The 115,343-nt window shown below is 58.2% G+C and carries 69 protein-coding genes (2 of these 69 cut by a window edge); 21 read left to right on the top strand and 48 right to left on the bottom strand.

What is annotated here, in order from left to right:
• Both IEY47_RS15355 and IEY47_RS15350 read left to right on the top strand, forming a co-directional pair.
• A protein-coding gene (locus IEY47_RS15355; RefSeq protein WP_188984212.1) for a chemotaxis protein CheB crosses the window boundary here: on the top strand, nucleotides 1-548 show its 3' portion. Its footprint begins 487 nt before the window's first position; the window shows 548 of its 1,035 coding nt (coding positions 488-1,035); its start codon lies beyond the left edge, outside the window; the stop codon is at nucleotides 546-548.
• A complete protein-coding gene (locus IEY47_RS15350) occupies nucleotides 545-1,009 on the top strand; it encodes a chemotaxis protein CheW (RefSeq protein WP_188984210.1) in 465 nt (154 codons plus the stop codon). The genes IEY47_RS15355 and IEY47_RS15350 overlap by 4 nt, the downstream gene beginning before the upstream one ends.
• A 242-nt stretch (nucleotides 1,010-1,251) precedes the next feature.
• Here IEY47_RS15350 and IEY47_RS15345 read toward each other — a convergent pair whose 3' ends face one another.
• Nucleotides 1,252-1,590, bottom strand: a complete 339-nt coding sequence (locus IEY47_RS15345; protein ID WP_188984208.1) for a tryptophan synthase subunit beta — start codon at nucleotides 1,588-1,590, stop codon at nucleotides 1,252-1,254.
• 54 nt (nucleotides 1,591-1,644) lie between these two features.
• A complete protein-coding gene (locus IEY47_RS15340; protein ID WP_188984206.1) occupies nucleotides 1,645-34,029 on the bottom strand; it encodes a VCBS domain-containing protein in 32,385 nt (10,794 codons plus the stop codon).
• A gap of 307 nt (nucleotides 34,030-34,336) precedes the next feature.
• Here IEY47_RS15340 and IEY47_RS15335 point away from each other — a divergent pair, with 307 nt between their 5' ends.
• The 3 genes from IEY47_RS15335 (at nucleotide 34,337) to IEY47_RS15325 (ending at nucleotide 39,331) form a co-directional block, all read left to right on the top strand.
• The gene (locus tag IEY47_RS15335; RefSeq protein ID WP_188984204.1) at nucleotides 34,337-35,683 is read left to right on the top strand and encodes a TolC family outer membrane protein; all 1,347 of its coding nucleotides are present in this window, start codon (nucleotides 34,337-34,339) and stop codon (nucleotides 35,681-35,683) included.
• A 110-nt stretch (nucleotides 35,684-35,793) separates the two neighbouring features.
• A complete protein-coding gene (locus tag IEY47_RS15330; protein WP_188984468.1) occupies nucleotides 35,794-37,980 on the top strand; it encodes a type I secretion system permease/ATPase in 2,187 nt (728 codons plus the stop codon).
• Nucleotides 37,967-39,331, top strand: a complete 1,365-nt coding sequence (locus IEY47_RS15325) for an HlyD family type I secretion periplasmic adaptor subunit (RefSeq protein ID WP_373293612.1) — start codon at nucleotides 37,967-37,969, stop codon at nucleotides 39,329-39,331. Before IEY47_RS15330 ends, IEY47_RS15325 begins: the two co-directional genes overlap by 14 nt.
• Nucleotides 39,332-39,501: 170 nt before the next feature.
• Here IEY47_RS15325 and IEY47_RS15320 read toward each other — a convergent pair whose 3' ends face one another.
• Genes IEY47_RS15320 through IEY47_RS15310 form a run of 3 tightly spaced genes read right to left on the bottom strand, consistent with a single transcriptional unit; the run spans nucleotide 39,502 to nucleotide 43,333 of the window.
• A complete protein-coding gene (locus IEY47_RS15320; protein ID WP_188984202.1) occupies nucleotides 39,502-41,727 on the bottom strand; it encodes a xanthine dehydrogenase family protein molybdopterin-binding subunit in 2,226 nt (741 codons plus the stop codon).
• The gene (locus IEY47_RS15315; protein WP_188984200.1) at nucleotides 41,724-42,713 is read right to left on the bottom strand and encodes an FAD binding domain-containing protein; all 990 of its coding nucleotides are present in this window, start codon (nucleotides 42,711-42,713) and stop codon (nucleotides 41,724-41,726) included. The genes IEY47_RS15320 and IEY47_RS15315 overlap by 4 nt, the downstream gene beginning before the upstream one ends.
• Complete coding sequence (locus IEY47_RS15310) at nucleotides 42,713-43,333, bottom strand: (2Fe-2S)-binding protein (protein WP_188984198.1); 621 nt, start codon at nucleotides 43,331-43,333, stop codon at nucleotides 42,713-42,715. Before IEY47_RS15310 ends, IEY47_RS15315 begins: the two co-directional genes overlap by 1 nt.
• Nucleotides 43,334-43,692: 359 nt before the next feature.
• On the opposite strand from IEY47_RS15310, the gene IEY47_RS15305 reads away from it, so the two are divergent.
• Nucleotides 43,693-44,598, top strand: coding sequence for a LysR family transcriptional regulator (locus tag IEY47_RS15305; protein WP_188984196.1), 906 nt, complete (start codon nucleotides 43,693-43,695; stop codon nucleotides 44,596-44,598).
• Nucleotides 44,599-44,601: 3 nt separating this feature from the next.
• On the opposite strand, the gene betI is transcribed toward IEY47_RS15305, so the two are convergent.
• Nucleotides 44,602-45,201: a transcriptional regulator BetI gene (gene betI / locus IEY47_RS15300; RefSeq protein WP_188984194.1), complete on the bottom strand. Its 600-nt coding sequence runs from the start codon at nucleotides 45,199-45,201 to the stop codon at nucleotides 44,602-44,604.
• A 359-nt stretch (nucleotides 45,202-45,560) separates the two neighbouring features.
• Here betI and IEY47_RS15295 point away from each other — a divergent pair, with 359 nt between their 5' ends.
• From IEY47_RS15295 to IEY47_RS15285, 3 genes are all read left to right on the top strand, one after another.
• Entirely contained in the window at nucleotides 45,561-45,785 is a 225-nt protein-coding gene (locus tag IEY47_RS15295; RefSeq protein WP_188984193.1) for an AbrB/MazE/SpoVT family DNA-binding domain-containing protein, read from the top strand.
• 397 nt (nucleotides 45,786-46,182) lie between these two features.
• Nucleotides 46,183-47,715, top strand: coding sequence for an APC family permease (locus tag IEY47_RS15290; RefSeq protein WP_188984191.1), 1,533 nt, complete (start codon nucleotides 46,183-46,185; stop codon nucleotides 47,713-47,715).
• Between the two features lie 1,019 nt (nucleotides 47,716-48,734).
• Nucleotides 48,735-49,232 carry a YgjP-like metallopeptidase domain-containing protein gene (locus IEY47_RS15285; RefSeq protein WP_188984189.1) on the top strand — a complete coding sequence of 166 codons (498 nt, stop codon included), beginning with the start codon at nucleotides 48,735-48,737 and terminating at the stop codon, nucleotides 49,230-49,232.
• An 89-nt stretch (nucleotides 49,233-49,321) separates the two neighbouring features.
• On the opposite strand, the gene IEY47_RS15280 is transcribed toward IEY47_RS15285, so the two are convergent.
• Entirely contained in the window at nucleotides 49,322-50,371 is a 1,050-nt protein-coding gene (locus IEY47_RS15280; RefSeq protein ID WP_188984187.1) for a hypothetical protein, read from the bottom strand.
• A gap of 365 nt (nucleotides 50,372-50,736) precedes the next feature.
• Here IEY47_RS15280 and IEY47_RS15275 point away from each other — a divergent pair, with 365 nt between their 5' ends.
• On the top strand, nucleotides 50,737-51,063 hold the full coding sequence (locus tag IEY47_RS15275) for a hypothetical protein (protein WP_188984185.1): 327 nt from the start codon (nucleotides 50,737-50,739) through the stop codon (nucleotides 51,061-51,063).
• A 73-nt stretch (nucleotides 51,064-51,136) separates the two neighbouring features.
• On the opposite strand, the gene IEY47_RS15270 is transcribed toward IEY47_RS15275, so the two are convergent.
• The 4 genes from IEY47_RS15270 to IEY47_RS15255 all read right to left on the bottom strand — a co-directional run bounded on the left by IEY47_RS15270 (nucleotide 51,137) and on the right by IEY47_RS15255 (nucleotide 55,752).
• On the bottom strand, nucleotides 51,137-52,801 hold the full coding sequence (locus IEY47_RS15270; protein ID WP_188984183.1) for a thiamine pyrophosphate-binding protein: 1,665 nt from the start codon (nucleotides 52,799-52,801) through the stop codon (nucleotides 51,137-51,139).
• 80 nt (nucleotides 52,802-52,881) lie between these two features.
• Nucleotides 52,882-53,184, bottom strand: a complete 303-nt coding sequence (locus tag IEY47_RS15265; protein ID WP_229779466.1) for an SDR family NAD(P)-dependent oxidoreductase — start codon at nucleotides 53,182-53,184, stop codon at nucleotides 52,882-52,884.
• Nucleotides 53,178-54,014: a helix-turn-helix domain-containing protein gene (locus tag IEY47_RS15260; protein WP_188984180.1), complete on the bottom strand. Its 837-nt coding sequence runs from the start codon at nucleotides 54,012-54,014 to the stop codon at nucleotides 53,178-53,180. Before IEY47_RS15260 ends, IEY47_RS15265 begins: the two co-directional genes overlap by 7 nt.
• Before the next feature lie 319 nt (nucleotides 54,015-54,333).
• Nucleotides 54,334-55,752, bottom strand: coding sequence for an IS1182 family transposase (locus IEY47_RS15255; protein WP_188984179.1), 1,419 nt, complete (start codon nucleotides 55,750-55,752; stop codon nucleotides 54,334-54,336).
• Nucleotides 55,753-56,044: 292 nt separating this feature from the next.
• Between IEY47_RS15255 and IEY47_RS15250 the strand changes: the two genes are divergently transcribed.
• Nucleotides 56,045-56,326, top strand: coding sequence for a thiamine pyrophosphate-dependent enzyme (locus tag IEY47_RS15250; protein WP_373293611.1), 282 nt, complete (start codon nucleotides 56,045-56,047; stop codon nucleotides 56,324-56,326).
• A 332-nt stretch (nucleotides 56,327-56,658) separates the two neighbouring features.
• Here the strand turns inward: IEY47_RS15250 and IEY47_RS15245 are convergent, their stop codons facing one another.
• The 11 genes from IEY47_RS15245 to IEY47_RS15195 all read right to left on the bottom strand — a co-directional run bounded on the left by IEY47_RS15245 (nucleotide 56,659) and on the right by IEY47_RS15195 (nucleotide 68,213).
• Nucleotides 56,659-58,461: a P-loop NTPase family protein gene (locus IEY47_RS15245; RefSeq protein WP_188984177.1), complete on the bottom strand. Its 1,803-nt coding sequence runs from the start codon at nucleotides 58,459-58,461 to the stop codon at nucleotides 56,659-56,661.
• Nucleotides 58,461-58,955: an ABC-three component system middle component 2 gene (locus tag IEY47_RS15240; protein ID WP_188984175.1), complete on the bottom strand. Its 495-nt coding sequence runs from the start codon at nucleotides 58,953-58,955 to the stop codon at nucleotides 58,461-58,463. Before IEY47_RS15240 ends, IEY47_RS15245 begins: the two co-directional genes overlap by 1 nt.
• A complete protein-coding gene (locus tag IEY47_RS15235; RefSeq protein WP_188984173.1) occupies nucleotides 58,943-59,866 on the bottom strand; it encodes an ABC-three component system protein in 924 nt (307 codons plus the stop codon). The genes IEY47_RS15240 and IEY47_RS15235 overlap by 13 nt, the downstream gene beginning before the upstream one ends.
• Nucleotides 59,867-60,155: 289 nt before the next feature.
• Nucleotides 60,156-60,890, bottom strand: a complete 735-nt coding sequence (locus IEY47_RS15230; RefSeq protein WP_373293616.1) for a nuclease-related domain-containing protein — start codon at nucleotides 60,888-60,890, stop codon at nucleotides 60,156-60,158.
• A 402-nt stretch (nucleotides 60,891-61,292) separates the two neighbouring features.
• Nucleotides 61,293-62,624, bottom strand: coding sequence for a type II toxin-antitoxin system HipA family toxin (locus tag IEY47_RS15225; protein ID WP_188984169.1), 1,332 nt, complete (start codon nucleotides 62,622-62,624; stop codon nucleotides 61,293-61,295).
• Nucleotides 62,625-62,626: 2 nt separating this feature from the next.
• Nucleotides 62,627-62,887 (bottom strand): helix-turn-helix domain-containing protein, encoded by a 261-nt coding sequence (locus tag IEY47_RS15220; protein ID WP_188984167.1) that lies wholly within the window; start codon nucleotides 62,885-62,887, stop codon nucleotides 62,627-62,629.
• A 319-nt stretch (nucleotides 62,888-63,206) separates the two neighbouring features.
• Complete coding sequence (locus IEY47_RS15215; protein ID WP_188984165.1) at nucleotides 63,207-64,394, bottom strand: CaiB/BaiF CoA transferase family protein; 1,188 nt, start codon at nucleotides 64,392-64,394, stop codon at nucleotides 63,207-63,209.
• Between the two features lie 45 nt (nucleotides 64,395-64,439).
• A complete protein-coding gene (locus IEY47_RS15210) occupies nucleotides 64,440-65,225 on the bottom strand; it encodes an enoyl-CoA hydratase/isomerase family protein (RefSeq protein WP_188984163.1) in 786 nt (261 codons plus the stop codon).
• Between the two features lie 112 nt (nucleotides 65,226-65,337).
• On the bottom strand, nucleotides 65,338-66,630 hold the full coding sequence (locus tag IEY47_RS15205) for a TRAP transporter large permease (protein WP_229779464.1): 1,293 nt from the start codon (nucleotides 66,628-66,630) through the stop codon (nucleotides 65,338-65,340).
• Nucleotides 66,627-67,178, bottom strand: a complete 552-nt coding sequence (locus IEY47_RS15200; protein ID WP_188984161.1) for a TRAP transporter small permease — start codon at nucleotides 67,176-67,178, stop codon at nucleotides 66,627-66,629. The genes IEY47_RS15205 and IEY47_RS15200 overlap by 4 nt, the downstream gene beginning before the upstream one ends.
• 51 nt (nucleotides 67,179-67,229) lie before the next feature.
• A complete protein-coding gene (locus IEY47_RS15195; RefSeq protein WP_188984160.1) occupies nucleotides 67,230-68,213 on the bottom strand; it encodes a TRAP transporter substrate-binding protein in 984 nt (327 codons plus the stop codon).
• A 333-nt stretch (nucleotides 68,214-68,546) separates the two neighbouring features.
• Here IEY47_RS15195 and IEY47_RS15190 point away from each other — a divergent pair, with 333 nt between their 5' ends.
• Nucleotides 68,547-69,209 (top strand): GntR family transcriptional regulator, encoded by a 663-nt coding sequence (locus tag IEY47_RS15190; protein ID WP_188984158.1) that lies wholly within the window; start codon nucleotides 68,547-68,549, stop codon nucleotides 69,207-69,209.
• A gap of 204 nt (nucleotides 69,210-69,413) precedes the next feature.
• Here IEY47_RS15190 and IEY47_RS15185 read toward each other — a convergent pair whose 3' ends face one another.
• From IEY47_RS15185 to cyoB, 15 genes are all read right to left on the bottom strand, one after another.
• Complete coding sequence (locus IEY47_RS15185; protein WP_188984156.1) at nucleotides 69,414-69,890, bottom strand: DUF4823 domain-containing protein; 477 nt, start codon at nucleotides 69,888-69,890, stop codon at nucleotides 69,414-69,416.
• 143 nt (nucleotides 69,891-70,033) lie between these two features.
• Entirely contained in the window at nucleotides 70,034-70,498 is a 465-nt protein-coding gene (locus IEY47_RS15180) for a YuaM family protein (protein ID WP_188984154.1), read from the bottom strand.
• Entirely contained in the window at nucleotides 70,477-70,818 is a 342-nt protein-coding gene (locus IEY47_RS15175) for a hypothetical protein (RefSeq protein ID WP_188984153.1), read from the bottom strand. Before IEY47_RS15175 ends, IEY47_RS15180 begins: the two co-directional genes overlap by 22 nt.
• On the bottom strand, nucleotides 70,815-72,269 hold the full coding sequence (locus tag IEY47_RS15170; protein ID WP_188984151.1) for a restriction endonuclease subunit S: 1,455 nt from the start codon (nucleotides 72,267-72,269) through the stop codon (nucleotides 70,815-70,817). The genes IEY47_RS15175 and IEY47_RS15170 overlap by 4 nt, the downstream gene beginning before the upstream one ends.
• Nucleotides 72,266-73,822, bottom strand: a complete 1,557-nt coding sequence (locus IEY47_RS15165; protein WP_188984149.1) for a class I SAM-dependent DNA methyltransferase — start codon at nucleotides 73,820-73,822, stop codon at nucleotides 72,266-72,268. The genes IEY47_RS15170 and IEY47_RS15165 overlap by 4 nt, the downstream gene beginning before the upstream one ends.
• Nucleotides 73,823-74,005: 183 nt before the next feature.
• On the bottom strand, nucleotides 74,006-74,539 hold the full coding sequence (locus tag IEY47_RS15160; RefSeq protein WP_229779462.1) for a hypothetical protein: 534 nt from the start codon (nucleotides 74,537-74,539) through the stop codon (nucleotides 74,006-74,008).
• Entirely contained in the window at nucleotides 74,536-75,729 is a 1,194-nt protein-coding gene (locus IEY47_RS15155) for an AAA family ATPase (protein ID WP_188984147.1), read from the bottom strand. The genes IEY47_RS15160 and IEY47_RS15155 overlap by 4 nt, the downstream gene beginning before the upstream one ends.
• A 275-nt stretch (nucleotides 75,730-76,004) precedes the next feature.
• Nucleotides 76,005-79,481 carry a type I restriction-modification system endonuclease gene (gene hsdR / locus IEY47_RS15150; RefSeq protein WP_188984145.1) on the bottom strand — a complete coding sequence of 1,159 codons (3,477 nt, stop codon included), beginning with the start codon at nucleotides 79,479-79,481 and terminating at the stop codon, nucleotides 76,005-76,007.
• A 268-nt stretch (nucleotides 79,482-79,749) separates the two neighbouring features.
• Entirely contained in the window at nucleotides 79,750-80,787 is a 1,038-nt protein-coding gene (locus tag IEY47_RS15145; protein ID WP_188984143.1) for a patatin-like phospholipase family protein, read from the bottom strand.
• Nucleotides 80,771-81,700: a diguanylate cyclase regulator RdcB family protein gene (locus IEY47_RS15140; protein WP_188984141.1), complete on the bottom strand. Its 930-nt coding sequence runs from the start codon at nucleotides 81,698-81,700 to the stop codon at nucleotides 80,771-80,773. Before IEY47_RS15140 ends, IEY47_RS15145 begins: the two co-directional genes overlap by 17 nt.
• A gap of 8 nt (nucleotides 81,701-81,708) precedes the next feature.
• Nucleotides 81,709-84,198, bottom strand: a complete 2,490-nt coding sequence (locus IEY47_RS15135) for a dynamin family protein (RefSeq protein WP_188984139.1) — start codon at nucleotides 84,196-84,198, stop codon at nucleotides 81,709-81,711.
• A 92-nt stretch (nucleotides 84,199-84,290) separates the two neighbouring features.
• Complete coding sequence (locus tag IEY47_RS15130; protein WP_188984137.1) at nucleotides 84,291-85,313, bottom strand: helix-turn-helix transcriptional regulator; 1,023 nt, start codon at nucleotides 85,311-85,313, stop codon at nucleotides 84,291-84,293.
• A gap of 66 nt (nucleotides 85,314-85,379) precedes the next feature.
• Complete coding sequence (locus tag IEY47_RS15125; RefSeq protein ID WP_188984135.1) at nucleotides 85,380-85,670, bottom strand: hypothetical protein; 291 nt, start codon at nucleotides 85,668-85,670, stop codon at nucleotides 85,380-85,382.
• Nucleotides 85,671-86,215: 545 nt separating this feature from the next.
• Nucleotides 86,216-86,446, bottom strand: a complete 231-nt coding sequence (locus IEY47_RS15120) for a hypothetical protein (RefSeq protein WP_188984133.1) — start codon at nucleotides 86,444-86,446, stop codon at nucleotides 86,216-86,218.
• Between the two features lie 117 nt (nucleotides 86,447-86,563).
• On the bottom strand, nucleotides 86,564-88,531 hold the full coding sequence (cyoB, locus tag IEY47_RS15115; RefSeq protein ID WP_188984131.1) for a cytochrome o ubiquinol oxidase subunit I: 1,968 nt from the start codon (nucleotides 88,529-88,531) through the stop codon (nucleotides 86,564-86,566).
• 682 nt (nucleotides 88,532-89,213) lie between these two features.
• Between cyoB and mapR the strand changes: the two genes are divergently transcribed.
• Complete coding sequence (mapR, locus tag IEY47_RS15110; protein ID WP_188984129.1) at nucleotides 89,214-90,644, top strand: GntR family transcriptional regulator MpaR; 1,431 nt, start codon at nucleotides 89,214-89,216, stop codon at nucleotides 90,642-90,644.
• Between the two features lie 774 nt (nucleotides 90,645-91,418).
• On the opposite strand, the gene IEY47_RS15105 is transcribed toward mapR, so the two are convergent.
• From IEY47_RS15105 to IEY47_RS15075, 7 genes are all read right to left on the bottom strand, one after another.
• A complete protein-coding gene (locus IEY47_RS15105; RefSeq protein ID WP_188984127.1) occupies nucleotides 91,419-92,081 on the bottom strand; it encodes a hypothetical protein in 663 nt (220 codons plus the stop codon).
• Nucleotides 92,078-95,308: a hypothetical protein gene (locus IEY47_RS15100; protein WP_188984125.1), complete on the bottom strand. Its 3,231-nt coding sequence runs from the start codon at nucleotides 95,306-95,308 to the stop codon at nucleotides 92,078-92,080. The genes IEY47_RS15105 and IEY47_RS15100 overlap by 4 nt, the downstream gene beginning before the upstream one ends.
• Nucleotides 95,301-96,716 (bottom strand): tyrosine-type recombinase/integrase, encoded by a 1,416-nt coding sequence (locus tag IEY47_RS15095; protein WP_188984123.1) that lies wholly within the window; start codon nucleotides 96,714-96,716, stop codon nucleotides 95,301-95,303. The genes IEY47_RS15100 and IEY47_RS15095 overlap by 8 nt, the downstream gene beginning before the upstream one ends.
• Nucleotides 96,717-97,337: 621 nt before the next feature.
• Nucleotides 97,338-97,631, bottom strand: a complete 294-nt coding sequence (locus tag IEY47_RS15090; RefSeq protein WP_188984121.1) for a helix-turn-helix transcriptional regulator — start codon at nucleotides 97,629-97,631, stop codon at nucleotides 97,338-97,340.
• A 258-nt stretch (nucleotides 97,632-97,889) separates the two neighbouring features.
• On the bottom strand, nucleotides 97,890-98,432 hold the full coding sequence (locus IEY47_RS15085) for a restriction endonuclease (RefSeq protein WP_188984119.1): 543 nt from the start codon (nucleotides 98,430-98,432) through the stop codon (nucleotides 97,890-97,892).
• Nucleotides 98,433-98,485: 53 nt separating this feature from the next.
• Nucleotides 98,486-100,348, bottom strand: coding sequence for an anti-phage-associated helicase HerA (gene herA / locus IEY47_RS15080; RefSeq protein ID WP_188984117.1), 1,863 nt, complete (start codon nucleotides 100,346-100,348; stop codon nucleotides 98,486-98,488).
• Nucleotides 100,345-101,649, bottom strand: coding sequence for an SIR2 family anti-phage-associated protein (locus IEY47_RS15075; protein WP_188984115.1), 1,305 nt, complete (start codon nucleotides 101,647-101,649; stop codon nucleotides 100,345-100,347). The genes herA and IEY47_RS15075 overlap by 4 nt, the downstream gene beginning before the upstream one ends.
• A gap of 365 nt (nucleotides 101,650-102,014) precedes the next feature.
• Here IEY47_RS15075 and IEY47_RS15070 point away from each other — a divergent pair, with 365 nt between their 5' ends.
• Together IEY47_RS15070 and IEY47_RS15065 are read left to right on the top strand one after the other, a co-directional pair.
• Nucleotides 102,015-102,395 (top strand): hypothetical protein, encoded by a 381-nt coding sequence (locus tag IEY47_RS15070; RefSeq protein WP_188984113.1) that lies wholly within the window; start codon nucleotides 102,015-102,017, stop codon nucleotides 102,393-102,395.
• 558 nt (nucleotides 102,396-102,953) lie between these two features.
• Nucleotides 102,954-103,922 carry a potassium channel family protein gene (locus IEY47_RS15065; protein ID WP_188984111.1) on the top strand — a complete coding sequence of 323 codons (969 nt, stop codon included), beginning with the start codon at nucleotides 102,954-102,956 and terminating at the stop codon, nucleotides 103,920-103,922.
• A 315-nt stretch (nucleotides 103,923-104,237) separates the two neighbouring features.
• On the opposite strand, the gene IEY47_RS15060 is transcribed toward IEY47_RS15065, so the two are convergent.
• Nucleotides 104,238-104,570 (bottom strand): helix-turn-helix domain-containing protein, encoded by a 333-nt coding sequence (locus tag IEY47_RS15060; protein WP_188984109.1) that lies wholly within the window; start codon nucleotides 104,568-104,570, stop codon nucleotides 104,238-104,240.
• A 110-nt stretch (nucleotides 104,571-104,680) separates the two neighbouring features.
• Here IEY47_RS15060 and IEY47_RS15055 point away from each other — a divergent pair, with 110 nt between their 5' ends.
• Nucleotides 104,681-105,280, top strand: a complete 600-nt coding sequence (locus tag IEY47_RS15055; protein WP_188984107.1) for an antitoxin Xre/MbcA/ParS toxin-binding domain-containing protein — start codon at nucleotides 104,681-104,683, stop codon at nucleotides 105,278-105,280.
• Between the two features lie 576 nt (nucleotides 105,281-105,856).
• Here IEY47_RS15055 and IEY47_RS15050 read toward each other — a convergent pair.
• The 3 genes from IEY47_RS15050 to IEY47_RS15040 form a co-directional block, all read right to left on the bottom strand.
• Complete coding sequence (locus IEY47_RS15050) at nucleotides 105,857-106,075, bottom strand: hypothetical protein (protein WP_188984105.1); 219 nt, start codon at nucleotides 106,073-106,075, stop codon at nucleotides 105,857-105,859.
• A gap of 689 nt (nucleotides 106,076-106,764) precedes the next feature.
• Nucleotides 106,765-107,718: a hypothetical protein gene (locus IEY47_RS15045; RefSeq protein ID WP_188984103.1), complete on the bottom strand. Its 954-nt coding sequence runs from the start codon at nucleotides 107,716-107,718 to the stop codon at nucleotides 106,765-106,767.
• Nucleotides 107,719-107,781: 63 nt separating this feature from the next.
• Nucleotides 107,782-108,516 (bottom strand): LabA-like NYN domain-containing protein, encoded by a 735-nt coding sequence (locus tag IEY47_RS15040; RefSeq protein ID WP_188984101.1) that lies wholly within the window; start codon nucleotides 108,514-108,516, stop codon nucleotides 107,782-107,784.
• 1,333 nt (nucleotides 108,517-109,849) lie between these two features.
• Between IEY47_RS15040 and IEY47_RS15035 the strand changes: the two genes are divergently transcribed.
• The 5 genes from IEY47_RS15035 to IEY47_RS15015 all read left to right on the top strand — a co-directional run.
• Nucleotides 109,850-110,959, top strand: coding sequence for an HNH endonuclease (locus tag IEY47_RS15035; RefSeq protein WP_188984099.1), 1,110 nt, complete (start codon nucleotides 109,850-109,852; stop codon nucleotides 110,957-110,959).
• 972 nt (nucleotides 110,960-111,931) lie between these two features.
• A complete protein-coding gene (locus IEY47_RS15030; RefSeq protein WP_188984097.1) occupies nucleotides 111,932-113,362 on the top strand; it encodes an IS1182 family transposase in 1,431 nt (476 codons plus the stop codon).
• 245 nt (nucleotides 113,363-113,607) lie between these two features.
• Complete coding sequence (locus tag IEY47_RS15025) at nucleotides 113,608-113,949, top strand: metalloregulator ArsR/SmtB family transcription factor (protein ID WP_188984095.1); 342 nt, start codon at nucleotides 113,608-113,610, stop codon at nucleotides 113,947-113,949.
• Between the two features lie 22 nt (nucleotides 113,950-113,971).
• Entirely contained in the window at nucleotides 113,972-115,255 is a 1,284-nt protein-coding gene (locus IEY47_RS15020; RefSeq protein ID WP_188984460.1) for an arsenic transporter, read from the top strand.
• A 17-nt stretch (nucleotides 115,256-115,272) separates the two neighbouring features.
• A protein-coding gene (locus IEY47_RS15015) for an arsenate reductase ArsC (RefSeq protein WP_188984093.1) crosses the window boundary here: on the top strand, nucleotides 115,273-115,343 show its beginning. Its footprint extends 400 nt past the window's final position; only the first 71 of its 471 coding nucleotides appear in the window; its start codon is at nucleotides 115,273-115,275; its stop codon lies off the right edge, out of view.

The following is a 115,343-nucleotide window of genomic DNA, read 5'->3' as shown; positions in this document are numbered from 1 at the left end:
CGCAGGCGGTCAAAACCTTTCTCGATGCTTTGCCCGGCGGTCTGCCCGTTGGTTTCATCTATGCCCAGCACATGCAACCTGGCCATGAGGCAGAATTGGCGGAAGCAATCGCGCGCCATAGCCAATGGCCGGTAAAACAGGCGAGCGACGGTGAGCCGATTCGATGCGGGGAGGTGACGATCGTTCCGGTCGCGCAGGGCATGTACTTCCACGATGACGGTCGAATTCGCCTGTCCGCGGCAGGTTGGCAGGATCCCTACAATCCGTCCATTGACCAGACCGTGCTCAACCTCGTGCAGCATTTTGGCGGCAAGACAGGTGTCATCCTGTTCAGCGGTACCGGCTGCGACGGTAGCGCGTCGCTTCCCTACGCGCGCCGCAAAGATGCGCAAATATGGGCGCAGCGCGGGGAAACGTGCCTTTGCCCTGCGCTGCCTGACAGCGCGCGGGCCACCGGCCAAGTCGCCTTCAGTGGAGAGCCTCGTGAGCTTGCCGAAGCCTTCATGGCTCATTTGGTTGATCGATTCGGAAAACAGGAGGCTTCATGAGCCAAACCACTCGCGCCTTGCCTGCCAACCTGATGACCTTGCTGATGCCGCTGGCCGATCGAACCTTGATCCTCCCGCAGGTGTCGATGGCCGAGTTGGTGTCCTACCATCCGACGCGGGGCGCGGTCAGTGGTCCCGATTGGTACCTTGGGCAGGTCGAATGGCGCGACTTGCGTCTGCCGCTCCTATCGTTCGAGGCGGCCAGCGGCTCGAAACCCGTGATACACGACCGCTGCCGGGTCGCGGTGATCAACGCGCTAGGCGAGCGGGAACATGTGAAGTTTCTGGCCGTATTGCTGCAAGGCATCCCGAGGTCGATACGCGTCGAGCAGAACCTTGAATCGGCAGATGTTCCTCTGGAGCCACTGGAATTGGGTGCTGCGAAAATTGGCGGCGAGGTCGTGAAGGTCCCGGATCTGGCCGCGCTCGAGCAATTGCTCGAGGATGAGGGATTGATCTAGGGGCGTTTTGTCGCGGTCGCGAGCGAAACGTCAACAGGCCCTAGACGCGGCTGGAAAGAGACCCGCGCTCCTGCGCATGCGCCCTGGTTCAGCGTTGCCCGCCAGGCCTGATCGCCCATGAGCTGATCGCAGCCCGATGGGCTCCTACAGGATCGAGCTTGAGCGGTAAAGCGGGTAAAACCCGCTTGAAGACGCCCTGACAGCCCAAGCGCCGCGTGTTGCACCCGCCTACGAGCGCGGGGTTAAAAAAAACCTCGCTCGTCGTCGTTGATTAAGCGATGGATCCCGCCCAGATTTTCCCGCGCCTGACGGCGGTTGAGCAGCTTGGTCTGCGCGGCGGGTGGCAGATCGGTGATCATGATGACGCCTTTGCTGATCAACGTCTGAATCAAGTCCTCCAAGACCCGAACCATCTCCAAGTCACTGGATTTCAATTTCTCCAGGCTCGACTCCGCACTCCGGCTGGCTTGCCAGGTGGCGACTTCCTGGGAGTCGGACGCCAGTATCTCGGTCATGCCATCGAACGGTAATGCTTCGACGCGTGCCAAGTGGCCTGCGCTATCACGCTCAACGTAGAACATGGTTTGCCCCTTTATCGCTAAACGCCCGCCACCGGTTGGTGGCGGGGCACAGGTTCAATGGTCGGTTTTGATGACGTTCTGATCGATCAGCTTATGGATGATGTCCGAAGAGGTCGAACCGTAGGTGGTCAGATCGACGTCCTTCAACACGATAGAGGCGTCCGAGCTTGTCGCGATGTTGCCCGTCGTGCTGATCTTGATCGTCGACGTCCCGCCCGAAGTCTCTACTTTCAAGTAGTTGTCGATGGTGGAATCCTTCTCGCCTATAAGCAAATCACGTAGATCCAGCGTGTCACCCTCGCTGACCTTGAAGTCCGTGATGGTGTCCTTACCAACGTCGCCTTTCAGATAAAGGAACGTATCGCGTCCCGCGCCGCCTGTCAGGGTGTCATCGCCCAGACCGCCGCGCAGGATATCGTCACCCTCGCCGCCGTTGAGGATGTCGTTACCCTTGCCTCCCCAAAGCACGTCGTCGCCTTTACCGCCGTTAAGCGTGGTAGCGGTGTCGTTGGCGATGAGGGTGTCGTTGCCGACAGTTCCAGTCAGTGTCTGACCGTACTGGAAGTTGACGGATACATCCGCATTGTCGGTATCGCCGCCGCTGTCCTTGAGCGTGTAGCTTCCAGTGCCCGTACCTGCGTAATCAATACTCATCGACAGCGTATAGCTCTGATTGCTGTTCGTGTTGTTGCCAACCTTCACGAGATAGTCAGAGTCGGTGTTAGCGGTAATCGTGCCTCCGTCCGCTAGTGAGGTATAGCTGCTGCCGCCTGCTTTCATATAGCTAAGATTGATGTTGCTATTGCCGTCATATAGCGACAGCGTTTCTCCAGCTTTGAGGCGGATCGTGATGGTGTCGGTTGCGAACGTTCCTGATCCTGCCGCGGCAATGGTTCCAATAACATTCAGTGCGGCGGTATCGGTTCCTGCAACTGTAGAAAGATCGCTTCGATTGACGGTGAAAGCAGCGGTGTTTGCGTATGTTTTAGATGGAACAGTAGTCGCGTGAGCGAAATCATTGAAATTGTTCCATCCAGCTGTATTTACCGTTATCGCACCAGTACTGATAGTCCGGCCGTCTTTCGCAATGTCGTTGGCCATCAGCACGTCCGCCGACAGGGTCAGACTGGTCGATGACGTACTCGCGATGTTGGTGATGATGCGATCGTCCACCGCGGCGCTCAGGCCACTCACCACGTTGAAGTTCAACGTGTTGCTCGCCGTGTCCCCGTCGACGTCGCTGAGCGTATAGGTGAACTTGTCGGTGCCGAAGCTATTGGCCTTGGAGGTGTACTTGTAGGTGCCGTCGTCCATATCCATGACGAAGGTACTGCCAAGCTTCGACGTTACCGTCAGCGTGTGGTCGGCGCTGTTATAGAAGTAATTGCTTCCGGCCGTGCCAGACGAGGCAGTCAGAGCGCCCGTTGTCGCGTTATACGTGTAGGTAACACCATCGATGACGATCGACTTCACGTAGCCACCGTCGCCGCCGAAGGACGATGTACCGGTAGCGCTGCCCGCGATGATGCTGTCCTGATAAAGCGGCATCGTGATGGTGCCTGCGACGACTTGAGACAAGTTGTTCAGATCCGTCACGACGACCGCGTCGATGTCCGTCCCTGTACGCCCGTCATAGGCAACTGGATTCAGATACGTTTGGCTTACATCTGTGCCCAAGCCAAGCGCTACGGAGTCGATCTTGTTCGCGCTCAGGAATTTGATCCAATCCGCTTCTTCGCTCGCATCGATTCCGTCGCCCAAGCTAACGTCGGTCGCCGTGCCCGAGTTGAACACGTTCTTGCCATTGACCGCGTTGTTCACGGTTGGATAGAGGCTGGACAGTGTTGGCGAGCCGTCGGAGAAGAAGTACGAGACGTTTTGTACATCGCCAGTTAGTTTGCCTGATGCGTTCCAGGCGAGCTGGGCGTTGCTCAGTGCGTAGTCGTAGTTCGTACCGCCGGTAGCCGTCAGGTTGTTAATGACCGTCAGTGCATCGGTGACACTCATCCAGGTGTACTTGGCACTGCTGTCGAGTTTGTCCGAGAAGGAAGCGACGGCGACCTTCACGGTCCCGATGTCGTCGTAGCTGTTGAGCATCTCGCGGATCGCTTTCTGCATGACTTGCATGCGTGTGAGCTCCACGCCGTTCGCATATACGCCGCTGCCTTCGGCCATTGAACCCGAGGTGTCCAGAATGAGCAGTACGTTGGTCCCAATCGCCCCCTGTTCCATTTTCACCGTAGCCGAATTCGCTACGGGTGAGTCGTCCTCAATGGATACGGTCACCGTAGTGTTGGTGGTGAGCTTACCGTCGCTGACGGTGACCCCGAGATTGAGCGAGACGACATCTTCGACGCCCGCCACGGGGTGGTCTAGACCTTTCGACAGCGTCACCGTGTAGGTGCCGTTGCTTCCGATTGAGGCACGGATGACCTCGACACCGTTGGCGGTGCCAATCAGTGTGCTCGTCCCGGAACCCGACCAAGTCACGGTCGCGCCGCCTGAAGTCAACGTGTTCGTTGGCGCCGTCAGCGTGTAGGACAAGGTGTCGCCATCCACATCGGTCGCAACAATCTTGCCTGTCGCGGTGGGCGAGTTGGTAGTGTCGTTGGTACTGGTGCTGCCCACCGTGTCCGTGTTGCCGCCAGCGAGGCCTTCTTCAGAAACGGCGACCGCCAGCGTCGAGCTGCCGGTATTGATCACCGGCGCGTCGTTCACCGCATACACCGTGACCGGAATGGTCACGCTGGTGCTGGCCGTGCTGCCGTTGCTCCCCTCGGTGGAGGTGGCGGTGGCAATCAGGTTGAAGGTGCCGTTGTAGTCCAGCTTGGTGGTCAGCGTCAGCTTGCTCTGGTTCCAGCCTGTCACATCCACGCTGGTGTTACCCGTCGTGGCTGTGAGCGTATTGGTACCATCAGTAATCGTGGTGCCGACCGGAATGCTGTTGATGGTGACCTTCAGGCTTTCCGAACCATCGGTATCTGTCAGCGCTGCGACCACTTTCGACAGGCGGATAGGCGTGTCTTCATCGCCAGAGTTCATACCGTAGACGGCGTAGTAGCCGTTGCCCTGGCCATCGCTGCCCAACAGGGTGGACGAACGATTCACCTGTGCCGAATCCACTTCGCTGATGTTCTGGATGATGTTGAAGTTGGTGCTGTTGAACGCCGTGGCCGTACTGCCGTTCACGCTCAGGTTCAGCGCGTAGTTACCCGCGCCGGCCTGGTTGTGGTGGTACAGGTCGAAGGTGTAGTAGCCCGTCGTGGTCGGGGTATAGGTCGTGCCGCGGATCGCACCGCTTGTGGTTGCCCAGGTGCCTTCCGCGGCAACTGTGCCACCGATCAGTACACGAACGCTGTCATCGCCCGTGCCGCTGAAGGTGTATGTCTTGCCCGCTTCCAGATACAGGTAGCCCGACAGGTGTGTGCCGGTACCTGCAGCCACGTTGCCGTTGTTGGCAGCGGTGGTGGTGCCGGTGCTCGCGGGTGTCGCTGCATCGATCGCCGCCTGCATCGTCGCCGGGTTGGCGCCGTTGCCGTTGGTGCCGAGCGTGGTGATCGAGAACGTCTCGAGCAGCAGCTTCGAACTGGTGACACCGTTGCCACTCAGGCCGATGGTCGGTGCATCCGCCACGGCCGCCACGCTGATGGTCGCGGTCGCAGGGGTCGCGTCCTTGCCACCATTGTTGTCGGTCGAGGCGTACTGCAGTGAGGACGTTCCGGCCCAGTTGGTGTTCGGCTTGAAGTAGACCGTCGCCGCGTTGTTGGTGGCGTTGATCACTGCATTCGCCGACAGTACGGTGGTTCCGGCCGCGTCGGCGTAGAAGGTCCCGTTGGCGCCGAGGCTGGTCAGCGTGAAGCTGCTCACCGTGCCATCCGGGTCGCTGCCACTGAGGTTGACGGCGATCATCGTGTCTTCGTTGCCGGTGACACGAACATCGTTCGTTTCCGGCAGTTCGTTGGTCCCGACGATGGTGACCGAAATGACCTTGGTCGTACCGTCGATGGCGCTGACGGTAAAGCTCTCGACCTTGGTCTCGCCCTGCTTGAGATACTGCACGGCATTGTTGGAGACGTTGTAGCTCCAGGCGCCGTTGGCGTTCATGGTCAGCGTGCCGAGGGTACCGGCGGCGGGCACGACGGTCGTGGAGAACATACCGGCTTCACCGGCATCCACATCGGTGGACGTCAGCGTGCCAGACGCGACCAAGGTGCCGGCGCTGGTGACGCCCGTGTCCTCGGTCACGCTACCGCTGGCCGTGCCGCTGATCACCGCCGCGTCGTTGGTGCCCACGATCGTTACGGTAATGGTCTTGGTCGCGGTGCCGTCGACACTGGTCACGTTAAAGGTGTCGGTGACCTGCTGGCCCGCCTTCAACGCCTGTACGTTGCTTGCCGCATTGTTGAGGTTGTAGGTCCACACGCCGGCGCTCGTCACCGAGAAGGTGCCGTAGGTGCCGGTGACGTTCGACTGTGCGGTAACGGCGGCTTCGCCTGTATCCGCGTCCGTGACGATCAGGTTGCCAGTGGTGCTGAGCTTGGTGTCTTCCGTGACCGTTCCACTTACCGTCCCGCTGATGCTGGCGACATCGTTGGTTCCGGTGATGGTGATGGTCAATGCGCCGGTATCGGTCAACTGACCGTCGGAGACGGTATAAGTGAAGACGTCCTTCGCGGTCACGCCCTGCGGCAACGCCTTGGTGGCGTCGTTGGCGACGTAGGTGTAGGTGCCGTTGGCGTTGAGCGTCAGCGTCCCATAGGTGCCGATCAGCGAGGACCCGACACTGCCGGTGGTGGTGCCTGTCGTCGCGCTTTCGGCGCCGGTACGGATGCCGACCACCGTCAGGGTGTCGCCTTCAACATCGGTGTCATTGGCCAGCACGCCATTGGCTGCGTTGCTCACGTTGAGCGTAGCCTGCTGCGTTACGGCGCCGATGTCGTCACGGGCCACGGGTGCGTCGTTTACTGCAGCGACGTTGATAGCGCCGGAGGCGACCGTGCTCACCTGGCCGGCATTGTCGGTGGCGGTGTACTTGAAGGACGTGCTGCCGTTCCAGTCCTGGTTGGGCTTGAAGTAGATCGTCGCGCCATTGTTGCTGGCCGTGATCACCGAGCTGGTGGTCAGCGCCTGCGTACCGGCGGCATCGCTGTAGAAGGTGCCGTTGGCCGCGAGGGACGTCAGCTTGAAGCTGGTAACGGTGCCGTCCACATCGGTGCCCGACAGGTTCACGGCGATCACCGTGTCTTCGTTGCCGTTGACCGTCAGTGCCGAGGCGACCGGCGCATCGTTCACCGCCGTGACGTACAGCGTCACGGTCGCGGTGTCGTAGCCACCCTTGCCGTCGGTGATGGTGTACTGGAACGACGCCGGGCCGTTGTAGTTGGCGTCAGGCGTGAAGATGACATAGCCATCCTTCAGCACTGCCGTGCCGTGGCCACCACTGATGTTGGTGACGCTGGTCACGGTCAGCGTATCGCCGTCGATGTCCACGTCGTTCTTCAGCAGGTCGCTTGCCTTGATCGAAAGCGGTGCGTCCTCGACCGTGCTAAGCGTCTGCGTCAGCGTATAGGCGCTGAGCGGCTGGAAAGCGCCACTGCCGAACTGCAGGGTCGGCTGGAAGATCGCCTCACCACCCTGATCCCAGTAGAGGATCTCGATGGTGTGGGTACCGCTGGTGTCGATGGTGAACGTTTCGTTCTTCGTCGCCGGGCTCTGGATGGCATCTACCGCCGCGACCTGCTTGCCGTCGATGAGGATCTGGTAGCCGTCGTCTGCGCGAACGCTGAACGTGTAGGTGCCGGCCTGCAGCTGGATCTGCCCCGTCATGTGGACGATGGCGTCACTGCCGCTCTTCTGCGTCGTGCTGTTCAGGCTTGCTGCATCGCTGCCCAGGAAGGTCGCGAGTTTGCCGGGCGTACCGAGGTTGCCGCTGATGTAGGTGTAGCTCGGGTTGCTGGCGATGAAGGTGGAATCTGGCTGGCCCTTGAGCGCCATGAACGCCCGTACCTGGGCGATGGTGGTCAGGTTTGCACCATCCAGGCTGCTGCCTTCGTTGTAGGCGAAGTACTCGGCGCGCAGGCCGGACAACGTGGTCGCGGCGTTCAGGTAGCTGTCGTCGATGGCATCCGGCGCATCGTTGACCGGTGCGACATTGATAGTGCCGGTGGCCGCCGCGCCCGTCGCGCCTTTGTTATCCGTCGCGGTGTACTGGAAGCTGGTACTGCCGTTCCAGTCCTGCGTCGGCTTGAAGTACACGGTCGCGCCATTGCCTGTCGCGGCAATGGCCGTGCTGTTGGTGATGACCTGCGTACCGGCGGCATCGCTGTAGAAGGTACCGTTGGCGACAGAGGTCAGCTTGAAGCTGGCCACGGTACCGTCCACGTCGCTGCCACTTAGGCGTACGGCGATGAGGGTGTCTTCGTCGCCGCTTGCCGACGTCGCGTTGGTGACTGGCGCGTCGTTGGTGCCGCTGACGGTCACGGTGATGACCTGGCGGGTGCCGTCCACACTGCTCACAGTGAACTGCTCGACCTTGCTGTCGCCGCTGCTCAGGTACTGCACCTTGGCGTTGTCGACGGTGTAGGTCCAGGTGCCGTTGGCCGCGATGGTCAACGAACCGAGTGTCGTCCCCACGGGCATGCCGGTGCCTGCGGCGAACGCCGCTTGGCCAACGTCCGCATCGCTGATGGTCAGCGTGCCGCTGCTGACGAGCGTGTTTGCTGCCGTCGGGTTCAGGTCTTCGGTCACGCCGCCCGTGCTGGTGCCACTGATCACGGCAGCATCGTTGGTGCCATTGATCGTGACGGTGATGGTCTGCGTGGCGGTGCCATCGGCGGACTTGACGGTGTAGGTCTCGACGCGGCTGTCGTTGGCGCCGAGGTACTGCACCTTGGCGTTATCGACGGTGTACGTCCAGGCGCCGCCCGCCGTGATGGACAGGGTGCCGAGTGCGGTCGCGACGTTGTTGGTCACGCCACTGGCGCCAGTGTAGGTGACGCTGCCGGTGTTGAAGACGTTCTCGCCGGTATCGACGTCGGTGACGGTCAGGTTGCCGCTGGTGACGAGGCTGTTCGAAGCGTTGACGGCAGTGTCCTCGGTGACACTGCCGACTGCGGTACCGCTGATGCTGGCGTTGTCGTTGGCACCGGTGACGGTGACGTCGATGACCTTCGAAGCGGTGCCGTCGGTGCTGGTGACGGTCAGGGTGTCATGCACGGTCTGGCCGGCGGTGAGCGCTTGCGTCACGCCACGGCTGTTGTCCAGCGCGTAGGTCCATGCACCGGTGCCCGTGTTGAACGTGAACGTACCGTAGGTGCCGGCGAGGCTGGCAGGCGTCTGGAAGCCCGCCTGCCCTGCATCCACGTCGGTCACGGTCAGGGTGCCATTGGCAGTCGGCGTACCCGAGGTGCCGTTGTTGATGCCGCCAGCCTCGGTGACCGCGCCAGTGGCGGTACCGCTGATGGTGGCATTGTCATTGCTGCCGTTGACCGTGACGTCGATGACCTTGGTGGCGGTGCCGTCGGTGCTGGTCACTGTCAGCGTGTCGTGCACGGTCTGGCCAGCGTTGAGGGCCTGGGTCGCGCTGCGGCTATTGTCGAGCGTGTAGGTCCAGGCGCCGCTGGTGGCGTTGAACGTGAACGTGCCATAGGTGCCGGCGAGGCTGGCTGGTGTCTGGAAGCCAGCTTGGCCCGCATCCACGTCGGTCACGGTCAGGGTGCCATTCGCCGTTGGCGTCCCGGCGGTGCCGTTGTTGATGCCACCAGCTTCGGTGACAGTCCCGGTGGCGGTACCGCCGATAGTGGCGTTGTCGTTCGCGCCGTTGACGGTGACGTCGATGATCTGCGTGGCCGTACCGTCGGTGCTGGTAACGGTCAGCGTGTCGTGCATGACATCGCCGGCTTTGAGTGCCTGGGTGGCGGTGCGCGCGTTATCGAGCGCATAGCTCCAGGTGCCCGTCGTGGCGTTGAAGGTGAAGGTCCCGTAGGTGCCGTTGAGGCTGGTCGGCGTCTGGAAGCCCGATTGGCCGCTGTCCACGTCGGTCACCGTGAGCGTGCCCGAGGCATTCGGGGTGCCGGCGGTGGCGTTGTCGACACCGCCCGCTTCGGTGACGGTACCCGTGGCCGTGCCGGTGATGCTGGCATTGTCGTTGGCGCCGTTGACCGTGACGTCGATGACCTGCGTGGCGGTGCCGTCGGCACTGGTCACACTCAACGTGTCGTGCACGACCTGACCCGCTGTCAGGGCCTGGGTGACGGTGCGGCTGTTATCCAGCGTATAGGTCCAGGCGCCCGTGCCTGCGTTGAACGTGAACGTGCCGTAGGTGCCGTTCAGGCTGGCGCTGGCCGGTGCCTGGAAGGTCGCCTGGCCGGCGTCGACGTCGGAGACGGTCAGGGTGCCGTTGGCGGTTGGTGACCCGGCGGTGCCGTTGTTGATACCGCCCGCTTCCGTGACGGAACCGGCAGCGGTGCCGCTGATGGTGGCGTTGTCGTTGCTGCCTGTGACCGAGACATCGATGACTTTCGATGCCGTGCCATCGACGCTGGCGACGGTCAGGGTGTCGTGCACCACCTGATTGGCGTTGAGGGCTTGGGTCGCGCTGCGGCTGTTGTCGAGCGTGTAGGTCCAGGCGCCGCTGGTGGCGTTGAAGGTGAACGTACCGTAGGTGCCGTTCAGGCTGGCTGGCGTCTGGAATGCGGCTTGGCCGGCGTCCACATCGGTGATCGTCAGCGCCCCGGATGCCGTTGGCGAACCGGCCGTACCGTTATTGATGCCACCGGCCTCGGTGACAGCACCGGTCGCGGTACCACCGATGCTGGCGTTGTCATTGCTGCCGTTGACCGTCACGTCGATGAGACGCGTGGTGCCGCCGTCGGCGCTGGTGACGGTCAGGGTGTCGTGCACCGTCTGGCCGGCATTGAGGGCCTGGGTCGCGCTGCGGCTGTTGTCGAGCGTGTAGGTCCAGGCACCGGTGCCGGAATTGAAGGTGAACGTACCGTAGGTGCCGTTCAGGCTGCCGCTGGCAGGCGCCTGGAAGGTCGACTGGCCAACGTCGGCGTCGCTGACGGTCAGTGTGCCAGAGGCGGTCGGCGTGCCGGCCGTGGCGTTGTCGGCGCCGCCGGCTTCGGTCACGGTGCCGGCCGCATTGCCGCTGATGGTGGCGACGTCATTGGTGCCATTGACGGTAACGGTGATGGTCTGCGTGGCCGTGCCGTCCGCCGATTTGACGGTGTAGGTCTCGGTGCGGGTCTGGCCGGCACCGAGGTATTGCACCGCATCATTGCTGACGGTGTAGGTCCAGGTGCCGCTCGCAGTGATGGACAGTGTGCCGAGCGCAGTGGCGACACCGTTGGTGGTGCCGCTGGCGCCGGTGAAGGTGACGCTGCCGGTGTTGAACACGTTCTCGCCGGTATCGACGTCGGTGACGGTGAGGCTACCGGTGGTGACCAGATTGTTCGCCGCGTTGACGTTGCTGTCTTCGGTGAGCGTACCGATGGCGGTGCCGCTGATACTGGCGTTGTCGTTGCTGCCGTTGACGAGGATGTCGATCACCTTCGTGGCGGTGCCGTCGGCACTGGTCACGGTCAGCGTATCGTGCGCTGTCTGGTTGGCATTGAGCCCCTGGGTCGCAGCTCGGGTGTTGTCGAGCTTATAGGTCCAGGCGCCGGTGCCGGCATTGAAGGTGAAGGTACCGTAGGTGCCGTTCAGGCTGGCTGAGGCCGGGGCCTGGAAGGCCGCTTCACCGGTATCGACGTCGCTTACGGTCAGGGTGCCCGACGCATCCGGCGTACCGGTCGTGGCGTTGTTGACGCCGCCCGCTTCGGTAACCGTACCGGACGCCGTACCGCCGATGGTTGCATTGTCGTTGGCGCCGTTGACGGTGACATCGATCACTTTCGAGGCAGTGCCGTCGGTGCTGCTGACGGTCAGGGTGTCGTGCACGACATCGCCGGCCTTGAGGGCCTGGGTCACGCTGCGGCTGTTATCCAGCGTGTAAGTCCAGGCGCCACTGGTGGCGTTGAACGTGAACGTACCGTAGGTGCCGTTGAGGCTAGCGGCCGCAGGCGACTGGAAGCTTGCCTGGCCGGCGTCGACGTCGCTGATGGTCAGCGTGCCATTGGCGGTCGGTGTACCCGCCGTGCCGTTGTTGATGCCACCGGCTTCGGTGACGCTGCCCGTCGCGGTGCCCGCGATCGTCGCATTGTCGTTGCTGCCATTGACGGTGACATCGATGACCTGCGAAGCCGTGCCGTCCGCACTGGTCACGGTCAGCCGGTCATGGACGGCTTCGCCCGCGTTGAGGGCTTGTGTGGCAGTGCGGCTGTTGTCGAGCGTGTAGGTCCAGGCACCGGTCGTTGTGTTGAACGTGAAGGTACCGTAGGTGCCAGTGAGCGTACCCGCGGCTGGCGCCTGGAAGGTCGCCTGGCCTGCGTCGACATCGCTGACGGTCAGGGTGCCGTTCGCGGTTGGTGTCCCGGCGGTGCCGTTATTGATGCCGCCCGCTTCGGTCACGTTGCCCGTAGCGGTGCCCGCGATCGTCGCGTTGTCGTTGCTGCCGTTGACGGTCACGTCGATGACTTGTGTCGCGGTGCCATCGGCACTGGTAACTGTCAGCGTGTCGTGCGCCGTCTGGTTCGCATTGAGCGCCTGGGTAGCCGTGCGGCTGTTGTCCAGGGTGTAGGTCCAGGCACCGGTCGTAGTGTTGAACGTGAAGGTACCGTAGGTGCCAGTGAGCGTGCCCGTGGCTGGCGCCTGGAAGGTCGCCTGGCCTGCGTCGACATCGCTGACCGCCAGAGTGCCGTTCGCGGTGGGTGACCCGGCGGTGCCGTTATTGATGCCGCCGGCTTCGGTCACGCTGCCGGTGGCCGTACCGCTGATGGTGGCGTTGTCGTTGCTACCGTTGACCGTGACATCGATGACCTTCGACGCCGTGCCATCGGCACTGCTGACGGTCAGGGTGTCATGGGCGACCTGATTGGCGTTGAGGGCCTGTGTGGCGCTGCGGCTGTTGTCGAGCGTGTAGGTCCAGGCGCCGGTCGCGGTATTGAACGTGAAGGTACCGTAGGTGCCGTTGAGCGTGCTGGCGGCTGGCGCCTGGAAGGTCGCCTGGCCCGCGTCGACATCGCTGACGGTCAGGGTGCCGTTGGCGGTCGGCGTACCGGCGGTAGCGTTGCTGACACCACCTGCTTCGGTCACGTTGCCTGTGGCTGTGCCGCTGATGGTGGCGTTGTCGTTGCTGCCGTTGACCGTGACGTCGATGAGCTGCGTCGCGGAGCCGTCGGCACTGGCGACCGTCAGGGTGTCATGGACGACCTGATTGGCGTTGAGGGCCTGTGTGGCGCTGCGGCTGTTATCGAGGGTGTAGGTCCATGCACCGGTCGCGGTGTTGAACGTGAAGGTACCGTAGGTGCCGTTCAGGCTGGCGGCTGCCGGAGCCTGGAAAGTGGCCTGGCCCGCATCGACATCGCTGACGGTAAGAGTGCCACTGGCGTTCGGCGAACCTGCCGTCGCGTTGTTGGCACCACCTGCCTCGGTCACCGTGCCGGTGGCCGTACCTCTGATGGTGGCGTTGTCGTTGGCGCCGTTGACGGTCACGTCGATGAGCTGCGAAGCAGTGCCGTCGGCGCTTGTCACCGTCAGGGTGTCGTGCACGACCTGACCAGCCGTCAGGGCCTGAGTGGCGCTGCGGCTGTTATCGAGTGTGTAGGTCCACACGCCGGTGCCTGTATTGAAGGCAAAGGTGCCGTAGGTGCCGTTAAGGCTGGCAGCAGCCGGAGCCTGGAAGGTGGCCTGGCCGGCGTCCACGTCGCTAACGGCCAGCGTGCCGGTCGCGCTTGGCGTGCCGGAGGTGCCGTTGTTGATGCCGCCCGCTTCGGTGACGGCGCCGGTCGCGGTGCCGCTGATGGCCGCATTGTCGTTGCTGCCGGTGACGGTCACGTCGATAACGCGTGTCGCCGAGCCGTCGAGGCTGGTGACGGTCAGGGTGTCATGCACGGTCTGGCCAGCCGTCAGCGCTTGGGTCGCTGCGCGGCTGTTGTCCAGTGTGTAGGTCCAGGCGCCGCTGGTGGCGTTGAACGTATAGGTACCGTAGGTGCCGTTGAGCGTGCTTGCGGCCGGCGTCTGGAAGCTCGCCTGCCCAGCATCGGCATCGCTGATGGTCAGCGTGCCGTTGGCGGTCGGTGTACCCTCCGTGCCGCTGTTGAGCCCGCCCGCTTCGGTGACTGTGCCCGTGGACGTACCGCCGATCACCGCAGTGTCGTTGGCACCGGTGACGGTGACGTCGATCACCTGCGTTGCCGTGCCATCGGCACTGGCGACGGTCAGGGTGTCATGGGCGATCTGCCCCTCGGTCAAGGCTTGGGTCGCGGTACGGCTGTTATCGAGCGTATAGCTCCACACGCCTGTGCCGGTGTTGAAGGTAAAGGTGCCGTAGGTCCCGTTGAGGCTGGCGGCTGCCGGAGCCTGGAAGGTGGCCTGGCCCGCATCGACATCGCTGACGGTCAGCGTGCCGGTCGCGCTTGGCGCGCCGGCGTTACCGTTGTTGATGCCGCCGGCTTCGGTGACGGCGCCGGTCGCGGTGCCGCTGATGGCTGCGTTGTCGTTGCTGCCGGTAACGGTGACGTCGATCACGCGCGTTGCCGAGCCGTCGAGGCTGGTGACGGTCAGGGTGTCATGCGCTGTCTGGCCAGCCGTCAGGGCTTGGGTCGCTGCACGGCTGTTGTCCAGCGTGTAGGTCCAGGCGCCGCTGGTGGCGTTGAACGTATAGGTACCGTAGGTGCCGTTCAGGCTGGTGCTGGCCGGAGCCTGGAAGCTCGACTGGCCGGCATCCACGTCGGTGACGGTGAGCGTGCCGGACGCGCTTGGCGAGCCGGCAGTGCCATTGTTGATCCCGCCTGCTTCGGTCACGGCACCGGTCGCGGTACCGCCGATCACGGCAGTGTCATTGCTGCCATTGACGGTGACGTCGATGACTTGCATGGCGGTGCCGTCGAGGCTGGTGACGGTCAGGGTGTCATGCACCGCCTGGCCGGCCGTGAGGGCCTGGGTCGCGCCACGGTTGTTATCCAGCGCGTAGGTCCAGGCGCCGGTGCTGGCGTTGAACGTGAAGGTCCCGTAGGTGCCGTTCAGGCTGGCGGAGGCCGGGGCCTGGAAGGCCGCTTCACCCGTGTCGACGTCGCTGACGGTCAGTGTGCCGGACGCGCTTGGAGTACCTGCTGTCGCGTTGTTAAGCCCACCGGCTTCGGTGACCGTGCCGGATGCGTTACCCGTGATGGTGGCGGCGTCATTGGTGCCGTTGATGGTGACGGTCACCGTCTGGCGGCCCGTACCGTCGGCGCTGACCACGGTGAAGCTGTCGGTGACCTGCTGGCCAGCCTTGAGCGCCTGTACGTTTGTCGCGCTGTTGTCGAGGTTGTAGGTCCAGGCGCCGTTGTTGCCGACGCTGAACGTGCCGTAGGTACCCGTCGCGCCACTCTGAGCCTGGAAGCTCGACTGTCCGGCGTCCGGGTCGTTGATGGTGAGCGTACCGGTGGCGCTGGTCTTCACGTCTTCGGTGGTCACGCCAACGGTGGTGCCGCCGATGGTTGGAACGTCGTTGGTACCGGTGATGGTGACGCTGATGACCTGCGTGGTGCCGTCGCTGGTGCGTACAGTGAACTGCTCGACCTTCTCTTGCCCAGCGGCCAGGTACTGCACGCGGCTGTTGTCGACGGAGTAGGTCCAGCTGCCATTGGCAGCGATCGTCAGGTTACCGAGCGTACCGGTGCCGACTGGCGTGCCGTTGCCTTCGACGAAGCCCGCCTGGCCCGCATCGACGTCGGTGACGGTCAGTGCGCCGGTGCTGATCAGACGGCCATTGTCGACATCCAGATCTTCGGTCACGGCGCCGCTGGCGTTGCCGCCGATCACGGCCGCATCGTTGGTGCCGTTGATGGTGACCGTCACCACCTGTGTGGCAGTGCCGTCGAAGCTGGTGACGGTGAAGGTGTCGTAGACCTTCTGGCCTGCTGCCAGCGCCTGCACGTTGGCGGCGCTGTTGTTCAGGTTGTAGGTCCAGGTGCCATCCGCAGCGACGCTGAAGGAACCGTAGGAGCCGGTGCTGTTGCCGGCGAGGAAGCTCGACTCTCCGGTGTCCGCATCGCTGATGGTCAGCGTACCGCGAGCCTGGGTGGTGCCATCCTCGGTGGTTTCGCCGGTAGCGACACCGCCGATCACCGGCACGTCATTGGTACCGGTGATGGTGATGGTCACCGGGGTGCTGACGCTGCCGTCGGCACTGACCACGTTGAAGGTCTCGGTGACGACTTGCCCGCCCTTGAGCGCCTGCACGTTGGCGGCGCTGTTGTTCAGGGTGAAGGTCCAGACGCCGCCAGCATTCACGCTGAAGTTGCCGTAGGTACCGGTCGTGGCGTTCTGCGCGATGAAGGCAGACTGCCCAGCATCGGCGTCGCTGATAGTGAGCGTGCCGGTGGCGCTGGTCTTGACGTCTTCGGTGGCCACGCCGGAGGCAGTGCCGCCGATGGTGGGGATGTCATTGGTCCCGTTGACGGTGACCACGATGTCCTTGGTGGCCGTGCCGTCTGCGCTGGTCACGGTGAAGGTTTCGGTACGGCTCTCGCCGGCGCCGAGGTACTGCACCTTGCTGTTGTCGACGGTGTAGGTCCAGTTGCCGCCGGCGGTGATGGTGAGGCTACCCAGCGGTGTGTCGGTGCCGCGATAGGTCACGGTGCCGGTCTGGAAGACGTTCTCGCCGGTGTCCACATCGCTGACGGTCAACGTACCGGTGGTGGTCAGCTTGCCGCTGGACACGCCGGTGTCTTCGGTGACGGCGCCCGTGGCGTTACCGCTGATGCTCGCCTGATCGTTAGTACCGGTGATGGTGACCACGACGCTGCGGCTCGCGGTGCCATCGATGCTGGTGACGGTGAAGGTATCGGTCACGCGCTGGCCCGCGGTCAACGCCTGGACGTTGGTCGCAACGTTGTTGAGGGTGTACGTCCAGCTGCCATTCGCGGCGACGCTAAAGGAACCGTAGGTGCCGGGCACGTCGGTGCGTGGGGCGACGCCCGCTTCGCCGGTATCGACGTCGGTCACGTCCAGCTTGCCGCTGGCCGTGCGGGTACCGTCTTCGACGACATCGCCCGTACGCGTGCCGCTGATGCTCGCGGCGTCGTTGGTGCCGTTGATGGTTACGGTCACCGCCTGGCTGGCAGTGCCGTCCGCGCTGACCACGGTGAAGGTTTCGGTGACCTGCTGACCGGCCTTGAGGGCCTGGACTTTGGCGTCGCCGTTGTCGAGGTCGTAGGTCCAGCGGCCGTTGGCATCGACGTTGAACGTGCCGTAGGTGCCTTTCACCGCTGCCTGTGGCGCGAACACCGATTCGCCGCGATCCGCGTCAGCGATGGTCAAGGTGCCGCTTTCCTGCAGGCGAGTGTCTTCCGTCACGCTGCCGACGTTGTCGCCGCCAATGGTCGGGACATCGTTGGTGCCGGTGATGGTTACGGTGATCGTCTGTGGCGTGCCGTCAATGGCCGTGACGGTGAAGGTCTCGACCTTGGTCGCGCCCGCACCGAGGTACTGCACGTCGGCGTTGGCAACGCTGTAGCTCCAGGCGCCCGCGCTGTTGATGACCAGTGTGCCGAGGGTGCCGGCGGCTGGTGTTGCGGTGCCAGCGGTGAATACGCCGGCCTGGCCGACGTCCGCGTCGGTGGAGGTCAGTGCGCCGGTGCTCACGAGGTAGCCGCCCGCGTTGACGTTGCGGTCTTCGGTGACCACGCCGCTGGTGTCGCCGCTGATTACTGCTGCATCGTTGGTGCCGTTGATGACCACGGTGATGGTCTGCGTGGCCGAGCCATCGATCGACGCGACGGTATAGGTTTCGGTGCGCGTCTGGCCGGCGCCGAGGTACTGCACGGCGTTGTTGGAAACGCTGTAGCTCCAATGGCCGGCGGCGTCGATGGACAGGCTGCCGAGCGCCGTGGCGACGCCATTGGTGGTGCCGGTGGCACCGGTGAAGGTCACGCTGCCGGTGTTGAACACGCTTTGGCCGGCGTCGAGGTCGCTGACGCTCAGCGTGCCCTCGGTATTCAGGCGGCCGGCGTTGATGGCGGTGTCTTCGGTGACGCTGCCACTCGCGTTGCCGGTGATGGTGGCGGCATCTGCCGTGCCGTGGATGACCACGGTAATGGTTTGCGTGGCGGAGCCGTCTGCCGAGGCCACGGTGTAGGTCTCGGTGCGGGTTTCGTTCGCGTTCAGGTACTGCACACGGGCGTTGTCGACCGTGTAGGTCCAGGTGCCGTTGGCGGTGATCGACAGGTTGCCCAGGGCGGTCGTCACGCCATTGGTGGTGCCGGTGGCACCGGTGTAGGCGACGCTGCCGGTGTTGAACGCGGACTGGCCGGCGTCGGCATCGGACACGTTCAGGCTGCCGGTGGTGGCCAGACGGTTGGCGGTGTCCGCGCCCTGATCTTCCGTCACGTCGCCACGGGCGTTGCCGGTGATGACCGCGGTATCCGCCGTACCGTGCAGGGTAACGGTGATGACCTGGCTCGCCGTGCCGTCCTTCGACGTTACGGTGAAGGTTTCCACACGGGTCTCGCCCGCGTTCAGGTACTGCACCGCGCCGTTGGCGACGGTGTAGGTCCAGGTGCCGTTGGCGGTGATCGACAGGCTGCCCAGGGCGCCGGCATTGTTGTTCGTCGCGCCGGTCGCGTTGTTGAAGACCACGCTGCCGGTGTTGAACACGTTCTCGCCGGTGTCGACATCGGACACCGTCAGGCTGCCGGTGGCGACCAGGTTCTGCGCCGTATCGACGTTGGTGTCTTCAGTCAGATCGCCGACCGGATTGCCGCTGATACGGGCCTCGTCGTTCGTCCCGGTAATGGTGATCTCGATGACCTTGCTGGTGCCATCGACGGCCGTGACGGTGAACTGCTCGACCTTGTTCTCGCCAGCCGCGAGGTATTGCACGGCAGCGTTCGAGACGCTGTAGGTCCAGGCGCCGCCTGCCGTGATGGAAAGCGTGCCCAGCGTGTTGCCCACTGGTGTGGCGTTGCCGATGGTGAAGGCCGCTTGGCCGCTGTCCGCATCGGTGATGGACAGGTTGCCGCTGCTGATCAGGTTGCCATCTGTGGAGACGTCACGGTCTTCGGTCACGCCGCCGACCGCGTTGCCGGTGATCACGGCCGCGTCGTTGGTGCCGGTGATGGTGACTTCGATGGTCTTGGTGGTGCCATCGACACTGGTGACGGTGAAGGTTTCGACCTTGGTTTCGCCCGCGCCGAGGTACTGCACGGCGTTATTGGCGACGCTGTAGCTCCACGCGCCGTTGCTGTCGATGCTCAGGCTGCCGAGGGTACCGGGCGCTGCAATGGCTGCGCCTGGACGGAAACTTGCTTCGCCGGTATCTACGTCGGTGATGGACAGCGTGCCGCCGCTGACGAGTTTGCCGTCGGCGTTGACGTCGCGGTCTTCGGTGACGGTGCCAGTCGCGGCACCGGTGATCACGGCGGCATCGTTGGTGCCGACGATCGTCACGGTCAGGGTCTTGGTGGTGCCGTCGAGGCCCGTGACGGTGAAGGTTTCATCCTTCGTCACGCCCGCGCCGAGGTACTGCACCGCGCTGTTGGCGACGCTGTAAGTCCAGGCGCCTTCGCTATTGATGCTCAGATTGCCGAGGGTGCCTGCCGAAGCCGTGGCCGTGCCCGGACGGAAACTCGCTTCGCCGGTATCGGCGTCGCTGATCGACAGCGAGCCGCTGCTGATCAGGTTGCCACCCGTGGTGACATCCGTGTCTTCGGTCACGCGGCCGGTATCGACGCCGGTGATCACTGCGGCATCGTTGACGCCGGTGATGGTGACGCTGATGGTCTGCGGCGTACCGTCGATTGCGGTGACGGTAAAGGTCTCGACCTTCGTCACGCCCGCGCCGAGGTATTGCACGGCGTCGTTGGCGACGCTGTAGGTCCAGGCGCCATCGCTACCGATGACGAGGCTACCCAGCGTGCCGGTGGGTGCGCTGGCGGTGCCAGGGGTGAACTGGTTGGCTTGGCCGACGTCGGCGTCGGTGGAGGTCAGCATGCCGGTGCTCACCAGCTTGCCGGCGGTCACGCCGCTGTCTTCGGTTACGCCACCGGTGGTCTGGCCACTGATGACGGCCGCATCGTTGGTGCCATTGATGCGGACGGTGATGGTCTGCGTAGCGGAGCCATCCGCCGACGCCACGGTGTAGGTTTCCACGCGGGTTTCGCCCGCGTTGAGGTACTGCACGGCGTCGTTGGAAACGCTGTACGTCCAGCTGCCGGCCGCATTGATCGACAGGCTGCCGAGGGCGGCGGTCACGTTGTTGGTGGCGCCGCTGGCACCGGTGAAGGCCACGCTGCTGGTGTTGAACTGGTTCTGTCCCTGATCCGCATCGCTGACACTCAGGCTGCCGGTGCTGACCAGGTTGTTGGCCGCATCGACGTTGCGATCCTCGGTGAGGTCGCCGAGCGCGTTGCCGCTGATGGTGGCCGCGTCGTTTGTGCCCACGATGGTGACTTCGATGGTCTGCGTAGTGCCATCCGCCGTGGCCACGGTGAAGCGTTCGACCTTGGTTTCGCCTGCGCCAAGGTACTGCACCGCATCATTGGACACGCTGTAGGTCCAGGTGCCGGTCGGGGTGATGGTCAACGAGCCGAGCACGCCAGTGCCGACGGGCGCAGCGCTGGTCGGGACGAAGCGGGCTTCGCCGGTGTCGGCGTCGGTGACGGACAGGTTGCCGGTGCTGACAAGGTTGTTCGCGGTGTTGACGTCAGTGTCTTCGGTGACCGTGCCGCCGGCATTGCCAGTGATCACCGCGGCATCGTTGGTGCCGGTGATGGTGACTTCGATCGTTTTGCTGGTGCCGTCGACGCCCGTGACGGTGAAGGTTTCCGTCTTCGTCTGGCCGGCGCCGAGGTACTGCACGTCGCCGTTGGCGACGCTGTACGTCCAGGTGCCGTTCTCGGTGATGGTCAACACGCCGAGAGTGCCGGTCTGGTTCGGAGTGGCGGTTCCTGCGGTGAAGCGGGCTTCGCCGGTATCCGCGTCGCTGATGGTCAGGCTGCCGGTGCTTACCAGCGTGCCCTGTGCGGTCACGTCGAGATCTTCGGTGACGGCTCCGGTGGCGACGCCATCGATCACGGCGGCGTTGTTGGTGCCAGTGATGCCAACGGTAACGGTGGTGGTGGAACCATCGTTGAGGGTGACGGTGATGCGGTCGTTCACGCTCTGGCCGCCGGCCAGTGCAGTGGCGCGGCCGTCCAGGGTGTAGGTCCAGTTACCACGGGCATCGACGGTCAGGTTGCCGTAATTGCCCGACACGGTGCCGGCATTGAACGCCAGCGCCGGGTTGTCGACATCCGTCGCGGTCAATTGGCCGCTGATCGAAGGCTGCGTCTGCTCGACGACGTTACCGCTTCCGGTGCTGATGACCGGCAGATCGTCGGTACCGGTGACGGTAATGGTGATGGTCGCAGGCTGGCTGACCCCGCCGTTCGAATCGGTCGCGCTGTAGGTGAAGGTAACGGTGCGGCTCTGACCCGCAGGCAGCGCATCGAAGTCAGTGCCGGGGTTGAAGCTGTAGGTGCCGTTCGGGTTGAAGGTCAGCGTGCCGTTGTTGGCACCGACACCGCTCACCAGCTGGTAGCCGACGATGGTGTCGCCGCTGTCCACATCCGTCGCCGCCGGGACCTGCGTGCTGAGAACGGTGTTCTCTTCGGTCGTCACCGTCGCATCGCGGACCACGGGCGTGTCATTGGTGCCCGTGACGGTGATGGTCACGGTCGCAGGCGCACTGACGCCGCCGTTATTGTCGGTGGCGGTGTAGGTGAAGGTCACCTGGCGAGTCTGGCCAACGCCGAGAGCGTTGAAGTCATTGCCCGGGTTGAAGCTGTAGCTGCCGTTGCTGTTGAACGTCAGCGCGCCGTTGCCGCTGCCCAGCCCGTTGACGACCTGGTAGCTGGCGATGGTATCGCCGGTGTCCAGATCGGAAGCGGTCGGAACGTTGGCGTTGAAGCTGGTGTTCTGGCTTGTGGATTCCGAGGATGCAGTCACCGCCGGCACATCGTTGGTGCCGAGTACGTTGACGGTGATCTGCTGCGTGGTGCCGTCGGCACTGCGCACGGTAAAGGTTTCCTGGACGGACTGACCCTGTGCCAGCGCCTGCACATTGGCGGCGCTGTTGTTCAGGGTGTAGGTCCAGGCGCCCGTGCTGTTCACGCTGAACTGGCCGTAGGTGCCCGCCGTGTTGACCTGCGGCTGGAAGCTGTTCTGGCCCGCGTCCGGATCGGTGGCAGTCAGGTTGCCGCTGGCGGCGGTGCGCACGTCTTCCTGCACGTTGCCGACAAAATCGCCGGTGATCACCGCGGCATTGTTGGTGCCGGTGATGCCGACAGTGACAGTGGTGGTGGAGCCATCATTCAGGGTGACGGTGATGACATCGCTGGCTGCCTGGCCGGCGGTGAGCGCATCGGCGCGGCTATCCAGCGTGTAGGTCCACTGGCCGGCGGCGTTGACCACAAGGCTGCCGTAGCTACCAGAAAGGGTGCCGTCGACGAAGGCCAGGGCCGGATTGTCGACGTCGGTCGCCGTTAGCTGGCCACTGATAGAAGGCTGCGTCTGCTCAACGACAGTGCCGCTACCGGTGCTGATGACGGGAAGGTCATCGGTACCGGTGACGGTGATGGTGATCGTCGCAGGTTGGCTGACCCCGCCGTTCGAATCGGTGGCGGTGTAGGTGAAGGTGACGGTACGGCTTCCGCCTGCTGGCAGGGCATCGAAGTCGGTACCTGGGTTGAAGCTGTAGGTACCGTTGGCGTTGAAGGTAAGGGTGCCGTTGCCAGCGCCTACACCTGTAGCCAGTTGGTAGCTGCTGATGAGGTCGCCGGTGTCGATGTCGGTCGCGCTCGGAACCACGCCTTCGAGCACGGTATTTTCGCCGGTCGTAGCGTCGCTCACGTCGGTGACGCGCGGCACGTCATTAGTGCCCTGCACGGTGATCGTGACCTGCTGCGCGGTGCCGTCGGCGCTGCGTACCGTGAAGGTTTCGCTGACGGATTGACCCTGCGCCAGCGCCTGCACGTTGGCTGCCGCGTTGTTCAGGGTATAGGTCCAGGCGCCGGATTCGTTGACGCTGAAGGTGCCGTAGGTGCCAGCCGTTCCCGGCTGTACCTGGAAGCGGCTTTCGCCTGCGTCGGCGTCAGTCACGTCCAGCTTGCCGCTGGCGGTGACAGTGGTGTCTTCCTTGGTCAGGCCGGTGGTGTCGCCGCTGATTGAGGCGACGTTGTTGCTGCCGGTGATGGCCACAGTGACGGTGGTGGTCGAGCCGTCGTTCAGGCGAACGGTGACCGTGTCCGTGACGTTCTGGTTGGCGGTGAGCGCGTTGGCGCGGCCGTCCAGGGTGTAGGTCCATTGACCATTGGTGCCCAGAACCAGGTTGCCGTAGTTGCCTTGCACGGTGCCGGCGACGAACGCGAGGTTCGGGTTGTCGACATCGGTAGCGGTCAGCGTGCCGCTGGCGCTCGGCTGTGCCTGCTCGATGACCGAGCCGGCGCCGCTGCTGATCACCGGCGCGTCGTCGGTGCCGATCACGGTGATGGTGACGGTGGCGGGCTGGCTGACCCCGTTGTTGGCGTCCGTGGCGGTGTAGGTGAAGGTGACGGTACGGGTCGCGCCAGCGGCCAGCGCATCGAAATCGGTACCCGGATCGAAGCGGTAGCTGCCGTCCGCGTTGAAGGTGAGGGTGCCGTTGCCAGCGCCTACACCGGTAGCCAGCTGATAGCCGGTAATGCGGTCGCCGGTGTCGATGTCGGTCGCGGTCGGTACCACGCCCTGGAGCACGGTGTTCTCGCCGGTCTCTGCCGTCTGCGCACTCACCACCGGCACATCGTTGGTGCCGTTGAGGGTCACGGTGACGATATGTGTCGTGCCGTCCACGGTACGAACGGTGAAGGATTCCTGGACGGATTGACCCTGTCCCAGCGCTTGCACGCTGGCAGCGCTGTTGTTCAGCGTGTAGGACCAGGTGCCGTTGGTAGCGAGGGTGAAGGTGCCCTGTGGCGTCGTGGACGTCTGGGCGGCAAATGCCGCCTGGTTCGCATCCGGGTCGGTAACGGTCAGTTGCGCACCGACGCGGGTGGTGCCGTCTTCGGTCACGGCACCGCTGTCGACGCCGCCGATGACGGCACGGTCGTCCTGGCCATCGATGACGATGCGCACCTGATGCGGCGTGCCGTCGACGCTGGCGACGGTGAAGGTCTGGACAACCTGCTGGCCGGTGACGAGCGCCTGCACGGCTGGCGAGGCATTGTTCAGCGTGTAGGTCCAGTTGCCGGCAGCGTTGATGGTGAAGGTGCCATAGGCGTTGGTCACGCCCGACTGCGGCTGGAATTCCGCCTGGCCGGCATCGCTGTCATCCACCGCGAGATTGCCGCTGGCGACGGTGGTGCCGTCTTCCGCGACGCGCCCCTGATCGTCGCCGGTGATCACGGCATTGCTGTTGGTACCCGTGATGCCGAGGGTAACGGTCGTGGTCGAGCCATCGTTGAGCGTGACGGTGATCGTGTCGTTGGCCGTCTGGCCAGCGGTCAATGGGTCGGCGCGCTCATCGAGGGTGTAGGTCCACTTGCCGGTGGCATCGAGCACCAGGCTGCCGTAACTGCCGTTCAGGGTGCCGGGGACGAATGCGAGGTTCGGGTTGTCCACGTCGGTCGCGCTGAGCTGGCCGGAGGCGCTCGGGCTGGTGGACTCGATCACATCGCCACTGCCGACGCTGATCACCGGTAGGTCATCGGTGCCGGTCACGCGGATGGTGACGGTTGCCGGCAGGCTGACGCCGCCGTTCGAATCGGTGGCGGTGTAGGTGAAGGTCACATCGCGAGATTCACCGGCCGGCAGGCTGTCGAAGTCGCGGCCCGGTGTGAAGGTGAACGCGCCCGTGCTGCTGTTGAAGCTCAGCGTGCCGTTGCCGGTGCCCAGATCACGGACGAGCGTGTAGGCGGCGATGGTGTCGCCCGCATCGACGTCGGTCGGAGTCGGCACATTGCCGCTGACCGGGGTGTTTTCCTCGGTGGTTACGCTTGTGCCGCTGACCACGGGCACGTCGTTGCTGCCCTTGACCGTGACGGTCACGGTCTGCGCGGTGCCGTCCGCGCTGCGGACGGTGAAGGATTCCTGGACGGATTGACCCTGTGCCAGCGCCTGGACGCTCGGCGAAGCGTTGTTCAGCGCGTAGGTCCAGCGGCCGCCTTCGGTGAGAGTGAAGGTGCCGTAGTCGGTGCTCTGGGTCTGGGCCTGGAACACGGCCTGACCGGCGTCCGGGTCGCTGACTGTGAGTTGTTCACTGACTGTCGAAACGGCCGCGTCCTCGGTGACTTCACCGGTACGGGTGCCGCTGATTACCGCGATATCGTCGGCGCCGTTGACGTTCACTATCACCTGATGTGTCGTGCCGTCGGCACTGGTGACCGTGAAGGTTTCGGTGACACGTTGGCCGCTGATCAGCGCCTGTACGTTGGCCGCGCTGTTGTTCAGCGCATAGCTCCAAACGCCATCCGTGCCGACGCTGAAGGTGCCGTAGGTACCCGCCGTGGATGGCTGGGCGACGAACACGGCCTGATCTGCGTCAGGATCGACGATGCTCAGGGTGCCGCCGGTGGTGAGCGTGCCGTCTTCGGTCACGCTGCCGCTGTCGCTGCCGCCGATACGGGCAGCATCATCCGCACCGTTGATGGTGACGGTGACTTGATGTGTGGTGCCGTCGGCGCTGGTGACGGTGAAGCTGTCGGTTACGCGCTGTCCGCTGACCAGTGCCTGCACATTGGCTGCGGCGTTGTTCAGCTGATAGGACCATGCGCCGTTCGCATCGACCGTGAAGCGGCCGTAGGTGCCGTCGGTTGCAGGTTGCGCGACGAAGGTCGCTTCGCCCGCATCCGCATCGCTGATGGTCAAGGTGCCGCTGGTGCGTTGGGTGCCGTCCTCGGTGACTTCACCCTGATCCGCGCCGCCGATGACCGCACGGTTGTTGGTGCCGGTGATGCCGATGGAGGCGGTGGTGGTCGAGCCGTCGTTCAACGTTACGGTCACGCTGTCGGTGACCTGCTGGCCGGCGGTGAGACGATCGGCGTTGCTGTTGAGCGTGTAGGTCCAGGTGCCGTCGGCATTGACGACGAGCCCGCCATAGGTGCCATTCAGGGTGCCGGCGTTGAATGCCAGCGCCGGGTTGTCGACGTCGGTCGCCGTCAGCTGGCCGCTGATAGAGGGCTGTGTCTGCTCGACGACCGTGCCGCTGCCGGTGCTGATGACGGGCAGGTCGTCGGTGCCGGTGACGGTGATGGTGATCGTCGCAGGCGCGCTGACTCCGCCGTTCGAATCGGTAGCGGTGTAAGTGAAGGTGACCTGGCGCGAGGCGCCTGCCGCCAGGGCGTCGAAGTCGGTACCGGGGTTGAAGCGGTAGCTTCCATCGCTGTTGAACGTGAGGCTGCCGTTGTTGACGCCAAGCCCGTTCACCACTTGATAGCTGACGATGGTGTCGCCTGCGTCCACATCGGCGGCGGCTGGAACGCGACCATCGATGATCGGCGTGTTCTCTTCGGTGGTGCGGCTGTCGTTGCTTACCCTCGGCAGATCATTGGTGCCATCGATGGTCACGGTGATCTGCTGCAGGGTGCCGTCAGCGGCGCGTACGTTGAACGTATCGGAGACGGATTGACCCTGTGCCAGCGCCTGAACGCGCGTCGAGGTGTTGTCCAGCGTGTACGTCCAGCGGCCATCGGTGCCGACACTGAAGCTGCCGTAGGTGCCCTGGGTATCGGTTTGTGCCTGGAAGTTTTCCTGACCGGCATCGGCATCGCTGATGGTCAGCTGGCCGCTGGTGACGGTCTTGAGGTCTTCCTGGGCTGTGCCGGTGATGTCGCCGCCGATCACGGCAGCATCGTTGGTGCCGGTGATTGTGACGGTAATGTCCTGGGTGGCGGTGCCGTCCGCCGAGGTCACGCGGAACACTTCGGTACGGGTTTCGCCCGCGCCAAGGTACTGCACGGCGCTATTGGCGACGTTGTAGGTCCACTGGCCATTGGCGGTGATGGTCAATTGGCCCAGTGCGCTGTCGCTGCCCTGGTAAACGACCGAGCCGGTACGGAACACGGCTTCGCCGGTATCGACGTCACGGACGACGAGTGTGCCGCTGGTGCTTAGGGTAGGTGCTGCGCTGTCTTCGAGGACGTCACCGGTAGCCTGGCCGGTGATGCTGGCCGCGTTGTTGGTGCCGGTGATGTCGAGGGTGACGGTGGTCGTCGAACCATCGTTCAGGCGCACGGTGATCGTGTCGCTGACGCTCTGGCCCGCGATGAGCGAGTCGGCGCGGCTGTCGAGGGTGTAGGTCCAGTTGCCACGGGCGTCGACGATCAGGCTGCCGTAGTTGCCGCCGACGGTGGCTGGCGTGAAGGCCAGATTCGGGTTGTCGACGTCGGTCGCTGTGAGTACGCCGCTGGCGCTCGGCTCGGTCTGCTCGACAACGGAGCCACTGCCGGTGCTGATCACCGGCAGGTCGTCGGTACCCGTCACGGTGATGGTGACGGTCGCCGGCGCGCTGACGCCGCCGTGGTTATCGGTGGCGGTGTAGGTGAAGGTGACCTGGCGCGAGTCACCCGCTGCCAGCGCATCGAAGTCGCGCCCTGGCGTGAAGGTGTAGCTACCGTTGGTGTTGAACACCAAGGTGCCGTTGTTCGGGCCTAGGCCGGTGACGAGCCCGTAACCCGTGATGGTGTCGAGCGTGTCGGTATCGGTCGCGACCGGCACCTGGCCGGTGATCGCGGTGTTCTGGTCGGTGGCGGAGCTGGCGGAGCTCACGGAAGGCAGGTCGTTGCTGCCGTTGACCGTGACCACGACCTGATGAAGCGTGCCGTCGGCAGTGCGGACGTTGAACGTATCGGAGACGGATTGACCCTGTGCCAGCGCCTGGACTTGCGTCGAGGCGTTGTCCAGCGTGAAGGTCCAGGTGCCGTCGGCGGCAATGCTGAAGCGTCCGTAGGTGCCTTGTGTGTTCGTTTGTGCCTGGAAGCTGCTCTGGCCAGCATCGGGGTCGCTGACGGTGAGGCGGTCGCCCACTGTGAGCACGGCCGCATCTTCGGTGATCGTAGCGGTATCGACGCCAGCGATGACCGGCGTATCGTCACGGCCATCGATGGTGACGACCACCTGGTGCACGGTGCCATCGGCACTCTGCACATTGAAGGTTTCGGTGAGGCGGTCCGTGGCGACCAATGCCTGAACCGCCGGGGAGGCGTTGTTCAGGGTGTAGGTCCACGCGCCGTTGGTGCCGACGGTAAAACTGCCGTAGGTCGTGGTGACGGTGTTCGCCTGGAAGCTGTTCTGGCCTGCATCCGCATCGGTCGCGATCAGCGTGCCTTCGGCAACGAGGGTGCCGTCTTCGGCCACTGCGCCGCGGTCGTCACCGGTGATCACGGCGGCATCGTTGGTGCCGCGAATGACGACGGTGATGTCCTGCGTGGCGGTGCCATCGACCGAGGTGACGCGGAAGACTTCGGTGCGGGTTTCGCCCGCGCCGAGGTACTGCACGGCGGCATTGGATACGTTGTAGGTCCAGGTACCGGCAGCCGTGATGGTCAGGGTGCCGAGCGCGGTGCCGACACCGTTGGTGGTGCCTGTGGCGCCCTGGTAGCTGACGTTGCCAGTGTTGAATACGTTCTCGCCGGTGTCGACATCGCTGACCGTCAGCTCGCCGCTGGTGGTCAGGGTCGTGGGCGTGGCGTCTTCGGTGACCTGACCGAACGCGTTACCGCTGATGGTGGCGACGTCGTTGCTGCCGGTCACGGTGATGACCAGTTCGGCGGTGTCGGTGCCGCCCTGACCATCGCTGATGGTGTAGGTGAAACGATCCTGGCCGGTGACATTCGCCGGCAGGCGAGCGGCGTTGTTGGCGACGTAGGTGTAGCTGCCGTCGGCGTTGAGCGTCAGTTGACCGTAGGCGCCGTTCAGCGCGGTGCCCAGGCTGCCAGCGGTGCCGGTCGCGCTCTCGGCGCCGGTGCGCACGTCGGTGACGGTCAGGGTGTCACGGTCGATGTCCGTGTCGTTGCCCAGCACACTGGCCGGCGCGGTGGTGCCGCCCTGAATCACGGCCGCGTTGTCGTTGACGGCGACCGGCGCGTCGTTTGTGCCGAGTACGGTGACGTCGATGGTGCGTGTCGTGCCATCCGCCGTGGTGACGGTGAAGCTGTCGACCACACGGTCCGTCGCTTTCAACGCCTGCACGTTGGCGGCAGCGTTGTTCAGCGTGTAGGTCCAGGAACCGTTCGTGCCGAGAGTCAGCGAGCCATAGGTGCCCGGAGCGTTCTGCTGGGCGACGAAGCTCGATTGGCCTGCGTCGGCATCCTCGATGGTGAGTTGGCCCGAAGTCGTGGTGACACGGTCTTCCAGCGTCGAGCCTGCGGTGTCGCCGCCGATCAGCGGAGCATCGGCCGTGCCGACGATCGTGACGCTGATGGTTTGCGTGGCGGTACCGTCCGCTGAGGTCACGGTGAAGCGTTCGACGCGGGTTTCGTTCGCGTCGAGGAAACGTACGGATTCGTTCGGGACGCTATAGGTCCAGCTGCCGTTCGGGCTGATGGTCAATTGGCCGAGCGGTGCGCCATTGCCCTGGAAGGTGACGGAATCCGGGCGTACCACGTTCTCGCCGGTGTCGACGTCGCTGACGTTCAGCTGGCCGTTGGCGGTGAGGGTTGGCGTAGCGTTGTTCTGCTCGACCTGCCCCAACGACTGGCCGGTGATGGTCGCGGCGTTGTTGGTGCCGGTGATGCCAATGGTGACGGTCGTGGTCGAGCCATCGTTGAGGGTGACGGTCAGTGTGTCGCTGGCGGTTTGCCCAGCGCGCAGGCTGTCGGCATTGCCGTTCAGGGCGTAGGTCCAGTTGCCGTTCGTGTCGACGCTCAGGCTGCCATAGGCACCGGCGACAGTGCCGGGGTTGAAGGCCAGGGTCGGGTTGTCGGCATCGGTGGCGGTCAGAACGCCGCTGATGCTCGGTTGCGTCTGCTCGACGACGGTGCCTGTGCCGACGCTGATGATCGGAGCATCGTCAGTGCCGGTAACGAGGAAGGTGGCGCTCTGGGTGACGGTACCGCCATGGTTGTCGCTGATGGTGTAGTTCACCACGACAGGGCGCTGCTCGCCGGCAGCGAGGTTCTGGTACGCCGCGTTGCTCGGATCGATCGTCAGGCGGTGCGTGACCGGGTCGTAGGTGACACCTGCCGGCAGCGTCGCGGGCAGGTTGATAACGCTGAGCGTGTCACCCGTGTCGACGTCGCGGGCACCGGTCAGCAGGTCGAGGCTGACGGGCTGGCCATCTTCCGTCGCTGGCGCGGAAAGGGCGGACGCGACCGTCGGTGCGTCGTTGGTGCCGTTGATGGTGATCGTCAAGGTCGAGCTGGCGGTGCCGCCCTGGCCATCGCTGACGCTGTAGGTGATCTGCGTGGTGGCCTGCTGGCCGACGGCCAGGCTGTCGAAGGCGGTACCGGGGTTGAAACGGTAGCTGCCGTCGGCATTGAGCACGAAGGTACCGCCGGTGGAGCCGGTAATGGCTTGGCCGACACTGCCCGCGTTGCCGTTGACCGCACTGACGGTCAGCGTGGTGTTGTCATCGACGTCGGTGTCGTTGCTCAGCACGCCGTTGGCCGCGTCGACGCTAAGGGCGTCGTTCTCGCCCGTGGTGTTCACGTCAGCGCGCGCGACCGGCACGTCATTTGTTCCGGTGACGGTGATCTGCAGCGTGGTGGTGCTGGTCGCACCCAGCGCATCGGTGACCGTCAGCGGGATGTTCAGGACCAGCTTGGTGCCTGCGGCCAGCGAGTCGTAGGCGCGGTTGCTCGGATCGAAGCTCCAGGTGCCGTTCGGTTGCAGGCTGAAACCAGCATCGCTGGCAGTAGTGGAGAAGGCCAGCGGCGTACCGGCCGGCTGGTCGACATCGCTCGCGGTGAGCTGGTCGCGGATTGTGGCGTCACCCTCGAGAACATCCCGCGGGGCAACGGTATCGATCACCGGCGCATCGTTGGTGCCGGTGACGATGAAGGTTGCGCTCTGGGCAACGGTGCCGCCCTGGCCGTCGCTGACGGTGTAGTTCACGACCACGGGGCGTTGCTCGCCCTCCGCCAGGTTCTGGAAGGCGGCATCGGTCGGGTCAAGAGTCAGCGTGTGCGTGGTGGCGTTGTAGGTCACGCCCGCCGGTAATGTGGCGGGCAGGCCGATGACGCTCAGCGTCGTGCCAGCGTCCGGGTCGCTTGCGCCTTGCAGCAGGTCGAGACTGACGCGTGCGCCGTCTTCGGTGGCAGGCGCCGAGAGCGCAGCCGCGACCGTCGGCGCATCGTTGGCGCCGTTGACGGTGACCGTGAGGGTCGAAGTGGCGGTTCCGCCCTGGCCGTCACTGACGGTGTAGCGAACCTGCGTGGTCGCGCTCTGATTGGCGCCAAGGCTATTGAACGCCGTCCCTGGATTGAAGCTGTAGCTGCCGTCGGCATTGAGCACGAAGGTGCCGCCGTTGGAGCCGGTGATGCCCGTGCCGACATTGGCCGCAGCGCCGTTCACTTCACTGACGCGCAGCACGGTGCCGTCATCGGCATCGGTGTCGTTGCTCAGCACGCCGCTGGTGGCGCCGACAGTGATCGCCTGGTTCTGGCCGGTCTCGTTGATGTCAGCATTGGCGACCGGCAGGTCATTGGTGCCGGTGATGGTGACTTGCAGCGTCGTGGTGCTCGTCGCGCCAAGTGCATCGGTCACGGTCAGCGGAATATCGAGAACGAGCTTGGTGCCAGCCGGCAGGTGGTTGTAGGCCGTGTTGCTTGGATCGAACGACCAGGCGCCGTTCTGTGCTAGCTCGAAACCGGCAGGCGCAGGGTTGCTGGTGGTGAACACCAGCGGCGTGCCGGCAGGCTGGTCGACATCGGTGGCGCTCAACTGACCGCTGACGGTGACGCCACCTTCGTTGACCGCTAGTGGGCCAACAGCAGCGATGACCGGCGCGTCGTTGGTGCCGGTCACCGTGATGGTGACGGTGGCAGGCGCACTGATGCCACCAGCGGCATCGGTCGCGGTATAGGTGAAAGTCACTTGACGCGATTGCCCCTGCGCCAGTGCATCGAAATCGGTGCCGGGGTTGAAGCGGTAACTGCCGTCGTTGTTCAGCGTCACGCTGCCGTTGCCAGCGCCCAGGTTATCGACGATCTGGTAAGCGACGATGCGGTCGCCGCTGTCGATATCGGTCGGCGTCGCTACACGGGCGTCGAGGACGGCGTTTTCCGTCGTGGTCCGGGCATCGGCGTACACGACAGGCACATCGTTGGCGCCGATGACCGTGACAGTCACCTGCTTTGCGGTACCGTCCGCGCTCCGCACGGTGAAGACTTCCTGAACGGATTGACCTTCGCGCAGCGCCTGCACGTTGGCCGCAGCGTTATTCAGGGTGTAGGTCCAGGTACCGTTGGTAGCCAGGCTGAAACTGCCGTACGCACCGGCTGTTCCAGTCTGTGCCTGGAAGCTGTTCTGGCTCGCATCTGCATCGCTGACCGTCAGCGCGCCACTGGAGACAAGAGTACCGTCTTCCTGGACCTGACCCGCAAGGTCGCCAGCGATCACGGCAGCGTTGTTCACGCCGACGATGACCACGGTGATGTCATGCGTGGCCGTGCCATCGGCGGACGTCACGGTGAAGGTTTCGGTGCGGGTTTCGCCTGCATTGAGGTACTGCACGGCGCCGTTCGTGACCTGATAGGTCCACTGGCCATCGGTCGTGATGGTCAGGCTGCCCAGCGGTGTGTCCGTGCCTTTATAGGCGCCGGCACCAGGACGGAAGACGTTCTCGCCCAGATCGACATCGCTGACCCGCAGCGTGCCGCTGCTGGTGAGTGTGGCGGCTGTGTTCTCGACGACACGGCCGCTGTCCTGCCCGCTGATGCTGGCAGCGTTGTTGGTGCCGGTGATGTTGACCGTGACGGTGGTGGTCGAGCCGTCGTTCAGGCGCACGCTGATGACTTCACTCGTGCGCTGGCCTGCGGTCAGGACGTCCGCGCGGCTGTCGAGCGTGTAGGTCCAGCGGCCATCGGCGGCTACTTGCAGTTGGCCGTATGCGCCATTGACCGTGCCTGCATTGAAGGCAAGGGCGGGGTTGTCCACGTCCGAGGCACTGAGCTGGCCGTCGATGGACGGTTGTGTACGCTCGACCACCGCACCGGTGCCGCTGCTGATGACGGGTGCATCGTCGGCACCGATCACAGTGATGGTGACGGTCGCAGGCGCACTGACGCCGCCATTACTGTCGGTGGCGGTGTAGGTGAAGGTGACCTGGCGCGTCTGGCCGGCGGCCAGGCTGTCGAAGTCGGTGCCGGGCTCGAAGCGATACGAGCCGTCAGCGTTGAAGGTCAGGGTGCCGTTACCGGTGCCCAAGTCACGCACAACGTCGTAACGGGCGACGGTGTCGCCGGTATCGACATCGGTCGCGGTCGGCACACGGCCATCGAATGCGGTGTTCTCACCTGTGCTGCGTGCGGCTGCGCTGACCACGGGCACGTCGTTGGTGCCTTGCACGGTCACGGTGATCGTTTGTGTAGTGCCGTCCGCGCTGCGCACGGTGAAGGTTTCAGTGACTTGCTGATTTTGTGCAAGCGCTTGCACATTCGGCGCGGCGTTGGTGAGCGTGTAGACCCAACGGCCATCGTTCGTGATGCTGAAAACGCCGTAGGTGCCTGCCGTGCCTGTTTGTGCAACGAAGCTCGATTGGCCTGCGTCGGGATCGTTGACGACCAACAGACCAGACGCGGAATACACCACATCTTCCTGAGTGTTGCCGGCGATATCGCCGGTGATCTCCGCCGGAGTGTTCGGCGTCGTAGGTGTTGTCGGAGTGGTTGGTGTGACTGGCGTGGTCGTGCCCTGAGTGGACGAGTCTGCCGTGGTGCCCACGCGTTGTTCGTCTGCCGCACGCGCGTTAGGCAGGCCGATGGTCACGTAACCCACGTTCGGTGCCACGCGCGCCGCCGTCAGCGACAGGTTAACGATGCTGTGGCTGCCCCCTGCGCTGCCCCCGCCCGTTGTTTGCCCTGCGGCTGTTGGATCGAGTACTTGCGTCGGGTCCTGCCCCTCGGCGATCGCCTGTTGCAGCGCTTCGATGTCAGTGTTCGGGTCCGCAGTCGCCAGCGACGTACTGCCTGCGCCTGCGTCCGAGGCGACCCACTGGCTGTCGCGCCCCATGTCCAGCGTGCGCCCGTCGGCCAGGGTGATCGAGACCGCACCATCGGCGCCAGTCACGATTTCCTCGCCCGCCATAATGCGATCGCCTTCGATCAGCGCCCGACGAACACCGTCAAGGCCGATGACATATACCTGGCCGACGATACGGGAAACGACACCGACGAGACTGCTCATAAGGGGGGACTCCGACAAAATTGCGGCGATAGTGCGCGGGGGCGGCCGTGATGGCGAATTGATTTCTTCTACTGGGAAGATCGGTACAATTACTTCGGCCGTGACTTGTAATAGTTGAATTGCTTCACAAGAATTATGTGCAGCAATTCTTAACGTTTAAAAACGATTTTGCCTAAGCCTAGACGGTGTCGTGGATTACCGCCGGTCGGTATGGGCTACGCTTGTCATCAAGGTCATCTGCCTTCGCGCGATAACCGTTACGAGATTCAACTTCCTTTCCTCTGCCAGCCAGTAAGGTCTTTCAACTATGCGGTTACGCCTCGCCTCCGCCATCGCTTTAGCTCTGTCAGTCGGCTACGTGCAGGCGCAAACACTCCAGCAGGCCATGCAACAGACGATCGATTCGCACCCCGAGTTACAGGGATCGATCAACAGTCGACTTTCGGCCGATCAAGACCTGCGGGCGGCGCGGGCGGGCTACCTGCCGTCGGTGGATTTGTCCGCGGGCTACGGGCGTGAAGGGACGAACAACAACAGTACGCGTGCGGGCGAGGAAAGCTGGCGCGACATGAACCGTACTGAGGCGCGGATCGGCCTGAGTCAGATGATCTATGACGGCGGGGCGACCAAGGGTGAGGTTGGGCGTCAGGCGGCGACCGTCAACTCGCGCGCGTTCCGCGTGCTGGGGACGGCGGAGCGCATCGCGTTGCGCACGGCCGAGGTGTACATCGATGTGCTGCGCCGTGAAGAGCTGGTTCGGCTTGCCCAGGAAAACCTGACCAACCATGAGCGCATTCTCGATCAGATTCGCCTGCGCACCGAGCGCGGCGTCGGGCGTACGGCAGACTACGATCAAGCCGAAGCCCGTACCGCACAGGCGCGCAGCAACCTGCTGACCGAGCAGACCAACCTGTCCGATGCGCGTATCAATTACCTCAGTGCCGTGGGCAACGCGCCGCAAGACCTGAGCATTCCCGATGGGCTTGCTGGCCGTATGCCGCAGGACCTGGACGATGCGCGTCGCACGATCATCGAGAACAACCCGGTGCTGAAGTCGGCCGAGTCCGATATTGCCGCGACGGAAAAGCAATACGAGGCCGCTAGATCGCTCTTCCTGCCCCGTTTCGATGCCGAGATTTCCCGCAGCGCGGACGACAACATCGATGGCGTGAGTGGGCGCAACGAGGAATGGCAGGCCATGGTGCGCATGCGCTACAACCTGTTTGCCGGTGGCGGCAGCTCGGCGCAACGCGAATCGCGCGCCTACCAGATTCAGGAAGCGCTGGACATTCGCAACAACGCCCTGCGCCAGCTGAACGAAGAAATTGGCTTGGCCTGGAACGCGCTGGAAACCGCACGCCAGCAACTGCCTGTCGCCCAGCAATACGCGGAACGTGCCGGTAAGGTGCGGACCGCCTACCAAGCGCAGTTCAGCCTCGGCGACCGCACGTTGCTGGATCTGCTGGACAGCGAGAACGAAACCTTTACCGCGCAACGCAACCTGGCGGACATTCGTTTCACCGAACTGTTTTCTCAGTACCGCATCATGGCGGCCACTGGTGAATTGCTGCGTAGCCAATCCGTCGCGGCGCCCATGGCGGGCGTGTCGCTGAACGATGTGAAGTCGCAGGTGCATTTGCCAGGCTTGGATTGATCCCGCGCGTAACGGGTCAGGTGGCGAACCGCCTATCGGTGATTCGCATCCGTCCTGATCAGGAACAGGTCTACCCGCAGTAGGCCAGGTTAAGAGGTTTACTGATGAGCATGCTCTCCCAGAGCGACATCGACACGACGCAGCAAGGCGCCACGAGCCCCGAGCTGAACCGCGACCCGCGGTCAGAACACGATGATCCCCTGCTGGATTGCTTGCTGATCCTGTGTGCGTACCACAACAAACAGGCGAGTCGGGCGACCCTGACGGCAGGCCTGCCGCTGCCCGATCATCGGTTGAACACCGAGCTGCTGCCACGGGCCGCTGCGCGTGCAGGCTTGCAGGCACGTTTGCTCAAGCGTGACCTGAATAACCTGCCTAACATCGCGCTGCCGGCCATGCTGCTCTTGCGCGAAGGGCGTGCCGCGGTGCTGCTGGGCTGGACGGAAGACGGCAAGGCCCGCCTGCTGCTCAGCGAAACGGAAGGCGGCGAAGTCGTCGCCGAGCGCGAAGCGTTGCTGGAGGATTACACCGGCTACACGCTGTTCGCGCAGCCGCGTCACCGTTACGACGTCCACCATGGTTCGCTCATCCCTCGCACCAAGGCCTGGTTCAAGGACACCTTGTTCCTGTCCAAGCGGATGTACATTGATGCTATCGGCGCGAGCCTGCTTATCAACCTGATCGCGCTCGGTACGCCGTTGTTCACCATGAACGTCTACGACCGCGTCGTACCGAACCAGGCCGAAGCGACCCTGTGGGTGCTGGTGGTTGGCATCAGCGGCGCGTTCATTTTCGATTTGATTCTGAAAACCCTGCGCGGCGTCTGCCTCGACATGGCCGGCAAGAAGACTGACCTGATCGTTTCGGCGACGCTGTTCGAGCGCATCACCGGGATGTCGATGAAGGCGAGGCCTGCGCGGATTGGTGCCTTCGCGCAGAACATTCACGAGTTTCAGTCGCTACGGGATTTCCTGGCGTCCCTGACGCTTACCTCCCTGATCGACCTGCCGTTCACACTCATCATTCTGTTGGTGATCGCCATCATTGGCGGGCATCTCGTGTGGATTCCGATCGCCGCGTTCCCACTGGCATTGGGTATCGCGTGGCTCATGCAGAAGCCGCTGCAAGAGAGCATCGAGCGCACCCTGAAACTTGCCAGCGAACGTCAGGCCAGCTTGGTGGAAACCCTCGGTGGGCTCGACGCCATCAAGGTCAACAACGCCCAGAGCGAGCGGCAGTATCACTGGGAGCAGACCATCGGCACTCTGAGCCGCCTGGAGATGCGCGCCAAGGTCCTGTCCTCATTGGCGACCAATATCGTCGCGCTCATCCAGCAGGTCGCCGGCGTCGTGGTGGTGACCTTCGGCGTTTACCAGATCATGGCCGGTAACCTCAGCATGGGTGGTCTCATCGCCTGCTACATGCTCAGCAGCCGGGCGCTGTCGCCCATGGGCCAGCTTTCGGGTCTCATCGCCCGTTACCAGCAGGCCAAGCTGACGATGGCGACGACCGACAGCATGATGAATCTGCCCCAGGAGCGTCAGGAGAACGAGCGTCCTCTGAACCGGGCCCGGCTCGAGGGTGCGATCGAATTCCGGGGCGTCGACTTCAGTTACCCCAACCAGCAGCACGCCTCGCTGCAGGGCATCAACTTCAAGATCAAGCCCGGCGAAAAAGTCGGCGTGATCGGCCGTAGTGGCTCGGGCAAGAGCTCGCTGGAAAAGCTTATCGTCGGGCTGCACGAGCCTACTGAGGGCGCGATCCTCATCGACGGTGTCGACATGCAGCAGTTGGACGTGACTGACTTGCGCCACAACATCGGCTACGTACCGCAGGACATCCACCTGTTCAGCGGCACTCTGCGCGACAACCTGGTAAGCGGCGCGCGCTACGTCGAGGACGACGTGATGCTGCGGGCGGCGGAAATGTCCGGCGTACACGATTTCGCGCGCCTCCACCCCGACGGCTACGATTTGCAGGTCGGCGAGCGTGGCTTGCAACTGTCTGGTGGTCAGCGCCAGGCCGTGGCGATCGCCCGCGCGCTGTTGCTCGATCCGCCGATGCTCGTCCTCGACGAGCCCACCAGCGCGATGGATAACGCCAGCGAGGAGCGACTCAAGCAACTGTTGGCCCCAGCGATCGCCCGCAAGACGGTGTTGCTGGTGACGCACCGGGCGTCGATGTTGTCCCTGGTGGACCGGTTGATCATCGTCGATCACGGCCAGATCGTTGCCGACGGCCCGAAGGAAACGGTCATGGACGCCTTGAAGCGAGGACAGATCAGTGTTTCGCGTTGATAAAGGCTCGCTCCCGGCCATTCGGGACTTCTTCGGCAAACGTGACGAACCGGATACGCCCCTGCCGGAACTCAACAAGGCGCTCATCGAAGACACGCCGCGCCTGGCGCGCATGACGATCTGGGCGTTGATCGGCTTCGTCCTGTTCATGTTCCTGTGGATGGCGTTGGCGCAGGTCGACGAAGTGACGCGAGGGCAGGGCAAGGCGGTGCCGTCGTCGCGTTTGCAGAAAATCCAGAACCTGGAAGGCGGCATCGTCTCGGAGCTGCTGGTGCACGAAGGCGAAGTGGTCGAGGCCGGCCAGCCTTTGTTGCGGCTGGATGACACACGATTTTCCTCTAATGTGGGCGAGACCGAAGCGGACCGGCTTTCATTGCTGGCGAGCGCCGAGCGTTTGCGCGCGCAGACCGAAGACCGCCCCATCGCCATCCCTGCGGAAGTGACCGAGAAGGCCCCCGGCATCGCGGCGAACGAAACGGCGCTCTACAACAGCCGGCGCCAGCAGCTCAATCAGGAAGTCTCAGGTTTGCAGCAGCAGCTGACGCAGCGGCAACAGGAGTTGCGTGAGTTTCAGTCCAAGCAATCCGCGCAGCAGAACAGCCTGAACCTGCTCCAGCAGGAAATTCGCCTGTCCGAACCACTGATTGCTCAGGGCGCTATTTCCCAGGTGGAAGTGCTGCGCCTGAAACGCTCCGAAGTTGAGACGCGTGGCGAGTTGCAACAGGCGACCCTGGCGATTCCCCGCGCCCAGGCGGCGATCCAGGAAGTACAGCAGAAGATCGAAGAAACCCGCAGCCGCTATCAGAGCGAAGCGCTGACTGAGCTGAACAAGGTCAACACCGATCTCAACCGCGTGCAGGCAACGGGTAAGGCGCTGGAAGACCGCGTCAGCCGTACGCTGGTCACCTCGCCCGTGCGCGGCATCGTGCAGCAATTGCTGGTCAACACCGTCGGTGGGGTCGTCCAGCCAGGTAGCGACATTGTTCAGATCGTCCCGCTCGACGACACGCTGCTGGTGGAAGTACAGATCCGGCCGCAGGACATTGGCTTCCTACGTCCAGGTCAGGAAGGCGTCGTCAAATTCACCGCCTACGACTACACCATCTATGGCGGGATGAAGGCGCAGCTCGAAAGCATCAGCGCCGACACCATCACCGACGAGAAGGGCAACAGCTTCTACATCGTCCGGTTGCGCACCGAGAAGAACCACCTTGGTACCGATGACAAACCGCTGCTGATCATCCCTGGCATGGTTGCGTCGGTGGACATCATCACCGGTGAGAAAAGCATCCTGAGTTATCTGCTCAAGCCTATTCTTCGTGCACGGGGTGAGGCGTTCAGGGAGCGGTAATTTTCACGATCGTGTGCGCTCGCATTGAGTGGCGCGCGGGTTCTACCCGCCCTACGTGTTGAGCTGAGGTGTTGTGGGAGCGGGCGATGCCCGCGATAGGGTCTGGGCAGACAGCCATCGCGGGCATGGCTGGTTGCAGCCCAGCCCGCTCCCACAGATTAACGATGGCTTTACGCCGTTACCCGCGGCGCATCCTCCATCAACTTATCCAACGTAATCGGCAGATCGCGAATACGTTTGCCGGTCGCATGGTGCACCGCGTTGGCGATAGCCGCGGCAAGTCCAGTCGTACCGATCTCGCCGATTCCTCGTGCGCCAAACTCGTTCAGGGCATAGTCCGGGTAATCCAGCAGCATGATGTCCATCTCCGGCGGCTGGTCGGCATGCACCGGCACCATGTACTCGGCGTAGTCGTTATTGGTCGGGCGGCCATTACGCTCGTCGTAGTGCGTCGCTTCGAACATTGCCATGCCGATGGCCATGACGATCGCGCCTTCGACCTGATTCAACGCCGCTTTTTCATTGATGACCTGGCCGGCATCTATCGCGCTGACTACCCGGGCCACGCGTAGGCGGGAAATACCGGGATCCCAACGAACTTCTACGAAATGCACACCGAAGGAACGGATGGACACATCGCCGTCGGCCACGCCCGTGTGGGCCTCGCCCTCGGCACTGCCAAGGCGCTGCTCACGCAGGAAATGGCCGAAGTCCAACGTATCGTTGCCATTGACCAGGCGGCCCTCAGCGAATTGCAGCGCTTTCGCGTCTGCCCCCTTGAACGGGCCGTTTTCGACGGCAAAGCCCTTGAGCTGCTCGATGGCATCACGCGTGGCTTCCGCGACCGCCGGTAGGATGCTTGCGGTCGCCCATGAACCACCCGACACCGGGCCCGGAGGGAACGACGAATCACCGAGCTGCACGGTGATCTTCTCCAACGGAAGCCCGGAGATCTTGCTCACCGTCTGCGCGACGATGGTGTACGTCCCGGTGCCAATGTCCTGGGCGCCGCAAGTCACGAACGCCGTGCCATCGGCCCGTAGCGAAACACGCGCGTCGCTGGAGCAGCGCAGGGCGTCCCAATTACAGGCTGCAACGCCATAGCCGATGATTTCGTGGCCCTCGCGCATCGAACCGGGCGCGGGCGTGCGCTTGTCCCAGCCGAATTTCGCCGCACCTTTGTCGAACGCTTCTTGCAAATGATTGCTCGACCACGGCAGGTCCTTGCCTTCGTCACGGGTGGAGGCGTTCAGCTTGCGGAAGGCCAGTGGGTCCATGCCGATTGCCTCGGCCATTTCATCCATCGCCGATTCCAGGGCGAACAGTCCCGGCGCAGCGCCAGGCGCCCGCATTGAGGTGGGCGTGCCGTGATGCACCTGTAATGTCGAATGGGTGACGGCCAGGTTCGGGCAGCTGTAGAGGCTTTTCGTCACGCTGCCGCAGGTTTCGCTGTACGGGTCGGTGAACGAGGTGCCGTTGATGGACTCGTGGCGAACTGAAACCAGTTTGCCCTTGCTGTCGGTGGCCAGCCGCATACGTTGCTCGGTTTCCGGGCGATGACCCACCGTGGTGAACATCTGTGGGCGCGGCAGGACGAATTGCACCGGGCGTTTTACCGCACGCGCCGCCGCACAGGTGGCAGCGGAGTGCGGCCAGGCCCAGAGCTTGCCGCCGAAGCCGGAGCCGATGAAGGGCGCGCGCAGTTCGACTTTGTCCGGGCTCAACCCAAAGATGCGGGCGAGGGTGTTGCGGTGCACGACCACGGACTGCGTGGCTTCGTAAACGAACAGCCGGTCGCCTTCCCAGTACGCCGTTGTGGCGTGCATTTCCATTGGGTTGTGCGTTTCCACCGGTGTGGTGTAGGTCGCATCGATCTTTTTCGTGGCGCTGTCGAAGGCCGTTGCCGCGTTGCCGCGTGAGTAATCACTGCCGGACGACTGCGGCGACTGCGCCTTCTTCGCCTGCCCGAGCGTGGCCACGGCGGGCTCTTCCTTGTAGTCGACCTTGACCTTGTAGGCCGCCGCGCGCGCCTGCTCGAACGAGTCGGCCACGACGATGGCGACGAACTGGCCCGCGTAATACACCCGGTCGTCCTCGAAAGGCAGCCGGGTTTCGTCCACCTTCACCAGCCGCTCGATCTGCGCAGGATTCATCTGCATGCTCGGGGGACGGTAGAGGTCGGCAAAATGGCCATGGTGAAAGATATCGAGCACGCCCGGCATGCGCCGAGCTTCGTCTACGTCGATGCGGGTGACACGGCCATTGGCGATGGTGCTGTACACGCCGTAGGCGAATGCCATTCGGTCCAGGCCGTGGTCCGCGGCGTATTGCGCCTTGCCGGTGACCTTGAGCCGTCCGTCTACCCGCTTGGGCGCGGCGCCGATGATGTCGTTCATGCCACTGCTCCCGTGAGTGTTTGCAGGTTGCGGACGATGGCCTGCTTGGCCAGCGGGATCTTGTAGGCGTTCTGGCGATAGGGTTTGGCGCCCTGCATCGCGACATCCGCCGCACGGCGGAAGCTGTCCTCGGTCGCCGGTTGCCCTCGCAGCGCTTGCTCGGCTTCGGTTGCGCGCCAGGGTTTGGTACCGACGCCGCCCAGGGCGATACGGGCCTCGGCGATGCGGTCGCCTTGTAGCCTGACGATGATGGCGCTCGATGCCAGGGCGAACTGGTACGACGCGCGATCACGTAGTTTCAAATAGGCCGAACGGCTGTCCGCCAAGGGCGCGGCGAGAACGATATGCGTGATGAGCTCGCCGGGTTGCAGGGCGTGTTCGCGCTCCGGTGTGTCTCCCGGCAGCAGGTGGTAATCGAGAAAATCGATCTCACGCTCTCCCTTCGGCCCCTGTACCTGCACGGTCGCGCCGATGGCCGCCATGGCGACGCACATGTCCGATGGGTGCGTTGCGATGCAGTGTTCGCTGGTGCCAAGGACCGCGTGTACCGAACGGTTGTCGCCTTCGATGGCGGAGCAGCCGCTACCCGGCTCACGTTTGTTGCAGGGCGAAACGTTGTCACGGAAGTAGTGGCAACGCACACGCTGCATGACGTTGCCGGCCGTCGTTGCCTTGTTGCGTAACTGGGTCGTGGCACCCGATAGCAATGCCTGGGAAAGCACGGGGTAGTGCTCGACGATGTGCTCATCGCGCGCCAACGTGGTGTTGGTCACCAGCGCACCGATGCGCACGCGGCCATCCGACAGCGTCTCGATCTTGTTCAGTGGCAGGCGGTTGACGTCCACCAGCCTTTCGGGCTGCATCACATCGAGTTTGACGAGATCGAGCAGGGTGGTACCGCCTGCCAAAAACATGGCCTGCTCCGCTCCAGCGGCTTTCAGCGCCTGTTCGGTATCGGTCGCTTTATCGAATTGGAAGGTACGCATTAGCTGGCCCCCTTCATTTTCTCGCGTGCCGATTGCACGGCGGACAGGATGTTCTTGTAGGCGCCGCAGCGGCAGATGTTGCCGCTCATGGCTTCACGGACGCTTGCGTCATCCGTGCCGATCGCCGGGTCGTTGATAATCGCGACCGCGCTCATGATCTGCCCGGACGTGCAGTAACCGCACTGGTAGGCGTCGTGCTCCCAGAAGGCCTCTTGGACGGGATGGAGCGTGCCGTCTTTTTCCAGGCCTTCGATGGTGGTGATCTCGTCACCGTCGTGGCTGACGGCGAGCGACAGGCAGGAGTTCACCGCCACGCCATTCACGTGCAAGGTGCAGGCGCCGCATTGGCCGTGGTCGCAGCCTTTCTTGGTACCGGTGAGTTGCAAACGGTCACGCAGCACGTCCAGCAGTACGGCGTTGGCCGGCACGTTGACCGTGTGGGTCTGCCCGTTCACTTTGAGGTTGATGCGTTGCTCGCCGGGTTTGAGCGGTTGTTCGCTGTCATCGACACGTACGGCTTGGGCCGCTTGGACCCAAGCGGGCGCGGCGGCGACGGCAAGGCTGGAGACACCAACGGACTTGAGAAAAGTCCGGCGGCCAGGAAGGATCGAGTCGCTCATGGAAATCCTCGTCAAAAGGACGACTCAGGCGCACACGACGGATAGCTGATGACGACTCGATGCGGCAGTTCACCGACATCGGCTATTCCTCCGTTCTCGGACGGATATGATCGCGCGGGCGTGAGCGGCCCCATTCAGGTTGGTCACGGGTCGGCTCACCGTTATTCGATTCAGCAAGTCCGTTTTGAACGGACCGCACCGCTAACAGAAAAGTCCGTATTTGTTATGGGGCCCGCGCGAACCAGACGATGACCGGCAGGCGCCATTTGGCAGAGCCCTTGCCGGATCAATGGGTTACCCTCTTGCGCTCGCCACCGAACTCGTGGGCCACAGAGGTATGTGGCATCAAGGCAGAGAAAATGAAGATCACGCTCGATGAAATGCAGGCGTTCGTACGTGTCGTGGAGAGTGGCTCGATCAGCGCGGCGGCAGCTCAGCTTGATCAGACCGCTTCGGCGATCAGCCGCAGCCTGAGCCGGCTAGAGCACAAGCTTGCCGTCACGCTGCTCCGTCGCACCACGCGGCGGTTGGAGCTGACTGAGGAGGGTGACGTCTTTCTCGGGCAAGCGCGTGGCATCCTGGCCAGCGTTGAAGATGCCGAGGAGCATATGGCCCTGCGCACGCAACAGCCGTCCGGCCTGTTGCGGGTGAATGCGGCATCGGTCTTCGTACTGCACGTGCTGATCCCCCTCATGCGCGGTTTTCGCGAGCGCTATCCGCAGATCGAACTGGAGCTCAACAGCAATGAGCAATACATCGATTTGTTGGAGGAACGCACCGACCTCGCCATCCGCATTGGCCCTCTTCGCGATTCCACCTTGCATGCGCGTGCCCTGGGCAGCAGTCGGATACGCGTACTGGCAAGCCCTGACTATCTACAGCGGCACGGCGTACCCATGACCGTGGAGGATCTCGCGAACCACCACCTAATTGGCTTTACCGGGCTGGAGAACCTGAACAGCTGGCCGCTTCGGCATGCGCATGGCGACAGTTATACGATCTCACCGGTGATCAAGGCGTCGAGCGGGGAGACGGTGCGCCAATTGGCCCTCGCCGGAAGCGGCATCGTGTGCCTGACGGATTTCATGACCCAGGACGACCGGGAGCAGGGCGCCTTGATGGAAATACTGACCGAGCACACGCTCGAAAGCCGCCAGCCCATTCACGCGGTGTACTACCGCAATACCGCCCTGGCATCGCGGATCAGCTGCTTTCTGGATTACCTGAGCGATGCCATGCTCGGCCAGCCTTGGGCGGAGCGCTGACGGTCAGTCGCCAGCCCCTGCCTTGCCGAGCTGGAAGGCCAGGTAGTCGAAGGCAATACGCGCAGCATTGCGCGAGTCGAACTCCTGCCCCGTCAACGCGCCGCGTAGCCATAACCCATCGATGAGCGCCGCCAGACCGCGCGCGGCTGGACGAGCCTGCTCCTGCGGCAGGACCTTGCGAAATTGCCCGCACAGGTTGGAATACAGCCGGTGGTCATTGATGCGTTGCAGGCGCCGCAAGTTGGGGTGATGCATGCTGCTCGCCCAGAACGCGAGCCATGTTTTCATTGCCGGCCCACTGACCTGACTGTCGTCGAAGTTACCTTCGATGATCGCGCGCAAATGGGCTTCGGGGTCGTCGATCGGTAGCGTGTCGCGGCGCGCCCGAATGGCGCTGTTGAGCTCGGTCATCAGGTGGCGCATCGTCGCTTCCAGCAAACCGTTCTTGTCCTGGAAGTAATGACTGATGATGCCGGTGGAGACACCCGCGATGCGGGCGATGTAAGCGATGCTGGCGTCACTCATGCCGACCTGGTCCACCGCGTCCAACGTCGCGGCGATTAACTGGGAACGGCGGATCGGTTGCATTCCGACCTTGGGCATTGGGAGCTCTTCGATGCGGGGAAAACCCGAAGTCTAGGGGCGATGCCGTTGGGCGAGCAACCGATGCACCGCAAAGCCCTCTGTCGTCGGGCGGGTACAACCCGCGCATCTCTAACGTAGGGTGGATTAGCCACGCAGTGGCGTAATCTACCGTTCACCACGCCGCCGCATCGAACCACACGCCTTGCGGTAAACGGTGGAAGCCCTTCGGGATTCCACCCTCCAGTACGAAAAAACCAATGCCCGCTCCCACAGACTGGTTGGCTTCAACTAAGGGCCATCCCTGCGACAGAATGATTCGAGCGCACGCCACAACACCGCCACTGCGTTACCCTGTGCGGCCAGATAACGGAGGCACCATGACGACAAAACGCGTATTGATCGAGGATTGGGACGGCGACGGCGGTATCCGTATCCCGGACGAATTGCTGCAGGAGATGGGCGTCGATGTCGGTGATTCGCTGTACCTGATTGAGGAGTACATCGGCAATTCCCCCTGCCTGGTGCTCAGTAAGACCCCGCGGATGCCGGATCACGTCGATGAGTTGGTGGATCAGTTGGGTGGATTGGCGAAAGAGCAGTGAGGTTTGCGGGGCGGTTTTAGGAGTGAGTCGGGCTGCGGTCAGTCGGGCTGCGATCATCTTGTTCGCGAATACGATGCTGAATTAACGATAAGTGCTGGCGGTGAAATCGCTTTCTCAAGCAAACGCATCGCCGCCCGACCTGTTTCTACGGATTTATCTCCTTTCGCGGTTGAAGCGCCATGTGCGGATGCGTCCCCCGGGTTTCACCCGGTCTACAGGCATGCATGGTTCCGTAGGGCGGGTGAAACCCGCGCATTTCCCAGCCGCCTCATCCGCGGCAATTCTCCGTATCCGGCGTTTGAACCGTCGCACCTCTCCGCTTGCCGAATAGCCGTCCCCAAGGCGAAGCGGCCATCACGCAGCCGGGCGACTTTGTTTAGCAGCGAATAGGCACCGAATGACTGACTACGCACAGGCGGAATCCCGTAGCCCTTTGGCGGAATCGAGCGTCGTTTCCCCGAATTCCTCCAAAGGCCTGGCGCGTGGGAAAGTCACGCTGCTCGGCTGCGTGGTGTTGGGCATTTCCACCATCGCCCCGGTGTACACGTTGACGGGCGCGCTGGGCCCAACGGTGCGCGAAGTCGGTGTTTATCTGCCCGCGGTCTTCATCGTCGGCTTTCTTCCGATGCTGCTCGTGGCGTTGGGCTACCGCGAACTCAATGCGGTCGAGCCGGACAGCGGCACGTCATTCACGTGGTCCGCCCGCGCCTTCGGACCCACCATCGGCTGGATCGGTGGCTGGGGCCTCGTCAGTGCGACCACCATCGTGCTTTCCAATCTCGCCGGTGTGGCGGTGGACTTCTTCTATCTCTTTCTTTCGCAGCTCACCGGCAACGAGGCATTGGCCGCGTTGAGTCAGAACCTGCTGGTGAATGTGCTGACCTGCTGCGTGTTCATTGGCCTGGCGGTGTGGATCTGCTGCCGCGGCATCGGCATGACCATGGGCGTGCAATACGTGCTCGTCACCCTGCAACTGCTGGTGCTGATCGGCTTCTCCATCGCCGCCTTCATGAACACGCCGGCCAGCGCGCGGGTGGCCTTCGACTGGAGCTGGTTCAACCCCTTCAACATCGAGTCGTTCTCGGCCTTCGCCGCTGGGCTGTCGTTGTCGATCTTCATCTTCTGGGGCTGGGACGTGTGCCTGACGGTCAGCGAAGAATCCGTCGGCAGTGACAAGGTGCCGGGCCGTGCGGCCACCATCACCGTGCTGCTGATTTTGGCGTTGTATCTCGTGACCGCCGCCGCGACCTTGCGCTTCGCGGGCACTGGGGACGCCGGTTTGGGGTTAGGCAATCCCGAAATTCAGGAAAACGTCTTCGCTCATTTGGCGACGCCGGTGATGGGCTCACTGGCGATCCTGATGTCCATCGCCGTGCTGGCGAGTACCGCTGCGTCGCTGCAATCGACCTTCATATCGCCGGCGCGGACGTTGTTCGCCATGGGTTACTACGGCGCCGTGCCCGGCCGCTTTGCCAAGGTCTCGACGCGCTCGCAGACGCCGCGCTACGCGACGATCTGCGCAGGGCTTGCGACTGCCGCGTTCTACGTCGCCATGCGCACGCTCAGTGAAAACGTGCTGGCCGACACCATCACCGCGCTCGGCATGATGATCTGCTTCTACTACGCCCTGACCGCGTTCGCCTGTGTCTGGTATTTCCGCCACAGCCTCACCGACAGCCTGCGCCACGCCCTGCTGCGCGGGGTATGTCCCCTGGTCGGCGGTGTGCTGCTTTCCGTGATCTTCTGGCAAACCGCGATCGACAGCATGTCCCCCGACTTCGGCAGCGGCTCGCACGTCGGAGGACTTGGGTTGGTGTTCATCGTCGCCGTCACCATCCTGTTGCTCGGGCTGGTGCTCATGCTCATCGCCCGCTGGAACTCATCCACCTACTTCACCGGCAAAACGCTGCCCGCGCACAAGCGACGGTAGCAGCGCAGCTCTTCTGTAGGAGCCCACATGTGGGCGATCGCGTTCAGGCAGGCGAAAACGTGTTGTCGTCCAGAACCTGATCGCCAGCAAGCTAGCTCCTACAAGGGGCGTGTCGTTTCGGCCCTAACCCCCGTGTCGGACATTGGGGTACGGTCCACGCAGGGACGGCTTTTTGTAGGAGCCAGCTTGCTGGCGATCGCTTATGAGTTAGCCGATACCGCGTTATCGGTTGGACCTAGATCGCCCATGAATGGGCTCCTACAAAGAAAGCGAGGCACCATCGTTTCCTGCGGCCAGGGCAAAAATACATAGTACGGCCTCTGTAGGAGCCAGCTTGCTGGCGATCCGCTCTCCTGTAGGAGCCCACTTGTGGGCGATCGCGTTCAGGTCAGGCAGTAACGCGTTGCCGGTCAAACCCCGATCGCCAGCGAGCTAGCTCCTACAAAAAAACCATCTACCGTCGAATAGGACGAAAACACTGCGCCCCCTGTAGGAGCCAGCTTGCTGGCGATCCGCTCTCCTGTAGGAGCCCACTTGTGGGCGATCGCGTTCAGATCAGGCAGTAACGCGTTGCCGGTCAAATCCCGATCGCCAGCGAGCTAGCTCCTACAAAAAAAGCCATCTACCGTCGAATAGGACGAAAACACTGCCCCCCCTGTAGGAGCCAGCTTGCTGGCGATCCGCTCTCCTGTAAGGAGCCCACTTGTGGGCGATCGCGTTCAGGTCAGGCAGTAACGCGTTGCCGGTCAAATCCCGATCGCCAGCGAGCTAGCTCCTACAAAAAAAGCCATCTACCGTCGAATAGGACGAAAACACTGCGCCCCCTGTAGGAGCCCACTTGTGGGCGATCGTGTTTAGATCAGCCAATAACGCGTCGCCGGCTAGATCTGGATCGCCCATAAGCTGACCGCAGCCCGATGGGCTCCTACAAAAAAGTGCGAAAGCACCGGTCGCGACCACCTCCCAAATCCCCTTTGTGCTCAAATACCCACTCGCTGCACACCGATCACTTACCGCCCATGACACCCCTCAAATACCTCCAGTCCTACCCGCCGGCATTGCAGGCGCAGATACGCCAGCTCATGGACAACGGTCGGCTGGGCGAATACCTGCAACGCCGCTACCCCGACCGCCACGGTGTACAAAGCGACAAAGCCCTCTACACCTACGTCGCCGCCCTTAAGCAGGAGCACCTGCGCAACGCTCCGGCCATCGACAAGGTGCTTTACGACAACCGCCTCGACCTCACCCACCGAGCGCTCGGACTGCACACGGCCGTCTCCCGCGTACAGGGCGGCAAGCTCAAGGCCAAGAAAGAAATCCGCGTCGCCTCCGTCTTCAAAGACGCCGCCCCTGAGTTCTTGCAAATGATCGTTGTGCACGAGCTGGCGCATCTGAAGGAGTTCGACCATAACAAGGCGTTCTACCAACTCTGCGAACACATGCTGCCGGACTATCACCAGTTGGAGTTCGATCTGCGGGTGTACCTGACGTGGCGGGAGCTTGGAACGGTTTGATTTAACCTAGATGACCGCTCCGTATCGTATGACCAGCGCACAAAAAGGGGCGCGTTCAAGCGCCCCCTCGCATTGCCGGATCGATCTCTTTACTGCTGAAAAATAGACGCCACGTTGGCATTGCCGGTTTGGGAGATGCTCCCGTTCATGCTGCGCCACGTACCGATGTCCAGATTGCTGACCTGTGCCGAGTTGGCATTACCGATCTGCGTAATGCTCGCCTCGCTGCTGGTGAGAAGCGAAGCCTCATTGCGGTCCCCTTGCTGGATCAGTCGCGCGTTGCCGTCATACGCCAGGACGCTTGCCTCGTTGTAATCGCCGGTCTGCGCGATGTCCGCCCGACTGGCGCCACCCAACACGTCCGTGGTCAGTTCATTGCCGGTGCCGGCCTGAATGACATCGAGCCGGTTACCGCCAGCGTCTACGGTGGCCACCGAGACATTGCCCTCACCGGTCTGTGAGATCTGGGCGACGGGGCTGCCGCTCCAATAAGCGCCCATGCTCAACTCGATCGTATTGCCGCTGCCTGACTGGTTCAGCGTGGCGTCGGCTTCGCCCAGCTGCGTCAACGACACACGGTTGCGCTCGCCTGATTGGTCAATGCTGGCGGTTTGATTAGATCCCGCCTGCGTGATGTCGACCGAGTTCCACTCACCGCTTGAACGCACCGAGGCCAGGTTGTAGCTGCCTCGCTGAAAGATCTCAGCCTGTTGATACTCGCCAGTCTGCGCCAGTTCGACGCGGCCGCCGAAGTAGCCAAAGTCCAGGTCAGATCCCGTCTGGGAGATCGTTGCGAAGTGATTAGTGCCGTCCTGGCGAAGGTCGATGCTGCCCTCGTAAATATCCGTTTGGCTCACCTGCGCCGTGTTGTAAGCCTCTAGCTGGACGATTTGGATAGCGCTGCCTGCGCCGCCTTCCTGCCGGCTCGTGGCGTACTGACTGATACCGTCCTGCGTGATCGTGCTGCGGTATCCGCTACCTACCTGAGTTTGCTGCGCGAAATGCGCCAGATTGGTTTGTTCGATGGTTGCCTGGTTGCCATCGCCGCGTTGGTCCTGGCGCGCATCGTGAGCGTTCGCAAGGGGTGCGGATGCAGCCAGTATCCAGAGCAATCCGTACAGGGGACGTGTGATATGCATATCGAATCTCCGTGGCCGTGAAAGAGGACGCCGCGCGAAGCAAACGTTCCGCGCGGCGGCAGACTCGGCAGGCGTTCCAATTGAGACGGACGCGGGCCTTCCAATGGCCGAAGTTCGCTGCGGCGACAGTGTGGAGTGTGTCCATACGGAGCGGTATCACCCAATCGGCTGGAAATGGCGCAATGGCGCGGTACGGAGGGATTAATCCTCCGCGCCTTTAATCCAGCGGTAGGTGGAGGCGGGCCGCAGGGGCCCTAGCACAATGTAACTAGCCCGACAGCGCTATAGAGTTCCACGCGCTCCGCAACTAACGTGACAGACGTCGCTGAAGTGCGTGCGGCCTTCTTCATCAAAAGGACTCCATCATGAAACGCATCGGAAAAGCCCTTCTCCTTGGCGCCGCATTCACCTTTACCTACGCCAGCACCACCATGCTCTCCGCCCATGCGAGCACCACACCTGCTGCCACGCTCGTATCGAACTCCGCCTCGCAAAGCCTACTGCCGACAGGCCTTGCCGCTGACCTCGGCATGCCGCGCGCTCAAGGAAACGTCTTCGCCTCGGCTAGCGAAACCTTGCCCGCCGACGCCACCCACGTCGCCATCTTCGTCAGCGGCTGCAACGACCCAGCGCCCTGGTACATGTTTAGCGGCATCGAAGCGGCGACCTGTTTGTTCAGTGGGCAGTGGTAAACGTCCGGGCTAATTAAGCGGGGCGTTCCGTCCCGCTATCAGCCGGACGGAGACGGCCGCATCGCGATTCGCTTCAGTCCTCGTTCAACCGCGCGGCGGGCGTGATCTGCCGAGGATCGGTACGCAGCTCGATGAGCGCTGCCTTGCCCGCCGTTCGTGCTCGGTCGAACGCCGCGGCGAAGTCCTCGGTTCGTTCCACGCGCTCGGCCTGAGCACCAAATGCCTGTGCGAGCGCGACGAAATCCGGGTTGCTCAGCGCGGTCGCTGAAACGCGCCCCGGATATTCACGCTCCTGGTGCATGCGAATGGTCCCGAGCATGCCGTTGTTCACCACGATCACGATCAGCGGCGCGCCGTATTGCATCGCGGTCGCCAGCTCCTGTGGGTACATCATGAAGCAGCCATCGCCGGCCAGGCATACGACCGGACGTTCGGGGCGGTGCAGCGCTGCCGCGACTGCGGCAGGCAATCCGTAGCCCATTGCGCCGTTGGTAGGCGCAAGCTCGGTACCAGGTTGGCGATAACGGTAGAACCGGTGCAGCCACACGGTGTAGTTGCCCGCGCCGTTGGTGAGTACCGCGTCATCCGGCAACACAGCGTTCAGGTGCGAGATGACCTGCGCCATGTCTACGCCTTGTAAGTCCGGGTGCGGCGACGGAGGCGAGGAATGCGCCTCGTAATCCGCCCGTGCGCTGCGAGTCCAGTCGGACCAGGGCGTGGCAGCAGGTGACGGCAAGGCTGCCAGCGCGTGTGCAAACGTGCCGAGCGCGGACTGGATCGGTAGTTGCGCCTGGTACACGCGCCCCAGCTCTTGCGAATCCGGATGGACGTGCACGAGTGTTTGTTGCGGGGCCGGGCTTTCGAAGAGCGCATAGCCCGAAGATGTTGTCTCCGCCAGACGCGAACCGATCACCAGCAGCAGGTCGGCTTTGCTGGCGCGCTCGGCGAGCTTGGGCGAGATGCCCAGGCCGAGCATCCCGACGTAGTGCGGGTCGCGATTGTCGAACAGGTCCTGCCGGCGAAAAGAAGCAGCGACGGGAAGGTCGTACGCCTCGACGAAGCGCTTCAGCGCGGCACCGCTTTCAGCGTCCCACCCCGTACCGCCGACGATCACCAGCGGTTGCCGGGCATCGTCTAGCAACCCCCGCAGTTCTTCTAGCGCAGCCGCGTCCGGCGCGGCATGGGTAACCCGTACCGCGGGCGCGTCGGCGACGATGGCACTGCCGAAGAGAATTTCTTCGGGCAGGGCGACGACCACCGGCCCCGGTCGGCCGGACATCGCAATACTGAATGCACGGGCGACGATCTCCGGTATGCGTTCGATGCTGTCGATCTCGCACGCCCATTTGGCCAGGCTGCCGAACATTTGCCGGTAATCGACTTCCTGAAAGGCTTCACGCCCGATGAAGCCACCTTCGACCTGGCCGACGAACAGGATCATCGGCGTCGAGTCTTGCTTGGCGGTATGCACGCCATTCGCGGCATGTGTGGCGCCGGGGCCACGGGTGACGAAGCAGATGCCGGGCCGGCCGGTCAGCTTGCCGTAGGCATCCGCCATGTTCGACGCCGCGCCCTCGTGACGCGTGACGATGGTCCGAATGGATGGCGTGTCGTGAAGTGCGTCCAGCACAGGCAGATAGCTTTCGCCAGGTACGCAATAGAGCGTATCGACGGCATTGCGTCGCAACGCCTCGACCAGGATCTGGCCGCCGTTGCGGGATGGGGTGTGATCAGGCATGAGGTAACGTTCCTGAGTGGCAAATGGCAAGACAGTGAGCCCGCCTACCCGCTGTTGTGCGGCAGACGGGCGTTGTCGGTCTACTCCGAAGGGCGTGTCTGGGTCAGCCCGGTGGGTGGCCCGTCGATGGCCGTCCAGCCACCGTCGACCGACAGGCTGCTCCCTGAAATGTAGCTTGCTGCGTCAGACGCGAGGAACGCGACCGCCGCACCGACCTCGCTCGGCTGGCCCCAACGGTTGAGCACGGTATGGCCCGCATAGGTCTTGTAGATCTCCGGCTTTTCCTTGAGCGGCGCGGTCAGGCGGGTCTCGATGATGCTCGGCATTACCGCGTTGACGCGCACGCCATACGGTCCGGTTTCGGCCGCGAACGCCTTCACCATCTGGTCGATACCGGCTTTGGTGGCGGCGTAGATCCCCGAGGCCCAAAGGCGATCTCCGCCGTACTTAGTGTCGTGTTGCTCAACAAGCGCTTGGCCTCCAGCGCAATGCGCTCCTGCACGAGCCGGCTGGCCGTCTTGCCCGTCGTGCGCTTGAGCGCTTCATTGAGTTGCCGCTCGCTGACGTTCAGGGCCTGTGCGTACTGCCCGACGGCATTGAATTGCAGATAGCGCTCCTCGATCAGCAGCGTGAGACGCCGCGTCAGTGCGTAATACGGATCGAGCGGATGAACGCCTTCGTCAGCCGGGTAGAGCCGCCGCAACTGCGTTAGCAGGATAAGCAGATACGAACGCACCACATCGAACCGCCCGACCTTGCGGTCGCGGTATTCCCGTTCGAGGGCATGAAGGAGCGGCACCAACGCCTCATGCTCGGCGCGCGACAGGTACATCGCCGGCATGCCGCCCGTGGCATGGAAGAAAGGAAACTTCGCGATGTCATCCGCGCGCGGGAACATCTGCGCGAAAAACTCGGTGCTGACGTTGATCACGAAACCATGCGGCTTGATGGACGACGTCCACGCATGCAACTGCCCCGGGGAAATGAAAAACACCGAATGCGGCCGCACCTCGAACGTCTCGAAATCGACCAGATGCGTACCCTGCGCCTCGGTCATCCACAGCAGATGGTAATAACCATGCCGATGCGGAAAGCCACGCGGGATATCGTTGCGGCTCTCAAGCCTGACCAGATCAAAGTAAAACGCCCCTTCACCGGCAAAGTCCGACGATTCGAACGTCGGGAAAGTGCTATCGATCGTCCCGCTGCTCAAGGGCGTGCTCCGTTGTCATTGTTGTTGGCGGGACTATAAGGCAGGGGCCGTAAACACCGAAATGGCGCGTCCCCTTCGGGCGTGACCAACGAAGGGGCAGAGCGCCGCATCTGCCAAGCACACAGCCGCCCAAACTGTACAAGGGGCGGGTTTACCCGCGTGCTCGTGGTCACGCAGCGGCGGTAGCTCGATGGTGATACGAGGCAATGAGCGTATTCGCTCTGGCTCCTAATCAGACTGTGTGAAAACACACTGACTGGCCCTAGACCAAACGCCCCGACTTGTTCGGGGCGTTTGTTTTTCTGCTAAAAAAGGCTCTTCAGGCCATCAGTTGCATCATTTGCTTGGCACCCATGACGCTGATCGCTCGCTTGAGGTTGTATGCGGTCACGGCTAGAGCCATTTCAGCTTTTGTGCCTTCGAGTTGTCGTAGCAGGAAGCGCCCGTTTCCAAATAGCCACTGTTTGAGATTGCCAAACGGGTGTTCCACGATGGATCTACGCCGCTCCATCATCTCTGGATGCAGTTTCATCCGCTGCGCCATGTGCTCAAAGGCTTCCTCTTGAGCGTGGCGCGAGACATAGCGGCGCTTGGCCGTCGTGCATTGGGCTTTCAGCGCAAACCCAGCACAGTCGCTGATTGCCGCCTGGTAGATACGGTCGCCCTTATGATGCTGCTTCAGCGTTAGCCACTGACCTGCAGGGCACCGGTACCGATCCTGTTCGGCGTCGTAGGTAAAGTCCTTGCGCTCGAATAATGCCTTTCCACCTGGGTTGGATGTTCGGTTTGGCGGCACGTACGCAGTAATCGAATCTTCCTCGCATGCCTGGAACTGCTGGCCGTTTGAGTAGCCCATGTCCGCTGCTACGGTCAGCGCCTCCTGCCCCAACTCAGCCTTAGCCGCTTTAGCCATGGGTTCAAGCTGCTTGCGATCATCGCCCTCTTGCGTCACCTCGTGATGCAAAATCAGGCAGTGTTCTGCGTCAACGGCGGCCTGCACGTTATAGGCAACACGCGCCCCCTTGGGCGTGCGCATCATTCGGGCACCGCTTTCATGTGTGTTGAATTGCTCCAGCCCCATCGATAGCATCAAGGCCTGGCAACTGCGGTTGTCTTGCTGTTTGGCCTCAAGCTCTGCCAAGGCCACTTTGATCGCAGTGCGATCTACCACCTGCTCGCCCTCAGTCTTATCAGCGGCATCCAAATCAACTAGGTATTGGGCAATCCGTTTATCAAGCTTCTCGTCCTGACGCTTAAGCTGATTCAGGTTCAGATGGCGCCGCGCAGAAGCGACTGCCTGAAACTTGCTCCCGTCTATGGCAATTAAGTCACCGGCAATCAAACCGGCGGTTCGGCAGAACTGCACGAAGGCCCGGCATGTCGTGACGAACGCAGCTTTGTTGTTCTTACGGAAGTCGGCGATGGTCTTGAAGTCGGGTTTGAGCCGGTTGATCAGCCACATCACTTCGATGTTGCGCTGGCATTCGGCTTCCAGGCGCCGGGACGAGCGAATGCGTTGGAAATAGCCATAAAGGTAGAGCTTGAGCTGATCGGCGGGGTCGTACGCGGGGCGCCCGGTGACCTTGGGCTGAGTTTTCTCAAAGCCGAGCTGGCCCAGATCCAGCTTGGCGACATACAGGTCGATGACCCGTACAAGGTGATCTTCCGGAATCAGTTCCTCTAGCGAGGCTGGGAACAGGCTGGCCTGGCTGCGGGACTCTCCTTGTATGTACGCCATAACAAAAAATGCTCCGTACCTTCCGATACGAAGCATTTTCTTAAAGCGACCTGCAGATTGCTAGGTTTTCACACAGTCTGTAATGGCCCCTTATTCGATGCTTTTTCCGCCCCGCCTCTTTCTCGGAGTCCGCCGTGCGCCGCTCGGATACAACTAGCCAAAACAGCGTGGCTGCGGTTTAGGAAGATAAATCTGTCCCCCTTTTGTCGCGTACCTAACTGGCGACCCCCTGCGGCTCGACGGGTTACGGCCCGCCAACGACAGTCGCCATAAGGATCGCTCGGTCGTATGCATGGCCGGCGACGGCTGCTTCCTCATGTACCCACAGGAACTGGCAACCGCCGTCGAATACGGCGCCTCGCTGATCGTACTTGTGGTCAACAACGGCATGTACGGCACCATCCGCATGCACCAAGAACGCGAATATCCGGGACGCGTCAGCGGCACCCGCCTGCAAGGCCCGGATTTCGTCGCATTGGCGAAGGCCTTCGGCGCGAATGGAGAGAAGGTCGAGCACGCAAGGGAATTTCCGCTGCATTCGCCCGCGCTCAGGCTCGGGGCGGGGTGGCGTTGATTGAACTGGTGACTGATCCATTGCAGCTGACGCCGGATAAGCGTTTGGCGTCTTGAGCGGGATTGGTGGCTTTTCTATCGATTAGGGCAAGTGCGTAGGGTGGATTAGCGTCTTAGTCCGCGTAATCCACCATTTGTCCCGCGGTACCGGACGTGAATTAGCTGTCACGGACGGGCTGCGCCGGCGTTAACCGGAACATACAGTTGGAGCGAGCGCCGGATTAAGCTGCGCTAATCAACGCCTACGGCGCTACGTACGACTGCCGTTTAGAGAAAAATAATCCGTACCCCTATATTACAGCTTTATTGTTCTTCCATATGTTTCTTTAGAAATTAAGATTTAATCCCGGGGTAGAATCCTGCACGTCCCTCAAAAGTAGAGCCCGAAAACTCTATAGGAAGAAGCTGGTTAGCTGTACTTGTAAGTATAGGTTCATTCTCTAGAACAATAATTTGGCCAGGGCCCTGCCACTTAGATAGCCAGTCGTAGAAAGATTCTCTGACAATTACTGGTGAAGTGGTTACATCTGATTTGTTTTCTGGGTCGGAATAGGACTTTATTGGGGAGTCAAGAACTACTAATCCTAAGTGTGGGTAATTGCTGGACATCGCGTGTTGCATTAAGGCAATAGTCATTGCGGACAAAAATATTGCTCGTTTACCTGCGCCGTAGGTCAATCTTGAACGGCCATCAAGTTTTATATCGCATTCAGATGCATCAAGCTCTACTGTCTTTATTTGCTTGAATCCCCAAGAGTGTAGGATTTCTTGTGTCAGTTCTCCAACTTTTACCGAGTCTGCATCTGTTTGCCTTTTTATAGGTTTTTGTTTTTTCTCCGGAATAAGTCCTGAAATTCTACTGTGTTCAGACTTTAATCTATCGAGCTCATCGAAAAGCTTAACCTGCGCGGCATATTCAGTCCTGACCTCAGCCAGCTTTTTAGGGTCTGCACTGAACTCTGCCGCGCTCAGGCGAATTGCGTTTTTTTCGTTGACGGTTATCTTGTCTAATGAATTTGTGAGTCGTGCTACTTCGCTAGTAAAAGTCAAAATAGAGTGCTCTTCCTTGGATAACGCATCGAGCAGTCCGATTCTTAAGCTTTCAATTTTTCTCGCCTCAGCATTCATGGCAACACGTTGCTTTTGGGTCGCATCTTTAGCCAAAAGGCTTATATCAATCTGCTTTTCGATCGGTGTGCCACAGAGCAAACATGGTTGATCCTCGAGAGTCTCAAAAACTGCAATGCCATCACCAACTGATCGAAGTCGCTCTAAATCGCTCGTGTATTTATCATCCAATAAGTTGAATCGAGAGGCCATAAGTTTCGACTGATTTAGTTTTTTCTCGGTATCAGAAAGCTCCTTTAGCGTTGTAGATAATGAATTGCGAATTTCTCGCAGCTGCGATGATCGCTCTATTTGCTCCGTAGAAAGTATGTCAAGTGTTTCGTCGACCTTCGTTAGAGCGTCTTGAATCTCTACTTTGGTCTTTCCTTCAGGGATCTCGGAATTTACGCGTTCTAAATCTTTCTCAATTGCTGCAATCAATGCCTTTATTTTTATCTTTTCATCTTTTGATTGAGCTAGTACTACTGATGAGTCATCCTGGCCAGTCAGGAAGACCGAGAATGCTGCTTTCCTTTGAGTCTGTTCTGTAGGTGCGCCAGTCGTAGGGGCTTCACTAATCATCGCCGGTTGAGACAAAAGAGACCAATGACGTAAATCTCCGCCCGTCATCGGCCCACGCTTTGCAGCGGATCGCAGTAGTAATTTTTCTTTTGCCCCAGATAATCCTACTAATAATTGCCCGATATCGTCAGGCAATGGCTCGCCTGTTTTAATACATTCGATTTCTTCTGCGTATATCTCTGCTGCTCCGCCAAAGAGCGAGCGTTTGATAGTATATACATCGCCGCCAAAAACACGTAGCTGTAAAAGTAGACTGTCATACCCTTTGCTTTGAGGGATTTCCTTAGGTACTTTGTCCCCTCCTAGCAAATACCAAAGGCAGTCTCTAATATAAGATTTTCCAGTATCACTAGGGCCTCTTATAAGAGTGCCCAGTGATTTAAAGTTTATATCAGCGTCAGGTTGATTAAGGCCGCGTGAAATTAGTCTTTGTAGAACTATTGACATCAGCTGTCCACTCCCTTTGCGAAGCCATCAATTTCCGCCTCCCAGCGCCGCCCGATATCATGGAAGATATTAGTTAGTTCAATGGTGTCTATCGAGCCATAGCGTAGGACTACCCATTCACAGCGCTGTGCTAGATTTAGCGAGTATGATGACCCTATTGAGCCGACTAGCGCTCTGGAGTTTTCGCCGGCGTAGTAGGTAATTCCGTCTTTATCTAATTGGACATCTACGAGTCCTTTTGTGGACATTAAATAAAGCCCTGTTTGGACAAGGTTTCGTCTACCATAAAGTTCGGCATTTCTGAAGGGTACTGGTGTATGTAGACTATTGGGGCCTCCAAAATCACCTGAGTATATAGCTGCATAATCCAATAAAATTAATTTCTGCAAGTCTGCGCCGTTTGGGAATAGGCTGCTAAGCATGTACACCATTCTAATCCCAAGTTCATAGGGTGAGTTAAAAGGCGCTGTTCCTAAAGGGTTTATTTTACCCATTTTAATTTCTCTTCATTAACTAGTTGGTGACAAGCCCCAGGAAGATCTGCAGGCAAAAGTCGTCTAGATAATGGATTGTTGGTAATCTGCAGATTCGATGCACGTTCAAGAACTAACTCTAGTCGGTCCATGCCGGTTTTATGCACAGGACTCGCGGATACACGCTTAATTCCGTCAAGTACCGCTGTTAAGAATCTTTCAAATTCCCCAGGAAATACATCTCGACTAAGTCGTTTTAGTCCTTCAGCGCTATAAAATTCACCTCTGCACCCGCTTAGATGCTCGCCATATTCCACCGATTTAAGTGCGTGATCGAGAGTGAGGTCACTGCCGCCATGCTCGGAGTAAACTTTAAGTAGCTGATTTATATATATTAGTTCTTTAGAAGTGGGTAGTTCTGGGATTGCAGGGTTATCCCCCCTGGTTGATTCGACGCCAAAAAGAATTTCATGAGCCAAATGGTTTTTTGAATGCAGGTCAATTAGGTCTTTGATTGGGTATTCTTTGATTTTTGAAAAATCAAATTTTCTTAGAATGTCTAATGCTTCCTTTGTGAGAGGGAATTTTTCTGGATCAATTCCGTACTTTCCCTCAGTCCAGCTCTGCTGGAATTTTATTTTCAAAATGTCTGGCTTGGCGATCAAGTCATGCAGCTTCGGTGTTGTGTTCTTTGGTGCACAGACGTAGTAAAAGTTTGGCGACGGATAGGTTTTAATGCTTATGTGGTGTATGACTTTTGCTAGCTCTGGATATAACGTGGATTCGCCGATAGCTGATGTATAGTGCTTTGCCTGGAATAAATCCCACATTCCGTCAGAAAGCTCCAATGTGTAGCGTGCTTCAATATCTCGCCCGGCATCGCCTGCTCCGCCAATTCGCTGGACAAATTTATATTTCTCGCCGTCGCCCATGTATACTCGGCAACAGTCTTCTATAAAGTTTTCCCAGTCATCAGGGCTTAACAGCTGCACTAAAGATGATGGTGGATATTTCGCATGATTTAGTTTTTGCCGTATCTTTCTCGGCCCCATGCTTTCCTCTCATTTGAATCGCTTTTAGGTGGCGGCAACGATTAGTTGGTTCGTATATAGACGAGTTTGAGAATGGCGGCGAAGTAGCGTGGGATCGGATCAATAAACTTGTCGTAGGTTGAGATGGGCATTGCAACTCCGGGCACTGTGTTGATGGTAAGGCCGCCAGTTAAAAGCTTTGCATGGTTCTGCACTTGGGAAACGCCGAACAGCCCCAGAATTGCTGCCCGGCTTTTGGACCGGACTTCACCGTGCGGATTAGTAGCACGCCGCTGCACTTTGGGCACTGCCGCTCAGCCGTCGGATCGCTTCGCCGCTTTAAGTTCTGCACATGCTCACGATGAGTCGCGAATGTCGGCGCACGGCGCCCGGTTTGCAGCGCTCGCAGCATGGTGTCCACGTCAGCTTCGCTGAACACCCGCTGCTGAAATGACTTGATGTAGCGAATAAACCCAACACCCTCGGTCACATTAGCCGGCACTTCGGTTTTGAATGTACTGCCGCCTACAAAGGTAATAACCGAATGCAGATGCTCGAGGCTAAGGCCGAGGGTGGCTTCCAGCGCCTTGAGGTGCTTGTAGTTCTGCCGCAATGGGTTCTGGAATTTGAACGTGCGTTTGTAGATCTTCTGGGTCCACTGCGCTTGCCTCTCGCTGCCGAAGATCCAGCCGCTCATGTTCTTCGTTTCGAGTACGAAGATGCCGTAGGGCGAGAGGAAGATGTGGTCGATCTGCGTGGTGCCGTCGGGCGTGTTGAGCGTGACGTTGTGCAGGCGCCGGTAGGTGTGTTTGTCGAGTCGCCAGTGGGCGAACAGGCGGACGAGGCCTTCGCCGATATGTCCTTTGGCCCAAGGCGTTTTGAGTAGGCCTATGAAGAAAATGGCTGGGAGCAGCCAGCTCATCATGCTTATCAATGGAGCGAAAATAACCGCGTGATCCATGTGCGCGTTCTTCCGTGAGTGTTGCTAGTCCATAGCGCCGGCTATCCGGGCCAGTTGGGGTGCCAAAGTGTGAACTGTTTGGCACTGGCGCAGATAATGGCCAATTGCTTCGTTTCGCTCAAGAGGATGCAAGCATCGTTCGTCTTTTAGACGTCGAGGCATGGGCTTGCTTCCAAATCTTGGCCTGGGATCAATAGGAAGTCGCAGCCGCGGTATTGGGAAGAGGGTTGGTTCGGATGCGTGGGTATAGGGCAGCGGCATCTGTAGGTGGCCGGCCGTTACATGCCCGACCTGCCGCGCTGCTTCAATTAGGTCGTCTTTTCACCGGTCCCTGTAATGCATATCGCCGACATCACTATCAGGGCCTTACCTTTTCCCTAACAGTTCGGAGCGGCCAATGGCTTGTCGGCTGCGCTCGGGTTTGCGCGGTCCTGAGAAGCCGGCTTCGGCGATGGCGCTGTCCAAGCCGCGCCACTGTGGTGCCGCTTTCGGGCTACGCAGGGTTTCCATGCCGTCATTCCAGGCGTGCACCATGTGCTTGGCAACGTTGCGCCATGCGGGTTCGTTTTTCGAGGATTCGATTACTTCTTTACCCACCACCACGGCTGACTCGCAAAGCTGTTCGACCATGGTCGCGTACTGCCGTGGGGGAATGCTCAGGACGGCCTTGAAGAACGACTCCAGCGAGCGGCCTGGAGTCCAGGTTTGCCTGCCACCAATCGATAGCCCTGGCGGGCTTTCTGCGAAGCGCGGGTAGGCCTGAGTGGTCACCAGGTCATAGACCGGCGTGAAGGCCACATCGGTGCGAGAGGTGTAGAACAACGCGATGTTCTTCGAGTGGCAATCCGCGTTACGCACCACGTAGTTGGTCAGCAACTGCCATCCCAGATGTTCCCGTTGGGCCTGGAGGCGCTCGGCGGGGATGTAGGCTCGGGTCGCGTTCCACACTTTTTCGGTAGTCGGTGCGTATTTTTCATGTGGCGGTAAACCCAGCAGGCCGCAGGCATCCTCGACCCCATAACTTGGGATTCCGTGCTGATCCACATCAAAGCGATCGACCACCAGAATCTTGCCGTCTTCAGACATTCGGCACTCGGCGACGGGCACGACATTAAGTCGTGCGAGCACGCGCATGGTGTAGAACTCGTTGAAGCCTAGATACGGAGTGGCGTCATCGGAGCCTTTGATGATGTGGCGGTTCGTCCGAAGGGTCGGCTTGCCCAAGGGGCTCTGAGGTTGCTTGGTATCGGTTGCAATGAATTTTGGAACGACCCCCGAGACCGCTACACGAGCGTATTGCCGTACCAATGCCGCGAATTTTTGGCTGGTGTTTTCCGCCTTGAGCAGATGGTTTATCTCCAGCGGCTCGATATCGATTCCGGGTCGAATACCTTCAGGCGTGATGGCGACTCTGCCAATACCGCTCCCTCCTACTAAAGCCAGCAGCGACAGGTCGGTACCGTCCAGCAACGGGCCGAACTCTTCGCGGATGACGTTCAGTAAGTACCCTTCCGGGAGGTTCTGGCGAAAAAACGGAAAGAGGTCACGCGGCCAGCGCCAAGGCTGTTCGCGGACGGGCATCGCCAAGCTGACGAAGTCGTCTGGAGCCGCGTCAGGCAGGTACCTCAGAACATATTCGTCTCGCTCGCGATAAAGCTTGGCGACTTGTTTCGAGCGGACATGCACGTCAAGAATCATGATCAGATGTTCCCTGAACGTTGTTCGTTGAGAATGTCTTCAACGGTCCTTTCGTGACCGGCTTTCACCAATTTCAAGTCGTAGCCGGCTGCTTCCAGCAGTCGGACCAGTGCCGTTACGCTCATATCGCCTTTGGCGAGTGTTTCCATACGCGCCACTGTGGAGCGAGATACGCCTGCACGGTCGGCCAGGGCCGTCTGGCTAAGCTTCGCCTCAAGGCGTGCCTGCTTTAGCATCTCGGCAACATCGAACAGAGAAGACATTTTTGTAGCCCCTGGGCATCAATAATTCAGCTTTGTCTCAGGAATGTAGCTTCTAGGCTACAAAGTGGACAAGTCGTAAATGTAGCTTACAGGCTACAAAATAATTGATATAAGCGACTTTTGTGGCTTGTGGGCTACAAACAGAGGATGGACTATCTTCGTGTGCTGCAGGGACTTAGCGAGAATCTGTGAAGCGAAAGACGCTTAATTGTTGTGTTGATACGGGCCAACAATACAGCCGCCGATTTTTGTCTCGACTTGTCGGGTAACGTTCTGCGCACGCCATTGCGGCATACACAGAACGCAGGCGTTGCCTCCTTTATTTCACCGCCCCCTCAGCCCTCATCTCCTGAACCTGAGAACTCGCAATGCCCAGCTCCGCCAACACCTCATCCGTATGCTGCCCAAACAACGGCGCTGGCCGACGGATGCGCGGCGGTGTCGCCGAGAGTTTGCTGGCGAAGCCGATCGTCTTCATCTTCCCGATCACCGGATGGTCCAGCTCCTGAACCATTTCGCGCGCCAGGTAATGCTCGTTTTGCACAGCCTCGGCGAAGGTATTGATCGGCCCTGCTGGCACGCCTGCCGTTTCGCAGCGTTCGAGCCAGTAGCTGTTGTCTTGCTCGGCGAGAATGGCTTCCAGCTCTGCTTCCAATGCCTCGACGTTTTGGCCGCGGGCGAGGTTGGTGACGAAGCGCGGATCGGTAAGCCACTCCGGTTTGCCGATCACGTCATTGCAGAGCCGTTCCCAAGTGCGTTGGTTGGCACAGCCGAGCATGAGATAGCTGTCGCGGGTTTTTAGCGCTTGATACGGAGCGGACACGCGGTGACGCCATCCCGTGGCTTGCGGCAGGGTGCCGGCGCCGAAATAGGCGGCGGCTTCCCAGGTGAACCAGGGCAAGCCACATTCGGCAATGGCGACGTCCACGTGCTGGCCATCACCCGTGCGCAGCTTGTGCACATAGGCGGCGAGCACCGAATAGGCGGCGGTGATGCCGGCGCCGATGTCGTACACGGCGATGCCTGTTTTCAGCGGTCGACGGTCGGGCTCGCCGGTCATCGACATCAACCCGGTCATGCCTTGGGCGACCAGATCGAAGCCACCTTTGTGACGGTAAGGCCCGGTCTGGCCGTAGCCGGAAATCGAGCAGTAGACGATGCCGGGGTTGATCTGGCGAACCGACTCGTAGTCGATGCCAAGGGACTCCGTGACGCCGGGTCGGTAGTTCTCGACGATGATGTCGGCGCTTTTCGCCAGCTCGAAGAAGACGCGTTTGCCGGCGTCTGATTTCAGGTTCAGGGCCACGCTGCGCTTGTTGCGGTTGATCTGCGCGAAGCACGTGGACTCTTCATTGATGTAGGGGCCCATCTGACGGCTGTCGTCGCCGCCATTGGTCTTTTCGATTTTGATGATCTCGGCGCCGAGGTCGCCCAGCACCATCGTGCAATAGGGGCCGGCCATGATTTGTGAGATATCCAGGACGCGTACGTTTTCCAAAGCCAACATGGTGTTCACCTCAAGATTCGATAGGGGAAAGATCGCGATGTCGTTTCAGTTGCCGCGCCATTGGTGAGGCGTCTTGTCGAGGAAGGAGCGCACGGCGTTCCGGAAGTCCTGGCTGCCGTAGCAACTGCGGATTAGGTCTTCACCTCCTTCGGCGGGCAGACGGCGGTGCGCCTGTGTACGGCGAACCGCTTCCTTGACGGCGTTCAACGTCAGCGGGGCGTTTTGGGTGAGTCGTTCAGCGACCTGGCGTACGGCGGCCTCGATGGTTTCGGCCGGGTGAAGGGCATTCACCAGGCCTGCGCTTAATGCGGTATCCGCATCTGCGAGGGTCCCTAGCATCAGGACTTCCTTAGTTCGGGCGACGCCCAGCAAGTCCACGAGCCGGGAGATGTTCGCGATGGAGAGGCAATTGCCCAGGGTGCGGGCAATCGGCGCGCCGAACTTCAGCGCTGGCGTGGCGTAGCGGAAGTCGCAGGCGAGGGCGATGGTCGCGCCGCCGCCGACGCAGAATCCTTCGAGCAAGGCGACGGTTGGCTTGGCGATCCGCTCTACACGCTCGACGACGCGGTCGATGCGGACTTCATAGTCGACGCCATCGGCGCCGCTGGAAAAGTCGGTGAACTGGCGGATGTCGGTGCCGGCGACGAAGGCTTCGCCCCCTACGCCGCGAAACACGACGACCTTGATGTCGTCGTCGGCCTCGACTTCATTCGCCAGCGCTTCCAACCGGTCGTACATGTGCCAGGTCATGGCGTTTCGGACGTCCGGGCGATTGAACCTGATCCAGCCCAGGTGACCGTCTTTTTCGAGGTAGATCTCGTCTTGATTCATGTGAAGTCCTGATTCGGTTCGTCAAATTCAGGCCGCACGCCACCGGACAGTCCGCCGGAGCGGAGTGTCGGTGCGTGAAGCGGTAAGTCGTGGCGTTACGGGGTATTCATGCCTAGCTCCCGTAGAACACGCGCACCAGAACGAGCGCGACGTCGGGCAGGTAGGTGTTCACCATCAGCACCGCGAACAGGACGCCGATGAACCAGAGGTTCACCCAGGTCGTTTTCCAGATGTCCGCCTTGGCGATCGAACACGCGGCGATCAGTACGCTGGCGACCGGGGGCGTCTGCTGGCCGATGGCAAGGTTAAGCGTGACGATGATGCCGAAGTGGAGCGGGTCGATACCGACCGCGACCACCAGGGGCAGCACGATGGGGACGACGAGGATGATGGCCGCGGCGGAGTGCAGGAACATGCCGAGGATGAGGAACAGCACGTTCAGCAGCGCCAGCACCACGTACTTGTTGTTGGTGATGTCGGCGATGGAGCCGGCCAGCTGCTGGGGCAGCTGGGTCTCCGTGAGGTAGACGCCAATCAACGCGGAGCTCGCCACCAGCAGCATGACCACGGCGGTTTGGATGCCACCCTCGATGCAGGCCTTCCACAGCGTCCGCAAGTTGAACTCGCGATAGATGACGGCACTGACGAACAACGCAACGACGACGGCAAGACCGGCACCTTCCGTTGCGGTGACCAGACCGCCAAATATCCCGCCGAGGATGACCACCGGAATCAGCAACGCCCAGGCCGCTTCCTTGAAGGCCGTCCACAGTACGGAAGCCTGGAAGCGTCCTTCTGAGGGGTAGTTGTTACGGACCGCGAGGTAGTAGGACATACCGGCTAAACCCATCGCGCCGATGATGCCGGGCAGGATGCCGGCGACGAACATCTTCACCACGGATTCACCCGAAATCACCGCGTACAGGATCATCGGGATGGAGGGCGGCAGGATGATCGCCAGGGTTGCGGCGGAGGAGGAAATCGCCGCTGAGAACTCTTTCGAGTAGCCCTTCTTCTTCATCGCCGGGATCAGCACGCTGCCCAGCGCCGCGACACCCGCGACCGATGACCCGCTGATTTCGGCGAAGAAGATCGAAGAGCCGATGGTGACCATCGACAATCCGCCTTTGATGAAGCCGAGCATCGCGGATGCAAGGTTGATCAGCCGGCGCGAGATACTCGACGCATTCATGATCGCGCCAGCGAGGATGAACAGCGGGATGGCCAGTAGCGGGAAGTTCGTCGCGCCTTCGAACATCGTGAGCGCGATGTTTGGCAGGGCATCCACGCCATAGCTGGCAAACATGGCGATCGCGCCGACCAACGCCAGCGAAATGCCGATCGGGACATTTAGGATGATCAGCAGGATCAGCCCCAGGAGCATGAACGCAATGATCATCGTCATGCCCTCCCGGTGGTGGCAGTGGCCGGATGGCTGACGGTCGATATCCCGGCTTCTTCAAGTTCGTGATCGACGAAGCCCGCCCCTTTGGCTTGGCGAATGACGTCCGGAAGGCGAAGCACCTCGGCAATGATGAAGAGCAGCGAGGCCACCGGTATCACCGATTGGGTGAGCTGAAGCGATACCGACGTGACGCTCACGAGGGTGCTGCCTTCCAGGATCATCAGCACTTGCATGCCGGTATACGCAAGCAGTGCAAAGAAGCCGATGACGAGTAGCTCCGCGAAGATCGCGCATGCGACCCGGAGCGGCGGCGGGAACATATTGACGATGTTCGGGCAGGCGATGTGCGCGCCTTTAGCGGCCGCGAGCGCCGCGCCGTAGTAAGTGAGCCACGCCAATCCAATGGACGCGACTTCGTCATACCAGACGAGGGGGGCGCCTATCAGCCGAGAGGTGAAGCCCACGATCACGATGGCCGCGAGCACCAGCATGAGCACCACGACGATGATTTCCAGCAGCCGCTCGAAACCATTTTTTAAAGCCGACATGAAAAACCTCCAGGGTCATGGGACCCGGCCGGTTGGGAACGAAATGGGGGATCAATCGCGCAGCGCGCGAACCTGCTCGATCATGTCTTTGCCGCCGTCGACTTCTTCGGCAAATTTGGCGTAGATCGGCTCGGAGGCTTTGACGAACGCTTCCTGGTCGACCTCGTTGACCTCGATGCCTGCCTTGCGCAGTTCACCGAGATACTTATCGTCGATTTCAGCGGCCGTTTTGGCTACGAACGGCTCGACTTCTTCGGCCGCCGCGATCAGGGCGTCCTTGATGTCCTGGTCCAGCCGTTTCCATTTCGCGCCGGCGACGAGGTACGCGGGCGTATAAACGTGCCGCGAGAGCGACATGTATTTCTGCACTTCGTAATAACGGCCGAACCAGATGTGCGAGATCGGATTTTCCTGGCCGTCCATTACGCCGGTCTGCAGGGCGACGAACACTTCCGAGAAGGACAGCGGGGCGGGGTTGGCGCCGTAGCTCTTGAACATCTCGATACGCCAGACGCCTTGAGGGACCCTGAGCTTGATGCCGGCCAGGTCCTCGGGTTTGACGATGGGGCGTTTGCTGTTGGTGATGTGGCGGAAGCCGTTTTCCCAAACGCCGAGGATGGGATAGCCCTTCTTTTCCGAGATCGGATAGATGATGGGCTTGATCACCTTTTCGCGGATTCGAGCCATGTGCTCGCGATCCTTGACGATGTAAGGCATCTCGAACAGCGCGAAGGCGGGGTCGACCGAACTCATGACCGAGGAAGGTAAGGCCAAGTCGATCGTGCCCAGTTTGAGTTTCTTCATCATCGCGTTGTCATCGCCCAGCTGAGACGAGCCAAAGGCAGTCACCTTCGCCTTGTCTCCCAGCTTCTCATTGGCGATGCGGACGAATTCGGTAGCGGATTGTTCGAACAGGGAGCCCGGTTCGCCAACGTGGCCGAACTTGATTTCGACCGCCGCGAGTACCGGCGCTGCGTGTTGCAAAGACGCCAGCAAAGGCAAAGCGAAAAGCGTTTTTCGGATGAATCTGTTCATGCCCTTTCCTCTGTATTTGTTATTAGCGAGTGCAGAGCCGGCCTTGGATTTTTTCGTCGAAGACCTGGCAGCGTTCCGTGGGCAGATACGCTGACTTGATTATGAATTCATAATTATGTTCGTCAACGTATTCGGATGACTGGTAAATATCGTTTTAAATCAGTTATTTATTATTTGTATTCTTAGATCGTGTGAATTTTGAATTCAAAATTGGCCAATTGAACTGTCGCCCGTGGTATCTGTAGCTGGGCACATCTAGAATCAAACGGGCCGCCAAGGGTCTGAAGCGTGTCTGCTTCACCTGTCGTAGTGCGCCGCTAAGAGGACGAAAACTTGGAACACTCGGTTACATCCGAAAATCTCGCGCTGGACCGTCAAGGGTTGCACCAGATCGTCGTCGACCGGCTGAGAAAACTGATCGTAGAGGGAAGGTTGGAAGCAGGGTCTCGTATCAACGAGAAGGCGCTGTGCGAACAACTTCAGATTTCCCGAACGCCACTGCGCGAGGCGCTGAAGGTGTTGGCCAACGAGAAGCTCGTGGAGTTGCTGCCGAACCGAGGTGCGAAGGTCGTGCTGCTATCCGACCGCGAGATCGCGGAAGCCTTCGAGGTCATGGCCCGGCTGGAAGCCATTTCGGGGGAGCTGGCGTGTGAGCGCATCACACAGCCTGAGCTCGATGAGATACACGCCCTCCATTACGAGATGCTGGCGTGCTACACCCGCAAGGACCTTCCCGGTTACTACGACATCAACATGCGCATCCATGCGCTGATCAGTAAGGCGGCCCGGAACGAGCTCCTTCAGGACCTCTACCAGCGCGTGAACTTCCGCATACAGTCGCTTCGTTTTCGCTCCAACTTCGATGAGACGGAGTGGGCCGAATCGGTACAGGAACACACGGAGCTGCTCGAGGCATTGACCAAGCGTGACGGTGCTCGCGCAGCCGCCGTGCTTCATCTTCATCTGACGAAGAAGCAGCGGAAATTGAAGTTGTGATTTGGTTGTCGTGCGCGCTCCCGCACAGAGCGATCGTATTGCCGGGCGCGCCCGGGAGCTAGCAGAGTTTGGGACGGCTAGGCGACTGAAGTCGCCCCTACGGTGAGGCGGTACCTGTAGGGGCGGGTTCACCCGCGGGTTCATCTGCCCTGCGCACCTATATCAACCGAGGCTCCATCCCGATCGGCGCGATAAACACAGGCGTTAGTGTTGCAATCCGCTGAACAAGCTCTGGAAATACTCATTAATCGGCTCTGGAAGCAGATCTTGCGGATGGTCGCCGCCAAGCGTGGCAATGCCGCTTTTGCCTTCGATTAGCGTGGAGCTTTCCACGTTGGCGCTAAACACGTCGATCAAGTCGATCTTCACTTCCACCTTGTCGCGCCTGAAATTCCACTCGGTCGCGCGGTCCTCCCAGTGCAGGATGATTGGGAACACCAAATAGTTATAGCCACCTTGGCGAGCGCTGTTGAGGGCTTGATCCAAGCCTTCGACGCGATTGGCGACTATCGCCGTCTGCCCATTCCTCTGCAATGCCGATCGGATGACGGCGCTGGTCATCTGCCCGGAGCGAGGGTAGGGCTTGGCGCCGTACATGCCGTCATCGGGCAGGGCGATGTAGTAGGTGGAACGTGCTGGCATGAACGCCGACTGGTCTCGGACGAAGTGGGTGGAGTCCATGCATCCGGTCAGTGAGAGCAGGAGAGCCGCAGCTCCTATTCGTCCAGGATTAGCCAACCGCTTGGCGGCAGATCGCAGGCTACTCGTCGCGCATTTAATCAGTGTGCGCGGTGGCGTATATAGAACGTTGCTAGATGTCGTCATCATGGCGTTTCCAAATTTCCGTTTGATGGCTGGGCTTCCGGTGTACCGATCTGCAGCGCTTTCTTCCTCAGTGCCATGATCAGCAGTTCTTTCTGATAAACGTAATGTTGGGCGACATACTTTAAAAGCGCTGCGCCGAGTGAAATTCCCAATACGAACGCACCGCCCCACAACAGCAAAGAGTCGCTGATATTTCCCAGTGTAAAACCCGTTCCCAGCGTTTCATTAATCCAAGGTATGCCGCCCAGCTCTTTGAAGAATGACCACGAGATCGCGAGCATTGCGAAGATCGCCGTTTTCTCTCCGAAGAAATAACTGATGCGCGACTCGATTCGGCTTAGTTTCAGTTCGATCCAGTGCCTAGCTTCTTCTAATGTTGCGTTATCGAAGTGTTCGAGTTTGTTGACATGGCTCGTGTCGTGGCGGAGCTCTTTCTTCAGGTTCAAAAAGCTGGTTTTTTCCAAGACAGCAGGCTTACCGCGGATGCAACGATTGGAGCAATCAGCGCCAAGAGTGCTATGCCGATTGCCAGCAGTGACACGGCCACCGCTGCCCATTGCAGCCAGTAAGGCAACGTGTGGAGATTGACGTGCCAAAAGGCCAATCCTGCGTTCACGACCGTTAAGCCCGCCGACACGATCAGGCCCCATCTAGCCAACCAATTTGCCATGTGCTCACGTTTGGTAAGTTCCGCACTGCTACGCTCGCATTTGCTGAGCAGCGCCAATACCTGCAGAACGGCGTCTTCCCTATCGCTCTCTTCTGGAATGTTTTGAAAAGTCATAGGTCCCCATTCGTCTTTCTGCTGCGCTTGGCTTTAGGCGCAGCGGCGCATTGGGCCTTGATGCGTTCGAGCAGCACGCTGGCCGGCTCGTCGTTCGGGTCTTGCGGCACCAGTTCGCCTCTAAATGCCTTGGCCAGGATGCTTTGGGTCAGGTGGTCGATACGGGTCTTGACAGCAGCGACCTTGGCTTCGAGTTGGTCGGCGAAGGCGAAGAGCTGTTCGACGCGGCGGACGATTTCGGTTTGTTCGGTAAGGGGGGCAAATGGTATTGCCAAAACTTTCATATCAGTTAAGTGAAGGTTTTTGATTGCGCTACCCACTATGCGACTCGAAACGTCAATTTCTCCAATCCACTTCCTCAAAGCTATATTGATGAACTCCATGTTCACCAGATTTGATGCAGGCTTAATTAGAGCGACGCTAACAAATAAAGAGAACTCATTGTTGGTTGCTATTATTGCTGTTCTGCCAATTGTTCCGCTCTTTGTAATTAGTAGGTCTCCTTTTTCAGGATGGCAGCGTTTGCAAAGTTCAGCGTGCTCTTCGGTGGTAATAAATTTTGTATTAGTAAAATCTATAACGCCGTCGCGAATATCTTTGACCGAGATGAATGGTACTCCATTACCCACATAGGTTGGCGTGTGGTGTGTGCCATCGACTATTTTGGCGGCGAGCGAATCAAGTGAAACCCAGCACCAAGTGCTTGGTATTTCATACTCTTCGTTTTTCAGGTGGCTCGCTGGCGCTTTCTTCGATTTGGAGGAAGAAAGGCGATCTTTCAGGATTGTCTCTATCTGTTCAGTTGGGTTAATACCTGTATTTTCTGCGCGCCACTCCTCCGTTAACCGCCCGGAAACCGCTGCAACGAGGACGGATTGGCGGAAGCGCTTGAGCAGGGCGGGGATGCTGTCGATGCGGGTTTTGAGGGTGTCGACCTGGGCCAGCAGTGCATCGAGTTTTTCGGCGATGCGGGTTTGTTCGGCTGCTGGTGGTACAGGGACGGTATAGTTCTGAACAAACTGTTTGGGAACACGGCGAAGGCCCACTGCTCCCGTCATATTCGCGGCACCTTGCAAGAGGAAGTCACGGCTCTTGATCACTGCAAGCAGGTACTTGGCAGAAATATCTTCGGTAGCGGGTCGGAGCACATAAAACTCGCTGCTGCCGGCACCGATCCTATTTGGTAGGCCATCTACAAAAGCAGCTTTGCCATTTTCAAAGCAAGGCGTGACCTTGGCGAAAATTACATCACCATCTTGGAAGTTCGTGTAAGCCTTTTTAATGTCACCCCAAGGCCGTGAGTCAAAGCGCAACTTATCGAGGAAGTTGGTTGGTGCATGGGACATTGGCACGAAGCCAGCATCCAAGTCATCGGCAAAGCTCTGCTTCGGATTTATATCGGCGAGTTCGTCCAGGCGAGCAAATGCCCATCCCTCCGGCAACCCACTCATCCCCGCTCTCCCACTTGCCGACTTGCCGCTTGCGGTTGCTCCAGCCCCATCACCTCCGCCATCAACCTTTTCTGCGCCTCCACTTCATCTCCGGCCCCCAACGCCTTCATCAGTTCTTCCAGCTCATGCAGGGCTTCGGTCAGTTCGGCCATGGCTTCGCCGGCCAGCACTTCCGGAGCGGGCAGGTCGGCGGCGTCGAGGCTGTCGGCGTCCTTGAGCCAGGTGATATCCAGGGAGTCGCCGCGCTCCTTGATCTGCTCGCGGGTGAAGACGCGGAAGCGGCTTAGTTCGCCAATGCCTTCAACGTTTTCGGCGCGTGGGCCGTTGGCGTCCTCGCCGTAAGCATCTTCGAAGGCTTTCAGGTGGCCGGCGCCGAACGGCGTGCGTTTGCCGAAGCTGGGCATATTGCTGCGCAGGTCATAGACCCACACGCGCTGCGTGCAGCCTTGCTCCTGGCGCGGATTTTCCTGGGTGCCTTTCTGGAAGAACAGCACGTTGGTCTTCACACCTTGGGCGTAGAAGATGCCGGTGGGCAGGCGCAGGATGGTGTGCAGGTTGCATTTTTCCATCAGGTCGCGGCGCACGTCGGTGCCGACGCCGGCCTCGAACAGTACGTTGTCCGGCAGTACCACGGCGGCGCGGCCACCGGGCTTGAGGCCACGGTAGATGTGCTGGAGAAACGCCAGTTGCTTGTTGCTGGTGGGAAAGGTGAGGTCGTCACGGGTCGGGCCGCCGCCGCCCTTTGCGGTGCCGAACGGCGGGTTGGAGAGAATCACGTCGACCTTGGCCAGATTGGCGCCGGTCTGACCCAGGGCATTGCCCAGGTGCACCACGCCTTCGGCATCGCCCTCCATGCCGTGCAGCAGGGTGTTCATCAGTGCGAGGCGTCGAGTACCGGAGACCAGTTCGACACCGATAAAGGCCTGGTTGCGCTGGAAGGCGCGCTCGCGGTCGTTGAGTTCGTAGAGGTCGTCGGTGTGCTGCTTGATATAGGCATCGGCGGCGATCAGGAAGCCGGCAGTACCGGCGGCCGGATCCTGAATGGTTTCGCCGGCCTGGGGCTTGATGCAGCGGATGATGCTGTCGATCAGTGGGCGCGGGGTGAAGTACTGCCCGGCGCCGGATTTGGTTTCGCTGGCGTTCTTTTCCAGCAGGCCTTCGTAGAGATCGCCGAGGCCGTCGCGCTGGGCGCTGAACCAGTCGATGGCGTCCAGGCTCTTGATCAGTTGCTCGAGATGGCGCGGCTCTTTCAGGCGCGTTTGCGCATCGGCGTAGATGGCGGCGAGTAGCGGGTCGGCGTTCTTACCCAAATCGAGCAGCATCTGCCGGTAGTGGTCGAGCAGCACCAGCCCGGACTTGCCGGTGAGGTCTGGCCAGCGCGCGCCCTCCGGCAGGCGATGCTCGAAAGCGCTGCCGCTCTGTGCCTGCTCGTATTCCATCTTGATGAACAACAGCAGCACCAGCTCGGTGACGTAGTCGCTGTAGTTGATGCCATCGTCACGCAGGACGTCGCAGAGGTTCCAGAGCTTCTGGACGATATCGGAGTGGGTCATTTGAGTGCTTGCCTGGGTCGGGCGCCATTTCCAAGGTTGCAGGCGATGGCCTGCAGGGCTGGCGGGGCATAAAAAACCCGCACGATTTGTGCGTGGCTGGCCGGGCAGTCAGAGGCATGGCGGGTATGTTGTGGGCGAGGGTAGTGGCCGGGGCCGTGCTTTTCAAGGCCGGGCATGGCGGCCTCAGTGCTTCTCGGGCGGCAGCAGGGCGTCGCGTGTTTGGCTGACGGACGCATTAGCGGTGTTATCCAGAATCTGCTGCGGGAACAAGGCGGCGTAGGCGCTGGCGTCGGTATGCGCACCGTTCAAGCGGGGATGCAGGCGCGCCTTGAGTTGCTGGCTGCTTTCATGGGGCCGTACGGCTTCGCCCAGTGTGTCGAGCAGGGCGCCTTCGAGGCACTGCGGCTGCCAGAGGATGATTTCATAGCCAGCCTTGGCGGCACGCTTGTATTCGCTGTCATCTGGCGGCAGGTCGGCATCGAGCAGGAACAGCCGGCGGTCATAGCCGACGCTTTGGTACTTGCGAATGGCGTTGGTGATGACATTGCCCGCCGAGCCGCCATCACCGGCTTCGACCTTGACGCTCAGGCCACTGTCTCGCGGGCAGTAAAGCCCCTTCATGTGGCTGATAAAGGCTTTGTCATCGGCGCCTTCACCGACCACCAGCAGCGTGCTGCGCATCAGGCTGCGCGATCCCTTGCGCAGTTTGCGGTTCATAGCTCCGGTACTCCGCCGAGGGCGCCGGCCATGTACTTGGCGTAGAGGTTGTCGTCGGCGCGCAGCCCCTGCACTTCATCCAGCCGCCAGGCCTCCGAGCATTGGTCACGTTTCTCGCAGAGATAGACCTGATGCTTCTGCAGATGATTGAGCAGTTCCGGCGTGTGGCAGGTGAAGATCAATTGCGCCTGATGCGGGTTGCTATGCTCGAAGCGGAACCAGTCGAGGATGCGTGGCATCAGGTGCGGGTGCAGGTCGTTGTCGATTTCGTCGATGACGGCAATGCCGCCGAACTCCAGTGCCTTGAGGAGTTTCCCAAGCAGTACAAAGGTGGATTGAGTGCCGCTGGATTCGTCGAGAAAACTGAGCTCGAACTCTTCGCCACTTGTGCTGCGATGCATACCGAAAGGCTCATGCAGGGTAGCGCTGCTGCCATCTTCACGGGTGATTTCGCGTTGGCGAATGGCGATATCGTTGAGGCCAAGGTCGAATTCGCGCATGGCTTCGATCATGCGCGTCTTGAGTTGTGGGACTTGTTCATAGTCTTTTGCTGCGGTGAACAGCGCGCTGCGCTGGAAGTGTCGCCGCCCCATGGCGCTGACGTTGCTGGTCATGCTCTCGAAATACTCGATAAAGGGTAGAGCCTCGTGGATGTCATAGCTATGCGCAGCCGCCAACAATGATGCATTGGCGCGAATGCTTTCGGCCTGCGCTTTGGGGAAAGGGAAACCTTTTTGCTTGAAGCTGAAACCGTTGCCGTCAGCATTGCGCTCTCGGCGGAACAAGTAGCTGAACTGGCTGCTGGTGCGCTGTAGCAAGACCTCACTGCAAACCTGACCGGCTTTGAGTTCGAGCTGGTAGCGGTGCTCTATACCATTGAGTAGAAAATCGACTTCCAGCTTGGTTTCGCCTGATGCATGTAGACGATGTGGCCGGTAAAACACTGCACTATCGGGGTCGTTACCCAAAAAGGAGTCGCAGACAAACCAGCTCAGAAAAGCCAGCGGCTTGATGAACTGTGTCTTGCCTGAGCCGTTGGCACCAACCACGGCGATCACCTTGTTCAGCCGGCTGCCATCCGCCAGTTCGATATCGAAACCGGAGGGTGTCGGCTTCTTGCCCAGGGTGAAGTCGGTTTCGGCTTCGTCGGCAAAACTGTAGAAGTTTGAGAATCGGATGGATCTGATCATATTCTTTAGCTTCTAACGAAATTTTGTCGATTCTTGGTCTTTATGGCGTTTTTGGCAAGGGCTTGGATTGGTTGCTCTATGTTTAGGGCTGGTCCGGCGGTTTATGTTCTGCTAGCGAGTGTCCGCTGTCCTGGGACAGCGGACAGTTTTAAGATTGTTCCACCCGCTTTGCGGGGAATGCAGCTACGGGCGTTCTGCGTCCGATGTGCAGCGTTCACGGGCACAGAGGGTCTTGGAATGAGCGATCGCGCCGATGCATGGGGCAATCCTGACACTCAACTTGCCGTCGACCACAAGTTGTCATTCAACGCGTCCAGCACGACATCCAGTTTGCCGCCCAGGTTTCGGTCCAGTCCTTTGAGGCCGCCGTCGTTCTTGAAGGCATCCTGTACCTGCTGTGGGTCGATGACCACTTCGTGCACCAGTTGTTTGGCCAGCCGATCCAGCCATTTGCGCTGCACGGTGTTCCAGGGTTGCAGGGCATGGATTTTCTGCATGGCGTTGGCGACGCGATGATCGAAGGGCAGCAGCGCTTCACCAATCGCGGCCTGGCGGATGTAGCCGATGATGCTGGCGGCAATCTCCTGATTGGTCTGGTTGCGCCAGGCGCTCTTCAGACTGGCTTCGCTGAAACCGTGCTGGTCGAGCAGCAGGCGCACTTCGCGCAGCTGTTCACGGGTCAGGTCGCGCGGGCGATTGACGACCACGCTGAGCGCAGCGGATTGGTTGAGCTGTTTACGGATGAACGCGTTGAAGTCTTCCAGATAGTCAGCCGGCTTTTGGTTCTGCCCATAGCTTTGTTCGCGCACTATGAGTTCGTCGTCATGCGCCAAGATCACTGGGTAGTTTTCCGACACGAGCAAGGCTTTGATGGTATCCAACTGCTCCAGCAGACGGCTGTGGGTCCGCATGAATCCGGCGGCGCCTTGTGGGCCAAGGTCATGCAGGTGCTTATGTAGCTCGGCCGGGGCAACGCCCCAGGCGTCCTGAAGTTCGTCGAGCCGTTTTCTCAGGGTCGGCTTGCTCTCGGCTCTGTGTTCGGCCTTGCGCAGGACGCGCATCAGGCGCTGGCTTAACTGCGCGAGCACATCATGGGCGTGGCTGGTGTCCTGGGTATTGCCGGGCGCGTCGAGGCTGGCACTATCGCAGAGTTCGGTCACCAATTGCTCAAGGCTGATGTTCGGGTCTTTCACCAGCGGTTTCATGGTGTCGACTTCTTCCAGCGCGGTGTAGAGGTCCACAGGGTCGAAGATGCGGAATACCGTCTTGCCAATCTCGTCACAGCGCCGGGTGGCGCGGCCCTTCATCTGTTCGTAGAGGATGCGCGATTTCACCCGGCGCATGAATACCAGGTTGCAGATGCTGGGCACGTCGATGCCGGTGGTGAGGAGGTCGACTGTAATGGCGATGTTTGGATAGCGCTCGTTCTTATAGCTGCGGATCAGCGTAGCCACCTTGTCGCTCTTGCCAGTAATGATGCTGACCGCTGCCTGGTTGTATTGATCTTCGTAATGCGCGGAGAAGGCCTGATCGAGTAGCAGCTTCACGCGCTCGGCATGTTTCTGGTTGACGCAGAAGATCATGGTTTTTTCTTCGCCGAAGGGGTCGAGTTCTTTGGCGAGCTCCTCGCAGATGACTCGGTCGAATGCCTCGGTGATGACACTGCGATTGAAAGACTCGATATTGAAGTCGAGCTCGTCTTCCAGCTCCGCCGCTTCCACTTCGCCGGTCTGGGTGTCGAGTACGTTGATTGTCTCGCCCCGTTCGAAATGGATGCCGTGCTGGGCGAGGCGAGTGAGGTAACGGATCGGCGGTTCGTGGTCGATCAGCCAGTCGTCCGCCACGGCTTCGCGATAGCTGTAGATGAACACCGGCTTGCCGAAGATCTCACTGGTCTGCAGCGCGGGCGTGGCAGTCAGGCCAATCTTGCAGGCGTCGAAATAGTCCAGCACACGGCGGTATTGTGAGAGGTACTGGTTGTGGTCGCGGATCGCCAGTTCGCCTTCGCTCATTTCCTGGTCAAGCGTGTAACCGCGGTGCGCCTCGTCGACGATGATGCAGTCGAACTGGTCGATGGGCGGCGGCGAATCTGACTGAAAGAGGCGGCGCACCATCGCCTGTACGGTTGCTACCTGTACACGTGTCTGTGCCTCGGCGGCCATGTCGCCCAGCTCGTTGATGTTGTAGATCTGCGCGAGCGTCTGGTTCTGTTCCAGCGTCATATCGTGGAACGCATCCATGGCCTGTTGACCTAGCGCGCTGCGGTCGACGAGGAAGAGGATGCGCTTGAAGCGCTCAGCCTTCAGGAAGCGGTAGAGCAGGCCAATGATGGTGCGTGTCTTGCCCGTGCCGGTGGCCATGGCGAGTAGGCAGTCACGTTGGTCATTGGCCAACGCCTGCTCGACCGCCTGGATGGCCTTGATCTGATAGGCGCGCAACTTGAGGTAGGCGAAGCCTTCGGTCTCCAACGATTTCTCGGCCTCGGCCTGGTCCCGTTTGAGCAGGTTGAGAAGCCCGTCCGGTGTATAAAAATCTTGCAGTGCACGACTGATATGGGCCGGGCTACGCAAATCGCGGAACCACGTGCCGGATTGCTGTGCCAGTTGCTTGATGTAAGGGCGGCCATTGCAGGCAAACGCAAACGGCACCTCGAACAGACCTTGTTGGCCGTCATTCCAGCCTGTGGCTAAGCCCTGGAGTTGCCAGGCGGGTTGAAAATCGCCGTCGAGAATGAGCTGACGCGCGTAACGTTCCGCCTGAGGGATGCGGTCTGCAACATTCACCCGCTGGCGCTTAGCTTCGACAATGGCGATCGGTGTCAGGCCTGCGAAGAGCACATAGTCGGCATCTTCTTTCGGTACGCAGGTAGGCCACTCGGCAATCGCCTTGTTCTTGCCGCGTTCGGGGCGTGCGCCTTTCTTGTAACTGAGATCCAGGGAGTCAGCTTCCCAGCCGGCGGCGTTGAGCTGCTGGTCAATGAGGATCCGCGTGAGTTCTTCGCTGAGGTCAAAAGCCGATGTCGCCTTCTGCGTTTTCTGCTGGACCTGCTGACTGGCTTGCGGCTGATCTTCCAGCTGTTTTTGCAGCGCCTTGAGTTCTTGCTCATGCGTTTGACGAAGGGTTTTCAGTTCGGTCTCATGCGCGGCTGCCTGCTCTTGATAGAGGCGCGATTCGGCATCCATCTGCTCGGCCAGCACGGCATACTCCTCCGCCTCGCGCTTGAGCAGCTTCGCCAAATCCTGATTGCTTTCAAGTTCTTCGCTGGATGCACGCAGCTGCGCCTTCAGGCTTTCGATCTCCGCCTGCAACCCGCGCAACGGCTCGCTCGGATCGCTCGGCTTCACGAAGGCGCCCGGTTTGAAATGCGTGCCCGCACTACCAAACGCCTGGTGATACCAGACACACAAATCCCGCGCGACCCTCAACCCGTCCAACGCCTCACGATGCCGCGTCTGAAACTCGTGCGTCGCCTTATTTCCCTCGACCCGCAGCGTGTGGAACAACTGCAGGATGTTCCGATCCAGCTTGATTTCCCGACCCAGGCGATAAAGCAAATCCGACTGACTCACCGCCGAATCAAACTCAACCCCCGCCCGCCCGGCCAGATCCTGTGCCAACGCCTCACCCAACTGCCGCAGCTTGATGAGCGTCGTGTTGGGGGAGGCGGCGAACACTTGCTCAGCGGTGGTGGCGAGCTCTAGGAAAACGGGTGGGTGTTCCTGGAGGAAGGTGAAGTTGGTGGGGGAGGGCATTGGCGTCCTTTGGGTTTATAGCTGGCGGTTGCGGATCTACGTGCTCAGGAGAACGAGGTTGCTGAATCGCATTTGTAAGGAAGATTCCGAATACAGCTGCAGTGTAATCGGAGCGCTGCGGATGCACTTGTATCTGCTAGACGAGGTCGAAACCGTCAGCTTGAACCGCATTGTCCGCTGACTGCACCTTGCTATGCACTGCGCCGCCTTTCCCTAACAAACACTTGCCAGAAACATTGATGAGCCCAAAGCGCAGCAGCCTATCTGCTTAGCGCTTAAGCCACTGCAATGCCTCGGCCATCTGCTTCGCAGCCTCATCCAGGTTATTCTGGCTTTCTCGGCTATTGCTGAAGGCGGCCAGGCCTTCTGCGACCGGCTCAATACTCGCTTTAGCGTCTTCGTAGCCTTGCTGCATCCACTCTAGAATGATGTCACGCTCAAAGCTGAGCATGTCGAGTAACCCTTTACGACCAATACCACGAGGGCGAATCTCTAGGATCGTCGTATCGGGGAAGCGGTTACGATCCCAAAAGCTTCCATCCTGCAGGTGGGTTACGATGATGTGACTGCACTTTTCATGCTTGATTAACGGCAGTATCGGTGTATTACCCTGCACAGCTCTAGATCCACCCAACCCACCGTCATAGTATTTTTTCCCACCGATGGTTTGCGCTTCATAAGCTAAGGGGATTGCCGAAGAAGCCAGCAGTACCATTCGCCTCTGGTCCTCTGACAACGGATTTATACATATGAAGCTTGAGTCTTTCGAATCGGACAGGCCCAAGCTACTCTTAGCAAACCCCATCAGATCTTTGATCGCTCCGTCGCTTTCATAGACGGACACCCAAAAAGGCAGGCCAGACTTTTTCTCGCGCAGCCCTGCATAGCGATTCAAAATATCAACGCTTGGAGAGTTATCGAAAAACGCTGGGTCGCCCACATACTTGTGGTACTTCTCTGGCAGCACATATTGCAGATACTGAGTTGAAGCTGCAGCAACTCGCCCTGGGGGACCTCCAAATGCCGCCATCGAAATACGCATAATGAAAGAGAGAAATGCCAATGCATCCATTTTCAACGGCGAGTTCTCGGCAACTTCATGCCACACCTGTTCCAGCGTTTCGGCTGCTACTCGCACGTTGCCTGCGCTCGCAACAACTGCACCGTTCAAGGAACCAATACTTGCCCCAGCGACTGCGTCTGGCTGGATGTTTTTCTCCGCAAGATAACGCAAGACACCTGCCTGATAGGCTCCTTTAGCCCCACCGCCAGATAGGACCAACCCCAATTTAGTGGATTGCAGCATGATGCGCTCCCGGCTTCAGCAATTGCGACAGTTCGTCATATATGCTTTGGTTGGAAAACACGTAGGGAAGTTCGTCTCCCGTCCTAGGCGCCTCGCCACTATTGACCGCCAGCAATACTTGCTCTAATTCACTGGAACCATGCTCGCTAACCAGTCTCAGCGCATCCTGCAGTAGCTCATCTTTCGCAGATAGTTGAGCAAAAAGAGCTTGGCGGTCGACCACACAATGCATCGGGCGCCCCGTCAATTCACACAAGATGCGCGTGCAGTCATTTTCTAGTGTTTGCAAAGCGGACTGAACAGCCTTCTCATGCTGCTGGTTACCCCTGCCAGCTTGGATCCAGCGTCCAAATTCTCCGTACTTAAGACGAGTTAACAGCATCCATAGACTCTGCTCCGGTGAAAGCAGAGACTCCCTCCTGGCAAAAATACTAATTGCAAGATTAGCCTCGGCCATTGCGCGGTTATATTGCTCGTAACCGTCCATTCTCTGGTTAAGAGAATGCTTCATGTAATCAACCTTGCCAGCTAACTCAGTCAAGTCTTGACGCAGGTCAGTGGTATCTGCAGTCACTTCCTGTAACTTTGTAGACAGCAGGCCCACGCCACTCATTACTTGTCGTAAGAAGTACTCATTTTTGGTCAGGCGCTGCTCATTGGTAACCACATAGTCCTTTATAAAATTCAGGCTAGTCTCCACGCTGGAGTCGATTAACTCTTGACGTTGGGTGCTCTGTCCGGTCAAGCGATCCAAAATACGGGCAGAGAGCCCATTTTGGGCCACTTTGCGCTTTTCGCTAAGGTGATCCGACATCACGCTTAAGCCGTTGATGAAGTCGACGATCGCCTTTTCTTCAAGATGCGGATAGGCCTCAACCAGGCGCTCCATCTCAGCAGACTTTAAAGCTGTCATACCCTTTCCTATTTACCGGCCGCCAAGGAGTTAATGCCCAGCCTTGCAACCTCCAGTCGCTTGAGCTGAGTAACGTTGTCGCTTTTTACTCTATCCATCATGGCTGAAATTGCAGACGTAACAGCCACACTTTCAGCCTTAAGCTTTTTTGATTTCTCCAAAGCCCCTTCGATGCCGCTGACCTTCTCGATCACGCCAGCGAAAACCTCGTCTACCGCCGGAACCAGCCTCTCTTCAAACTGCTTTGCAAGGCGCGCATCAACATTCGCATAAAATGAGTCGGCAAGCTTTTGGGACTTCTGAACATAGTCGTCAAGCGTGATTTTATAACGCTGCTCATCAACACTGCTGGTTTGTAGCTCTACGGTGTAGTCGTCCCTCAGACCAAAACTGAGCACCTTCAAGGTCTTGTGAACCCAGCCCTCGCGTCGAGTTTGCTTCTTCCAGGATTTCGTCACACGCTCTTTGTAGGCTTCTACCGCATCGCCCTCATTGACGCGCACCTGCGCATCACTAAGCACATCCAATGCGAGACTATCTGTCAGATGAATATTAAAATCGAAACCCTTTTCCTGCATTGCAGCTTCATAATCCTGGCAGAGCTCCCCCAACCGACCCACCAGCTCAACCTGGATGTCCCGCTGAATATTCTCCTCGAACTCACTCAACTGGGCCTGCAGCGACCCGACCATTGAAGAGAACAATTCCGTAATCACATCGCCCGCCCTTTTGCTGAAGCTCAATGCGGCTTGTTTGTCTACGCCAAAGTCAAGAACGCCATCCCCACCCTTTGAGTGTCTATCGATTTCAGCACGCAGGTTCCTCAGATCTCTTTCAATAACGTTCCGATCTATCCATGCGGAGCGAGACATAGATCTTTGCCGCTTTTGATCGACCTGTTCACTGGACTTCGCCTCTAAGTTTTCTTCCAGCCTCCCAAGCAAGTCTCTCCGCGCTCTGACAAATTCTTCTCCGATGCTGTTTTTTATTTCCCCAACATGCTCCACCAGCGCAGCGCGCGCCTGATCCCTATACTCAGAAATACCACTGCTCTTTACCTCGTCCAGCTTGCGATAAACAGCATCAATAGCATGGCCGAGGTTTTTGGTCCGCTCGATGCTTTCCATTAATGCACCCATTTCTTGCGCCAGACCGCCTCGAACTGCCGTGGAAAAGCTATCAATCTTGACGGCGTTTTCGTTGAGTCTAGCCAGTGCCGCCTGAAGGCTATTTTCGCCCGCCTTGGTGTAGGCCTTTTCAAGCATGTTATTAATAAAGGGCTCATAGCCAGAACGCTTTAACAAGCGAGCGTACTTCTTCTCGATGTCTTCGAAGGTCAGCTCTTCAATCTCGTCGTCCTCTATTATTCCGAAGGCGGCCGTAATAAAGTCACGATTCTGCTCAGCAGCGAGAAACCTTGAGAGCTCTACCCCTGCCTCGATCTGTTGCCTGACTCTTTCCACGATGAAAGCGAAATGTGATGAGACCGGGAAGACGGCATCAGGCTTGATGAAGTCATCATCATCGATGCTGTCATTCAACAAGTCGCTTGCCATCTTCTTGGTCTGGACCTCATCCAGGTCATTTTGTTTTTTTTCGTCGAAGCGATTCACGACCACAAACGAGCGATCCCTGAAAACCTCTTTGATATCCCTGATCTGTTTTCGAACTTCAGAGTCCTGCTCGGTGTTGAGTTGGGTGTAGTTCATCACCAGCAAAACCATCGACGCATTCTTTCCAATTTGCTCAGAGAGAATATGCTTCAGAAGTTTGCTTTGCCCAGCCTCGTTTGGGCCAGGCGTGTCTAGCAACGCCAGAGAGCCTGGATGATCGCTCAGGGGCTTGCCGGCTAGACAGCGGAACTCCACTTCAATCGTGGGCAGACTGGTCAGTTCGGTGAATTGTCCTAGATACTCATCTAAGTTAACAGCAAAGCTGCCATGGCCCGCCAGTCGCAACGTGTCGTTGATCAGAAACAGCGCCTGGTGGACCTCGTCTTTACCTGCGTACTCCCCGCGAATATCCGCTGACTTTGTTTTAACTGTAGCCAGAGCTTCGTTGATTCTCGATTGATCGGCCTCTTGCCCACCAGATGCATCGACCTTCGCCTTCACCTCGTCAACTAACTTCTTAAACACATCTAGCTTGTGCAGCCTGAGTACCGGCTCTTTCTGGCCAGGCTTGTGCCTGATCAAAGTAGGCAATGTGGTCATGGCCGTCAGTCGATGGGGCAGTACATCCTTCCCTATCAACGCATTTATAGTGGTCGACTTCCCTGCCTTCATGGTCCCTATCACGGCAATGGTCGACTCCAGCATCTGCACCTTAACCTTGTCGCTCTCCAGCGCCTCACGCTGTCGCTCCAGGTCAGCCTGTGTCAGAGTGTTTGCTTGGGACTCGTACTTCCAAATAGTCTCGTCATCCCTCAACTTGGTCATTAAGGTTTGCTGTTTCTCAATCAGGGTTCTAATTTCGTCCTGCAGTGCCAGTAAAATCATATTCTTTCCTTTGTCTAACTGAGGTTGCGCTACTCAGTTTGCAAATAGCAGCATGCTTGGACCTTCGCTATGGCGCCGTTTACTTCGCCGTATTAGTTGTGCTGCTGGTGCGGTTTGTAAGTTTTATTCATGCGTGAAAGCTTGTCTTTGATTTTAATTTTCCAGGAAGTTGGCCGTTGAATAAGCGCCTGATCTCCTATCGAATAAAACCACCATAATAACTCTTGATTGTTCGACACAATGGCGCGCAACCGTGCCCAGCTACTGCTCTCTATCGGCTCTAAACTCTGCTCCGCACTCAACGGCGTCTCGCTCAACAGCCACGCTATCTGCGGAGAAACATCGGCTACCAGTTCAACTTCTTTAACCGGCTCGGACGTGCGGAACAGACCGCCGGCGAGATGTTGGTCGATGTCGAAGTCGGGTTGGTCGGTGGCAGTTTCATCCAGCAGTTTGGCCTGTTTGATGCGGTGGACGGCGAAGTGGCGGATGTCGGTGTGGTCGTTGGCGCTAGCGATGAGGTAGGTGATCGAGTGGCGAGAGACGATCCCGGCGGGGTGCAGGCGCAGGGTTTTCAGTTCGTTCTTGCTGCGGCTCAGATAACTAACCTTTAGTTGCCGGCGCTCCAGCAGGGCGGTGGATACCCTGGCCCAGATTTCCGGATCGATTTGGGCCGGGATGAGGGCCTTGCCGTTCGGCACGCTGCGTACCCGGCGAGCCCAGTGGGCAAGATCGTTGTGGCCAAGGCCATCGAGGTAATGCCGTGCTTTGCGAAACTGCGGTGCGAGCTGGTCGAGCACCGCGGCCGGAAGGATGGTTTTCAGGTGGCTTTCAGCCAGGTACAGCGCCAGTGCGGTGGACGTGTCCATTGCTGACAGGTCGAGCGGTGCGTTGCGGTCGAAGCTCCAGCGGTAGGGCACTTCGCGTTCATCGCAAAGCAGCATGAACGGGCCAGCGAGCTTGTTGAGGTCGCGCTGGATCGAGCGTAGGTCGACGTGGAATCCTTCCTCGCGGAGCTTCTCCTGCAACGTGGTGGAGGCGATGCGATGTGGATAGCGGGGTATCAGCTTGAGGAGGCTGACCAGTCGGAGCAGTGTGTCCTTGGCTTGCGGCATGGGCGTTCCTTGCAGTTCAGGATTGGGGCTCGGCACGGTATTGCTCGGCCCATGCGCTTCCTGAGTTCAATTGTGAATGACTCTGCACCCGGTCCACAGGGCGGTCAGTTCGGGCACGTGCGCCCACAGGCGTGTGACCATGCACGCGTGCTCTAGGATGTTCAGTGCGTGAAGCCCGCGCGGTTCGATCTGTGTACGCGCCACGTTTGCCCCGCAGCGTGGACATACCACTTCAGGCTGCAGCCTGACGCCTTCGTTATTGAGAAGGCGCGAGTCGATACGGGAGAACATGCCTTTGCCGCAGTCACTGCACTGGGCGACCAAAAAGGCAAAGACCTTGCGGGTGGGCACGACCATTACGTCGTGCTCTCGCGTTCGGCTTTCTCCTGCCGCAACGTGCACAGTTCCTGGTAGAGCTCGTAAGCGGCTTTGGCAACGACCACGAAGCCGATAGTGGCAAGTAGATTTTTCATGTCGATATTCCTGATCAAAGGGAAAGTGCAATGTTCAACTCGCGCGCCCCTGGCTCCATCGATAGAGGTCATCGGCGACCTCACGTGCTTCTTTAGCCAATAGGCCTCTAAAAGCAGCGTGATGAACGCTCGTCAATAAACAGGGCGGCGCAATGAAATCGTAATGCCACTAGACGACAAGCCGTGTCGCCTAGTGATCGGGCGGTGTCGTGCGTGGTGTGGGAGACGGTGTTTTGGGGTTGTGGGGGGCGCGCTGCGAGCGCCAGGCTTTAAGCACGTAGGAACGTTCAGAGCTCGTGAGCCTAGCGGAAGACGACATGCAGCGTGATTTGACGGACTAGCGAGAATTGAGGCGACAGAATGGTGTATCGATTGGGTAGGAAACGGCGGATTACGCTGTGCTGGTCCGCCCTACGGTATTCACGATATTTAGAGTCCCATCTGTTCCTCGTGCCTGAGAATCGAATAGCTCCAAAGCAAAAAACCGAGCCCGGTGAAAAGCCCGACAAAGCCCAATCCGGTTTGGCCTGAATAGAAGAGGACGTAGCCGAAGGCAGCGCCTGCCGCGATGGCGAAGGCGAAGCGCGGCAGGCCCATGCGGTAGGTCATGGCGGCCAGCAGGAGTTGGCAGCTCGCGACGACGAAGAAGAGAATTTCCATGTGCGGTTCTCCCGTTGATGGGGAGGCTTTGGGATCGCGCCGTGCCCGTTTCACGCTGGGAGACGGCGCGCGCTGTTGGACCCGAAGGCGTATCGCAGCCTTCGGGCCGTGGTGCGGTCAGCGGGTCAGTTGCGCCTGGTGCGCCGCTTCGATGCGCGCGACTTCATCGGGCTGAACGTAGTAGTCCACGTCTTCGTTGTAGCTGCGCACGATGAAACAGGCGACGGTAGCGATGAATGAGGCGCCGACCAACCACCAGATGTGCCAGATCAGGCCAAAGCACAGGATCGTCATGAACAGCGCGGCGATCAGGCCAATCGAGGTGTTCCGCGGCATGTGGATGGGCGCGTAGGTCGCCGGTGGCGGTGCGAGTCCGTCCTGTTTCATGGCGTGGAAGGCGTCGAGATCGTTGACGCGTGGGATGACGGCGAAGTTGTAGAACGGCGGTGGCGAGGCGGTTGCCCATTCGAGGGTACGGGCGTCCCAAACGTCGCCGGTGCGGTCGCGGTATTCCTCGCGCCTCCAGATGCTGACGCCGAACTGGATGAGCGTACAGACGACCCCGAGACCGATGAGCACGGCGCCGACAACAGCGATCTGCAGATAGGGCACCCACTCTGGATTGGAGACGGTGTTCAGGCGGCGTGTCATGCCCATGAAGCCGAGGATGTACAGCGGCATGAAGGCCAGATAGAAGCCACTGATCCAGCACCAGAACGACGCTTTGCCCCAGCCTTCATGCAGCTTGAAACCAAACGCCTTGGGGAACCAGTAGCTGATGCCAGCAAGGTAGCCGAACACCGCGCCGCCAATGATGGTGTTATGGAAGTGGGCGACGAGGAACAGGCTGTTGTGCAGCAGGAAGTCGGCGCCGGGAACGGCAAGCAGTACGCCGGTCATGCCGCCAATGGAGAAGGTCACCAGGAAGCCGAGCGTCCACAGGATAGGCGTGGTGAATTGCAGGCGACCGCGGTACATGGTGAACAGCCAGGTGAAGATCTTCACGCCAGTCGGGATGGCGATGACCATCGTGGCGATCCCGAAGAAGGTGTTCACGCTCGCGCCGGAGCCCATCGCGAAGAAGTGGTGCAGCCAGACGGCGACGGAGAGGACGGTGATGGCGATCGTCGCCCAGACCATCGAGTGATAGCCGAACAGTTTCTTGCGCGCGAAGGTGGCGGTGACTTCGGAGAAGATCCCGAAGGCGGGCAGGATAAGGATGTAGACCTCCGGGTGGCCCCACGCCCAGATCAGGTTCACGTACATCATCGGTGAGCCGCCGAGGGTGCTGGTGAAGAGGTGGAAGTCAAGGTAGCGATCCAGCGATAGCATCGCCAGCGTGACGGTCAGGATGGGGAAGACGGTGGCGATGATCACGCTGGCGCAGAAGACCGTCCAGGTGAAGACCGGCATGCGGAACATGGTCATGCCAGGCGCGCGCATCTTGATGATGGTCACGATGAAGTTGATGCCCGTGAGCAGCGTGCCGATCCCGGAGAGCTGCAAGGCCCAGATGTAATAGTCCACGCCGACGCCAGGGCTGTACTCGACGCCCGATAGGGGCGGGTAGGCGACCCAGCCGGTCATGGCGAATTCGCCCACGAACAACGACAGGTTAGTGAGGATCACGCCGCCAACGAAGACCCAGAAGCTGAACGAGTTGAGGAGCGGGAACGCCACGTCGCGAGCGCCGATCTGCAAGGGCGTCACGATGTTGATCAGGCCGACGATGATGGGCGTCGCCACGAAGAAGATCATGATCACGCCGTGGGCGGTGAAGATCTGATCGTAGTGATGCGGCGGAAGGTAGCCTTCGGAGCCGCCGTTCGCGACGGCCAATTGGGTGCGCATCATGATGGCGTCGGCGTAGCCACGCACGAGCATGATCAGGCCGACGAGGATGTACATGATGCCGATCTTCTTGTGGTCGACGGTCGTCAGCCATTCGTCCCACAGGTATTTCCATTTACCGAACCAGGTGATTCCAGCGACCAGTGCAATGGCGCCGAGTGCGACGACGATCATGGTGACGACCAGGATCGGCTCGTGCAGCGGGATCGCATCGAGTGTGAGCTTTCCGAACATCGTGAACTCCATAGCCGAGGCAGGCCTCGGTATTCCTCGTTTATTTCGAGGCTTCGCTCAGTGCCGGAGGGCGGGGATGAGGTTCGACGGCGCGTTCGTAGTGCGCGCTTGGAGCGGCGGCCCGAGCAGGGCACCCTTGAAAACCGCGATAACTCTTTATGAGTTTCAAATTTGAGGAGGTTCTTGTAGGGCGGGTGCAACCCGCGGCTTTAGGTACGGCCACGCGGGTTACACCCGCCCTACAGCGAGCTCAAATTCAATATTCGGCAGGTTTTCGGAGGCGCCTTACATAGGCGTCGTTGTCGGTTCATCCCGGCATGGACTGAAGAGCGAATGCCGGATCTGCACGCATGGCCGGCTGGAGCGCGAGTCGTTTGGTCGGCAAGGTGCGCGTTGTCGCCTGCTCGAGGCTTGGCTGCGCGAAGTGACACCGGCTGTGGCCTTTAATTAGCGCCATATGGCCTGTGTCTTCCTGCCGAGCCGACTCTTGACCCGTTGGGCGCGGACGTTAGTGGCAGCGCGATATTCGATACAGCATCAGTTGCGACGGAAAAAACCGTATCAGAGCGATGCCGCTATTCCTGCGGCTTTGGCGGCTGCGACGGATTGCCTCATCCCTATATTTAGTAGGGTCTTGGGCGATACGATAGTGGCCTGGACAGCTCAGCAAGGGGCGGCGATCGTGAAGCGTTACGAGCAGTTGGCTGACGAAATCGCTGGGTTGATACGCGCAGGGACGCTGTCCCCGGGCGAGAAAGTCCCGTCGGTGCGCCGCGCGAGTCAGTCCTACGGCGTCAGCCCTTCTACCGTGTTTCAGGCGTACTACCTACTGGAGGATCGAGGCCTGATCAGCGCACGGGCGCGGTCGGGGTACTACGTGCGGCAACAGCTTCGAGTACCGTTGCATGAGCGGCAGACCGTTGCATCGCAATCGCTGGCGGCCGAGGTGGATGTCAGCGACCTGGTGTTTTCGGTACTGAGTGCGCTGCGTGATCCGAACACTGTGCCTTTCGGTGCTGCATTCCCCTGCCCGGACCTGTTTCCGTTGGCGCGGTTGGGACGCTCGATGAGCCATGCTGTGCAGGCCATGTCCGGGTCGTCGCTGGTCGCGAAGCTCACGGCAGGCGATCCCGACCTGATCAGACAAATTGCCTTGCGCTACGGCGTGAATGGCGTGGCCCTGGCGCCTGAGGAATTGGTGGTTACCAATGGCGCAATGGAGGCGCTGAGCCTTTGCCTAAAGTGCGTGACCCAGCCTGGCGATCTCGTGGCGATCGAAGCGCCTGCGTTTTACGCAACGCTCCAGGCGTTGGAACGGCTGAAGCTCAAGGCGGTGGAGATTCCGGTCCATCCACGTGACGGCCTCGATCTTGAGGTGCTCGCGGACCGACTCGAAACGCTGCCGATCAAGGCATGCTGGTTCATGCCCCATCTGCAAAATCCGGTCGGCGCTAGCCTGGACGAGGATAAAAAGCGCGCGCTATGCGAGCTGATCACTCGGCATCAGGTTCCGCTCATCGAGGATGATGTTTACGCGGAGCTCTACTTTGACGCGCAGCCGCCGCGACCGGTGAAGCATTTCGACCGGGAAGGCTGGGTCATGCATTGCAGCTCGTTCTCGAAATCACTGGCGCCGGGGTATCGCGTTGGCTGGACCGCGGCGGGACGCTTCACCGAACGCGTTAACCGTTTGCGGTTGATGACGACAATCTCCGCATCGGTCCCCGCGCAGATGGCGATTGCCGATTACCTGCAACACGGCGGCTATGACCGGCACCTTCGGAAGCTGCGGCAGACGTTAAAAGCTCAGCAGACCCAAATGCTCGCCGCCGCGGCGCAGTATTTCCCGGCTGAGACCTGGGTCAGCCCACCGGCAGGTGGGTACTACCTCTGGTTCGAACTCCCCGAACATGTGGACTCCCTGAAACTCTTCCGCCTGGCCCACGCTCAAGGCATCTCCCTCGCGCCAGGGCCAATCTTCTCGGCCTCGCAACGTTTTGTGAACTGCGTGCGGCTGAATTATGGGTATCAGTGGGATGAGGAGAGCGAGCGGGCGATGCGTACCCTTGGGGGTATCCTGAGGAGTGAGGCGGTTCTCGTCAGTGCAGGCTAGCGTGCGCGATGGGCCGGCGGGTGGAACTCATCTTCGGCCTCTGGATGCTGCCATATTCAGAAAAGATCACATGCGCGAAATGGACCGTGAGCCGATTAGTGAGGCTATTCGGCTCATATCGTGAGCTGATAATGCCGGTCACTCAGCTCTCCGCTACCTGGGATGGGCTCGGACCATCGTGTTGCTGCAAGGGTCAGAAAACGAAAGCAGCATAAAAGCCCGCTCGATTTGTGCGTAGCTACAGAGGTAGCCATAGGCATGGCGGGCATATTGAACGTATTGGCCGGCAGTTACGGAAAAGCCGCGCAATGCGCGGCTTTGGAGGTGGTGGGCCCACACGGACTCGAACCCTTATGTGGTGCACTAGTCCTCCACCGGTGTTGTACCTGTACACCTCGGATTTGAGGGCGAGCCAATGAAACAGGGCACTTCCGCGAGTAGCTCTAAGCTGTAAACGCTGGATCTATAAGGGCCACACCTATGTGGTCTTTGGAGTGTGCTGTTTGGTGCTGTGCTTTCCCATCATGACCCTCTGCACATGTCGCTGGACCAAGCGCTGTCGTCTGATGGACAACTGAGCGCAGCCAGGAAGTGAGAGTCACCGGTCAAGCCGTCGCTGATTGCTTGGCTCGCCAAGAGGTGATGGATGAAAGTGAATGGTTGAGAGCGTGAGCCGCATTAGAAGGCAGTTGGCGATGAACCTGGATGAGCAGAGAAATCTCAGCGGCTTCCAAGCCAATGCAAAGAGCCGCCGCAGGTGGTCGATCCGTTGGATCAGAGGTCGCTGGTCTGCCTTCGTTTAATCCAAAGGACAAATGGCTCGATAAGCTCAGTAGGTACGAGTCCTTCTGATGGCTCAAGATCATTAAAGGTGCAGCTGATTTTTTTGGACTCAATGTCAACGGCAAACATGCCATCACTTGCATCAAGTACCAGCTTGAGTGACCGGCAAGTCTTGTCGAATTTGGCCATGTAGCCTGGATCGATCTCCTTTATTACCGGTTGCGGCGTAGGCGAGGCACCATGACTGCGGAGCGCTGAACGAAGCGCATCATTATCCTTCTTGACCTTCTCTAGCTCGGCCTGTAGCAGGTCAGCTCGCTGGACCGCCAGCTTAGCAATCATCTTGTCCTTCTTGGCTTCCGTGTCGCTGGATGGACCCCAGTGCTTGTAATAGATAGGCTTGAGCAGGCCCCAATACTCTGTGCTTTGTACGATGGTTCTGTAGCCTATCTTCTTTTCGTTCACAGGTAGGCCATCGTTGTAAAGCTCGGCACAGAACCTAGAGAAAGGTGTTGGTCCGTCAAATGAAGCTTTCCCTGCGACAGCATTGAGCCTTGGAATGACGTCTTCTTTGATTCGATTAGCCCTGAACTCCTGCTGGCGCTGTTGGGCACCCGCAAAACGGTTCTGTCCGGGTTTAGCTCCTTTGGTCATGCCGGGACAGTCCCAGGGCTAGCTATCAGTTTCAGAACCGCATTCGGGCGTTCGAGAGTCATGGGCCTACTCATTTCTTTACTCAAATCATGCAGTGAGAGACCGAGGACTTCACAGGTAGATCGAATCAATCCTCTAAATTCGTCGATTAGCGTAAATCCGGTCGGTGTCTCTTGCAGCATCCGATTGAAATCTCCGGTAAACGCTAGAAGTTTGTTTCGCGCAACCATAATCTGGTGTTTCAGTTGCGGGGTGAAATATTCGGCATGTGATTTTGCTTCGGCAGTGCGTGCGAGAAGATTAGATAGGGTGCAGTTGTTCAGCTCTAAACGCTCCAGATGCTCTGAGACAATCTCAGGCTTTTCTACCAAAAAGCTAGATCGTGTTTTTATCTCGCTATACATTTGCTCAAGGCAGTGAGCGGTAACACTCCATGAGATTATTTCCGAAGCTATGTATTTTCTATGATTGGCTTTCGGCAACAGGCTCTCATGCGATGCATTATTCCTTTTGGCTTCTGCGATGTGGGCCTCCAACTCATTGCACTCGTCAGTTAGAACACGAATGTGTCCATGAATTCTGGGAAGGTGATCGACAGTCTTGATTGAGTAATAACAACCGCCGCAGGGCATCCTCGATCCAGGCACAGCACCAAGATCTTTGATAATGTCTGCTGGGCATTGATTCCCAAATGGGCAGATGTGGGTTGGCATACAGGCCAGGGAGTCAATGGGGCGCTGTTTGGCCATTTTAATCCCTGACAACAATTCGTCGTTGGATTCGCGTTCAAAAGATATGGCGCCGAAATCAATTAGAGATTTTACAGGATCTCGTTGAAATGCTTGTTGCAGCTTTGATGCAACGTCTTCAGCTTTGATTGAAGACATTGCCGGTCGGTCTATGAGCCAAGCGTTCTCAACGCTATTTTTCTGATGTTTTTCGGCGCTCTTCAGGTAGGCAGGATCAAGTTTTGCGTAATACACAACATGCTCTTGTGTGGCATGGCCAGTGATAAAGGTCCCAATTATATGCGGGGGTAATACCCTGATGTATTCTGACACCACGGATACCCTGCAAGAATGGGGCGTATGCTCAATCATTGTGGTGGCTTCACTTGTGAGCTTAAGCGCTTTCAAATAATCATGAGGGTCATCGATTGACTCAAGTTCACATATCGCCTGTGGCATCCTATTGGTTGAGAGAATTCCTAGTTGAAATCGACAAAACAGGTCAAAAGCGTAAATTAATTTCTTGAAGTATTTGGCGTAAGACTGCGCTCCAAGCACTCCAGGAGTACCTCCTTTGGCAAAAATGCTGATAATTTTTCCAAATGGACTTTCTTCATGGTAGTCGTACCAGACCTCAGTATTCATCAGCGGGTCATTGATCAAAGAGTTCATGTTCTTATGGCGATCTAGAACTTCAATGACGTTTTTCGAAACAGTGGAATCCCAAGCATCGTTGACCTTGTCCGTGTTAACGTGCAGTTTGCAAATAGTTGGTAACGGTATAGAGCGGTCAATGTTTTTATCATAGGTTCTTTTGTCAAGCCAACGAATATGGATGCTCCTTATCCCCGTTTCAAGAGCAACCAGGTTATGCCGTATGTAAATAAGTTGAGGATAGTGAAGAAGTTTGTTCTTAAATTCGGCGAGGGGAAAGAGAAAGCTTGGTAAAAGGTGTAGTGCCTCATAGCTTACCAGGTTGTTTTTTTCTGATTTTGGCTGGGAAACATCAAAAAGCGGATTGCGATAAAATACAATCGGCACGTAGCCAAATTTGCTAGTCTGCATAATTTTATGTGCGTCAATCCAGTTTTTGGTGTCAATGTCCGATCTATAGCGCTCGTCATAGAGGTTGACTTGATCCTCCAAAACTTTTTCGAAAATATAGCTGCCAAAGGATTCTACTGCGTAACAGTACTGTAGAAGGTACGGGAAGTGCTCCGATGAAAATGCAGGCTTAGTAGAGCTTGAATTTTTCTTAACGATAGGGAAGTCAATGGGGCTTATTGGGTTTACAAAACCGGTCAGGTTATTGTCGATGTTGGAGTTTGCGGCAAGATAATCAAATAAGGCACTGATCTTGTAAAGTAAACCCTTAACTGTTGGCTTTGACCTTCCTTGGTTTATGTATGAGATAAAGCCTTTGAAACCATCTCCTTCAATGTGTCTTCGATTGAAGTCTTTTGGTAAGGGTGGGAGTAAGCCTGTGGAGATTGGGAAGTCGCTGAAAAGATAAGTGTTGAGAGGGGAAAAGCTCTTGGCATAAGAGTCGAATGTTTTAATTCTACGGGACTTCAAAATTCCTACAAATTTGTCCTGAAGCTTCAGCCATACCTCAACCACGTCCTTGTATTTTGCAGGATATGCAAATTCGCCAGAAATAAGAGCCCTCCTATTAGCTTGGATAGCATTTTTAATCGGGGCCTCAACGTCAACCGTTTGGCAGCGCTCAGGATACAGGCGTTGGACGTAGCCCCAGAATGCGGCTGGAGCCATTGGGTATTGAGGCCAGTCCACCTTGCTTTTCCTGGCTAAAGCAATATGTGTTGTCAGGGCAGAGATCTCAGCAGGATCGATATCTTCGATCCGATGCCAGTCTGTGCACCGGATCATTCGCCACGCATACCAATCAAAATTGCTGACAGCGTTAGGATGCATTACAGTAGTTATATTCGGAATGTCTTTGTACGAAACATGATCCAGAAATGGTTGCCGGACCAACGCCAGAACTTCCGAGTAATAAGCGGCGGCAAGCTCGAAGAAATTCGAAGTCTTTCTAGGATCTCCTATAATCGGCTTCTTCATATCAACCGGTAATAGGACCGCTCTCTCTTGCCAAAGAAAGTGAAAAATCAGCAAGCACACCCTGTTCAGTTTCTCAAGAGAAGTCTTGTTAAGCCAGTCATGTGAGGTTTTCACGACAACGGCTTTAGCAACATTAAAATTAGGTGTTTTTTGGGTGCATAAATAGGCGTTCTGCACCCATTCCTCATTGTAAGTTGGCGCGTTTGCGGGGTCTAGGTGGTTCTCAAAGAGGCGTACAATCGAAGCGGTGTGATATTCGTTTCGATTCGAGCTAGTAACCTTACTTGGAGCTATATAGCTAGTATTGAAAAGCTCTTTGCAGGTACAGTCTTTGGCCTTGGTTATTGCTATTTTTATCGATCTCTCCAATTGCTCTCCGGCCTGAGTGATGAGAATGTCCCTGGTTAAATTAATCATTTTCGGCTCCTTTGATTCGTTTAATTTCTCCCCGCAATGCTTCTAACTGTCGAATGTGGAACTCCTCGCGGATACTCATAAAGGAATTTTCACCACGCTTTGTTACATGCTGATTGGCATGCTGTATGTAGGCTTCGATAATGTCTGTGTCATGTTTGGCATATTTCATTGTTGAAGAGATGCTCGCATGGCCCATTAGTATCTTCACATATGTCATCGGCAGTCCAGGGGCGCTCTGGGCTGGAACTGGCATGTAGTTCAGCGTGTAAGTTCCGTACATATGCCTGAGCGAGTGCAGGCTGATGTTAGTGATGTCCAGCAATCCTGCTTTCTGAGCGTACTTTTTAAAGGTTTTGTTTCTGCTGCTTCTATCACTTGTAAAGAGAGGCCTGCCGTCCGAATTCTGAAATAAGAAGTCGTGACCTACGCTGAAGTTGTATTCGAGGTTTAGATACTTCTCAAGGTTCTCCCAGAATATGCTAGCGAAAGGCTCAGTCATGAAGGTCAGCTCCGTTTCACGGCCTTTCCATTTAAGGAGCCCGTATTCATCCTCTGTGAGTCCAGGGGTATTCCTCGCAAATGGATCTCGCAGGAAAATTCTGAATTCATCACTATCGATGTCAGGCATCCTGATCTGAAGTGCTTCGCTTGTACGAGCACCAGTAGCAGCGAGAAAAGAATAAAGAGTCATGTCCCTGTAGAATGTCTTGGACATACGTGGCTTTACTTGTCTCACTAGGTCGACGGATTTTTCGATAGGGTATGCAATTGTTTTGAATGCTGCCTTGTCATTCTTTCTATTCCTCCGCTTTGCTTGAGGGAATAGGGTGTTCTTCTTCTTTTTTGGCATTACAGATTTGAAAGAGTCACGAATGACCGCAGCAAGCCAGGATTTGGCTTTTCTAGCGGAAACCTCATATTGAGTTCGGTACTCGACGCGGCAAGTATAAAAGGGGCTGAATAAATGATCGGGTTCGAATTCATTCCTTGCTGCCGAAACCGTGTAAAACAAGCTGATTGATGCCTCAATCGTTTCCGAAAGGGATTTTTGGCTTGTGGGTTTTTCTTTGTTCAAGCTTTCAGCGAGTTTGCGAGCTATCGGGTTAGTGGCATCTTTTCCAAAAAGTAAATATGCTTCATAACTATAAATTATGCTTGCAATCGTAACTTCGACATCGGCAGGGAAATTAGTTTTCGAAGCTTCGTATACAAAATCAATGAAACGACCTACGTGCTCACAATACAACTTGTTCGTTGCGGGTGCATAACCTCTACGTTTCAAGGTCACGGCGTAGTGGAAAAAGGGTTTGAATTCCCGTTTATCATCAGGTAGGTCTGGGTCTAGGTGGAGTAATAGATAGTCTGCTTCATTTGTAAGGGGAGCCTTAACCAGTACAAAATTTTTCACACTTGAATTCTTCAGATATAAAGAGAAGATCAACAGAATTGCGCTAAACAAAGCCAGCCGGGTTCGTCAGCTTGCGTTAGCTGCTTAGTTGAAATTCTAGGGATGGGAGAGGCTCATCGTATCCACTGATATTTATGGGGGCAACCCCCCTCTTACTGCGCCTATCTGCACTTTGGGCGAAATAGTTTATGTGATTGACAAAAAGTGGCCTAAGTTAGGTTTTTGTAAATGTGATTGACAAAAACATTCGAATGATCCGAATTTTCAATTATTTGGAAGATTGAACAATCGAAAATTGAGGACTATTTATTTGCTCGAATATCGATGAAAAATCTAGGGTGATGTAGCGCGATTGCTGCCTTGGCAGCTGAGGGACGGGGGTGAGTTTGAGGAGAGCAGATCTGTGTTTGCCATTTGGAGGAATGAACGCAATGGCGCTTCCAGCGTTTCACTTAAATCGCTAGTTCAGTGATAACTAGTAGGAAAGCCTGGCGCTTGCTTAGTTTACGCCTTAGATCGCAGGGGCCGTGAACCCAATCCCACAGAATGTGATGGCGAGAAACGGCGATTCGCTTCGACGCTCCTCTGAGCAGCTATGTTGCCCACCGCTGGTTAGACGAATCACGAGGAGCCGTGCGTCTGAACAAGCTCCATCAGCTCGACTAAAACTTGCCTAGCAACCACCGCTGCCTCTGTTCCTTCAGCCTCCGCTTCGACCAAATCCACCAGTGATACGGCACCAATGTCTAACACCTTAGCCAACTCTATAAGGTTTGAGAGTGAAGGCGAGTATTGGCCCTTTTCAAGCATGCGGATGTACCGCTCGCTAACGACAGACGAAAAGTCCTCCTGAGTCATCTCCTTTATGAGACGCAGGCGCCTAAAGGCTGTGCCGAAAGCCAGGTTGTGCTCCATTTTTTGCGTGTCCAAAACCAAGCATTCGACACCTTGCGCGTTCAACCGAACAGGAAGTATCCATTCGATTGGCTACCGGAAGCATGCTTCCGGATGAGCCACCTGTCGCCGATCAGCCACACCATCGGTCACTGGGTCCGTGGTTCCCAGCAGTCAGATATGAAGTGGTGTTTGCCCCACACACCTATGGGTAGGGCGCAGCTCGTGGGCTCCCCGATATCAAAACGCCTTGCGACTCTAACCCCATGGTAGTTGCGTCTAATGCTGGCCAAAAATGAACTCTGCGAGCCCATCCCCGTAGTCCGCAGATACAAGTGAAAAGTGCTTCCCATCCGTCAACCACCCAGCCAGCACCGGATCATCCACAAATGGTTGAGGCTCCACTGGCTCAGCCTGAAAGGATCGCGTTAGGTAGATGCTACGACCATCCACAACCTGAACGGTCCCGAGGCCGTGTGCTTTCGCATATTCAATTGCACCAGATTGAAATCCAGCAGTAGAAAACACGATGCCTTTTTGTGCGCCTACAGAGGCCACCCGGCTCTGCAAGACCTGTAACACATCGCGCTTAATTCGATTTTTGTGATGCTTACATTCGACTAGGACCAAGAAATCCATTCCGAATGCCGAGAATCGGACCGTGACATCAATCTCGTACTCCCCATCTAAACCTTGAACTACCTCTTGGTGCTCTGAGCGATATTCAAGTACCTGATGCCCCATCGCATCGAGCATTGCACGGACTTGGCGCTCAAAATCTGCTGGGGATGTGTGGGGGGTTGGAAATTGTGATCCGAGCAAGCCTTCCTCCAAAAAACACAATGATCATCTTGTTGTTGGGAATGGTGTTCACCCTAGAAGGGCACATCATCGTCAAATGCAGGTGCTGGTGGTGGATTCCATGGCAGTGGTGGCGGCGCTGGAGCCGGAGCCGGTGGAGGTGGAGGTGGCGCTGCTGGCTGTGGAGGCTGCGCATCAGGCCTTCTGGTTGCCCAGCCACTGAAGTCAGCATCACCAGAGTGTGGAGTCGGAGACGCATCAGCAGCACGTATCAGTGTCGGCATTGCGATGCTTCCCCCAAAGGCAATTGCCGTTTGCCGCGGTAGACCTGCGATACGACGGATTTCTCGTCGATCAGCCCATTCACTGGCTGACTGGATGGCTGCGAGGTCCTTTTCAGAGGTCAGTCTGAAGGAAATCCAGTTGTTGCATTGCGAAAGGACGGTGGGGGATATCTCTGAGGGTCTCTGCGTACTCAGCCAGAGCGCTAGGCCGAACTTCCTGCCTTCTTTGGCCAGTCGTTCATAAGCAAGTGAGTTTTCACCGGCATCGTCACCAGAACCGATGGGACGCAAGTAATGGTGAGCTTCCTCCAGAACGAGCAGGGTTGGAATTTTGTTTTCCTGTCCTCTGCGGAAAAGCTCGTATGCATAAAGCTCCAACAGTGACCCCAGAACAAAGGGAGTCAGGTCATGTGATAAATGCCGAAGGTTGATGATGTGCACCCGCCAAGGGACATCCTGATTACCAAAAATCTGTTCGACCAAATTGGTGGCTTCCTGCGCCCAATCAAGCGCGGTTCCCGATCCTTCACCGCCCTCGACGTCCACAACAGCACGGAACATAGGGTCTTCAGCGAATCGGTTGATCCTAGTAATCAGTGGGGAAACGTTCGAGTAACTAAAGGCGTTTCTCTCGGCTCCATTCCTTGACGGTTGTATCCCATGGCTTTCAGCTACGAGTGAGGCGAGAGCGGCCATATGAGGCCACACCCGAGCGGCTTCAGCTCGACCACTGCGGATCTGCTGAATCCGACTATCGGCTTCAGCGGCTCCTCCTTGGCGGCAGTCGTCGAAAAGGAAGGGCTGTGCGTCGTTCCCTAGCCCAGCCCCTCTAGGTTGGGAGAACCATCTCACTTGGTGGAGGTGTTCCAGAGCGAAGGTTAGCGCTGGCCGCTGTGTTTTTTCGCTGGGAATCAGCAGCCGGTTGAGTCCGTGCCGTCCGAGTGCGTAGTACGGAATCTTGAAGGTGTCCTCTCCTGGCCCACCGATGGTTGTACATTTCACGGCACCTTCTGGAAGCTCAGGAAGGTTAAGCGCAGCTTCGTACTCTCCGTTTATGTCAAAAACAACGATCCGTGCGCTGGGCAGGTTCACTATTTGCTGGAGTACGGCTGCTGTAAAGCAGCTCTTACCCTGGCCAGAGCTACCTAGTACTGCGACATGCCTGGAAATCAGATTTTTGAGGCCAACATTCAAGCTTCCGCCGCCACGTAAGTCATCACCTAACTTGAGAGGAATGTCGTCCTGATCATCACAGCACAGGATTGCTGCCAATTCCTCGTTACTAAGAGGGAAGGCTTCAGCACCGAGCGGAGGGGTTGCGAGTGAGTCGCTTGTGAAGCGCGCTTTGCCTTGCTCCCTGGACAGCCGCCCAACGACGGCCCCTGAAATATTGCGCAGCGGTTCGGTCTGATGAGTGCTGGACCCTATCCCCAACCGATGCGCCTCACGAGGCTCATCAAAGCTAAGGGAGACAACCTTCATCACCAAAGCACGACTACCCGCATCCAGCACCAGTAGGCTACCGACCTCTGTCACAGACGATACGCCTTGAGCATGTGACGCTAACTGTCCACGGTGCATGTCGAGCAAGTTGAGTGTGACATCTGAGCCCTCAATCCGGACCACATAGCCAACAGGTAGGCGTCCTCTCATAGCCGCCCACCCTGCGCAACTTCCCGTTCTTGAACCTCTCGTTCGTCCCTTAGGGCTTTCTCTAATTTACGCATGTCCTCGTCGTAGATCAGAGGATCAGGTAGGTGGCGCGCCAAGGAGTCGATATACGCGAAAGCACTACCACCGCCCACCACAGTTATGCGAGGGTTCTTCAGTGAAAGCAGTTTCCGTAGGGCCGTAGGCAGATTCACATCTGTTGGATCACCATTGAAACCCGATGAGTAGATGACCAATTGGAGCGTAGGGTTTAGGAGAGCGGACCGAATCAATCGATTTATGTGCTCATCTCCGAACCCATAGCCGCACAAGATCAAGCAGCTTTGCGGTTTAGACATGAACTCTGCAAATCGGCGGAAAAGCTCACCCAAAACGTAGCCGATGGTGTCCATGTATTTTGCTGCTCGTGGCATCACCATCAGGCCGAGGCCAGAGCCGTCTCGCTCGCCCATGAATGTTTCAATACGTTGATGGGCGAGATGCGCAGACACCTCGAATACCTGGCCACTCTCTTCCTTCCAGGTGAGTGATCCGTGCAATTTAGCGAGATAAATGTTGTAAACACCGAATCTAGCTTCGCCCCTCGCTTGTGTATTCCGGAAGCCAAGGTCGAAGCTCTGCGGAGAGAAGCGACGGGTGTGCGTACCTAGGAAGCCATTTGAGACCTGAAGATCAATGGACTCAGCAGCCCACTCGATAGCGAGGTCGTAATTTGTAGTGAAAACCCAGGGGGACGATTGACCCGGTTGGCGAGCTGAAACTAGCTTCTGGAGAATTGTCCGCTGGCTTGCGAGACCTTCGTCGTGTGACTCAACCCCACTAGGGGAGAGCCACCACTCTCGACGGAGCAAGGCCGCGTTGACGACCGATCTGAAAAGCGCTGCTTTAACGCTTTTGAGGCGGCTGAGTTTGTTCTCCAATTCTTGCTCGGCTGGCTCGTACTCAATTGGATTATCTCCGAACATGCCCATCTGCCTAGTCCAGTCGGAGAGGGCGATTTCGATGCTATCTATTAGGTGTTCGAAGTTGGGTGTGGTGGGTCTAGGAAGCGAGGTTGCATTCTCGGCGATGAATCCATACTCAACCATCCATGCAGCTTCTTCAGGCGACGTTCCGATGAAGTCAGTCCAAAGGGCGATCATCGTGTGACCGCCAGCAGCTACTGAGGCGCCTGCGCCTAGAAGTAGGCCGACGTTTTCTAGTCTTAGTAGCGAGGCGAGATATGCCTCAAGCTCGGTTTCATCCGATAGAGCAGTACCACCACGAATTGCGGCAAATGGCATCCTGACCTCCAAAGAGACGGTGGCTAGTCCGTGGACGCCCCAAGCAACTGAAGGCGTGGACGGCTTGATGGAGGCTACTGAAATGCCAGCACCCCGTCCAGGCTACTGATGGCTCACGGGATTTGATAACCGTCAAGGGGGGCAGGAGGGGCCAGGGCGCATAGAGCGCCCAGCCAGCGTTTTGCATACAAATGCCTGATTGGCGCGTTGCCACTGGCGCGAACGTGCCGAGCTGGACGTCCATGTGCAGTCCGTTATCAGCTGCAAAGAGTTATTGTGTGAAGGCCAATGTGCAAAATCTGCACATTGCAAATAAGCGTTCAGTTAGGGCTTATGACAGACCAAACTGCCGGAGCTTAGACGTCGTGCTCATTGCAACCACCCTTATAGCCAACAATGACCTTCACCGAGAATCGGTACGCTTCGAGATTCCGGAGGTGGACCGGGCGCTGCTCATGGAGTTCTGGCGACACGCCGAGGTGCTCCGCTCGACTCGTTTCGTGCAGGAGGGGCGCGGTAGCTCCATAAGGCTCAACTGGAAACAGGGCGCGCCCGCACGGATGAGTAGTGTGCGACTTGAGGAGGAACCCATTTGGGCGATGTTGCTCAAGCTTCGCCCGTTCGTTCTCCAGAACGAGCGATGCTACCTTCCATCAATCCTCAAGGTGCTCAAAAAGAGTCTGTGCCACCGGGTATTTCACCGGCACCTTGACGGTTACGCGATGCGTATTTGCTCAAACCGATGAACCAGCGTATGCGGCTCTCTGGTCCAGGACGACCACCGCTGTCCTACCTAGTAGTGATGGACTGGCTGAATTCGTTTCAGTATCACCACGATGGAAAAAAGTGTGAGGCTGTTCTGCGAGATCTTGGCCCTTTTGCTAAGGAGCAAGATGGGCTGGGTATTGCCACGTTTGCCCTCGTCGATATGGTCCAAGCTGTCCTAGGTACTGGGGATTTTATTGAGACGTTGCAGCTCTGTCAGGAGGGTTCATTGCCTGAAGTCCGATGTCCCGCAAAGTTTTTTTGACGAGCGTTGACCTTGAGCGGGCGCTCCCCGAATGCAGGCGTTCTCGCTGTTGAAACGGGCATAGCCGGATGATGCCGACCACAACAGCTTTGGTTGTTCCTTCTGGGTAGATGGCCTGGACGGTCTCCTGCTCTACGTCTCGCCTGAACAGGCTCTCAACCAAACTACGGTCCAGCCACCACCTCGTGGTCCATTGCGTACAAATGTGTTCATCTAGCACTGCGGACGCTAGCGCGTCCTCGATGCTTCTCACGCGCATTCTAGGAATTTTTCGTTGGTCAGAATTGATATGGTTTGGAAGGGATCTTTGGCGTTGCTCAGGAAAGTAAACAGATGGTTCCTGGGCTATCTCGCAATCGTATTGCTGTTCAGTTGGTTGTATTACTTCCTCTGGAGCGTTCGTCCAGACAGTTTTATCGTCAACAGTGAATTGAACCTGGACCCACTGTCCGATATTCCATTGCTGGCGTGGCAGGAGATGGATACTCACACCACGATAGGTGCTCCTAGCCTGGGTGGCATTAGTGTTCAGCTGGCAAGCATCAAGGCCCGAATCAACGAACTCGACCTCCAGGTGAGGTCTTTAGACCAGAAAGTCGACTCTGGCCGCGCAGAACTCGTCGAGGTAGGCAGGCGCAACCAAACCATCACCATGACCAATGGCGAGCGGTACCGGCAAGACATCACCGCTGTGGCTACTCGCAATGTTGCTGAGGCGGAGCACGTCTTGCAGGCGTTCTTGGAACGTGGCTCGTCAGGGCAGGATTATGGTGTTGCTGAGGCCAATCTGAGAGTGAAGCTTGCGGGCTTGCGGGTCATTCAGGCTCAACAAATGGCTAACGCTTATGATTTTTTCGTGAGCAACATCGGGCAGTTCGGCGATCCCCTGCTCATGGCACAGATGGATAAATTGCATGACACGACTCAGGCCCAGGCCCATGAACGTGAAGTGGTTGCGACGGAACTCATGCAGAAGCGCACAGAACTCATCGACGTCGCCCAGACCTGGCGCAAGCAACGCCTGGAGGCTGTCTCATGGTTGGACTTCCTCTTTTTCAGTATCGGTATTTCAACGACGACCACCTATGGTGATGTGGTCGGCAACTCAAAATGGGTACGCGGTCTGATCTCGATACAGCTTTTGGTCTGTGTGTTTGTGATGGGCGGCTTTGTGTCGTCGGTGGTATCCAGGGCAAGTGGGAATGATACTGACCTGTCACTGGGTCCTAATCCAAGCAACTGAGCCATACGGGCGTTTCGTCCCCAAAAAAAGACCGCACCATTCGGTGCGGTCTTTCTATTTGAATGGTGGGCCTCCCCGGACTCGAACCGAAATGCCGGGTAACGCCTGCATCCATCCGAAAATAGTCGAATAAATACAACACGTTGATTGCTTCCTCAAATATGCGCTATTCCGCGCCTTTAGTTGCACATTTGCGGCTTAGTACCTATATGCTCACCCGGTAGATGGAGACACCTGTTCGCGCCTCGGTCAACGAGCTAGTTAAATTTGCTTCCAGCAAGAGGTGCCTTCCAACTAAGCGTTTTTTGACTATACCTATTGCGGCGGAAGAACATCACGTAGCTGAGTCTGTAGCATCTTGTCTAAGGCGCGCCATTCGTCATGGCTTCTAACATAAGCGGCAGCAACGATCGCCAAAGGATGGACGTTTAGTCGTTCGGCGATCTCTTCTATTTTTGCAAGCGTTGGCGTCCGGTTTCCGCTCTCTACGCGGCTGATGTACGCCTGATCCATACCCAGACTGGTCTGAGGCACATTCATAGCAGCCCGGAATTCACGTACAGCCCTAGCGATATCGTTTTTTGTGTTCATTGCTCTTGGCAAATGAAAACAATGGAGCCAGAATGCGCCATCAAGGGCTATGTACATATGTGCATATTTTCATATTTATTATATGTCACAGTCGTACTGCATTTGGCTCACCTTTCCACAGACGTGATCCGTACGAGCAGTCAGGTGTCGTACTACTAGGGAGATAAATGGATAGCGTTTACGAAGGCCAACTAGCTGTTGATTACGGCTCCCTGCTAGATACCTACGGCACGAGCCGGAACGACACGTTCGCATGCCAATGTGCGAGCGGATGGTTTGGACTGGTTTACGCCGCACTGGGCATTCTCAACTCATACAAGAAACATCGCGATCAAAAAATTATAGTTGTTCAGATAAAAGAGAAGTTCGGTAAGCTAAGAATATATTGTGGCGGTACTAATGCGTTTAGTGAGATCGCTCTTGAAATAATCGAGATGGTATCAGGGCATGTATGTGAATGCTGCGGCGCTGAAGGGGAGCTAGCAAATGATAGAGGGTGGTTGAATGTCAGATGCGGTGAGCATCATTTGACTACAAGCATCCAATCAGTAGAGGCCTCCAAGCTAATGATGTTAGCGCATGGGCGGAAGTTGGCAAGTGTGATTCTTGATATTGTATGTCAATTCGGAGTTCAGTCTGCTGCATGGGCTAGACTGCCAGCCACTGCATTAGGTGGACTAACACCTGCTGAAGTGCTTTCAACAGAGTCAGGCTGTGACAAAGTTATGGTATTGCTATCGCGGCTAAATGATAGCGTATTAGATTGATGTTCGTCCGAAATCAGGTTGAACGCGCGGCACCTTATCACCTGTTAATGACGTATCGCTCTTGCGGAGGTGGAATGACTAGTAAGAGACGATGGGTGCTGACACTTCACGACGCAGCCGACGGTACGGGTGACGGTTTCATTGATCTTCCGCCAGAACTCTTAAAGCAGGAAGGGTGGGAAGCGGGTGACGAATTCAGCATAGAAGTCGAAGATCATTCGGTCATTTTGACTCATTTAAAGAGACGCGATGATGATTAAAGAATATACAACGACCTGAGCTTTGAGGAAATAATTGCCTTTAAGGTGAAGCGTTAAAAAGAAAAGCTACAGAAGCTACGCAATATCAGCGATGAAGAGCGTAAAGAGTTGAATGAGAAGAATGCTGAACGCTGTCTCGAAATCGCAGCTCTGTTCGCAAAAAGCAGAAGATATCTGGCTATTATAAATTTGTAGAGCTTGGCGGAGGAGCGCCAGTCATACCAGATATACCTCGCCGCAGGCCTGAGCCACGCTGAGTGGTTAGAAAGTCCATGCCAGCTAATCGCTAGCAGAACGGAGTTTAGTCATCTTCTGCCTAGTCTCGCTCGAACAGGGCGATGATTTCTTCATCGCCTCGGTTAAATTCTTCGACGGTTACAGGTATACGGAAGTCTGCATCGTTTAAAAAATCTATACGCTTTTTAGTCTGTGCAGGGATATCTGGTATTGGAGCGCTGTTTTCATTGTCCATATCTACTTCCGTATGTGGCGTATGCGTCAAGCATAAATTGGCGATATCTGGATAGGCAATCACCTTCCATCGTGCCCCAAAAAAAGAGCCTAGTATTTAAATGAGGCTTTTGATAACGCAGAACCCAACGAAGGTTTATATTATGTTTTCGCCTGTCAAACCGAGCTTAGATCCCTGGCCGATCCTAGAAAGCGATGAGTATCAGACTTGGAGTTCTGTTCACATCAGTGAAGGTGTCTATTTCCTAATGATCGCTGACTCATCAGGTGTTTTGATGACAACCGATTGTACTGAGCTTCAGTTACAGGCGTTGGACGCTCCTGAAAACATCCAGTCTGTCCATTTAGCGTTCACGGGAGATGACGGGCTTAGGGTAGAGCAGGTGAGCAGTGCATTGATTTTCGAGGAGTCACGACCTGCCGGAGGCGTCAGACACTACTTGAGTTTTCAACTCGTAAGTGGGTTTAGCTATTCTAGCAAGAGCCCTCCAGTTGATGCGGTCGGCAGAACTATCAGCATTTATAAAAAATAATTGGGCGTACGTAGAAATTAGGCGGCTCGAGTTGCCTAAACTGTGAAGCTACAGGCACGAGCAATCTATTTGTATTCGGTGAATAATCTAATCCGGCTTCAGGCTTATTGAGCCCTGAGATTTTCACCGAAGATGGACATCATCAGATGATAGTAAACGAGTCTTATATTTCGTCGTTAATGGCAATTCCATTCTTTGATTCGAAAATTTTATGGAATTTTTAGTCTCTATTTTTAGAGCTGCTTTGCCCTTTTGAGCGAGTTTTAATTTCACCGTAATCGTGCACAGATGTTGAGACCTCGTATCGTTTGCCGTGTAAGGCTGTTAGGAAGAAGGCTCTTAGCGACTGACGTTGTGTTGGCTCAAAGTCTTCACGGATCGGATAGCCTTTAGGGTTATTCTTGCGTTTAATCCAAAGCGATAAGTAATACATAGATGCGGCTGAAATAACCATCATTCCTAAGCTTAATAAAAACATAAGTGATTTTGGTAGGCTGTCAGGATTAAAGAATATGTCAGTTATAGAATAATATTCGTAAGTCCACCAGAGTGCGCCAATAAGCGCAAATGGGCTTGAAACTACAATTAAAAATGCAATGGAGGCAGTTAATCTCTCGTAAAAACTTGCTTTAGAATCATCCGTGGTAACCTCGAAATCTGAATGCTGTCCGAAAATTCGTCCAGCGCCTTTGATTGAAGCCCGAGGATCTCCTGTTATATAAAACCCTACCTGCACCCACTCGTCGTGGTTTAAACAGTCAAAGGAAAAAACGAATTTGTTTTGATGCGGTGAAGTTATAGAAAATTCCATTTGTGAGTGAGGTCTTACTATCTCGGGTTCTCCGATTACCCTTGCCGACTCGTTTACTTCTATAGTAAGAGGCGCTGACGGCGAAATTTCATCACCTCGAACGGTATCTCGTCCCCTGTTCCAAATACGGGCTACAACAAAATAGATGTTATCTAGTGTGTTGCCCGCACGATCAATTATCTTGAATGGACAAGACTTCCCGCTCTCGGCTACTATCTGTCGACCAAGTATTTCCAAAACTAAATCTTTTCTTTTCTCTGTTTGTTTAGAGGCTATTAGGCTGAAGATATAGCCAAGCGTGGCCCCTAAAAAGAGTAGTATTAAATCTTTCGCGTCGAAAATTTCGAAGGAAAACGCCGGCATTTATATGTTTGACTCCCTAGGTATTAATGACATCTTGCTTTTCTGGGATTGGTCAGGCGAGCCTTAGCCAATTTCGTGGTACGCGGAAAGACCAGCTGCGCCTGTCCAGCCGATCACTGATCCAGGGCGAAATCGCTGTGATTCGTACATTTGAGGGTCCAGTTGAAGCCTCTCTCGCTTCAAGGCAGGGTCGCTGACTGACAGTGTTTTGGGAAAACTATCCCAGTACTCTACAGTGGCTTCGCGTTTGTGATGATCGAACGCTATCACTCGTATGATTCGGTGATAGCTGTGCTCGTTCGAGTAGTGAACGCCGGGTATCAGGAGTGGGTTCGTAACCCGATTGCATGCCCGGGCCAGGCCCCCAGATAAGCCTGCGACCGCGACGACTTCAACCCAAATTCCCTTGTCTTGAAGTACCTCTACAAGCCGAACGAAATCCCCGTCTCCTGAAAGAAGCACAACTCGGTCTAGCCGCTCGGCGTGAAGCATGACGTCTACTGTCAGATCGACGTCGACATTTGCCTTAGTGGTAGTTTCGCCTGAGTCTGTTTGGTAAGTCTTCACCGACTTTTGATGGAGCTTAAATTCGCCCGCTTCAAGCCGGATCCGGCAGTTCTTACGCCATCCAGCATATTTCGAATTTTCGGCCTCACGTTGCTCATCGATCGCGAGGTAGGCGTGAGCCTGCACAACGACTCCCGTGCTTTCGTAGAATCTGCGGAGTGCTGCGAAGTCGATTGCTCCTAGCTTGTTGGATGCAATGTTTTCGAAGTCAATGTAAATCCCAGTTCGCATAGTTACTCGTTCAGATGGGGCGTAGCGGGTAGGGCGGTGCCGAAGCTAATGCGGGCCTGAGATCCGGTTCACATGACGGCGGGCGTGGATACGATAGTATCGCCCACGCTGGCAAGGATCGCCGCTCATTCATGGATGAATATCATGCATTCTCGCGTACTCAGTTTCTTCGCGTTTCTGTTCCTGACCGCTTCAGTTGGAGCGGGTGACCGCGTGGACCCTCCAAAGTCTTTCAGCACAATCGAGCGCCTAGGCCAGATGCCTGCTACGTACATTTTCTAAGCGGCAGGATTTCCCCTGGTAAGTGCTCGGATCAAGGATGATCAAATGCTCAAGGCAGTGCAGTACGCTTTCCTTCTCGTAATTTTCTTGTTTGCGAACGTAATAGCTTTCACCGTTGGTGCAGCGTTTGCGTCTACGACAATTGCGCTCGGCTTCTAGCCTAACCAGCCCGTCCAGTAGCACGCATTTGGGTAGCGGCTTGATGCTGTGGTCAATGCGGCTTAAGCCGCTATTTGCACGTCGTCGCTAGGCTGAGTGGTTCCATCATCCAGCCAGTTAGCGCTGGCCAAAATCTTCATACGATCGTAATAGTAGAAGTGAGGCTATCGGCCTTTTGCATACAGGGATGTTGTAGATGCGGTAGCCATTCGTATATTGAGCGCAACGCTAGCGCTCTGTCCGCTTTTGTCGTCCGCTCCCAGACACCCGGACTTAAATCGGGTCTCTCTTCTTTCGGTCTATCAGTTGGCAGCAGAAAACGATGCTTAGCTTTCCGCTGTTCGCCACGCTTTTCTGGCGAAAAGAGAAGCAATTCCGCAAGCCAAAGCAGGGGTGCTACCAAATCTAAGCGCCGAAGCCACGACCGACCGTTCCACCCTAAGTAGGGATGAACCTGAGCTTCGTCGATCGCGTAGCGGAACCGTGCTTCGAGCACGGCTGAGTCAGCCGCTTTTCAGACTGGATCCCTGGTATCAATTGAAAGCCGCCCAAGCCAGTACTGAGCAAGCGCGCTCGGATATGGAGCCCCAATTAAGCGTGCAGCGCTTTTTGCTGTCGTTCAGCTCAGTGCCGCGTTACGCGAAGCGAAAGGTAGGCGCGAAATCGAAAACACGTAAAGCTATGTGGTCTGTTTTGGGCTAAGTGGACACTTATTTTAGGTGGATAAACTACCCCTGCTCCGGTAGACATTCCCGGCCTATACGACCGGTTAGGCACCCAAACCGCGCGAACGTATGCCTTACGAGCGAGATTAAAGGTAGCCTCAAGGTACATCCAGTGCCGGTGATATGAAGAATTGAGAGGGAAGATCATTGTGCTGTTAGGAGAAGGTATGGATTGCTATTTATGCAAAGAGCCGCTGACACCCAAAAACGATTCTAGTGAGCACATCATCCCCAACTCCATCGGCGGAATACGTGAGGTTAAAGGCTTCATCTGTCGTAAGTGCAATGGTAAAGCCGGGGAGACGTGGGACACAGATCTGGCCAAGCAGCTAAACAAACTGGCCGTGTTTTTCCGAGTCGTACGCGACAGAGGCGAGAACCGCGCTGAGGTTATTGAGACTACTGCTGGCGAAAGGTTAATTTATGACAAAACCTCGTTGAAGCTCTTCGCGCCAGAGATCAATAAGGAAGTGAAAGAAGATGGCATTCACTTTCAAATTAGCGCCAATGACATGAAACAGGCTCGCCAGATCTTGGCAGGTTTGAAACGCACCTACCCCACACTTGATGTCGACAAAGCCTTAACCAGTGCGACGGCACAGCCCAAATACCCTGATGGGCACTTCCACTTCGAATTCAGTTTCGGGGGCCTGAGTGTTGGAAAATCGCTCGTAAAGACTGCCTTAGCTCTGCTGTCCTCTAACGGTATCAATCCCAATATCTGCGAGCGAGCGAACGCCTATATCTTCAATAACGATGAGCCGTGTTTTGGCTACTACTACGACCGAGACCTACTCATCAACCGACCAATCGGCGTGCCCATCCACTGTATCTGCGTAAGGGGCAATAAGGCTGCGCGGACGGTTCAAGCGTATCTCGAATACTTCGGCATCGCACGAATCGTTATCTCCTTGAGCGCAGGCTACGTGGGTGATGAATTCAAATATGCATATGCGATCGACCCAACCAAGGGCCAGGAAATATCTGTCGATTTTGATTTGGATTTTGACGAATCTGACGTCAGGAAAATCTATGAATATCAGCTCTATGACCCTCAGGTAGCTCTGGAATGTCTACACGCTGTCCTTCCTCATGAGATCCAGCGGCAGCAGGAGCAGCATCTAGAAGAGGTTCTTGCCAATTCGAGAAAAGCTATGGAGCAGCGTTTCGCAGGTATGAGCAATTTAGATCCTAATGAGTTTGTTGAGGCTTATATAGAGAGTCTGAAGCCCTATATCCAGCATCTGAGCAAAACCGGACGACTAAGAGACAGATAACCAAGAGTCAAAATGGGCATGGCCCGGTCTGCCAGCTTTGTATCCCTACGCAATTTACGAGGACCTACTTGCTGGCTGATAGCTACCGAAAATACCGGAAGAATGTTGGGGCTGCTTTTGAGAACGTTTGACCACCGATGGGCCAAAGGCTGCTGCGAGAGAATGCTTGTGAACGACAAAGGTGATTCAGAATCAGCCAACGATGTCATGTGCGACGCATGTCTGTTGTCTACAAAGACGTCGAAGGGTGTCTCCCAGTACGGAACCATGCAAGCAAATTGGAGTGCCGGAGCAAAGCATGAGGGTGAGCGTTACGAATTGCGTTTGTGCGAGAAGTGCTTTTTCGTCGCGCTACTAGCGCTCAGGCAGCAAAGACGAGTCGAGCATCTCTTCAGTGAAGACGCTGCGCTAATGAACTCTGATGAAAGCTTTGGTCGAGTCAGACCAGAGGACTAGCGCTTTGTCGTTGGTTCGGTAAGTCCGACTCCTTGCTGGCATCACAGTGAAATCTACAGGTCTCATGCCCGGACCTATTGGAGCCCGCTTTGCGGGATCATCCAGCAGTGGTGTTCTGCTGACATCCGTGTGGATTGTCCAGCGGACCGCAGTGGCGTGCTACCTTCACAAGCGAAAGGTTCTTTGGGGTAAGTCTATGCTACTTCTTTTGTCCAAGCTCTTGCCGAAGCGTAAGTCTGACCCACTGCTAGAAAGCTTGATAGCTGTGAAGTCGATTCGAGTCGTGGGTTGTGGCGGCTTGGCTCAGGACGCATCTGAGATCTATGAGTCAGAAAACTTTAAAAAAGCTCAAAGGGAGGCGCATCTCATCGTGCCCCGGCCGCGAAGCGATCGCTAGCTGCCCTGACTTAGCTAACGGCTGCCCGTACAGAGTGACTGCTGTCGGCCCAGAGTGTGTAAAAACGCCCGGACATACCCTTGCTATGATTTCTGAGAATTTCATCGCAAGGGAAGCCCATGAAACGGTTTATCCAGGGTGAGCACCGAGGGCAAAGCACCTTACTTCCCGAGAGCCTCGACGACTACGTCAGCGATTCCAACCCGGTACGGGTGGTTGATGTCTTCGTCGATGAACTCGACTTGGCCGCGCTGGGTTTTGATGGCGTCATTCCAGCCGAAACCGGCAGACCTGCGTACCACCCTGCGATCCTGCTGAAGATCTACATCTACGGGTATCTCAACCGCCTCCAATCGAGTCGACGTCTTGAGCGAGAAGCCCAGCGCAACATCGAATTGATGTGGCTAACCGGGCGCTTGATGCCCGACTTCAAAACCATCTCCAACTTCCGAAAAGACAACAGCAAAGCCATTCGCGGCGCGTGCCGCCAGTTCGTTGTGCTGTGCCAACAGTTGGGGTTGTTTAGCGAAAACCTGGTGGCCATCGACGGGAGCAAATTCAAGGCAGTGAACAACCGCGACCGCAATTTCACCAGCGCCAAACTGAAGCGGCGAATGGAAGAAATCGAGTCGAGCATCAACCGTTACCTGACCTCCCTTGATGCAGCTGATCGGCAAGTGCCAAGCGCCGCTGAGCCAGATGCTACGCGCCTGGAAGAGAAAATCGCCAAGCTCAAAGCCCAGATGAAAGAGCTTCAGGCGATCGAATCTCAGCTCAACGACTCTCCAGACAAACAGGTTTCACTGACTGACCCCGATGCCCGCTCGATGATGACGCGTGGCATTGGCATCGTCGGCTACAACGTACAGACGGCGGTCGATACCCAGCACCATTTGATCGTTGCTCACGAGGTCACGAACGTTGGCTCTGACCGCGACCAACTCAGCTCGATGGCTAAGCAGGCGCGGGAAGCCATTGGTTCAGAAACGCTGTCGGTCGTGGCTGATCGAGGCTACTTCAAAAGCGAGGAAATCCTAGCATGCCATGATGCAAAAATTACCGCCTATGTACCCAAACCGATGACTTCAGGAGCTAAAGCGGACGGGCGTTTCAACAAAGATGCCTTCGTTTTTAACGCTGTTAAAAATGAATACGTTTGCCCAGCTGATGAGGCATTGATTTGGCGTTTCTCCAGCGTCGAGAAGGGCCTGAACATGCACTGCTACTGGAGTTCGAACTGCCAGAGCTGCGTCCTGAAAACTCAGTGCACGCCAAGCAAGCAGCGACGAGTGCGACGTTGGGAGCATGAAGCTGTGCTAGACGAAATGCAGAACCGACTGAACCATGCGCCGGACATGATGCGAGTCCGAAAGCGCACTGTTGAACATCCCTTCGGGACGCTCAAACAATGGATGGGATCCACGCATTTCCTCACACGTAGGCTGGCCGGCGTCAGCGCGGAGATGAGTCTGAATGTGCTCGCCTACAACATGAAGCGGGTCATGAAAATCATCGGTGCCGAAGGCTTATTGAAGGCAATGGCGGCGTAAAAGCCCCCGGCTTTTGCTGCTCCAGGTGCCGCTTAAACGCTTCATAAGCGCGTTGGAGCGTTACCGGTGCTGATATTGGCAAATGCGCAGGCAATCGACCCGCCCAACTGCACAGGGCTGAGGCATCTACGATACGAAAGTGTTTTTACACACTCTGGGCCAGAAGCAGTCACTCGGGCCTCCGGGGTTCTCATTACATATGAATTTCCATATATTTGAAAATCCATATGTAATGAGGCACTGCCGTGCTGAGCCCATCTGAGCTATTCAAGTGCCTATCGGACGAAACCCGCGCTCGCGCCACATTGCTGATCGCTGAGCACGGAGAGTTGTGCGTGTGCGAACTCATGTGCGCGCTGGAAGATAGCCAACCCAAAATATCCCGTCATCTGGCCCTGCTTCGTAGCACCGGTCTGCTGCTCGACCGCCGCCAGGGCCAATGGGTCTACTACCGGCTCAATCCAGAGTTGCCGGCATGGGCCGTAGAGGTTCTCAAGGTAACGCTTCAAGCCAACGCCGACTGGCTAGCGATCAATTCCACCCGCCTTTGCAACATGGACGGACGCCCTGTCCGTGCCTGCTGCTGATCTTTATCTGCAAGAGATCATCATGCTGACTGCCGCTGCCGTTTTTCTTTTCACGCTCGTACTGGTCATCTGGCAACCGAGAGGCCTCGGCGTTGGTTGGAGTGCTGCACTTGGTGCGCTCATTGCTCTCGCAGTTGGCGTGGTGTCGTTGCAAGATATCCCTACCGTCTGGGCCATCGTATGGAATGCCACCGCGACCTTCATAGCGGTCATCATCATCAGCTTGCTGCTCGACGAGGCTGGTTTCTTCGAGTGGGCTGCTTTGCATGTGGCGTGCTGGGCGGGTGGAAACGCTCACCGCTTGTTCGCCTTCTGCATACTATTGGGCGCTGCCGTGTCCGCGCTGTTTGCCAACGATGGCGCAGCGCTGATCCTTACTCCCATCGTTATCTCGATACTGCTGGCGCTACGCTTCTCTGCCGCTACCACGCTAGCCTTTGTCATGGCCGCAGGATTCATCTCGGATACTGCCAGCCTGCCGCTAGTGGTATCGAACCTGGTGAACATTGTCTCTGCGGACTACTTCAATCTGGGCTTCGCCGAATACGCATCAGTGATGGTACCGGTCAACCTGGTAAGTGTTGTTGCGACTTTGCTAGTTCTCTACCTGTTCTTCCGTCGCAACATCCCGGCGCAATACGCTCCCGATGCGCTAAAGGTGCCCGCCGAGGCAATCCGTGATCGCTCGACCTTTATCGTTGGCTGGTGGGTATTGCTGTTACTGCTGGTCGGCCTGTTCGCCCTGGAACCCCTTGGCATACCCATCAGCGCAGTGGCGGCAGTGTGTGCGGCCATCCTGTTTACCGTGGCAGCCAAGGGGCATGTGATCGCCACGCGCCGGGTGCTGCGCGATGCCCCCTGGCAGGTCGTTATCTTTTCGCTAGGTATGTACCTGGTGGTCTACGGCTTGAAGAACGCCGGACTTACAGACTCCCTCACTCTGGTGCTGAACCGCCTCGCCGAACAGGGATTATGGGCTGCGACCTTGGGCACGGGCCTGCTATCGGCGGCTCTGTCCTCGGTGATGAACAACATGCCCAGCGTGCTGATCGGCGCTCTGTCCATCCAGGCCAGCGAAGCCAACGGCATCATCCGCGAGGCCATGATCTACGCCAACGTCATCGGTTGCGACCTGGGCCCGAAGATCACTCCCATCGGCAGTCTCGCGACTCTGCTCTGGCTGCATGTGCTCGAACGTAAAGGAATCCGCATCACCTGGGGATACTACTTCAAGGTCGGCATCCTGCTGACCTTGCCGGTTTTGCTGGTCTCTCTCTCGGCCCTGGCATTGCGTCTGGCCATCTAAACGTACAGGAGCAAAGAATGCGCGTTCTCTTTATGTGCACGGCCAACAGCTGTCGCAGCATCCTTTCTGAAGCAATGTTCAATCACCT

Origin of the sequence: Pseudomonas matsuisoli (assembly GCF_014647635.1) — a bacterium.
Lineage (GTDB): Bacteria > Pseudomonadota > Gammaproteobacteria > Pseudomonadales > Pseudomonadaceae > Pseudomonas_P > Pseudomonas_P matsuisoli.
This window is presented reverse-complemented; position numbering and strand designations above follow the sequence as displayed.

What these genes read in the sequence shown, in the direction of transcription:
- IEY47_RS15350 (WP_188984210.1), top strand. Translation starts at nt 545, where the DNA reads ATGAGCCAAACCACTCGCGCCTTGCCTGCCAACCTGATGACCTTGCTG.
- IEY47_RS15345 (WP_188984208.1), bottom strand. Translation starts at nt 1,590, where the DNA reads ATGTTCTACGTTGAGCGTGATAGCGCAGGCCACTTGGCACGCGTCGAA.
- IEY47_RS15340 (WP_188984206.1), bottom strand. Translation starts at nt 34,029, where the DNA reads ATGAGCAGTCTCGTCGGTGTCGTTTCCCGTATCGTCGGCCAGGTATAT.
- IEY47_RS15335 (WP_188984204.1), top strand. Translation starts at nt 34,337, where the DNA reads ATGCGGTTACGCCTCGCCTCCGCCATCGCTTTAGCTCTGTCAGTCGGC.
- IEY47_RS15330 (WP_188984468.1), top strand. Translation starts at nt 35,794, where the DNA reads ATGCTCTCCCAGAGCGACATCGACACGACGCAGCAAGGCGCCACGAGC.
- IEY47_RS15320 (WP_188984202.1), bottom strand. Translation starts at nt 41,727, where the DNA reads ATGAACGACATCATCGGCGCCGCGCCCAAGCGGGTAGACGGACGGCTC.
- IEY47_RS15315 (WP_188984200.1), bottom strand. Translation starts at nt 42,713, where the DNA reads ATGCGTACCTTCCAATTCGATAAAGCGACCGATACCGAACAGGCGCTG.
- IEY47_RS15310 (WP_188984198.1), bottom strand. Translation starts at nt 43,333, where the DNA reads ATGAGCGACTCGATCCTTCCTGGCCGCCGGACTTTTCTCAAGTCCGTT.
- IEY47_RS15305 (WP_188984196.1), top strand. Translation starts at nt 43,693, where the DNA reads ATGAAGATCACGCTCGATGAAATGCAGGCGTTCGTACGTGTCGTGGAG.
- betI (WP_188984194.1), bottom strand. Translation starts at nt 45,201, where the DNA reads ATGCCCAAGGTCGGAATGCAACCGATCCGCCGTTCCCAGTTAATCGCC.
- IEY47_RS15295 (WP_188984193.1), top strand. Translation starts at nt 45,561, where the DNA reads ATGACGACAAAACGCGTATTGATCGAGGATTGGGACGGCGACGGCGGT.
- IEY47_RS15290 (WP_188984191.1), top strand. Translation starts at nt 46,183, where the DNA reads ATGACTGACTACGCACAGGCGGAATCCCGTAGCCCTTTGGCGGAATCG.
- IEY47_RS15285 (WP_188984189.1), top strand. Translation starts at nt 48,735, where the DNA reads ATGACACCCCTCAAATACCTCCAGTCCTACCCGCCGGCATTGCAGGCG.
- IEY47_RS15280 (WP_188984187.1), bottom strand. Translation starts at nt 50,371, where the DNA reads ATGCATATCACACGTCCCCTGTACGGATTGCTCTGGATACTGGCTGCA.
- IEY47_RS15275 (WP_188984185.1), top strand. Translation starts at nt 50,737, where the DNA reads ATGAAACGCATCGGAAAAGCCCTTCTCCTTGGCGCCGCATTCACCTTT.
- IEY47_RS15270 (WP_188984183.1), bottom strand. Translation starts at nt 52,801, where the DNA reads ATGCCTGATCACACCCCATCCCGCAACGGCGGCCAGATCCTGGTCGAG.
- IEY47_RS15265 (WP_229779466.1), bottom strand. Translation starts at nt 53,184, where the DNA reads ATGGTGAAGGCGTTCGCGGCCGAAACCGGACCGTATGGCGTGCGCGTC.
- IEY47_RS15255 (WP_188984179.1), bottom strand. Translation starts at nt 55,752, where the DNA reads ATGGCGTACATACAAGGAGAGTCCCGCAGCCAGGCCAGCCTGTTCCCA.
- IEY47_RS15250 (WP_373293611.1), top strand. Translation starts at nt 56,045, where the DNA reads ATGGCCGGCGACGGCTGCTTCCTCATGTACCCACAGGAACTGGCAACC.
- IEY47_RS15245 (WP_188984177.1), bottom strand. Translation starts at nt 58,461, where the DNA reads ATGTCAATAGTTCTACAAAGACTAATTTCACGCGGCCTTAATCAACCT.
- IEY47_RS15240 (WP_188984175.1), bottom strand. Translation starts at nt 58,955, where the DNA reads ATGGGTAAAATAAACCCTTTAGGAACAGCGCCTTTTAACTCACCCTAT.
- IEY47_RS15235 (WP_188984173.1), bottom strand. Translation starts at nt 59,866, where the DNA reads ATGGGCGACGGCGAGAAATATAAATTTGTCCAGCGAATTGGCGGAGCA.
- IEY47_RS15230 (WP_373293616.1), bottom strand. Translation starts at nt 60,890, where the DNA reads ATGATGAGCTGGCTGCTCCCAGCCATTTTCTTCATAGGCCTACTCAAA.
- IEY47_RS15225 (WP_188984169.1), bottom strand. Translation starts at nt 62,624, where the DNA reads ATGATTCTTGACGTGCATGTCCGCTCGAAACAAGTCGCCAAGCTTTAT.
- IEY47_RS15220 (WP_188984167.1), bottom strand. Translation starts at nt 62,887, where the DNA reads ATGTCTTCTCTGTTCGATGTTGCCGAGATGCTAAAGCAGGCACGCCTT.
- IEY47_RS15215 (WP_188984165.1), bottom strand. Translation starts at nt 64,394, where the DNA reads ATGTTGGCTTTGGAAAACGTACGCGTCCTGGATATCTCACAAATCATG.
- IEY47_RS15210 (WP_188984163.1), bottom strand. Translation starts at nt 65,225, where the DNA reads ATGAATCAAGACGAGATCTACCTCGAAAAAGACGGTCACCTGGGCTGG.
- IEY47_RS15205 (WP_229779464.1), bottom strand. Translation starts at nt 66,630, where the DNA reads ATGACGATGATCATTGCGTTCATGCTCCTGGGGCTGATCCTGCTGATC.
- IEY47_RS15200 (WP_188984161.1), bottom strand. Translation starts at nt 67,178, where the DNA reads ATGTCGGCTTTAAAAAATGGTTTCGAGCGGCTGCTGGAAATCATCGTC.
- IEY47_RS15195 (WP_188984160.1), bottom strand. Translation starts at nt 68,213, where the DNA reads ATGAACAGATTCATCCGAAAAACGCTTTTCGCTTTGCCTTTGCTGGCG.
- IEY47_RS15185 (WP_188984156.1), bottom strand. Translation starts at nt 69,890, where the DNA reads ATGGACTCCACCCACTTCGTCCGAGACCAGTCGGCGTTCATGCCAGCA.
- IEY47_RS15175 (WP_188984153.1), bottom strand. Translation starts at nt 70,818, where the DNA reads ATGACTTTTCAAAACATTCCAGAAGAGAGCGATAGGGAAGACGCCGTT.
- IEY47_RS15170 (WP_188984151.1), bottom strand. Translation starts at nt 72,269, where the DNA reads ATGAGTGGGTTGCCGGAGGGATGGGCATTTGCTCGCCTGGACGAACTC.
- IEY47_RS15165 (WP_188984149.1), bottom strand. Translation starts at nt 73,822, where the DNA reads ATGACCCACTCCGATATCGTCCAGAAGCTCTGGAACCTCTGCGACGTC.
- IEY47_RS15160 (WP_229779462.1), bottom strand. Translation starts at nt 74,539, where the DNA reads ATGAACCGCAAACTGCGCAAGGGATCGCGCAGCCTGATGCGCAGCACG.
- IEY47_RS15155 (WP_188984147.1), bottom strand. Translation starts at nt 75,729, where the DNA reads ATGATCAGATCCATCCGATTCTCAAACTTCTACAGTTTTGCCGACGAA.
- hsdR (WP_188984145.1), bottom strand. Translation starts at nt 79,481, where the DNA reads ATGCCCTCCCCCACCAACTTCACCTTCCTCCAGGAACACCCACCCGTT.
- IEY47_RS15145 (WP_188984143.1), bottom strand. Translation starts at nt 80,787, where the DNA reads ATGCTGCAATCCACTAAATTGGGGTTGGTCCTATCTGGCGGTGGGGCT.
- IEY47_RS15140 (WP_188984141.1), bottom strand. Translation starts at nt 81,700, where the DNA reads ATGACAGCTTTAAAGTCTGCTGAGATGGAGCGCCTGGTTGAGGCCTAT.
- IEY47_RS15135 (WP_188984139.1), bottom strand. Translation starts at nt 84,198, where the DNA reads ATGATTTTACTGGCACTGCAGGACGAAATTAGAACCCTGATTGAGAAA.
- IEY47_RS15130 (WP_188984137.1), bottom strand. Translation starts at nt 85,313, where the DNA reads ATGCCGCAAGCCAAGGACACACTGCTCCGACTGGTCAGCCTCCTCAAG.
- IEY47_RS15125 (WP_188984135.1), bottom strand. Translation starts at nt 85,670, where the DNA reads ATGGTCGTGCCCACCCGCAAGGTCTTTGCCTTTTTGGTCGCCCAGTGC.
- IEY47_RS15120 (WP_188984133.1), bottom strand. Translation starts at nt 86,446, where the DNA reads ATGGAAATTCTCTTCTTCGTCGTCGCGAGCTGCCAACTCCTGCTGGCC.
- cyoB (WP_188984131.1), bottom strand. Translation starts at nt 88,531, where the DNA reads ATGTTCGGAAAGCTCACACTCGATGCGATCCCGCTGCACGAGCCGATC.
- IEY47_RS15105 (WP_188984127.1), bottom strand. Translation starts at nt 92,081, where the DNA reads ATGACCAAAGGAGCTAAACCCGGACAGAACCGTTTTGCGGGTGCCCAA.
- IEY47_RS15100 (WP_188984125.1), bottom strand. Translation starts at nt 95,308, where the DNA reads ATGATTAATTTAACCAGGGACATTCTCATCACTCAGGCCGGAGAGCAA.
- IEY47_RS15090 (WP_188984121.1), bottom strand. Translation starts at nt 97,631, where the DNA reads ATGGAGCACAACCTGGCTTTCGGCACAGCCTTTAGGCGCCTGCGTCTC.
- herA (WP_188984117.1), bottom strand. Translation starts at nt 100,348, where the DNA reads ATGAGAGGACGCCTACCTGTTGGCTATGTGGTCCGGATTGAGGGCTCA.
- IEY47_RS15075 (WP_188984115.1), bottom strand. Translation starts at nt 101,649, where the DNA reads ATGCCATTTGCCGCAATTCGTGGTGGTACTGCTCTATCGGATGAAACC.
- IEY47_RS15060 (WP_188984109.1), bottom strand. Translation starts at nt 104,570, where the DNA reads ATGTACATAGCCCTTGATGGCGCATTCTGGCTCCATTGTTTTCATTTG.
- IEY47_RS15055 (WP_188984107.1), top strand. Translation starts at nt 104,681, where the DNA reads ATGGATAGCGTTTACGAAGGCCAACTAGCTGTTGATTACGGCTCCCTG.
- IEY47_RS15045 (WP_188984103.1), bottom strand. Translation starts at nt 107,718, where the DNA reads ATGCCGGCGTTTTCCTTCGAAATTTTCGACGCGAAAGATTTAATACTA.
- IEY47_RS15040 (WP_188984101.1), bottom strand. Translation starts at nt 108,516, where the DNA reads ATGCGAACTGGGATTTACATTGACTTCGAAAACATTGCATCCAACAAG.
- IEY47_RS15035 (WP_188984099.1), top strand. Translation starts at nt 109,850, where the DNA reads ATGGATTGCTATTTATGCAAAGAGCCGCTGACACCCAAAAACGATTCT.
- IEY47_RS15030 (WP_188984097.1), top strand. Translation starts at nt 111,932, where the DNA reads ATGAAACGGTTTATCCAGGGTGAGCACCGAGGGCAAAGCACCTTACTT.
- IEY47_RS15020 (WP_188984460.1), top strand. Translation starts at nt 113,972, where the DNA reads ATGCTGACTGCCGCTGCCGTTTTTCTTTTCACGCTCGTACTGGTCATC.